Below are 113,788 nucleotides of genomic sequence, written 5' to 3' on the forward strand. Positions count from 1 at the left end.
TTGCTGGCCGAGCGGCGTAGCGATGTTCAGCTGCTGATAGGCGTGGCGGGTAATGTGGACCCGGCAGGCTGGATCAGACTGCACGGCCTGTCACCGTTGCAAGGCTCGCTGGACCCGCAACAAGGCTTGCAACATCTGCGCGCCCGCCATGTATGGCTGTTTAGCGGTGAGCAAGACGAAAACATTCCGCCAACACTGGCCGCAGGCGTGGCAGAACGCCTGACAGCGCAGCTGCCGGTAAGCCTGCGCACAGTGCCGGGGTTTACCCATCAATGCTGCTGGGCAGAGGCCTGGCCTGCGCTGTGGCGGGAGGCTGCGGGACAGAAGTAATAAAAAAAGGCCCTTGCGGGCCTTTTTCATTGCACCTGTGCTGCGCTCAGAAAGGCATGTTCAGGTTCAGCGATACGGTTTGGCCCAGGTAGCTCTGGCGGTATTCCAGATCGTAACGGCCGGTGATTTCCAGACCGTTCTTGGTTTTGTAGGCCAGGCCCAGTGCGCCACGACCCAGCCACGGGCTGGGGTTGATGCCGGTAGTGGTGAAGGCTGCCGTCGGTGCGCCTGCATAGGCGGAGGTGATGGCGTTCTGCTTGCTCATGGCGTCATAGCCCACACCAATACTGGTGCTGAGGGTGAGCTTGTCGTTGAGCTTGCTGACCAGCTTGCCGTCCACGCCAAATACCAGTGCTTCGGTATTTTGCGTGCCCACGTTCAGGTTGAGCGAACCGGCACCGCTTTCCTGATAACCATCAGCGCGAATGCGGGTGTAATCCACGCGCACGGACGGAATCAGGCTGTTATTTTCACTCAGCGCGTAACTGCGCGACAGGCTGAGGCCGGTGTGAACCGTCCAGCTGTCGTAGTTGGCCTTGGCCACGTTGCTGGCGAAAGAAAGCGTGCGGCTGCTTTCGTTCTTGTTCTGACCGATGTCAGCCTGGAAATCCAGCGCAGTACGTTCGTTCAGGTCGTAAGAGCCATAGCCGATCAGCTGGTAGCTATCCACATTCAGGCTTTGCGGGGCGCTGGCATTGCTGTCCACATCACTGCGGGCATAGCTGAAAGCGGCACCCAGGCGCAGCTTGCTGTTGAGCTTGCCATCCACACCGCCAGCCAGGCCAAAGATGTTGGCCTTGTAGCCGCTTACACCATCGGTATCGGCCTGGTCGGCACGTGAGCCGAAGGGCTTCAGCCAAACATTCTTGTCGGTGTAGAAGGTGTCACCGGAGGATTGACCACGCTGGGTATTCAAACGACCGACAATGACCTGATTGACCGCAGTGGATGCCGCCTGAACTGCCTGGCTCGCGGCACCGGTCAGTACCGGCAGGGTCTGGCTGACTGCACTGGATTGCTGCTGTGCCGTGCTCAGGCCGCTGAAGCGGGATTGCAGCGCGCTGTTGGCATCCAGTACACGGGCGGCGTTGATGCCGGGGTTGTTGTGCTGGTCCTGAGCGGAGCTGGTCAGTGTCAGGTCCGGCTGCATGCTGACCAGGTAGGCATAATAGTAAGGATTAGCGACTCCCGGACAGTTTGTTGGACAATGTACAACAGTAGAACCATTCCAATAATCAATACTTACAACGGTACTATTGAGTGCATAACCAAAAAGTGCGCCAAAACTGGAATAGCTACCCTGATAGCCGCCAGCATTGCCCCGAACCAGACCGGCCAGGGCATTACCAAGTGTGCTATTTCCCCACCACGGCTGTGCGATCAGCGTTGCCGAGTTGGCGTTGTATGTCAGATTCTGTGACGTAATGGTGTAGCGGTATCCGCCATAAGCTACTGTCACCGTTGGCGGTACGTAAGGTGTAGCCTGAACAGCCGCAGAGAAGCCAAACAGCATGATGCTGAGTGCGCAGATTTTTTGTTTCATCATAATCCCCACTATATTTTATTTTACCTTGAATGACTGTTAACAATATCTAACTTATTGTTACCAAATCACACATGGTCAAATCTTACTGGCAAATTGTGTAGTTGACATAAAAATCAGATGCCATATGGCTTATAGCAGGCTGACTGGGGAAATTTGTATCCCAAATGCATCGTCAGGCGGTGATGTCTTGGTACCTGCCCTATCTGGCATGGACATACAGCCCATGACTAGCCAGCAGCAGCCTCCAGCTTGAACTTTTGCCACGAATTGGGCATGCCCGCTCCCCCCACGCATGGATTTGCCATTGCCAGCAATGCCATACGGTTATTTTCATAATTTAACAGCCATTCCCCCGTTCAATAGCTTGTAGTGGCCGGATTTAACATTTATTGTCTGCTGGCAATTTATGTCAAGAGTTGTCAAACCATGTATTTTTCCAGGCAAGGTGCCATGTCCAAATTACTGCCACGTTCTATGGTTGGGGAAACCATGCTGAAAAAAGCTGGCCAGTACGTCTTGCATTGCCTTGATGCCATCATCGAAAAAATCTGCTGCATCAGCGGTTTGTGCCTGCTGATTGGCCTGGCTCTGGGTTTTATCTTCTTTGCCAAATAAGGGCTGACTTGCCCAGCCACCCACACGTGGCCTTTCTGGTTCACTTTGGGCCACACCTCAAACGCTCCGTCATGCATCCGCCCTGCAGGCCTTCCGCCAGCGCCAGGCCTGCCCGCCATAACGCCACACAGCAAGCCAGCTGCGGTTTGTGCATTGCCTTTTTCCCTGCGTCTTAATCTCCCATTCGCCTACTGATATTTTTTGGCTATCAAGGGCATTTAAAATATCAATTCGTTCAGCATGGTTTTCAATTGCGCTGTTTGATCTGCGACAAATCTGCCGGTTTCAATCTACCGCATTGTATCTGCCATTAAAAACCTTATTCATTACAAGGTTTTAATCCCACCTTTTGTTTATTGAAATTTTGATGGCCACGCAGCCAGGGGGAAATATTGCCTATTATTTTGTGCAGGCATTTTATTCAGGAAAAATCCCTTGCCAGAAAAGGCTTTGCGCAATGGCGCTGGCTTGCATTCAGGTTTAACGCTATTCAGGGCTGATTAAAACAAGCATTTTTAACGCAGATGGAGCAAACCATGAAATCTCTCCGTTATTTCAGCATGCTGTTGCCGCTATTCACCGCCACAGCAGTTCATGCCGCTGCAGCAATTCAAAGCGAGCCAATTCAACCTATTCCCAAAGCCGTGATTAAAAACCCGGCCATGGTGGAATTGGGCAAGAAACTGTTTTTTGAGCCGCGCCTGTCCAAGTCTGGTTTTATTTCTTGTAATTCCTGTCACAACCTGTCCACCGGCGGCAGTGACAATCTCAGCTCCTCGATTGGCGACCATTGGCAGCAAGGGCCTATCCGTTCCCCTTCGGTGCTGAATTCCAGCATGAATGTGGCGCAGTTCTGGGATGGCCGCGCCAAGTCCTTGCAGGAGCAGGCCAGCGGCCCGATTGCCAACCCCAAAGAAATGGCCTCCAACCATGTGCTGGCGCTGGATGTGTTGCGCTCCATGCCGGCTTATGTGAATGAGTTCAAGCAGGTGTTTGGCCGCAAGCAAATCACCATGCAGGAGGTGACGCAGGCGATTGCCGCATTTGAAGAAACCCTGGTGACGCCGGATTCGCGCTTTGACCAGTGGCTGAAGGGCAACAAGAAGGCGCTGAACACGCAGGAGCTGCGCGGCTATCAAACCTTCAAGACCGCTGGCTGCGTGGCCTGCCACAACGGCCCGGCGGTGGGTGGCAATTCCTTCCAGAAGATGGGCCTGGTGTCGCCGTACCAAACCAGCAACCCGGCGCAGGGCCGAGCCGGGGTAACCGGCAAGGATGCCGACCGCATGCTGTTCAAGGTGCCTTCGCTGCGTAACGTGGCCTTGCGCGCGCCTTACTTCCACGATGCCGGAGCGCCCACGCTGGAGGCGGCGGTGTCCACCATGGGCCAGCTGCAGCTGGGGCGGCAGTTCAGCCAGCAGGAAGTTGGCGATATCGTGGCCTTCCTGCATACGCTGACCGGCAAGCAGCCGCAGGTTGTGCTGCCCATCCTGCCCGCTTCCAGCAATAACACGCCACGCCCCACGCCCTTCAACTGAAGCCGCTTGTTGCTGTAGTAGTGAAAAAAGCCCGCTTGATGCGGGCTTTTGGTTTACTGCATGGCGTACATTGAGTGACTCAGGGCAGGGCAATCAGCTGACCGTTGCGGAAGGCATATACACTGATGGGGGAGTTTTTCAGGTCGTGCTTGTCGTCAAATTCGTAGCTGCCTGCCACTCCACTGTATTTGATGCCTGCCAGTGCCGGCTTGTACTTTTTCGGGTCGATGGAGTTGGCTTTCTGCATGGCTTTGGCCAGCAGGAACACGCCATCGTACATGGAGGCGGCATAGGTGAGCGGGTCGGTATTGAAGCGCTTCTTGTAGGCTGCCTTGAAGGTTTTGCCGCTGCTGCTCTGGTCCAGCACCGGGCCGCCTTGCGGGCAGTAAACCTTGTCGTCCACCGCCTTGCCACCCAGCTTGATCATTTCTTCATTACAGATACCGTCGCCACCCAGCAGGTAGTTGTCCATGCCCAACTGGGCCATCTGTTTGCGTAAGGGGCCGCCCTGGGCATGGTAGCCGGCATAGAATACGCCATCCACTCTCAGGCCTTTGATTTTGGTGAGAATGCCGGTGAATTCGGTGGCCTTGTCGGTGGTGAATTCACGGGCGGCGATCTGGATGCCATTAGCCTTGGCAGCCTTTTCAAATTCGTCGGCCAGGCCCTGGCCATATGCCGTGCGGTCGTCGATCACGGCAAATTTTTTCACCTTGAGGTTTTTCGCGGCAAAGGCGGCCATGCGGGTGCCGGACTGGCTGTCGGTGTTGCCGATGCGGAATACATAGGGATAGCCGTTGAGCGTGACCTTGGGGTTGGACGCCACGGTGGCCATGACGATCTGGGCGTCATTCAGCAGTTTGGAAATGGGAATAGCCACGCCGGAGTTGTACGGCCCCAGCACGGCATTGACATTGGCATCGACAAAGCGCTGGGCCACGGTCATGCCGGTGCGCGGGTCGGCACTGTCGTCTTCCGACATTAATTCAAAGCGGGTTTTCTTGCCCGCAATGATCAGGCCCTGTGCATTGACGATATCCAGTGCCATGCGGGCACCATTTTCATCATCCTTGCCGGTGGCGGCTTGCGGGCCGCTCAAGGGCCCGGTCAGGCCGATCTTGACCACCTGTTCGTCTGCCGCGTGGGCAGTGGCGGACAGCATGCCGGCGACGGCCAGCACCATACAGGCTGGGCGCAGTTGTTGAGTCATGGACACGGTGTTCTCCTGATTCTGGGCGATTGGATGGGGAATATGACAGGGTATGGCCGCCCTGCTGCTGCATGCAGTGTTATCCATGGTTGTCAGCATGGTTTTGCCATGTGCGACTGCAACAATTCTGCAAACGACCCGGCGGACAACGCCTGGCTCAAAACCATTTATCTCCCCGGTTTGGCCATGATGGAACGATGCTCGCGGGCAAAACATGCCAATGTAGTACAAAAAGGTATGCTGCTGGAAGCCGTGGCAAACCGGACTGGCTGTGCCAGGTAAATATTTAAAAAATCTGATATTAAACAATTGCAGTAGTAAACCGGCGATGCAGAATAAGCGTTCTGTTATAGTCATGGCGGGACAGTTCCACCGCTTTGGCATGCATGCCACAGTTGCCGGCCATGCTACTTGCATTAATTTCATCTGCAACGCACATGGCATAAAGTAAGTTTTTCTGGCTACTAGTAACGACGCTAAAAGCTTTTAGTATTGCGTGTCGAGTTGTGCATTATCTGAAGCGGCAGTGAAACATCATTCATTTCGGGGTTCACCATGACGATTACCAAAAAATTGTTGCTGACTTTAGCCATTGCCCTGGCCTGCATGTTGCTGGTGGGAGGCTATGCCATCAAGGAGCTGCATGCCGCCCAGCAGCGCTTTGCCTATGTACAGGGCGAAACGCTGCCCAATCTGCGCGTGATGCAAAGCACCTTGCGTGCCGTGGCCGACATCCGGGCCAATACCCTGCGCCATGTGCTGGCCAATAGCGCCGAGCAGAAAGCAACGGCGGAAAAGAATCTGGCAGATGCCGACCAGCGCTTTGACAAGCAGATGAACGATTACCACATCAATGAGAGGGCCAGCGCCGAAGACCGCCAGTTGCTGGAGGCGGAAAAAACCATGATGACGCAATACCGCGAGGGGCGTAGCCGCATCCTGGCACTGTCGCGCAGCAACCAGACCGAGCAGGCTTCCGCCCTCATCAACGGTGACTTTTCCAGCACCGCCGTGCAGTTGATGGAAGCGGTGCAAGCCCATTCCAAATTCAATTACCAGCAGGCGGACCAGCTGGCTGCGGACAACGACCACACCTTCAATCAGGTGCTGACCGTGGCCATCACCCTGATGGTGCTGGCCGTGGTACTCACCAGCGTGCTGGCCACCTTGCTGTACCGCAATATCCGCAACGGGCTGAGCAATATTGAAAACACCATCGAGCAGGTCAGCAGCAAGCAGGATTTCCGCCTGCGCGCCAAGGCAGACAGCCAGGATGAAATCGGCCGTACCGCCAGTGCCTTCAACCGCCTGCTGGAAAGCCTGCAAGGGGCCATGCGCCAGCTGGGTGATGGTTCGCGCCAGGTAAAGCATGCGGCGCAGGAGCTGTCACAAACTGCGGGTGAGGTGTCCATGGCTGCCGGTGCGCAAAGCGAAGCATCAGCCAATATTGCCGCCACCATCGAGCAGATGACGGTCAGCATCAACCACGTTGCCGCGCAGTCGGTGGAGCAAAGCGCTGGTGCCAAATCGTCCCAGGAGCTGGTGGTGGAAAGCAGCAGCATCATCGAACAGACCATCCGCGACATTCACCAGATTTCGCAGGTGGTGACGGTGTCTGCCGGCAGCATTCATGAAATGGAAACCCATAGCGGCGAGGTGGCCACGGTCATCAACGTGATTCGCGACATTGCCGACCAGACCAATCTGCTGGCGCTCAATGCCGCCATCGAGGCCGCACGCGCTGGCGAACAAGGCCGCGGCTTTGCAGTGGTGGCCGACGAAGTGCGCAAGCTGGCGGAGCGCACCACCAAATCCACCCAGGAAATTTCCTCCACCATTGAAGCCATGCTGGGCAATGCCAGCCATGCCACCATGCAAATGCAAAAGGCAGAGGAGCTGGTGAAGGTGGGCGTCACCCGTGCCGACCAGGCAGCAGATGCGATGCGCCGTATCGGCCAACTGGCTGGGTCCGCCGTGCAGGGTAGCGATGCAGTAGCCGCCGCCATTCAGCAGCAGGGCGAGGCCAGCAATAATATTGCCGCCATGGTGGAGCGCACGGCCCAGGCATCGGAAGAAGCCAGCGCCGCCGCGCAGAACACCGCGCAAAGTGCGGCACAGCTGGACCAGCTGGCCCGCATGCAGGCAGATATCCTGGCGCGTTATCAGGTATAGGGTGCCTGACACAGGCCTGGCACCGCAGGGAGTCAGGCCTTGGTATTGATCATCGAACCCAGGGTGCCACCCTGGTTTTTAGGCTGATCGTCCGCCGGGCTGGTGGCGGCCGGAGTGGCAGGCGGGGTCTGGCGATTGGTGCTATTGGTTTTGGGGGCATAGCTGTTGTAATTGCTGACCGGGGAAATCGGCATGGCCATGGTGTGCTCCTGATAAACGGTAAATGGTGGCGATGGCTGCTGCCTTTGCAATTTTGATGCCAGCGTTATTTCTGCAAATTTATTCTTTATAATCAGTTCTTTACATTTCTTTACGCCCATTTTTTCCGCCTGCTGGCAATCTTTGCCGCCCGGCGGCATGTCCTTGCCAAACCAGTGCCGGGTGCGCAGCAGGCCTGCGCCCACCGCAAGCTTCCGGCAGCATAACCAGACAAGTCCGCAATACATTCCAGCATCAGTGATGGAACTGTCCCTGCCACCCTGCTGTGATAGCAGGCTCTACCCTGAAGCGCGTCCTGCCTGTTGCCGTAGTTAGCCGCTGTCCATCGGCGGCACGCCCACGGCCGCAGCGCAAGACGCGCGCAGAACCTTGCCCGCTTTCGACAGGAGATCCGCCATGCTGCATGTCAACGGCCCGCGCTTATGGGACAGCCTGATGACCATGGCAACGATAGGTGCCACTGCCAATGGCGGTGTGCAGCGGCTGGCCTTGTCGGCCGAGGACTTTGCCGCGCGTGCCCAGCTTGCCGACTGGTGTCATCAGGCGGGAATGAGCGTGGATAGCGATGCCATCGGCAATCTGTTTGCCCGGCGCGAAGGGCGGAACCCGCAGGCGGCACCGGTGGTGATGGGCAGCCATCTGGACAGCCCGCCAGACGGTGGGCGGTTTGATGGCAGCGTGGGCGTACTGGCCGCGCTGGAGGTGGTCCGCAGCCTGAACGATGCCTGCATGACCACCGAAAGGCCGCTGGAGATTGTGGTGTGGACCAATCAGCAAGGCAGCCGCTTTGCACCGGCCATGCTGGGTTCCGCCGTGTTTGCCGGTCTGCTGCCACTGGCCAGCGCCCAGGTGGTGGAGGACATGTACGGCGTCAGCCTGGGTACCGCCCTGTCCGGCCATAGTGGCAGCCTGCCGCTGGGGCGGGCGCTGGATGCCTATTTCGAACTGCATATCGAGCAAGGGCCCATTCTGGAACAGGCCGGGCTGGACATTGGCGTGGTCACCGGCAGCCAGGCCATTTGCTGGCTGGATGCCACGCTGGAGGGGCAGGCCGCCCATGCCGGCACCACCCCCATGGCCTTGCGCAAGGATGCACTGTTTGCCGCGGCGTCCATGGTGTGCCAGCTGGAACGGCTGGCGACGGACTTTCAACCCGGCGGCATGGTGACAGTGGGGCAATTGCAGATTGCGCGGGCAGCACGCAACAGCGTACCCGGCCAGTTAAGCTTCAGCATCGACCTGCGTCACCCGGACGAAGACAGCATGCATGCGCTGCGCAGCTGCTGTAGCGAAAGCCTGCATGCCATTGCCCGGGCGCGCGGTATCGGGCTTACCCTGCGCCAGCGCTGGTACAGCCCGGCGGTGCATTTTGATGACAGCTGTGTGGCAGCCTTGCGTGAGGCTGGCAGGCAGTGGGGCTACCGCCAGCAGGACATGGTGAGCGGTGCCGGTCACGATGCCATTCATCTGGCTGCGCAATGCCCCAGCGCCATGCTGTTCATTCCCTGCCATCAGGGCATCAGCCACCACGAAGCGGAAAACGTCAGCCCGGAAGCGGTGAACCGGGGGGCCAATGTGCTGCTGCACGCCGTGTTGCAGCGTTCAAACCGGGATTGATTCGGCCTGCCAGGCCTCGGAGGTGTCGGCCAGTTGCGCCTGATTGCGCCCCAGCTGCTTGGCGCGGTACAGCATGCGGTCGCAGCAGGCCAGCAGGTCGCTCGCCTGTTGCAAGCCGGCAATGCTGGACACGGCGGCACCCAGGCTGATGGTGAGATGCTGCAAACCATCCGGCCGGTACTGGTGGGTCACTTCCAGTGCTGCCACCTGTTGCAACAGCCGCTGGGCAATGTGCTGTAGCTCATCCTGGCTACCGCTTTGCAGCAGGATGGCAAACTCCTCGCCACCATAGCGGAAGGCGCGGGCCTGACCGCTGCGCAGGCAGCTGACCATGGCGCTGGCCACATCGGCCAGGATATGGTCGCCCGCCTGGTGGCCGTAGTGGTCGTTATACGGTTTGAAATAATCAATATCCACCAGCAGCAGGGCAAAGGGGCGGCCATGCTGGCGCATTTGCAGCCAGAACTCCTCCAGCTGCACATCAAAGGCCCGGCGATTGCCCACCCGGGTGAGCGCATCGGTGGAGGCCAGCGTGTGCAGGCGCTGGTTGAGCAAGGACAGTTCGTGCTTGCGCCGCCGCTGTTCCTGCGCGGCATAAAACGCCAGCCGCACGCTGGTGGTCGTGTTCCAGCTCATGAACAGGCAAAACAGCAGCACCGGCAGATACACCAGCGAGAACACCAGCAGCGGCTTGCTGTTGTGTGGATTCATCAGCGCCACATTACTGATGATGGCCAGCGAAATGGCCAGCGAGCTGACCACCGCGCCCTTGAACGACACCCGTACGCCCAGGTTGGCAAACACGATGAAAATGAGCGAGGCATACAGAAAGGTGGGCACGTCCGGCGAGTGGCTGCGCTTGAGCAGCTCGAACCAGGCCAGGGTGGCAATCAGGTCGTGCACCGGCATCAGCTGGTCCATCAGCAGCACATTGCGGCTGCGGCCGAACACCAGCCAGATATTGAACAGCGCAATCAGCAGCAGCACGCTGCGCACCAGCAGGGAAGCGGACGCCATGTCCGGAATCAGCAGCGCATCGGCCAGCACATAGGAAAAGAAAGCGAAGGCCGCAACAATATTGGTCAGCAGCAAAAAGGGGCGGTGCTGACGCTGGATGTAATGCTCGAACTCCGGCCACAGGGCAGCGGGAATACGCACCCGCCAGCGGATACGCATGGCGGCAAGCAGGTTGGCAACGACACTCATGGCGGCAACTTGTGCTGCCAGGCGGCAGCCAGCAAAAGACAGCACCCAGTTTAGGACAAGCCTCCTGCCCCGTCTAGGCAGTCGTCATGACAGCTGAAAGGTGCGCAGCCCTAGCCGTCAGTCCGGTAACAGTACATAGGTTTTGCGCACCGTTTCGCTGACTTCCCACACCCCGCTGCTATTGGCCGGGAAGTACAGGGCATCGCCAGCGGCAATGTCAATTGGGCTGCCCTCATCTGGAATGAAGCGGCAGCGCCCCTGCACAAAATGGCAGAACTCGGCCTGCATGATCTGCCGCCGCCAGCGTCCCGGCGTGCACTCCCACACCCCGGCTTCCACCCCGTCCGGCCGTTCCACGGCATGTACCGCCACGGTGGACAGCGGCTCGCTCAGTGGCACGGCCACCGGGGTGGGGGTGGATAAAATGGTGTGCTGGCTGTCCGGCAAATGGGTAATCGACATGGTGTGCTCCGGTGGTAGATAGGGAAATCGATAAAACGGGCTTAGACCCGCTCACAAAACCCCCGATTCTGCGTTGCGCCGACTTGCCGTACTCACTGTACTGTCTTCGTCGGCGCGCCTTGACTCGGGTGCTCTACGAGGTATTGTTAGCGGCTCTTAGCGCGGCTGACAAAATAGCCTGGCGTCCCTGCGGCGCTTACTGCATCAGCCCTTCCATACAGCTGGCCACGCGCATGGCCAGGTGGCGTCGCCACGGTGCGCTGGACGGATTGTTCAGCGTGCGGTCTTCACGCACAAAGCTGTTGATGATGGCGTTGTAGCCCAGCCAGCGCAATGGCTCAGGTTCCCAGCGGCTAAGGCTGCCGGGCTGGCGCACCCAGGGCTGGCGGGTAAGCAGGCTGTCGCGCCCCAGCATCAGGTCGGCCAGGGTGCGGCCCGCCAGATTGCTGGCCCCCACGCCTTCGCCACCATAGCCACCGGCCCAGGCCAGGCCCTGGCTGGCATCACACACCATATGCGGCTGAAAGCGCCGCGCCACGCCCAGATTGCCACCCCAGCCATGGCTGATGCCCGCCTTGTCCAGCATGGGGAACAGCTCCACCATCAACTGGCGGCGCAGGGCGATTTCGTCTGTGGTCAGGGTAAAGTCCTGGCGCAGCTTGCCACCAAAGCGGTAACCACCACGGGCACCGAATACCAGCCGGTTGTCGCGGGTGCGCTGGCCATAGCTGACCTGGCGGCTGTTTTCGCTGAAGGCTTCGCCGTGACGCAGGCCAATTTCCTCCCACAGCGCGTCGGACAAGGGTTCGGTGGCGATGATCAGGCTTTGTACCGGCAACTGGTATTGGCCGAAGGGTGGCAGTGTGGCGGCATAGCCTTCCACCGCCGGTACCAGCCAGCGCGCCTGCACCCGGCCTTGCGCGGTGTGCAGTACGCCGGGCTGCCAGTGGGTGACGCGGGATTGCTCGTAAATCTGCACACCCAGCCGCTCTACACAGTCCGCCAGGCCACGTACCAGCCGGGCGGGCTGAATGGTGGCCACATGCGGCGAATACACAGCGCCATACGGGGTGGCCAGCCGCAGTTGCTGGTTCAGCTGGGCGACATCCAGCCAGCGGTAATCGTCCTCGCCATGGCCGTGGGCACGCCAGTCCGCCAGTTGCTGGCGCAGCCGGGCTTCCTGTTCCGGGTAGCGCGCGGCGCAATACAGCACGCCGCCCTTGCGGTAATGGCAATCAATGCCTTCGCGGGCGATCACCCGGCCCACTTCATCCGGAATGTCGTGCAGCAGGGCGCGGCTGTGGGCGCGAGCTTCCGGGTTCAGCCCGGCCAGCAAGCGGTCCTCGCCCAGCACTTCGCCAATCACCCAGCCACCATTGCGGCCGGAGGCGCCAAAGCCGGCAATCTCAGCTTCCAGCACCACCACGCGCAGCGCCGGCAGTTGCTGCTTCAGGTAATAGGCAGTCCACAGCCCGGTATAACCGGCCCCGACAATGGCCACATCGGCTTCGATATCGCCAGCAAGCGCCGGGCGCGGTGACAGGCTGTCACCCAGTTGTTCCATCCACAGGCTGATAGGGGGGCTGGCGGCCATCGTCGGTTCTCCCGTTATTGATGGCGCCTAGCTTATGCAGCGGGGTCGGCGCCTGTCGTCGCTGCGTGCCCGCGCGGAAATCGGCGCAGCCAGGCCGCGGGTGACAGGCCGGTATGCTGGCGGAAGCAGCGGTAGAACACCGACAGCGAGTTGAAACCGGCGGCAAAGGCCAGTTCGTCCATGCGTATCTTGCCGCTGGCGGGCAGGTGGTCCAGCACATGCTGTAGCCGCGCCTGGTTCACATAGCCGTAAAAGCTTTGCCCCAGCACCTGGTTGAGCAGATAGGACAGCTGGTTGCGGCTGTAACCGGTGGCCGCCGCCACGGCGGCCAGATTGCAGTCGGCCTGCAGATAGGGCCGGGCCTGCCGGAAATAGCCATGCAGTTCATCCGCCATGCGTCCCAGCTGGCGTGCCGACAGGCCCAGCTTTTGCAAGGGCTGCTGGCTGGCCGGGCGGCCTTGTCCCTGCGGCCCTTGTTGCAGAGTGGCGTATTCGCGCACCTGCCAGATCAGCCCGTCACGCACGGTGATGGCCTCGCTGCTGTGAAAGCACACCAGCCCCTTGCCGCCTTGCAGCACCAGCTGGTACTGGATGAAGGCGGTATCGCCATCCACCCGGATGCGGTCGATATGTTCCAGCCGCTCCGCCTCACCCTGCGGCAGGGAGGACAACACGTAATCGCGCAGCTGGCCGTGGTGGAATACCCGGTTTTGCAGGAAGTCGTGATAGGCAATGTCGGGATGGTACAGCGCCAGGATGTCCTCCAGCCGCCGCTGCTTCCACGCCAGGTGATAGCGCAGCACCACCTGATGGGTGGCGGGCAGAAAACCCTGACTGTCCGGTGTTGATGGCTGCTTCATGATGGCGGGTGGTGAAAACAGGAAAAATCAATGTAGTGCAAAGCGCGGTGGCGGGCCAGTTTTACCCTGCCCGTCTCCCCGTTCACACCCCCAGCAGCTGCTGGCGCTGACGCACAAACTGCTGGCAGGCCTGCTGCAGCCACTGGCTGAACAGCTGTACCCGGCGGTCTTCCGGGTGCAGGCAGCGCAACACATAACGTGCGGGTGCGGCCACCGTGGCAGGGAGTACCTGTTGCAAGCGCCCTTGCTGCAGCAGTTCCAGCACCTGGGCGGCACGCGCCATGGCCACGCCCTGCCCCTGACAGGCTGCCGCCAGCGACAGGCTGGCCAGATTGTATTCCCGCTCCTGCCATGGCGCGGGGGCAAAGCGGAATTCCTCTGCCGCGCCTTGCTGCCAGCAGTCCCATTCGGCAAATGGCGGCGCGCCATCCCAGGCGGCGCTGTCATGCAGGCGCGTCAGTGAGCTGCCGGTGTGGGCAGGGTCGGGATGGGCAGAGAGCCAGTCCGGGCTGGCCACCGGCAGCAGCACTTCATCCAGCAGGGGAATACCGGGCAGATCGGCCATCTCGTCCGGGTCGTAGCGGATGCTGATATCCACTCCGCCAGCCAGCATGTCCTGCCGGCTCATGCGCTGGAATTCGGCGCGCAAGCGAACCTGAATGGCCGGGTATTGCTGCTGGAAGGCGCTCAGGCGCGGCATCAGCCAGTCCAGCGCAAAGGACGGTGCACAGCTGATTTGCACTACGCTGTCCTGCTCCGCCAACTGCTGCAAAGTGGCGTCGATGTCTTGCAAGGCGCTGCTGACGGTGCGGTGGAGCGTCTGGCCCTGGGTGGTGAGTTGCAGGCGGCGGTGCTGACGCACGAACAGCGGGTAGCCCAGCCGTTGTTCCAGCTGGCGGATTTGCTGGCTGACCGCGCTCTGGGTCAGGTGCAGCTGACCGGCAGCGGCGGTGAAGCTGAGCAGGCGGGCCGCCACGTCAAAACAACGCAGGTGGGCCAGGATGGAAGCATCCAGCATTGGCATAAGCTCCACTAATGGATTCAGCAGCAAGTATCGCTGTTTTTTGGCAGCAGTGGCGCTCTAGAATGCAGTCTGCACATTCACCTGGAAGACACGCCATGCCCGCCACCCTGCCTGCCAGCCTATTAGCTGCCCTACAGTCAAAGCAAGCCCTGCTGTGGCTGAACCCCCGCTTGGGCAGCACCCTGCCTGCCAACGCCCCCACGGCGGAACAGGTGGGTGCGGCGGCGGCGCGGTTGCAGCGCAGTGCCGGTCTGCTGGCCATGCTGTTTCCCGAGCTGGCCGCCACACAGGGGCAGATCGAATCCGCCTTGCACGATGCCAGCGCGCTGTACGCCCTGCCGGAATACCACGGCGTGCAGGGGCGGTGCTGGCTGAAGGGTGACCATGCGCTGCCGGTGGCCGGTTCCATCAAGGCGCGTGGCGGTTTTCACGAGGTGCTGGCCCATGCCGAGGCGCTGGCCTTGCAGCACGGCGTAATACAGCCGGAGGACGACCGCCGCCTGCTGGCAGGGGCAGCGGCGCGCAGCTTGTTTGCCAGCCACCGGGTGGTGGTGGGCAGCACCGGCAATCTGGGCCTGAGCATCGGCATCATGGCAGCGGCGCTGGGCTTTCAGGCCGTGGTGCATATGTCGGTGGAGGCCAAGGAATGGAAAAAGGCGCGGCTGCGCCAGCGTGGGGTGACGGTGGTGGAACATGCCGGTGACTATGCCGCCGCCGTGGCGGCGGGCCGTGCCACTGCCGAGGCCGACCCGAACAGTTATTTTGTTGATGACGAACACTCGCTGCCGCTGCTGCTGGGCTATGCCGCCGCGGCGGCTCCACTGGCCGCACAGCTGGCGGCGCAGGGCGCAGTGGTGGATGCGGCCCACCCGCTGTTTGTCTACCTGCCTTGCGGGGTGGGTGGCGCGCCGGGCGGCATCGCCCATGGCCTGAAGCTGTTGTTCGGCCCGCATGTACATTGTTTTTTTGCCGAACCGGTGGCCTCGCCCTGCATGCTGGTGCAACTGGCCAGTGGTGGCGATGCGCCGCTCTCGGTGTACGACATCGGCCTGGATAACCGCACCGAGGCCGACGGGCTGGCGGTAGGCCTGGCTTCGCCCTTGGTGGCACCCCTGATGCGGGCCGAATTGAGCGGGGTGTTTACCGTTGGTGATGACGATCTGTTCCGCCTGCGTTTGCAGGTGGAGGACAACTGCCAGCTGGCGCTGGAGCCATCCGCTGCAGCGGCGGTGCGTGGCCCCGACTGGCTATGCAATAGCACGGCCGGGCAGGCTTATCTGGCAGCGCACGGCCTGCAACAGCAGCTGGCAGGGGCCAGCCATGTGGTGTGGACCACTGGCGGCGCGCTGGTTCCGGCAGAGGAACACCAGCGCTTCCGCCAGCGAGGCCTGTCACTCGCCGGCTGAAGCGGCAGCAAACTGCAGGGCCGCCAGCCGCGCATACAAGGGCGAGCTGTGCAGCAGTTCCTCATGCCGCCCCTGCGCCACGATGCGCCCGCCTTCCAGCACCACGATGCGGTCGGCCTCTTTCACCGTGGCCAACCGGTGGGCAATCACCAGCGTGGTGCGGTTGGCGGCGGCACGCTCCAGCGCGCCTTGCACCAGCTGTTCGGATTCGGCATCCAGCGCGCTGGTGGCTTCGTCCAGCAGCAGGATGGGCGGGTTTTTCAGGATGGCGCGGGCAATGGCAATACGCTGGCGCTGGCCACCGGACAGGCGCACGCCGCGCTCGCCCAGATAAGTGGCATAGCCTTGCGGCAGGGCCTGGATGAAGTCGTGCGCCGCCGCCGCGCGGGCCGCGGCGTAGACTTCTTCATCCGTGGCATCCGGCCTGCCGTAGCGGATGTTCTCCAGCGCGCTGCTGCCAAAAATCACCGAATCCTGCAGCACCACGCCAATGTGCTGGCGCAAATCGGCCAGCGCCAGTTGGCGGATGTCGATGCCGCCCAGGGAAATCTGCCCCTGTTGCGGGTCGTAAAAACGCAGCAACAGCTGGAACAGCGTGGACTTGCCCGCACCGGACGGCCCAACCAGCGCCACGTGCTCGCCGGGAGCCAGTTCCAGATCAATCTGGCTGAGCGAGGGCTGTTCCGGCCGGGAGGGGTAGGCAAAGCTGACCTGCTGCAAACGCAGCCGACCTGCCGTCGGCAAGGCGTGCGGGTGCTGTGGTTCGGTGACGGGAGAGGCCAGTTGCAGCAGCTCCATCAGCCGCTCGGTAGCCCCGGCGGCGCGTTGCACATCGCCCCATACCTCGGCCACCGCACCAATTGCTCCGGCAGTCACCACCGCGTACAGGATGAACTGCGCCAGCAGGCCGCCGCTCATCTGCCCGGCCAGCACTTGCTGCGCGCCCAGCCACAGCACGAACACGATGGCACCGAAGATCAGCATGATCACCGCCACCGTCAGCAGCGAACGGGCGCGGATGCGCGCCAGCGCGGTGGCAAAGCTCAGCTCCACCGAGCCGACAAAGCGGCTGGCTTCCGCCGCCTGCTGGTTGAAGGCCTGCACGGTGGGAATGGCGTTCAGTACCTCACCAGCCATGGCGCTGGAATCGGCAATGCGGTCCTGACTGGATTTGGACAGCGCCCGCACACGGCGGCCAAACAGCACGATGGGCAGCACTACCAGCAACAGCGTCACCAGAATGTAGCCGGTGAGGCTGGGGCTGGTCATGGCCAGCATCACCAGCCCGCCCAGCATCAGCAGCACATTGCGCAGGCCCATGGACAGGCTGGTGCCGATTACCGTCTGCACCAGCGTGGTGTCGGTGGTGAGGCGCGACAACACTTCGCCGGTCTGGGTGGTTTCGAAATACTGCGGGCTCATGCTGATGACGTGGCGGTACACCGCGCTGCGCACGTCCGCTGTCACCCTCTCGCCCAGCCAGGACACCAGGTAAAAACGCCCGGCGGTGGCCAGCGCCAGCACCACGGCCACGCCAAACAGCATCAGGAAATACTGGTTGATGTGACCGGCATTACGGCTGGAAAAACCCTGGTCGATCAGCACGCGGAAGGCCATGGGCAACACCAGCGTGGAGACGGCGGCCACGGTGAGCGCCAGCAGGGCCAGCCAGGCGCGATGACGGTAGGGACGCAGAAAGGGCAGCAGCCCCAGCAAGGGGCTGATGCGTTGCAATAGCGGACGGGCAGGTGGTGTGGCAGACATGGGCAGACCCGGTGAAAACAAGGCTGTCAGGCTACACCATGCCACCGGCTACGGCCATTCGGGCAGGTCTGCGCCTGCTGCTGACAACGGCGCAATGCAGCAGCACGGTTTTGCGAGCATACCCAGGCGCGGCTGACAAAATAGCGCAGCGCCCCTGGGGCAAGGCGCGCCGACGCAGACAGTACACCGGGTACGGCAAGGAGGCGCAACGCAGCAGCAGGGATTTTGCCAGCCGCGCCTATTTCAGCTTGCAGGTCTTGATGCCGAAGGGCAGATACGCCGGACACCAGCCAATCAGCCCGGTAGCCAGCGGCACCACGCCAATCCAGCCCCATACCGGCAGCAGGCCGGCCACGGTGGCGACGATCAGGGCAATACCAATCACGATGCGCAGGATGCGGTCGATGCCGCCTACATTCGGGGACATAGTGTTCTCCTCGGTTCAGGGCCATGCGGGATGGCGATGAGGAGATATTAGGACTTGCGGCAGCCCGCTTCAGTGACTAGGTCACACAGCGGCGCGGCCAGCCACAAGAGCCGCTAACAAAACCCCCGCTCCAGCGTTGCGCCGCCTTGGCACGGGTTCGCTACGAGGTTTTGTTCGCAGCGCTAAATACCACAGCCTATTTGCCGGCGAGCTGCTGCAAGGCGCCAGCATCCAGCAACTGCAACTGGCCACGGCCAAGGCGGATCCAGCCACGGCGCTCGAATTCCTTGAGCTGACGGCTGATCACCTCGCGCGCGCTGCCCAGCTCTGCCGCCAGTTCCTGATGGGTGGTGCTCAGTGCGGCCTGGCCACGGGCACGCTGCAACAGGCAGGCGGCCAGGCGCTGGTCGATACGGCCAAAGCTGACTTCCTCGATCAGCAACAGCAAATCGGCAATGCGGCTGCCATAGGCGCGGAATACGAAGTCGCGGAAGCTGGCGGAGTCGGCCAGCAATTGGCGAAATGCCGGAATCGGCAGCGCCTGGGCCTGGATGGCTGTTTCCGCCACCCCTTCGGCATCGTAGTCGTTACCGCTCATCAGGCAGGCGGTGGTGACAATGCAGGTCTGCCCGCTTTCCACCCGGTACAGGGTGATTTCGCGGCCGTTTTCGCCCACTTTCTGTACCCGGATCTGCCCTTCCTGCAAAAACAGATAGGCCTGACAGGGACTGCCTTCACGAAACAGCACCGTGCCGGCCGGCGCCTGCATGGCATGGCTGTGCGCCAGCAACTGGGTGCGGCTGGCTTCGTCCAGCGCATCCAGAATGGCAAAGTCGCGCGTCCAGTCGCTCATGCCGTGGTTTCCTGTAACAGGCCACGGGCTTGCAGTTCCTGATACACCCGCAGCGCCACCCAGGCGTCGTTACCGGCATAGGCCTGCTGGGCCGGGCTCAAGGGCAGGCGCGACCAGTTGGTGGTGGACAGCTTTTTCGACTTGCGGAAGTACTGGCCAAACAAGCGCGCTACCGCCTGCACCGCGCCCACGGTGATGCGGGCATCGTCCGAGGGCAGCAGATTACCCAGGTCGATCAGCCCGCCACATTCCACGCCCAAGCGGCTTTTCAGCAGGGCGCGGTCGGATACCAGGTCGAAACCCACCAGCGGACGGGCCGGGTCGGCCAGCAAGGTTTTGATTTCCTCCGGCAGCACGCCCTTCACCACCGGCACCAGCCAGGCGCACTGGCTGTCTGCCAGCTGGATCAGGTGCGGGCCGTCCGACTCCTCGCCCTTGCGGAAGGTGGGTTTGGATTCGGTATCAAAACCCAGCACCGGAGCCGCCAGCAGCGCAGGCATGGCAGCGGCCAGGGCTGCCGGGCTGTCCAGCATGCATACCTGCTCCGGGGTCAGCGCCGGAAACAGCGGCATGGTCTTGATTTCTTCGCGGGGGATTTGCCGGGTGAGGGACATGACAGGCCTTGATGACAGGGATGGTGCCGCCCGGCAACAGGCTGGCGGCAAAGCTGCATGATACGGAATCCCCGGCGGCATTTCACCCCGTTTTCCTGTGCACACCCGTGTTGTGCTGCCTGGCCGGGCAATCAAGTGGGGCCGGGAAGTTTCCCAAGATGGTATCGGAATGCGCAGATCAAGCCGGGTAGCACATTGAGGCCGCCGACAGGCCCGTGCTAGCGTCGCAAAACCGTGGCGACACGCCCTGCCAAGTTGCATGGCAAACCCTGCAATCACCCTCCCGGATGCCTGTCATGATTGCCTTGCTGGATGATTTCAATACCGTGCTGCACGCCGCCTTTGTCGGTTTCATCACCTTGTTTCCGGTGGTGGACCCGATAGGCACCGCCTTCATCGTCAACCCTTATTTCCGCCATCTGCCGCTGGATGAGCGCAAACAGGCCATCCGCAAGATTGCCTGGTACGCCATGCTGACGGTGATTGCCGCCTTGTTCATGGGACGCTGGATCCTGATGCTGTTCGGCCTGTCGATTCCGGTGGTGAAGCTGGCCGGCGGCATCATGATTTGCAAGATGGGCTGGACATCGCTCAGCAGCACGGCCAGCAGCCAGGACAAGTCGGCCAATAGCGCGGAATCGGCAGCAGTGGATGCCGGGCAAGCCAGCAGTGTGGAAAATGACCTGTTCTACCCGCTGTCCTTTCCCCTCACCGTGGGGCCGGGCACCATCTCGGTGGTGCTCACCCTCAGCGCGCACAGTTACAACGAAAGCTATGTCCGCTCGGCACTGAGCACCAGCGGGCTGATCATCGGCATGGCCGCCATGAGCGTGCTGATATACCTGTGCTATCTGAATGCCGGGCAGCTGGTGGCGCGGCTGGGGACGGCATCGGAAAACATGATCAACCGCTTCATGGCCTTCCTGATTTTTGCCGTCGGCCTGCAAATTGCCTGGGGCGGGCTGCATGCGCTGATAGCACCTGCGGCCTAAACCCCTATCATGCGCAACAAGGCAAGGCTCAACGGGCTGTCGGCAACAGCCAGTTCATCAAGCAGGGAAAAATGGTTGTTGTGACTGTCCTCCACCAGCGTCACCTCCAGCCCCTGTGCGCTTGCGGCCTGATGATAAGCCAGCGTCTGATGCCGGAAACCGTCGGTTTCCTTGCCGCCTACACTCAACACCAGCTTGCCCGCCTGTGCGGCCGTGGGCAGGCAAAGCAGCGGGCTGAGCCGTGCGGCCTGATCGGGGTACAAGCGCAGCCAGTCGTTGACGTAGATGTCACACAGCGGGCGGATGTCATACAGGCCGCTCAGTGCCAGCACGCCCTTGATCACATCGGCCGGCAGGCCGTAATCCTGCTGCCAGTCCGGGGCAAACAGCATGCCCACCAGATGCCCGCCGGCAGAACTGCCACCGACATGAATACGCTGCGGGTCAATGCCGTACTGGGCGGCATGCCGGTACAGCCAGGCAATGGCGCTGCGCACTTCGCGCACCGCCTCTGCCAGCGTGGCCTCGGGCAGCAGGGTGTATTCCACCGTGGCCAGCGCAATGCCATGCTGGTGCAGCACACCGGCCATGCCGCAGGCGTCCTCCTTGCTTTGCGAATGCCAATAGCCACCGTGGATGAAGACAAACAGCGGCGCGGGTTGCGCGCAGGCAGGGAACACGTCCAGCCGCTCGGCCTTGCCCATGCCATAAGGCAGGTCATAAATACCAGCTACCTCTGCCTTGGCCTGCCGGGCCAGGCGGGCGTAATTGGCCATGCAGGCGTCAAAATCCGCTACCGAGGCGCGGGCGTTGTATTGCACGGCACGGCTGGCCAGATCGGGAAACATCAGGTCGATTTTCATCACGGACATCCATTCTACGGGAGGAAAGGGAAGCCAAGTTTATGAAAGGCAGGGACCGGCTGTCGCCGGATGGCGGTATGGCCCGATCCCTGCCGTCCAGCTTTGCCAACTCAATCCAGATTGAAGAACCGGCGAGCGTTGCTACCCAGTAATTGCTGCTGTTGTCCCTCGCCCAGTCCGGCATGGCGGATCAGCGAACCCACCTCCTGCTCACCCAGCGGGAAGGGCGAATCGGAGCCCAGCATCACCCGCTCGCTACCCATGGTATCCACCAGCAAACGCAGCGCCGCTGCATCAAAAATGGCGGAGTCGACATAAAAACGGTCGACATAGCTGGACGGTTTGTTGGGGCAATCTTCGCGCACGATATCGCGCTGTTCCCAGGCGTTGTCCACCCGTCCCAGCAGGTAGGCAAAGCTGCCTCCGCCATGGGCAAAGCAGATTTTCAGGCTGCGCGGCAAACGCTCGAAGGCACCGGACAGGATGAGCGACAGGATGGCCAGCTGGGTTTCCGCCGGCATGGCCACCAGCCAGGGCAGCATCCATTTTTTCATGCGCTGCTCGCCGCCCATCATGTCCCAGGGATGCACCAGCACCGGGATGTTTTCTGCCGCACAATGGGCAAGAAAGGTGAGCAGACCGGCGTTATCCAGGTCCAGCGGGCCAACGTGGTTGCCAATCTGCACGCCGACATGGCCGCAGTCGCGCGCCCGGCTGGCTTCGCGGCAGGCCGCGTCAACATCCTGCAACGGCACCTGGGCCAGTACCTTCAGCCGCTCGGGCGCAATGGCGGCCATTTCCAGTGCCCGGTCATTCATCAGCTGTGCCCAGGGCAGCGCGCGTTCGATGGGCGCGTGGTAGCCGAACATCACCGGGGTGGCGCACATGATCTGGATGTCTATGCCCTGCCGGTCCAGGAATTCCAGCCGGCGCGCGCCATCCCATAGCGCGTCATACACCGGGCGAAACGGCCGGTCGCCCACCATGATCTGCCCCTCCGCCCCCTGCGTCTGTAGCCAGGGGGCGCGCTGCGGGTCCAGCCGGGCGGCTTCGGCCTGGCTGATGCGCGGAAAGAAATGCGAGTGAATGTCTATCATGATGCGTCTTTTCTAGTGTTGCGCACGCAGGTGCATGTCATGCCAGGCAGCGTAGTCCTTGCCCGGATGTACCGTGCCGCAATGCTTGCAACGCCGACCTTCCTCTCCGATTGCGTAAAACGCCTGATAGGCCTTGGGCAGGTCGTCCACCAGGCTCTCCAGCTGCTTGGAGATATGCCAGATTTCGCCGGCACATACCGGGCAATACCAGTGCAGGCTGTCATGTGCGCCTGGCGGGCGTGGCTGCTCCACCAGAAAGCACAGGCCGGGTTCCGGGCGCTGCGGTGAATGAATGACATGGGCAGGCAACAGGAATACATCGCCCTCGCGCAGGTCAATACGTTCGAAGCGGCCCCGGTCCCACACATTGATGTAGGCATTGCCCTTGATCTGGTAGAAGATTTCTTCGGTCGGGTTGTCGTGAAAATCGGTACGGGTATTGGGCCCGCCCACCATGTTGATGATGTAGTTGCCGTCCGGCCAGATGGCGGCATTGCACACGGGCGGCTTGAGTTCACCCTTGTTGCGTTCGGCCCAGTCCAGCAGGTTCAATGGCATTCCGTATTGCAATTGCATGTGGTTTCTCCTCAAAAAGTGCTGCCGGGCCGTCTAGCGCGGCTTGTAGGCAATGGCCTTGATTTCGATGCGCAGGTGCGGGTGCGGCAGTTGATGCACCGCCACCGTGGTGCGGGTGGGCCCGCTTTCATCGAAGTACTCGGCATAAACCGCGTTGTATGCGGCAAAGTCGTTCATATCCACCAGATAGGCGCAGATCTCCACCACATCGGCGAGGCTGGCATCCGCCGTGGCCAGGATGTCGCGGATGTTCTCGATCACGCAGCGGGTTTGCACCGCGATGTCCAGCCGGGTGGCGCCCATGGCATCGGCCTGGGCCCCGGCAATGCTGTTGTCGGGCAGGCGCGAGCTGGTGCCGGAAACAAACAGCAGGTCGCCCGCGCGTTTCAGGTGGGGAAAGCGGCCACGCGGCGTGGCCTTGCCGCTGACGACAGTAGCCTGGGTGTTGTTCATGGCCGCTCTCCGGTGGTGAAGGCGCAGCAGCCCAGACCGGCCACTTCCACACTGACATGCAGGCCGGGGCGCAGTGCCTCGGCCGCGGTGGCGGCACCGGCCAGAATCAGCGAACCGGCTGGCAGCACGCGCTCCTGCTGGTGCAGCAGGCGGGAGATTTCCGCCAGCGCACGCAGCGGCTGGCCCAGAATGGCGGCGCTGCTGCCTATCTGCACCGGGCGGCCATCAAAGCGCAGCACTACGCCCAGGTTATCCAGTGCAGCCTGCGGCCCGCAGAGCGGGCCAACCACATAACGGGCGGAAGAGCAGTTGTCGGCCACCACGTCCTGCAGGCTGAAACGGAAGTCGCGATAGCGCGAGTCGATGACTTCCAGCGCCGGGGCCACCCCGGCCAGGGCCAGCCCGGCTTCGGCCAGCGACAGGGGACGGTCGATGTCGATGGCGGTGATGAAGGCGATTTCCGGCTCCACCCGCGGGTGAATCAGTTTGGACAGATCCAGTGTGCCGCCATCGGCCAGTTGCATGGCATCGGTCAGTTCGCCCCAGATCAGCGCGTCCACGCCCATCTGTATCATCTTGGCGCGGCTGGTAAAGCCCAGTTTCAGACCCACCACGCGCTCGCCGCGTTGCTGGCGCAGGCGGATGCCTGCCTGCTGGATGCGATAGGCCGTCGCCAGGTCAAACGGCTGCTGTGCACTCAGCTGCGGTGTCGCTTCGTGACACTGGGTGGCGATATCCAGCTGGAGCGCCATTTCCTGAATCAGCATGCTCATGCGCGCACCTCCTGTTGTTTCAGCAGGTCCAGCGCCACATCGACAATCATGTCCTCCTGCCCGCCCACCATGCGGCGGCGGCCCACTTCCAGCAGGATGTCCAGTGTCTTCAGCCCGTATTGCCCTGCTGCCTTTTCCGCGTGACGCAGGAAGCTGGAGTACACCCCGGCATAACCCAGCGCCAGTGTTTCGCGGTCCACCCGTACCGGGCGGTCCTGGGTGGGACGCACGATATCGTCCGCCGCATCCATCAGGCGGATCAGGTCGCAGCCGTGGTTCCAGCCCAGGCGCTCGGCGGCGGCGATGAATACTTCCAGCGGCGCATTGCCCGCCCCGGCCCCTTGTCCGGCCAGCGAGGCATCAATGCGCTGGCAGCCTTCCTCCACCGCCACGATGGAGTTGGCCACCCCCAGCGACAGGTTGTGATGGGCATGAATGCCGGTGGCGGTGGCCGGGTCCAGCACATCGCGCAGTGCACGGAAGCGGTCGCGCACATCCTGCATCAGCAAGGCACCGCCGGAATCCACCACGTAAATGCAGGTGGCGCCGTAGCTTTCCATCAGCTTGGCCTGGGCAGCCAAGTGCTGCGGGCTGGTCATGTGCGACATCATCAGAAAGCCCACGGTGTCCATGCCCAGCTCGCGGGCGTACTGGATATGCTGTTTGGAGATGTCGGCCTCGGTGCAGTGGGTGGCAATGCGCACCACGCGGGCACCGGCATCGTAGGCATTGCGCAGTGCATGCACGGTGGCAATGCCGGGCAGCAGCAAAGTGGCAATCTTGCTGTGGCTGACCGACTCGGCAGCGGCGGCAATCCACGCCACATCGCTGTGTGCGCCAAAGCCGTAGTTGAAGCTGGAGCCTTCCAGCCCGTCGCCGTGCGCCACTTCGATGGAGTCGACACGGGCTTCGTCCAGCGCGCGGGCAATGGCGCGCACCTGCTCCAGCGAATAGCGGTGACGCACCGCATGCGAACCGTCGCGCAAGGTCACGTCGGAAATATAGAGTTTGTTCATGGCAGGTTTCCTCAGGCTTGCAGCAGTCGGGTGGCCAGGCGTTCACCGCAGGCCATGGCGGCGGAAGTCATGATGTCCAGGTTGCCGGCATAGGCAGGCAGATAGTGGGCGGCACCTTCCACCTCGATGAAGATGGACACCTTGAGTCCGCCTTCTGGCCCCAGGCCGGGATAAGCGGCGGCATCCGCAGCGGGGATGTCTTCGAATTGCACCGCCTGCTTCAGGCGGTAACCGGGCACATAAGCTTTCACCCTGGCGGCCATTTGCTCCACGGCGGCAGCAATGGCGGCACGGTCGGCCGGGCCGGTGAGGCAGAACACGGTGTCGCGCATCATCAGCGGCGGTTCGGCCGGGTTCAGGATGATGATGGCCTTGCCCTGGCGCGCACCACCCACGCTGACAATGGCCTGCGAGGTGGTTTCGGTGAATTCGTCGATATTGGCGCGGGTGCCGGGGCCGGCGGATTTGCTGGCAATCGAGGCGACAATTTCGCCATACAGCACCGGGGTGACGCTGTTGACCGCCGCCACCATGGGAATGGTGGCCTGGCCGCCGCAGGTGACCATATTGATGTTGACCGCGTCCAGGTGGGCTTCCAGATTGACCACCGGCACCACATAGGGGCCGATGGCCGCCGGGGTGAGGTCGATCACCCGCACGCCATGCTGTTGCAGCACGCGGTTGTGTTCCACATGCGCACCGGCCGAGGTGGCATCGAACACGATCCTGATATCGGCGAATTCTGGCAGCGCCAGCAGGCCGTCCAGGCCCTGATGGGTGGTGGCCAGCCCCAGCCGTTTGGCACGGGCCAGACCGTCCGAAGCGGCGTCGATGCCGACCATGGCCACCAGTTCGATGGCTTCGCCATGGCGCAGCAGCTTGATCATCAAATCACTGCCGATATTGCCGGAGCCAATGATGGCGGCCTTGATACGTGTGGGTTTCATGCTGCCTCTCCCTGTGTGGTGGCAAAACGGGCGGATACCTGCCCCAGGCCCTGGATGCGGGCGGTGAATACATCGCCGGCGCGCACCGGCACCATCGGCCCCAGCGCGCCAGTCAGCACGATGTCGCCGGCTTTCAGCGCATCGCCGCGCCGGGCCAGGGTGTCGGCCAGCCAGCAGGCCGCCAGCAGCGGATTGCCCAGACAGGCGGCACCGCCGCCGACACTTTCCGGCTCGCCCTTGCGCTCCAGCACCATGCCGCAGCCCACCACGTCCACCTCGCGCAGCAGTACCGGGCGGCTGCCCAGCACGAACAGGCCGGAGGAGGCATTGTCGGCAATGGTGTCGCTGATGCGGATGTCCCAGCCGGCAATACGGCTGTCCACCACTTCGATGGCCGGCAGCAGGTAGTCCACCGCGCCAATCAGGTCGGCCAGCGTGTGCTTTTCGTGCGGCAGGTCGCGCCCCAGCACCAGCGCAATTTCGGCTTCGACCTTGGGTTGCAGCAGGCGCTGGATGGCGATTTCTTCGCCATCGGCAATGGCCATGTCGGCAAACAGGCGGCCAAAGTCCGGTTGCGCCACGCCCAGCTGCTGCTGGACTGCGCGGGAGGTGAGGCCGATCTTGCTGCCCACCAGGCGTCGGCCTTGTGTGAGGGCGTGCTGGACGTTGAGGGTTTGCACCGCATAGGCGGCATCGACATCCAGCTCGCCCAGCAGGCTGCGCACCGGCGCACAGGGCTGGCCGTGCTCGGCCGCCATGCGCAACTGCAAGGCAGCCTCATGCTGGGCGGGATTGAGGGAATTGCTCACTGCGTTCTCCTGCAAAGATGGGGACAAGGCCGGAAGTGGCCGGGCCGCCTCAGTGGAAACGCAGTCCAGTGTATGAGCCGTTATCAGTGCCAAAAAATGAATAATCCGGCTTCTGCCATGCCGGAAAGTTATGCCATAGTCACTGCCATTGCAGAGCGGGAGAGAGTCATGGGTGAACAAGCGCTGTTTTCCATCAACGACATTGTGCTCAACCGGCTGAAGCTGCGCCCCTTGCTGGTTTTCGACCGGGTATTGCGCTGTCAGTCCATCGCCCGCGCCGCCCGCGAACTGAACCTGACCCAGCCTGCGGTCACCAAGGCCATTCGTGAACTGGAAGTGCAGCTGGATACCGAATTGCTCCACCGCAACAATCGCGGGGTCTCGCCCACCGAATACGGCGTGTTGCTGGGTGAGCGGGTGAAAGCGGTGATGGCAGAACTGCGCTATCTCACCGACGAATTGAATACCTTCAAGGGCGGCATCAGTGGCCATGTGGTGGTGGGCACGCAGATTTCCGCCAGCTCCAGCCTGCTGCCGCGCGCCATTTTGCGACTGAAAGCGACGGCGCCCAGATTACTGATTACCGTGCGTGAGGGGCCACAGGATTATCTGTTTCCCGCACTGGCTTCCGGCGAGCTGGATCTGGTGGTGGGACGCCTGCCGGACCTGGACGATCCGTTCACCCGCAAGCTGCCACTACGCCACCAGCCCCTGTACCGCAACAGCCTGTGCATCGTGGCGGGCAGCCGTCACCCGCTACTGGCCGCCAGCGCACTGACGCTGGACGCGCTGCAGCACTGGCCCTGGATTGTGCCGCCACCGGATTCCCCGGCCCGCCGGGTGGCCGAACAGTTTTTTGTCGACGCCGGGCTGGCCATGCCGGACAACCTGCTCGAATCGCTGTCCTTGCTCACCAATGTCAATTTGCTGGTGGAGTCCGACTGTCTGGGCCTGATGCCCTTGCAAGCGGCACGCCGCTTTGAAACAGCCGGGCTGCTGGCGATATTGCCGCTGGGCGAGGTGGGGCCACCGGCTGCGGTGGGTTATTCGGTGCGCCATGACAAGCCGCTGACCCCGGCCAGCCGCAAGTTGATCGACTACCTGAAACAGGTGGGCCAGGACATGCAGGAGTCGGCAGCTGTATAAAAATCAGGCATAGCAAAGCCCGATTTATTCATTTTCAATCATGGCAGGGCCCTTCCTACACTCGCCTTCACCCATCCTGCGCTGATGCAGCATGGGCTTTGAATGGAGGAATTGCCATGTCCAGTCCAGCAATACTGCCGCTATACGTCAACGGCCAGTTTCTCAGTACCGGGCTTGCCCGCTTTGACAATATCAGTCCGGTGGATGGCAGCCTGATCTGCCAGGTGGCCGAAGCCGGCGAGGCCGAAGTAGCCGCCGCTGCGCAAGCTGCGGCACAGGCGCTGCATGGCCCCTGGGGCAGCATGAGCGTGACCGCACGCACACAACTTTTGCATAAGGTGGCCGATGGCATCGAGGCGCGCTTCGAGGAATTTGTCGCCGCCGAAGTGGCCGACACCGGCCGCCCGGTGCACCTGGCGCGTACGCTGGATGTACCGCGGGCCATTGCCAACTTCCGTACCTTTGCCGACCTGGCCGCCACCGCGGTAAGCGAAAGCTGCGAAACCCCGCAGGCCGATGGCGGCGTACTGTTCAACTACACCGTGCGCAAGCCGCTGGGCGTGGTGGCGGTGATTTCGCCGTGGAACCTGCCGCTGTTGTTGCTGACCTGGAAGCTGGGCCCGGCGCTGGCCATGGGCAATACCGTGGTGTGCAAGCCCTCGGAAGAAACACCGTCGTCCGCCACCCTGCTGGCGCAGGTGATGCACGATGCCGGCCTGCCGCCCGGGGTGTTCAACCTGGTGCATGGTTTCGGGCCGGGCTCTGCCGGGGAATACCTCACCCGCCAGCCGCAGATCAGCGCCGTGTCCTTTACCGGCGAATCCCGCACCGGCAGCGCCATCATGAAGGCGGTGGCTGACGGGGTGAAGGAAGTGTCGTTCGAGCTGGGTGGCAAGAATGCCGCCGTGGTGTTTGCCGATGCCGACTTCGACGCCGCGGTGGAGGGCGTAACGCGTTCTTCCTTCTTCAATACCGGGCAGGTGTGCCTGTGTTCGGAGCGGGTTTATGTGGAACGGCCCATTTTCGACCGCTTTGTCGCCGCCCTGAAACAGCGCGCGGAGGCGCTGAAAATAGGCTATCCGGCAGAAGAAAACGTCGATCTTGGCCCGCTGGTTTCGCACAAGCACCGGGAAAAAGTGCTGTCTTACTTTGCGCTGGCGCGGGAAGAAGGCGCACGCGTGGTGACCGGCGGCGAGGTGCCACACTTTGGCGATGCGCGAGATCAGGGGGCTTACGTGCGCCCCACCATCTGGACGGGTTTGTCCGACCACGCCCGTTGCGTGCGCGAGGAAGTGTTTGGCCCGGTCTGCCATATCGCCCCGTTCGACCGTGACGATGAAGTACTGCAGCGCATTAACGACAGCCCCTATGGCCTGGCTTGCGCACTGTGGACCACCCGGCTGGACCGCGCGCACCGGCTGGCCCGCCGCATCCATACCGGCATCGTATGGGTGAACACCTGGTACGCCCGCGACCTGCGCACACCGTTTGGCGGCAGCAAGCTGTCCGGCATGGGCCGCGAGGGCGGGCGCTACTCGCTGGACTTCTACTCCGACATCAGCAACGTCTGCATCAAGCTGTAATCACCCCCTTTGCACCGGGCAGCCCGCTGTCCGGTCAGGAGTTCTAGCCATGTCCACCTCCCTGAATGTCGAGGACCTGATCGACGAAGCCGGTTTTGGTCCTTATCAGTTGTTGATTTTGCTGCTGTGTTTTCTGGTGATGTTTCTGGATGGCTACGATCTGGCCGCCGTGGCCTATATCGTGCCTTCGCTGATGGAGCAATGGGGCCTGAGCAAACCCCAGCTGGGCCAGGCCCTGAGCGCGGCCCTGTTCGGGCTGGCCATCGGTGCCTTGCTGGCCGGGCCGCTGGCCGACCGGCTGGGGCGCAAACCGGCATTGCTGTGGTCGGTATTGCTGTTCGGCCTTGGCAGCCTCATCACCGCCTGGGCCGATTCGCTCTCTGTTCTTACCGTTTACCGCCTGCTGACCGGCATCGGCCTGGGTGCCGCCCTGCCCAATACCATCACCCTGCTGTCCGAATACGCCCCTGCCCGGCACCGCGCCATGCTGGTGAGTGCCATGCTGTGCGGCTTTCCGCTGGGGGCCGGTGCCGGTGGCCTGTGTGCCGGCTGGTTGCTGCCGCTGTATGGCTGGCCATCACTGATGTTGCTGGGCGGTATTGTCCCTCTGCTGCTGTGCCTGCTGCTGGCCTGGAAAATGCCGGAATCGGTGCGCTATCTGGTGGCGCGCCAGGCCAGTACCGAGCGTATCCGGCGCATTTTGCAGCGCATTTCCCGTCACCCCGGCCTCGCAGGGGCGCAGCATTTCAGTCTGGGCGAACAACAGCACACACCTGCCAACAGCAGCTGGCGCGAAGTCCTGAGCCAACCCTGGACGATGGGCACGCTGCTGCTGTGGCTGTGCTGTTTCATGAGCATGCTGATTTACTACATGGGGGTGAACTGGATGCCGCTGCTGCTGAAAGAGGCCGGGCTGAGCCTGCAACAGTTTTCGCTGATCAGTGCGCTGTTTCCCATTGGCGGCGGCGTGGGCTCCATCGTGGTGGGCTGGCTGATGGGTCGCCACGAATCCAACAAGGTACTGGCCGGCACCTATCTGGCGGCAGGTGTGCTGGCCTGGGTGGTGGGCAATAGCGTGGGACAGGGTGAACAAGGCTGGTTGCTGGGCAGCCTGGTGTTTTTCATGGGCTTTGCTTCTGGCGGCGGACAGTCGGCGCTGTCATCGATGGCGGCCGGGTTTTATCCCACCCACTGCCGGGCCACCGGCGTGGGCAGCATGTTGGGAGTGGGCCGTTTCGGGGCCATCAGCGGGGTGCTGCTGGGTGCCGAGCTGCTACGCCAGCAGATGGCTCCGGGGGTGATTTTCAGCGCGCTGTTCTGGCCTGCCGCCCTCATCACCCTGTGCCTCATGTTGAAATACCGGCATTACCATCGCCAGCCACGCCTGCAAACCAGCCAGCGTCAGGCTTGAAGCGGCTTGAAGCCGGGCAGGCACTCAGCCAGATGGTCCACCAGCATGCGCACCTTGGGCGAGAGCTGACGCTTGTGCGGGTACAACGCCCAAATGCCTTCGTCCGGCTCCTGATAAGCGGTCAGCAATTCCACCAGCGCACCGCTGTGCAGATGACGCGCCACGTAGTAATCCGGCAGCTGGACGATGCCCACGCCTTGCAGCGCGGCATGGGTCAGCGCGTGGCCGCTGTTGCAGCGCAGGCTGCCCTTCACCCTTAGCAGGCGGCGCTTGCCGCCTTCCTGCAAATGCCAGAAGTCGTTGCTGCCCAGCAGGCAGTTGTGGCCCTCCAGTTCGGACAGGCTGTTGGGCAGGCCGTGACGCTGCAAATAAGCCGGGGCCGCGCACACATGCTGGCGGCGACTGGCCAGCCGTCGCGCCACCAGGCTGGATTCACTCAGATGCCCAAGCCGGATGGCCAGGTCATAGCCTTCGGCCACCAGGTCCAGCACCTGGTTGGTGAGGTTGAGCTGGATATCCAGCGCCGGATATTGTTGCAAAAAGGCCGTGATCAGCGGGGCAATATGGCTTTCGCCATAGGCCACCGGCGCGGTGAGCTTGAGCCTGCCCTGCGGCACGGCCTGATGCAGCGACAGCGCGCGTTCGGCCTCGTCCAGCCCGTCCAGCAACTGGCGGCAATGCTGCAAGTACAGCTGGCCGCTTTCGGTCAGCGTCAGCTGGCGGGTGGTGCGGTACAGCAGCTGCACATGCAGGCGCTGTTCCAGCCGGGTGATTTCGCGGCTGACCTGCGCGACTGACAAGTCCAGCGCACGGGCAGCACGGGTAAAGCTGCCCAGTTCGGCCACGCTGACGAATTCGCTTACCCCTTGCCATGCCGCCATTATTACTCCTGTGAAAAAATCATTTACCGATTAGGCAGATTATCGGCAAAAACAGTCGCAATACAATGGCGCTTTACTGCTGCCAGCCAGCATCCCTACTCAACCGCCCCGCACAACGCCGCATGCATGCCGTGGCGGAGGCGGATTACCCCGTCAGGAGATCGCCATGAGTCAAGACATCATCAAGTGCAAGGCCGCCGTTGCCTGGGCTGCCGGTCAGCCGCTGTCCATAGAGGAAGTGGAAGTGGCCCCGCCCAAGGCTGGTGAAGTACGGGTGAAGCTGGTGGCCACCGGCGTGTGCCATACCGATGCCTACACCCTGTCCGGTGCCGACCCGGAAGGCATCTTCCCCTGCATCCTGGGCCATGAAGGCGGCGGCATTGTGGAGTCGGTGGGCGAAGGCGTCAGCAGCGTGGCGGTGGGCGACCATGTGATTCCGCTGTACACGCCGGAATGTGGCGAATGCAAGTTCTGCAAGTCCGGCAAGACCAATCTGTGCCAGAAAATCCGTGCCACCCAGGGCAAGGGCCTGATGCCGGACGGCACCACGCGCTTCTCCAAGGACGGCCAGCCCATCTACCACTACATGGGCACTTCCACCTTTGCCGAATACACCGTGCTGCCGGAAATCTCGCTGGCCAAGGTGAACAAGGCCGCGCCGCTGGAAGAAGTGTGCCTGCTGGGTTGTGGCGTCACCACGGGCATGGGTGCGGTGGTGAACACTGCCAAGGTGAAGGCGGGCGATACCGTGGCCATCTTCGGCCTGGGCGGCATCGGCCTGTCGGCCATCATCGGCGCGCGCATGGCCGGGGCCAGCCGCATCATCGGCATCGACATCAATGAGAGCAAGTTCGAACTGGCGAAAAAACTGGGTGCCACCGACTGCATCAATCCCACGCTGTTCGACAAGCCGATTCAGGACGTGATCGTGGAAATGACCGATGGCGGCGTGGACTTCTCTTTCGAGTGCATCGGCAACGTCAATGTAATGCGCTCGGCGCTGGAGTGCTGCCACAAGGGCTGGGGCGAGTCGGTGATCATCGGCGTGGCCGGTGCCGGTCAGGAAATCTCCACCCGTCCCTTCCAGCTGGTGACCGGCCGGGTATGGCGCGGCTCGGCCTTTGGCGGTGTGCGTGGCCGTTCCGAACTGCCCACCTATGTGGAACGCTACCTGAAGGGTGAATTCCGCCTGGACGACTTCATCACCCACACCATGCCGCTGGAAGAAGTGAACACCGCATTCGAGCTGATGCATGAGGGCAAGAGCATTCGTTCCGTGATTCATTACGGCAAAGACTAAGCGCCATGTGGCCGGGCCGCCCCAGTTGCCGGCCCGGCATGTTACCGGGGGACGAAAATGAATCTGGAAAACATCAGCAGCAACCGCTGCTTTGGTGGCTGGCACAAGCAGTATCTGCACGATTCGGCGGTACTGGCCTGCCGCATGCGCTTTGCCGTCTACCTGCCGCCGCAAGCGGCACAGGGCGACAAGGTGCCGGTGCTGTACTGGCTGTCCGGCCTGACCTGCACTGACGAAAACTTCATGCAGAAAGCCGGTGCGCAGCGTATTGCCGCCGAACTGGGCATTGCCATCGTGGCACCGGACACCAGCCCGCGCGGCGAGGATGTGGCGGACGACCCCGCCTACGACCTGGGCCAGGGCGCGGGCTTTTACCTTAATGCCACCCAGGCACCGTGGAACCGCCATTACCGGATGTACGACTATGTCAGCCGCGAACTGCCGGCGCTGATCGAAGCGCACTTCCCGGTCAGCCCGCGCCGTGCCATTGCCGGTCATTCCATGGGCGGGCATGGTGCGCTGGTCTGCGCACTCAAGCGACCGCAGGATTATGTATCGGTTTCGGCCTTCAGCCCGATTGCCAACCCGGTGAATGTGCCGTGGGGGCAGAAGGCCTTTGCCGCCTATCTGGGTGAAGACCGTCAGCAATGGCTGGAGTGGGATGCCTGCCATTTGCTGGGCCAGGTACCGCAGATACCGCCGCTGCGGGTGGATATCGGCCTGGCCGATGCCTTTCTGGAAAACCAGCTGAAGCCGGATGCACTGGAAGCTGCTGCCCGCAGCGCCGGCCATGCCTTGCAGTTACACCGCCATCAGGGCTACGACCACAGCTATTACTTCATCGCCAGCCTGATCGAAGCACAGCTGCGCTTTCACGCAGAACATCTGCTGGGCTGAATCGCAGTCCAGCCCAGACGATGTCAGCAGCCATCCAGATAGCGCAGTCGGGCCTCCTGTCCGGCTGCGCCGGGCAGATAACGCAGACGTAAATCCTGTACCGCGTCCATGCCGATGCGGTCTATTTGCAAATCACGGCGCAAGCCGCGCCGGGGGTCCATCAGCCGCGCATAAGCCTGCGCGGCCGCCTGGCGGCCTAGCCCGGCAATATTCTGCTGCAACAGGGTGGTGGCGGCATCGGCCTGCTGCCCACACCAGTCCAGTGCGGCACGGTAGGCCGCCAGAAATCCCGCCAGCTGGGCCGGATGGCTGTCTGCCCAGCGCTGACGCACCGCGCCCACCGTACCTTGATAATGCGGCAGGATGTCTGCCGTCTGCGCCAATACCCGACAGCCTTGCGCTACCGCCATCAGCTCATACGGCGTGCGTAACAGCGAGGCCTGGCACCGCCCGGCCAGCAAGGCCTGGTAGCGTTCTTCGGTACTGCCAAGCGAAGCAATGGTCACCTCGCCACGGCTGAGCCCGGCCTGCTCCAGCAAGGCATACAGCACCAGGGCAAAACCGGTGTCGGGTGCATCCACCCCGATAATGCGCTGGCCAAGTCCGGCCATACTGGAGATTCCCGGAGCGGCGACCAGACTGAGCAGGCCGTCATCCCCGCCCATGAACATCACGGCATCGGGTTCGCCCGGTACCGGCAGCTCGGCCCGGTTCTGCTGGTAAGCAATAATATTGTCCGCACTCAACAGCACCACCGGGTAACGGCCATCCAGAAAGCCTGCGATGATCTGGCGAGAACTGGCGGTGTATTCCAGCGTGATGGCCAGTCCGTTGGCCGCAAAAAAACCCTGCTGCTGTGCTGCCCACAAGGGCAGATTCCAACCACCATCAAACACGCATACCGTCAGCGCCTGCATGCCGGCTGCAAGCTGCTCCTGCTGGTTTCGCATGATGAAAACCTTTCATGGAAATGGCCGCTACCCCTGCGGGTAGCGGCCTTATACTTGCCGAAAGAAGCAGCGCCGCTTACAGGCGGGCAGCCACCTGACTGCCGCGTGCGGTCATCAGGCTGACCAGGACAAAGCTGAGCAGGGCCACGACCAGGCTCTGGTAGATGGGCAGGTTGGAATCCAGTCCATAACTCAGCATCGCCAGGATGGCCGTACCACAGCCCAGTACCATGCTGACAATTGCCCCGGCGGTGGTGGCGCGCGGCCAGAATATCGCGCCCAGCAAGGGCACCAGCATGCCTGCCACCAGCAGGTTGTAAGCCAGGGTCAGGGCGGTGAGCACATCATGCACTACCATGGCCAGCAGCAGCACCACGCCCCCCACCAGCAAGGTCAGAATGCGGTTTAGCCACAAGCCACCCCGGTCGCTGACGATCAGGTCTTCGCTCAGCGTAGTGGAGGCGGCCAGCAGGGCGGCACTGGCCGTGGACATCATGGCCGCCAGCGCGGCGGCAATCACCAGGCCGCGGATGCCATCGGGCAGGCCGTCCTTCACCATGGCGGCGAAGGCATTGGCCGGGACGGCCAGGTCGGGCAGCAACACCTTGGTGGCCATGCCGATGGCCGCACACACCAGCCCGTACACAATGCAGTACAGCCCGGCAACGGTGCCGGCATAGCGCGCCACGCCGTCACTGCGCGCGGTGAACACCCGCTGCCAGATATCCTGGCCAATCAGGATGCCGAAGAAGTAAATGACAAAATAGGTGAGGATGGTGTCGCCACCAATGCTGGTAAAGCTGAAATAGGAAGCAGGCAGCTTGGCCTGCAGTTGTTCCCAGCCACCCACCCGGTGCAGGCAGATCGGCAGCAGGATGAACATCAGCCCGATGGTCTTGATCAGGAACTGCACGATGTCGGTCAGGGTCAGCGACCACATGCCACCGATGGTCGAGTACACCACCACCACGCCACCGCCGATCACGACCGCCAGCCAGAACGGCAGGGTGAACAGCACCTGCATCACCGTGGCAATGGCCAGCACCGAAGTGACACAGAGCATGACGGCATACAGCAGCATCACCAGCGCGCTGGTCCGCCGCGCTACGGTGTTGTAGCGGCGCTCCAGTATCTGGGTGACGGTAAACACCTTCAGTTTAAGCAGGGGTTTGGCCAGGAACAGGTTCAGCACCAGAATGCCGCAGCCCAGCGCTGCACACAGCCAGAAACCGGAAATGCCGTACACATAGCCCAGTTTTACCGTACCCACAGTGGAAGCCCCACCCAGCACCGTGGCGGCCATGGTGCCCATGTAAAAACCCGGCCCCAGATTACGCCCGGCTACCAGGAATTCTTCCCGGCTGGTGGCGCGGCGCATGCCCAGCCAGCCCAGCAATAACATGCTGGCGATATAAACGAACACGACAAAGATATCGAGTCCCATGGTTGCTCTCCTTCAATCTGCCCTGGTGGCAATGTATTGGCGGTTCAAACGGAATGTATTGGGCTGCTCTGCGGCAGCCTGATGACGGACTAGCGCCGGAAAGTGACGCCGGGCAGCACGCACAGCATCTCGAACAAGAGATTGGCCCCCAGCAAGGCGGTATTACCGGTGGTGTCGTAAGGAGGGGAGACTTCAACCAGATCACAGCCCACCAGATTCAGGCCGTGACAGCCACGCACGATCTCCAGCGCCTGGACCGAGGTCAGTCCGGCCACTTCCGGCGTACCGGTGCCGGGTGCAAAGGCCGGGTCGATGCCGTCGATGTCAAAACTCAGGTATACCGGCCCGCCGCCCAGCTGCTGGCGCACTTCCTGCATCAGCGGTTGCAAGGAACGGTTCCAGCACTCTTCCGCCGGTACCACGCGAAAACCCTGACGGCGTGCCCAGTCGAAATCCTCGGCCGCATAGCCGCTGCCGCGCAGGCCGATCTGTACCACGCGCCCCGGCGCCAGCAGTCCTTCTTCCTGGGCACGGCGGAAGGTGGTGCCGTGGGCAATCTTTTCGCCAAACATTTCGTCGTTGATGTCGGCATGGGCATCGACATGAATCAGCCCCACCGGGCCATGCTTGGCTGCGATGGCGCGCAGGATGGGCAGGGTGACGGTGTGATCACCGCCCAGGCCCAGCGGAATCACCTCATGCTGCAGCAACTCGCGGTAGCCGGCTTCGATACGGGCCACGCTGTCCAGCAGGTTGTAGGGATTGGTGGCGATATCGCCGATATCAGCTACTTGCAGGGTGTCGAAGGGCGCGGCGCCGGTGCCCATGTTGTAGGGACGCAGCAGGACCGATTCATTGCGGATTTCACGCGGGCCAAAACGCGTGCCGCTACGGTTGGAGGTGCCGATGTCCAGCGGCAGGCCGACAAACACGGCATCCAGCCCGGCGGCAGTGTCTGCCTTGGGCAGGCGCATCATGGTGGCAATGCCGCCAAACCGTGGCATGGCATTGCCACCCAAGGGCTGATTGTATTCAGTGATAGGCATGCTGACTCCTGAAACTGAGGTTGAGGGAAGCTCAGTCTATTCAGGCGGCAACTTGGGAAAAATCACCGTATTCCACTGTTTACATTGATAAATCTGAATGTGTGTAATGACAGGCCTGACTCACCGCCAGTACCTGGGAAAAACCATGCTCAATACCCTGTCCAGCCTTGATTTACGCCTTATCAGGGTTTTTCGTGCCGTCGTCGATGCTGGCGGCATTTCAGCGGCCCAATCCACCCTTAACGTCAGCCAGTCCACCATCAGCAACCAGCTGGCCGCGCTGGAAACCCGGCTGGGTTATCGCCTGTGCGAGCGTGGCCGCGCCGGCTTTGCCCTTACCGCCAAGGGCAGCCAGCTGCTCAATGCCAGCCGTCATCTGCTGGATGCCGCCGAGGCTTTCTGCGTGGAAGCACGCCAGCTGGAGCGCAAACTGGTAGGACAGTTGCGCATAGGCGTGGTGGGGCACACCACCATGCGCGCCCATGCGCGCCTGTCGGAAACCATTCGCCGCTTCCGCCAACGCGAAGAGTCGGTCGAGCTGATGCTATCCATGCTGCCGCCCGGCACACTGGAAGAAGCACTGATCAACGGCGACATCCATCTGGGCATCGGCTATTTCTGGCACCGCGCGCCCAGCCTGCAATACCTGCCCCTGTTTACCGAACACCAGCTGGCTTATTGCGGCCAGGAGCACCCGTTGTTCTTGCAGGCGGGGAATATATCGGTGGAAGAAGCCGCCCGGCATGACTGGGCCTGGCGCAGCTATCCGCTGCCAGACATCCCGCTACCGGTGGAAAACTGGCGCGTCACCGCGCGCGCCGACAATATGGAAGCCATGGCCGTCCTGATTCTGTCCGGCCATCACCTGGGCTTTCTGCCGGAGCACTTCGCCCGCCCCATGGTGGAACAGGGCATGCTGCGGGCACTCAATGCGGCGCAGCTGTGCTACCACCCCACTTTTCACCTGGTGACACGGCAAAACGCCAGGCAAAGCGAGGTGGTCCGCGCCTTCACCCAGGATTTGCTGGCGGCACACCAGTTACCTGCCAGCTAAACACTTTGGCCCGACTACTGGCGCGTATCAGGGCGCCAGTCGCACCCGTTGCCAGCTGGCATCGGCTTGCAGCAGGTAGACCACGCGGTCGTGCAGTCGGCTGGGGCGGCCCTGCCAGAACTCCACCCGGTCGGGAATCACCGCGTAACCACCCCAGTGCGGCGGGCGCGGTACATGCAGCGGATGCTTGACGCCAAACATGGCGGCACGGCTTACCAGCACGTTCTTGGAGCTGATCTCGGTGCTCTGTTCGCTGGCCCAGGCACCCAGCCGGCTGGTATAGGGACGGCTGGCAAAATAAGCGTCAGACACTTCCGGTGCCACTTGCTGCACCCGGCCTTCCACGCGCACCTGGCGTTCCAGTTCTGGCCAGAAAAAGGTAATGGAAACAAAGGGATTGTCCGCCAGCTGCTGCCCCTTGCGGCTGAGATAGTTGGTGTAGAACACCAGCTGGCCGTTTTCCACGCCCTTGAGCAGGACGATACGTGCAGTGGGGCGGCCATCGGCACCGACAGTGGCCACGTTCATCGCAGTGGGTTCGTGGACCTGCGCAGTCATGGCCTCGTTCAGCCATACTTCGAACTGTGCGATGGCATCGGGCAGGCAGTCGTCCGGGGACAGTTCTTTCTTCGAATAATCCTGGCGGATATCGGCAAGATTCAGCGACATATCGCTCTCCTGTTTCAGTATGCCGCCATGTTAAGACAGAAGACGACCCGGCGGGTAGCCATCCACACCGTGGAAGAATGTGCGCCGCTGCGTGGCATTTGCACCGCAAAGCCCCGGAATTGGGGACGTTGACGATTAACTTAGGCTAGAATATGGCCTTTCCCCTGCAGCCCTGTTCCGCCCATGCATCTGGTTGCCTTTGGCCTGAATCACCACACAGCTCCGCTATCGGTGCGCGAGAAGCTTGCCTTCCCGGCCGAGGTGCTGCCCAACGCACTGGAAAGCCTGGTCGGCTCGCAGGCGGCACGTGAGGCGGCCATTGTTTCCACCTGCAACCGCACGGAAATCTACTGCAACAGCAATAATCCGGAGCAGGCCTTGCAATGGCTGTCGCAATACCATGGCCTGCCGGTGGAAGAACTGCGCCCCTACCTGTACCAGCTGGATGCCAGCAGCGCGGCGCGCCATGCTTTCCGCGTGGCCTCGGGCCTGGATTCCATGGTGCTGGGTGAAACCCAGATCCTGGGCCAGCTGAAGGATGCGGTACGGACGGCAGAAAATGTCGGCACACTGGGTTCGCTGCTCAACGGCCTGTTCCAGCGTACCTTTGCCGTGGCCAAGGAAGTACGCAGCAGCACGGCGGTGGGTTCCAGCTCGGTATCCATGTCCGCTGCAGCGGTGAAGCTGGCCGAGCAGATCTTCCCCACCATTGGCGAACTGAACATCCTGTTCATCGGCGCCGGGGAGATGATCGAACTGGTGGCCACCCACTTTGCCGCCCGCGAACCCTCCTGTATCACCATTGCCAACCGCACACTGGAGCGGGGGCAGAAACTGGCCGAGCAGTTTGGTGGCAATGCCATCACCCTGTCCGAGCTGCCCGACGTGTTGCACCGCTACGATGTGGTGGTCACCTCCACCGCCAGCCAGCTGCCGCTGGTAGGCAAGGGCCTGGTGGAGCGCGCGCTCAAGGCACGCCGCCACCGCCCCATCTTCATGCTGGACCTGGCGGTGCCGCGCGATATCGAAATCGAAGTCGGCAAGCTGAATGATGTCTACCTGTACACGGTGGACGACATTGCCAGCATCGTGGAAGTCGGCAAGGAAGCCCGCCAGAGCGCGGCGGAAGAAGCCGAATCCATCATCCAGGCCCGCGTGGCCGAATTCAACGACTGGCTGAAAAAGCGCGAAACCGTACCGCTGATCCGCGCCCTGCGCGATGAAGCCGAGCGCACGCGCCGCCATGCGCTGGAGGCTGCACTCAAGCAGCTGGCCAAGGGCACGGAACCGGAAAAGGTGCTGGAAAGCCTGTCGTTGCAACTCACCAACAAACTGATGCACCCGCCCACCCAGGCCTTGTCCTCGGGCAGCGGCGCGGAGCATGCGGCCGTGGTGGAAACCATCGCCCGCCTGTACCGCTTACACCCGGAGTCGTAATGAAACCGTCGATTGCGACAAAACTGTCGCAGTTGGCCGATCGTCTGGAAGAAGTCACCCATCTTCTGGCCAGCGAATCGGCCACTGCCGATATGGATCAGTTCCGCAAACTGACCCGTGAACACGCCGAGCTGACCCCGGTCGTGGAAACCTTCCAGCAATACCAGCAGTGCGAAAACGATATCGCCACCGCGGGTGAAATGCTGTCCGACCCGGACATGAAGGAATTTGCCCAGCTGGAAATCGACGAAGGTCGGGACAAGCTGGCCGCGCTGGAGCTGGAGCTGCAAAAACTGCTGCTGCCCAAAGACCCGAACGACGAAAAGAACATCTTCCTGGAAATCCGCGCCGGCACCGGCGGCGACGAAGCCGCGCTGTTTGCTGCCGACCTGCTGCGCATGTACACCCGCTTTGCCGAACGCAATCGCTGGCAGGTGGAAATCGTCTCTGCCAGCGAGTCGGACCTGGGTGGCTACAAGGAAGCCATTGTCCGCATCATCGGCTTCGGTGCTTACTCCAAGCTGAAATTCGAATCCGGCGGTCACCGCGTGCAGCGCGTTCCCGCCACCGAAACCCAGGGCCGCATCCATACCTCGGCCTGCACCGTGGCAGTGATGGCCGAAGCGGACGAACTGGTGGATGTGGTGCTGAACCCGGCCGACCTGCGCATCGACACCTTCCGCGCCAGCGGTGCCGGCGGTCAGCACATCAACAAGACCGACTCCGCAGTCCGTATCACCCACCTGCCTACCGGCATTGTGGCGGAGTGTCAGGATGGCCGTTCGCAGCATGCCAACAAGGCCAGCGCCATGCAGGTACTGGCAGCGCGTATCAATGACATCCAGCGCCGCGAGCAGCAGCAGAAGGAAGCAGCCGAGCGCAAGAGCCTGATCGGCTCCGGCGACCGCTCCGAGCGCATCCGCACCTACAACTATCCGCAAGGCCGCATTACCGACCACCGTATCAATCTGACGCTGTACAAGCTGGATTACGTGATGGATGGCGACCTGGTCGAACTGACCGACGCGCTGATTGCCGAGCAACAAACCGAGCTGCTGGCTGCACTGGGCGACTGATACCCGGTATTGCCCATCATGCGGTTTGCCCCAGCCGGCACATCGTTGTACACTCGGAACCCGAAAAAGCAGCCCCCTGGCAACAGGGAACACAGGGCATTGCCCCCGATGCTTTTTCTCCGAATCTTGAGGCCACGCAAGTGGCCTTTTTTCTTGCCCGCTTGCCAGCCGTGCCAAATGGCAGACAAAAAAAATCGGCCGGGTCACAGAGGCAGGACCCGACCGTTCCCAACGTGGAGATGGTGGAAAGCGTGATTACCGGCAAGCTGGCTGCTTGCCGCAGAAAAACCGACCGCGCGCCTGATGACGGTGTCCGGGCATATCAGCCATGCAAACAACACATCAGTCGCACAAACAAGCCGGGATGACCGACTTGCTGAAATAAAATGCTTCAGGTGAAACAAGCTGCACTTTGCCCTGACAGATCAACGGGCTAGGCACAAGGATAACCAGCCCCTGCTCGCCTGACAAAGCAGTTATAATCATGCCAGCCATGAATAAACAGCATGAATCCGATGAAACTGCCTCCCTTGAATGCCTTGCGGGTCTTTGTTGCCGCCGCCGAACACCTGTCCTTTACCCGCGCAGCCAACGCCCTGCACCTGACGCAGGGTGCCGTAAGCCGGCACGTGCAAACCCTGGAGGAGTTTTATGGCACCAGTCTGTTCATCCGCCAGGCACGCGGCCTGGCGCTGACCGCCGAGGGTGAAGCCCTGGTCAAGCCGGCGCGTGACGCCTTCCAGCTGCTGCACGAGGCCAGCGAAATGCTACGCCTGCGCCAAAGCGGGCTGCGGGTGCGCATACCGCCCACCCCGGCCATGCGCTGGGTGCTGCCTAACCTGCCGGACTTCCAGACCCGCTATCCGGAATACACCCTGCACCTGATTACCCAGCTGATTCACGACAAGCCGTTCAACCGCGCCGAATACGACCTGGCCATCATCGGCATGCCGCGTCCCGAGGTGTATACCGACATGCGCATCGAGTGCATCTGCCGCGAAAAACTGGTGCCGGTCTGCTCGCCTTCCTTGCTGGTGGGGCCGCATCCGCTGCGCACCCCGGAGGATTTGCAATACCACACCCTGCTGCATCCCTGGCGGGATCAGGATGTATGGGATCGCTGGCTGAAACTGGCCGGGGTGAGCAATATCAACCCGGAGAGCGGCGTGACCTTTGATGCGCTGGAATATGCGTTGCATGCGGCGGCGGCAGGCATGGGCGTGACACTGGCGCAGGTTTCAATGGTGAACGATGACATCCAGCGCGGACGGCTGGTGATTCCGTTTGATACCGTGCTGGAAACCGAGTGGGCGTATTACCTGATGTACTCACACGAGATGGCCCAGCAACCCAAGATCCGCGCCTTCCGCGACTGGCTGATTGCCACCCTGGAACGCAGCGAGGCCATCAGCCGCAGCATGTAGCGCGGTTCAGACGCTGGCGGTGTCCTGCTGTTGCAACCAGCTGTCGAATGCAGCCAGCGCCTGCTCCAGCACAGGCACCAGTCCGATGGCCGACGCTGCCTGCCCCGTCTTGGCAGCCTTCTCCACTGCCTCGGCCGCATTCCCCATGTCATTGGCCCCCACCATGCGGCTGGCACCCTTGATACGGTGTGCCGCCCACGCCAGCTGGTCGGCATTGGCTGCGTTCACGGCCTGGCGCAAGGCGTCCATGTCTTCCTGATTGGCCTGGGCAAAGTCATGCAGTATTTCCAGCTCTACCGCCATGTCACCATCGCTGTAGACCTCCAGTACAGACCGGTCCACCGGGCAGCTGGTACTGGCAGAAGACATTGCATTGCTGGGTTCCATCACGCTCTCCGCTGCGTTGTGCAGCCATTTTTTCAGCATGGCTGACAGAATGTTGATGGCCAGTGGCTTGGTCAGGAAATCATCCATCCCGGCCGCGCTGGTCTTGTTGAGTTCTTCCTGCCCGGCATTGGCAGTGCAGGCAATGATGGGCAGCCGGCCGCGCTCCGGATGCTCGGCCTCGTAGGCACGGATCAGCCGCGCCAGTTCATAACCATCGGTCACCGGCATGTGGCAGTCGGTCAGCAGCAGGCTGTAACGCCCGGCCTGCCACATGGCGTAGGCCTGGGCACCGTCTTCCGCACATTCGGCGGTATAGCCCAGCTTTTCCAGCTGGCGCAAGGTGAGTTTGCGGTTGGTGGGATTGTCCTCGGCAAACAGGATGGGCAGGTACTGGCCATGCGCGCCGTCCTCGGTTTCCGGTGCGGCGGCGTGGGTGGTGCGGGTGGCATCGTCATCCAGCTCGCCGGCAGCCAGCTCCTGGCTATCGACGATATTGGCCACCAGCAGCAAGGACGCACGCGTCCCCTGGCCCGGCTGGCTGTCGAGTTCCACATGACCACCCATCAGCCCGGCCAGACGCCGGCAGATGGCCAGACCCAGCCCGGTTCCGCCAAAGCGGCGACTGGTATCGGATTCGGCCTGGGTAAAGGGCTCGAACAGCCGGGCCAGATTGTCCGGCGCAATGCCTATCCCGGTGTCGATGATGTCAAAGCGCAGGGTCTGGGCGGAAAACTCCTGCTCCAGCACTTCCACGTGCAGGGTGATGCCACCGTTGGCGGTGAACTTGACGGCATTGCTGACGAAGTTCTGCAGGATCTGGCGCAGGCGCAAGGGATCGAGCAATAGTGCTGGTGCCAGGCGTTCATCCACTTCCAGCTTCAATTGCAGGCCCTTGGCCGCCGCGGTTTCGGCATACAGCGTGCGCACCTGTTCCAGCAGCGGTTTGACCGCGGTGGGGGTAAGCACCACTTCCAGCTTGTCCGCTTCGATCTTGGAGAAATCCAGAATGTCATCAATCAGCCGCAGCAAGGTGCGGGCGGACTCCTGGATGGTGTCCACGCTGTCCTTCTGTTCCGGGTTGAGCGGGGTCATGGCCAGCAGTTCCAGCATGCCCAGCACGCCATTCATCGGGGTGCGGATTTCGTGGCTCATGGTGGCCAGGAAAGAGCTCTTGGCCCGGTTGGCCGCATTGGCCTGGTCACGCGCCATGCGCAGTTCAAACTCGGCCAGCTTGCTCTCGGTAATGTCCAGACAGGCCAGGATGGTGCCTTCATTCGGCCGATCCGGAAACAGCAGCATGCCTTCAAACAACACCCAGATAGGGCGGCCATCGGCATTGATGCACTCCAGCTCGCAGCGCAGCTTGCTCTGGTACTGCACCATATTGTTGAGCTGGCTGGTCAGGTCGAACCAGCTTTGGTCGGACGCCAGCAGCTCCATCAGGTGCATGCCGGGCAGGCTGCTGCCGCCACGGCCAAAAATGTCCTCTGCCATGCGGTTGGCACGCACGATCTGCATTTGCTCGTTCAGCCGCAACAAGCCAATGGGTGAGGCGGAATAGATGGCCTCTTCTTCCTGCAGCACCGAACGCAACTGCGATTCGGACAGCTTGCGCCGGTCTTCTTCATCAAAGAAGCCCAGAATGTTGGCATAGGCACCCACCAAGGGCTGAATGCCCTTGCCCAGCAGGACAAGATCCGGCTTCAGCAGGCAAATCAGGGCCGATACATCGTCATCCATGGACACCGGCAGGGTAATCCAGGGCGGCATTTCGGCCAGGCGCTGCAACAGCCAGGTCAGGGGTTCTGGCTCATGCGCTACGGTTTCCAGCGGTGGCAAGGTGTCTGGCCAGTTACCGGCCTGCAGATGAATCTCGAAACGGTCGTCCGGAAATTCGGCCAGCACCAGCATGAACCCCTGTTCGGCGCTGCTGAAACGGATGAACTCGTCCAGCAGACGGTCCAGCACCTGCTTGCGCGGCCAACGGCTGAGCATCAGGTTTTCCACATGGGAAATGGCGGACAGCATGCTCAGGTTGTGTTCCAGCGAACGTTCGGCGATACGGCGCTGATGTTCGTCGCGCACGATCAGCATGAATTCCTTGTCGGTATCCGTGCTGCGGAACAGGCTGACCGTGATGCCGGCAAAGAAGCGCTCCTGATTAAGCTTGATACCTTCACCTTGCAGCGTCTGGCTGCCCAGCTCGCTCACCCGGAGCAAGGTATCAGCCAACGCCTGTGGCAAGCTGAGCAACTGGCTGATCTGCCGCCCTTCCAGCACATCCCGTCCGTTGTCGAACAGGCGTTGCGCACCGGCATTGGCCGACAGTACCGTACCGTGCTGGTTAATGGTCATGATGGCATCGCCAGCGGCATCCAGCATGCGCTGCAAGCGGTTCAGCGGCTTGAGCACACGCTTGGTCATGCTGTAGAGCAGAACCAGCCCCAGGGCCAGAATGGCCAGGCCCAGCACGGCATCGTGAATCAGCTGCCGGCGATAGTCTTCCAGGGCAAGCTGGATCTGGGCGGCACTCAGCCGGTTGGTCTGTACAAACAGGTTCCAGCTTTCCTGCTGCACCTGTGCCAGCAGTTGCTGCATGTCGGATTGCATGCCGGCAATGCTCTGGTGCGCCTGCATGGCTGCCAGTTGCTGTTTGTTGAGCATGTGCAGCTGCAAGGCGGCATCCGAAACGCGCCGCAAGCTGGACTGCAAGGCCTGATCCTGTGTGTGCGCCACATCAGCACGCAGCTGTTGCAGCATCAGGTTGCTCAGGTCCAGCCGGGATTGCAGGTCACCCTCTTCGGTTTCGCTCAACGGGGCATCACGCTCGCTGCGCAACAACAGGGCGGAAGCGGTGGTACGCAGGACATGACCGATATTCCAGCTGGCCTGGGCGATATCCATCATGATGTACAGGCCGGGGGGTGCATGCCATTTCATCTGCCCGTTCATGCCAATCAGCACATCGTTGATGGCATCCTGCAAATGGCGTGAAGACAGTTCCACGCCATAACCCAGCGTTTCATCCGCCCCCCAGGCAGGGCCAATCCGCATGTCGACTTCTGGCCGCAAGCTGCGAAAACTCTCCAGCTGCAATGCGACATCGGCCAGTTTGGCACGCTGCTCAGCCACAATGTCACGCTCACCTGCCGCCAGTGCCTGCGTTATCCAGCTGTCTGCCTGCATACGCAACAAGGCAAGTGCGCTGCGTTCACTCGGATAGGGAGGGGTGTTACGGTACAGCAGGCCACGACCAAGAATGGCCTCACGCCGCAACAGATCGGCCGCAGTGTAAAACTTGCTGCTGATCTGATGAACCTCCGCCAGCTCCACTGCCTGCTGATAATGCTGCCAGGATGCCGCCAGCAAGCGGGTGACCCAGCCGATCTGGAAGACCCCAAGCAAGACGACAATGGCAATGACTGCTCTGCCGATGGACAGCGTCTGGCTGGTCTTGTTGTTGATTCTGGCCATCCATCCCCCCTGCTGGCGCAAAGGCCTAGCCCTGCTGACCGGATGGTTCGGTTGCCGCAGCATCCGCAACCGGCGTTTGGTCAGACGTCTCGATTTCCAGCTGATGTACGCCGTAACGGTCGCTGAAATTACGCAATACTGCCAGTTGGTTGGCCGAGATACTTGCTCCCTGTGGCAGCAGCAAATGCCCGCTCTTGCTGCGCAGGTCTGCCGCCAGTACCGAGCCGGGCTTGGCGCTGTGTATCGTCACGATTTCCCCCTGCACGGCGGGCAAATCTTCAGCGCGCGGCTCGAACAGACGACGGAACACCTTTTTGTCGTAGTCGGTTCCGGTATCAACACTGTAATAGCTGAACGGGTCCACCTCGGGCCGTGCGCGCTTCAGCGCCTGGGTGATCGCCTTTTCCACATCCGCCGGTTTTGGCGGCTTCACGACAAAGCCATCCGCGTGCAATTTGACAGCCACAGTGACATTACTGCGGTCGGCATGGCCAGACAGGATGATGAAGGGCAGGTTGGATGCATTGGCGGTATGGCCGCAACGCAGTTCCTTGAGCAGGTCCAGGCCGTTCATCGGCTTCATTTCCACATCGCACAGCACCAGGTCCACCATGCGCATGTCCAGCGTACGCATGGCCGTGCTGCCATCCGGTGCTTGCGAAATGTGCTCCGCACGGATTCCCATGGTTTGCAGTGACTGGCTGACCAGTGTGCGGACCAGCGACTGATCGTCCACCACCAGTATTTTCAGCTTTTCCAGCTCAATCGACATGATTCACCCCTTGCACGTCATGACATCTTCGCTGCTGGTCTATCCCTGAATGGTGCCAGCAGTCTGTTGTTGTTCCAGATAAGAGGATAGCTCGCCCATGCCCAACTGCAGGGCAATTTGCTCACCACTGACATGACAGCCGGACAGCGCGTTGATGACGGTGAGGTCGGCTTCATTGTCCAGATGCGTGATGGTCAGTTGCGCGGTGGTCAATCCGCAGCATTGCAGCAAGGCCAGCAGGCTTTGTTGCTGGTGCGGCCACTGCTGCATCGTGGAGGCGGCAACACGCACGCCATCCAGCGGCAAGTCGAGCAGATTGCAAACGGTCAGCCCACCCTCGCCCAACTGCTCGGCCAGCAAATGGAAACCGAAGTATTTCAGTTTGGCAATATTCTCATAGCATACCGGAGAGTGATGGGCCTGCAAGCCATCGGCCAGCAGAAATCCGATTTGTCCTGGCACCAGCCCGTGCTGGCGCAACAAGGCGGCATAGCGATCGAACACATTGTCATGCGCCAGACAGCTGGCATCCAGATGCAGCAAGAACGGTATGTGCTGACGCAGCGAATGGGGAATACCAACCAGAACCTGCACCAGGCGCTCCATCACCATTTCCAGAATCAGCACCGGAAGCTGCGTGTTACTGGCCAGCTGACGGTAAAGCCCGGCGTCCAGTGGCAACAGGCCGCTTGGCAATTGCAAGGCGGCAACCTGCATGGCCCGCAGCTGCCGTTGCTCATCATCCAGTACCGGGCGAAATTCCAGCGCCAGTGGTGCTGCAGCACAGTCATGCCACAGCTGCTGTGGATCAAGCGCGGTGCTGCCAGCCTGCTGCTCCATGTCGGCAAAAACTGCATTGAGCTGATGCAGGAACTGGTCAATGCTGTATGGCTTGCACAGGAAATGCACACTGGGCATGCCCTGACCGCGCGCCATGCGCACGATGGCATGCAGGATGCGACTGTCGTAGCCGGAAATAATCAGCAAGGATGCCCGGCAACCAATGGCCGTCAGGTTCTTGATGAAGTCGATCCCGCTCATGCCGGGAATGCCGATATCGGTGATGATCAGGTCGTAACTGTTTTCCGCTGCACTACGCAAGGCTTCGGCGGGGTCGCTGAATTCGTCGATAGTCGTGGCTTGCCGGCTGAAGAAGCCGGTCTGACGGGAAATCAGCTTGCGCAGGATGACCTGGTCTTCCAGGATCAATAATCTCAGGGGTGGCGGCATTGCGGACTCCTCAGGAATGCAATGTCCACCGGATTTCAAGGCCGGTAGCAATGCGGGCGTTTACGCTATTGGTATAGCAGCCCGCATTACTCCGGAGCAAGCATTACCCTGGAAATACTTGATAAAAACAGAATGAGATTAAAGTAATTACCAGGCAAATCGCACATCCTGCCTTTAGTCAGCGCGTTTCTTGTGGTGGTTCGGGCGGTGTCGCCGGGGCGGCATACCAATGTTGTGGCGGCACGATCACCGGCTGTGCCGGCTGGGCACGGAAGTGCGGGGACATGATCTGCACGCCAAACTCATTGAACACATCCTGTATATGCCCGTGCAGGGCGGTAAACAGATCGACGGGTAGTGCGTCCGGCAGGATATTTACCTGCAGCTCGTACTCGACATAAAAATCCTGCAGCTTCAGCTGACGGACCAGGATGGGCTGTCTTGCATCCACGGTCGGCGTGCGGTGCGCTGCCAGCTCCAGCATGGCCTGCACTTGCCGCCATGGCGTGTCATAGCCAATCGACACCACCGTAGTCAAGGCCAACCCGCGCCCCTGGCTTGGCCGGCTGTAATTCTCCACCTTGCCGCCCACCACCACGGCATTGGGCAGGGTGACCTCGTGCTCCTGTCGCGTCATCACCTTGGTGGACAAGGCACTCAGTTCGGTCACATACCCCTCCACATCGCCGATACGTACATAATCTCCGGCGCGCAAGGCACGGGAATACACCAGGACCAGACCACTCATTGCATGATTCATGATGCCCGCCGAGCCCAGTGTCACCAGCAAGCCGAAGAACACACTCATGCCTTTGAAGGCATCGGAATCCGCCCCCGGGAAATAAGGATAGGCAATGGTCAATGCAAACAACCACAGCACCACACCCAGCAAGCGACGTGTAGCACCCGCGGTTTCGGGATGCAGGCCGGGAAAGCGCAACTGACCACTTTCGACCATGCCGAACACCAGACCCAAGCCACGGGACAATAAACGGGTAAACAGGAATATCAGCGAGACTGTCAGCAAACCGGGAATGGCCGAGGCCGCGTTATCGAGCAATGCGCTCACCAGCGTCCACAGGAATGCGCCCAAACGGCGGCTCCACGGCAAGGTATACGGAAAGCGGGCCAGCAACCAGGTCAGCCACAGATAGCTCAGGAACAGGATGCAAAGCACGGTGGTCAGATTGATGATGCCGCCTTCGGCCCGCAACACCATACCGCGCAAGCTAACACGCGCGCGAATCCAGCCAGGGAGCTTATCCGGGTGCAAGGGCAAACGCCGCAAGGCATGACGACGCAGACGCAACGTCAGATAGAGCAAGCCAACAAAAACGACTGTGCCCGCAATACCATAGCCAAAGGCGATGGCCAGCGCCCCGGAGGAATGCTCCTGCAAATAGTTACGCCGTAATCGATTCAGCCGTTCCACCACATTGCTGGCGGATTGTTGCAGGCTCAGGCCATCAGCCGGGTCCAGATCATCGGCGATGATATTGAACAGTGGCTTGCCGTTCACCGATATCCGGTAAGCGGTATTTGCACCGCTGCCATACGGTGTGGCCAGTACGGGAAACTCAGCATCTGCCGCTTCCAGGCCACGCATCCGCGCTTCCACACGCACCACACGTTGCGGTGCGGTCAGCTCACCCTCCTTACCCAGAAACAGATAAACCGGTTGCCCGGCCAAAACCAGGGTGCGCTGCTGCTCCCAGGCATCGGGAGACAGACGCGGCTCCGCAGCCATCAGCGGATGGCTCAGCAACAAGGTGCACAACACAAACACACGCAACAACAGGCTAGACACAATGCATCCTCCAGTCGTGGACTGGCCTTAATCATAGCGGTTTGGCTATGCCGGGTAAGGGGGGCGTGTCATCACCGGCCATGCCGATGCAATCGTGGAGACTGACTGAGCAGAGTATGGGCTCGTTACCGGTGCCCAAATGCACAAAGCCCAGCTCGTTTGAGCTGGGCTTCGAAGGGGGAGTCTGGCAGTGTCCTACTTTCACATGGCGAATGCCACACTATCATCGGCGCTAAGGCGTTTCACGGTCCTGTTCGGGATGGGAAGGCGTGGGACCACCTCGCTATGGCCACCAGACATAAACTGTCAACAAACTCGAAGAAGCTTTGTCATCCAGACACTCTGTCTGAATCACTGAATTAATTAGATTGGGTCTTTGATCGCGTCGCACACTCACTATCCATCCGGTCTCGGTTTCCCAAGCCACTCAAATGATAGGATCAAGCCTCACGAGCAATTAGTATCGGTTAGCTTAACGCCTCACAGCGCTTCCACACCCGACCTATCAACGTCCTGGTCTCGAACGACTCTTCAGGAGGGTCAAGCCCTCAGGGAAGTCTCATCTTCAGGCGAGTTTCGCGCTTAGATGCTTTCAGCGCTTATCTCTTCCGAACTTAGCTACCCGGCAATGCCACTGGCGTGACAACCGGTACACCAGAGGTTCGTCCACTCCGGTCCTCTCGTACTAGGAGCAGCCCCCGTCAAACTTCCAACGCCCACTGCAGATAGGGACCAAACTGTCTCACGACGTTTTGAACCCAGCTCACGTACCACTTTAAATGGCGAACAGCCATACCCTTGGGACCGGCTACAGCCCCAGGATGTGATGAGCCGACATCGAGGTGCCAAACACCGCCGTCGATGTGAACTCTTGGGCGGTATCAGCCTGTTATCCCCGGAGTACCTTTTATCCGTTGAGCGATGGCCCTTCCATTCAGAACCACCGGATCACTATGTCCTGCTTTCGCACCTGCTCGACTTGTCGGTCTCGCAGTTAAGCTACCTTTTGCCATTGCACTATCAGCACGATTTCCGACCGTACCTAGGTAACCTTCGAACTCCTCCGTTACACTTTGGGAGGAGACCGCCCCAGTCAAACTGCCTACCATGCACTGTCCCCAATCCGGATAACGGACCAAGGTTAGAACCTCAAAGGGGTCAGGGTGGTATTTCAAGGTCGGCTCCACAGGAACTAGCGTCCCTGCTTCAAAGCCTCCCACCTATCCTACACAAACCACTTCAAAGTCCAATGCAAAGCTACAGTAAAGGTTCACGGGGTCTTTCCGTCTAGCAGCGGGGAGATTGCATCTTCACAAACACTTCAACTTCGCTGAGTCTCAGGAGGAGACAGTGTGGCCATCGTTACGCCATTCGTGCGGGTCGGAACTTACCCGACAAGGAATTTCGCTACCTTAGGACCGTTATAGTTACGGCCGCCGTTTACTGGGGCTTCGATCAAGAGCTTGCACCCCATCACTTAACCTTCCAGCACCGGGCAGGCGTCACACCGTATACGTCCACTTTCGTGTTGGCACAGTGCTGTGTTTTTGATAAACAGTCGCAGCCACCGATTCTCTGCGACCTGTCGTAGCTCCCACCGCAGGGTGTTCACCACAACAGGCATACCTTCTCCCGAAGTTACGGTATCAATTTGCCGAGTTCCTTCTCCTGAGTTCTCTCAAGCGCCTTAGAATTCTCATCCTGCCCACCTGTGTCGGTTTGCGGTACGGTTCTTGTGTAGCTGAAGCTTAGTGGCTTTTCCTGGAAGCGTGGTATCAGTCACTTCAGGTCCGTAGACCCTCGTTATCACTTCTCGGCGTTAAAGAAGGGCGGATTTGCCTACCCTTCACGCCTACCGGCTTGAACGACCTATTCCAACAGGCCGCTGACCTAACCTTCTCCGTCCCCACATCGCACTACACAAAAGTACGGGAATTTTAACCCGTTTCCCATCGACTACGCTTTTCAGCCTCGCCTTAGGGGCCGACTCACCCTACGCCGATGAACGTTGCGTAGGAAACCTTGGGCTTTCGGCGAGCGGGCTTTTCACCCGCTTTATCGCTACTCATGTCAGCATTCGCACTTCTGATATCTCCAGCATCCCTTACGAGACACCTTCACAGACCTACAGAACGCTCCCCTACCATCTGCACTTACGTGCAAATCCGCAGCTTCGGTTATCAGTTTGAGCCCCGTTACATCTTCCGCGCAGGACGACTCGACCAGTGAGCTATTACGCTTTCTTTAAATGATGGCTGCTTCTAAGCCAACATCCTGGCTGTCTGGGCCTTCCCACTTCGTTTACCACTTAACTGATCATTTGGGACCTTAGCTGGCGGTCTGGGTTGTTTCCCTCTTGACGATGGACGTTAGCACCCACCGTCTGTCTCCCATGCTCGCACTTTCCGGTATTCAGAGTTTGCCATGGTTTGGTAAATCGCAATGACCCCCTAGCCATAACAGTGCTTTACCCCCGGAAGTGATACATGAGGCACTACCTAAATAGTTTTCGGGGAGAACCAGCTATCTCCGAGTTTGTTTAGCCTTTCACCCCTATCCACAGCTCATCCCCTAGTTTTGCAACACTAGTGGGTTCGGACCTCCAGTGCGTGTTACCGCACCTTCATCCTGGCCATGGATAGATCACTCGGTTTCGGGTCTACGCCCAGCAACTAAGACGCCCTATTCGGACTCGGTTTCCCTACGCCTCCCCTATGCGGTTAAGCTTGCTACTGAACGTAAGTCGCTGACCCATTATACAAAAGGTACGCAGTCACCCCTTGCGAGGCTCCCACTGTTTGTATGCATCCGGTTTCAGGTTCTATTTCACTCCCCTCCCGGGGTTCTTTTCGCCTTTCCCTCACGGTACTGGTTCACTATCGGTCGATCACGAGTATTTAGCCTTGGAGGATGGTCCCCCCATCTTCAGACAGGATTTCGCGTGTCCCGCCCTACTTTTCGTATGCTCAGTACCAAGAATGAAATTTCGTGTACGGGGCTATCACCCACTATGGCGGACATTTCCAGGTCCTTCCACTATCTCAATCTCTATCACATACAGGCTATTCCGCGTTCGCTCGCCACTACTGACGGAATCTCGGTTGATTTCTTTTCCTCGAGTTACTTAGATGTTTCAGTTCACTCGGTTCGCTTCCACGTACCTATGTATTCAGTACGGGATACCCTTGCGGGTGGGTTTCCCCATTCGGATATCGCGGGATCAAAGCTCTATTGCCAGCTCCCCCGCGCTTTTCGCAGGCTTACACGTCCTTCATCGCCTGTGATCGCCAAGGCATCCACCAGATGCACTTAGTCGCTTGACCCTATCATTTCAGTAACCTGAGTTACCAATCCGACAGGATTGTGTTTGTGCGACATGTCACACCGCCCCTTTTGGTATGGCGACATGACATTAGATACAATCAAATTCCCAAGATGACGATTTGTCCCACATGCAGAGTTAACTGCAGGTGTTTCATTTCGCCGTCTAATTAATTCGGCTTCTTCAGTTTGTTAAAGATCGGGCATTGTCTACACAACGCAAGCAAAAATCCACGCAGCAATCAATCATGCTGTGTGCGCTTTTGTTTGCACTGTAAGGTGGTGGTGGAGGATGACGGGATCGAACCGACGACCCCCTGCTTGCAAAGCAGGTGCTCTCCCAACTGAGCTAATCCCCCTCTAAACCCGAAATACCGCGTTACATCGCTCCTCGTGTACATGATGTACACGTCGTCGCGCTGCGCCTTGTCTTTCGGCTTTATCTTTTTGTCCCAGATAGCATCTGAAACAAAAATGGATTATCCGTAGTGCTGTCTACAGCACCCAGATAAAAACTGGTGGGTCTGGAAGGACTCGAACCTTCGACCCCTGCGTTATCAACACAGTGCTCTAACCAGCTGAGCTACAAACCCAGTTGGTTTGGCGATGAAATCCTGCGCACTGCGGCGTTGCTCCATTCCTTGCGTACTTGATGTACGCGGCGGTCTGTCGCGCCTGGCTGTGCTTGGTTTTGATCACCAAACTTTACTCTTTGCGCTTTCGAGCAAAATCAAGCAGATCAAGGCAAAAGCCGACGTCGTGTACTGTATGTACACGAGGAGGCTTTTAACGCAGAGATGCGCCGATTTTCATCGAAAGCTTTGCCCTCTTTCAGAACAACCGATAGGTTGTGAGTACTCGACGATCGCCTTCTCTAGAAAGGAGGTGATCCAGCCGCAGGTTCCCCTACGGCTACCTTGTTACGACTTCACCCCAGTCATGAATCCCACCGTGGTAAGCGGCCTCCTTACGGTTAGCCTACCCACTTCTGGTGAAACTCACTCCCATGGTGTGACGGGCGGTGTGTACAAGACCCGGGAACGTATTCACCGCAGCATGCTGATCTGCGATTACTAGCGATTCCGACTTCACGCACTCGAGTTGCAGAGTGCGATCCGGACTACGATCGGTTTTATGAGATTGGCTCCACCTCGCGGCTTGGCTACCCTCTGTACCGACCATTGTATGACGTGTGAAGCCCTGGTCATAAGGGCCATGAGGACTTGACGTCATCCCCACCTTCCTCCGGTTTGTCACCGGCAGTCCCATTAGAGTGCTCAACTGAATGGTAGCAACTAATGGCAAGGGTTGCGCTCGTTGCGGGACTTAACCCAACATCTCACGACACGAGCTGACGACAGCCATGCAGCACCTGTGTTACAGCTCCCTTTCGGGCACCAATCCATCTCTGGAAAGTTCTGTACATGTCAAGACCAGGTAAGGTTTTTCGCGTTGCATCGAATTAATCCACATCATCCACCGCTTGTGCGGGTCCCCGTCAATTCCTTTGAGTTTTAACCTTGCGGCCGTACTCCCCAGGCGGTCAACTTCTCGCGTTAGCTACGCTACCAAGGATTCAAACCCCCAACAGCTAGTTGACATCGTTTAGGGCGTGGACTACCAGGGTATCTAATCCTGTTTGCTCCCCACGCTTTCGTGCATGAGCGTCAGTGTCATCCCAGGGGGCTGCCTTCGCCATCGGTATTCCTCCGCATCTCTACGCATTTCACTGCTACACGCGGAATTCTACCCCCCTCTGACGCACTCTAGCTGTGCAGTCTCCAATGCAGTTCCCAGGTTAAGCCCGGGGCTTTCACATCAGACTTACACAACCGCCTGCGCACGCTTTACGCCCAGTAATTCCGATTAACGCTTGCACCCTACGTATTACCGCGGCTGCTGGCACGTAGTTAGCCGGTGCTTATTCTTCAGGTACTGTCATCCCCCAGCGATATTAGCGCTAGGGATTTCCTCCCTGACAAAAGTCCTTTACAACCCGAAGGCCTTCTTCAGACACGCGGCATGGCTGGATCAGGCTTGCGCCCATTGTCCAAAATTCCCCACTGCTGCCTCCCGTAGGAGTCTGGGCCGTGTCTCAGTCCCAGTGTGGCGGATCATCCTCTCAGACCCGCTACTGATCGATGCCTTGGTGAGCCTTTACCTCACCAACTAGCTAATCAGACGTCGGCCGCTCGAATAGCGCAAGGTCTTGCGATCCCCTGCTTTCCTTCTCAAAGCGTATGCGGTATTAGCTATCCTTTCGGATAGTTATCCCCCACTACTCGGCACGTTCCGACGCATTACTCACCCGTTCGCCACTCGTCAGCGGAGCAAGCTCCCTGTTACCGTTCGACTTGCATGTGTAAAGCATGCCGCCAGCGTTCAATCTGAGCCAGGATCAAACTCTTCAGTTCAATCTCATAGCAAATTTCTGGCACGCAAGATCAAAGAAATAAACAAGTACTTCTTCATTCTCGCAGTGCAAGTGTGGCTTTCGCCAAGCACTCACACCTATCGGTTATTCTGTTTTTTAAAGAGCGGTGCAGGTCGCTGCGTTTCGTTTCCGTCGCTGCGTTGTCTGCTGAGGAGGCGAACTATACGCCCGCAGCCTAACCTCGTCAACACTTTGTGCGAAGAAATCTGCAGGATTTGCCAAAATTCCGTCGCACAGACCGCTAAGCCACTGAACGGTAATACTTTATGAAATTCGGGTTTCATGACTGTTTTGCTGCGGGTGCACAGCCAGCGGCGCACTGGCGTCCATCCTGACGCTGACGCATGCAGGAAACTGACGCAAAAAGCTGGTCTCGCCACCGACACAGGCAGCAAAAAGCCCGGCTGAGCCGGGCTTTTTGCAAACGGGATGCTGATGTTGGCGATGACTCTATATAGATGGCGGATGACGGGGCTCTTATTTGATGCCGAGCCGGTCCATCCGGTAGCGCATGGAGCGGAAGGTGAGGCCGAGCAGCTTTGCCGCCTGGGTGCGGTTGAAGCGGGTGGCATCCAGTGCCTTGAGGATGGCTTCCCGTTCCACCCGGTCCAGAAAGTCTTGCAACGGTTCGCTGCCTGCATAGCCGGGGATGGCTTCATCCTGTTCCTGCAGTGGCTGGCTGAGGGTGAGTTGCAGATCGGCGACATCGACCTTGTCGTCACCGGCCAGTGCTACTGCGCGTTCGAGGATGTTTTCCAGTTCACGGAAGTTGCCCGGGTAGTTGTAAGCCAGCATGGCCTTGACCGCATCCGGGGTGAGACGCGGTCGGCTGTCGGCGGTGGCGAAGCGGTCGAGCAGGGCGCCGATGAAGCGGGGAATGTCCTCGCGCAGTTCGCGCAGTGGCGGCATGCGCAGCGGCAGTACATTGAGCCGGTAGTACAGGTCCTGACGGAACTGGCCGGCTTCGACCAGGGCTGCCAGGTCCTTGTGGGTGGCGCAGATGATGCGCACATCAACCGGGTCTTCTTGCGGGCTGCCCAGTTTGCGCACCTTCTTTTCCTGAATGGCGCGCAGCAGTTTGACTTGCATGGCTAGCGGCAGGTCGGCAACTTCGTCCAGAAACAGGGTGCCGCCGGCGGCTTGCTGGAAGAATCCGTCGCGCTCGCTGTCGGCACCGGTGAAGGCACCTTTGCGATAGCCAAAGAATTCGCTTTCCATCAGGTTTTCCGGAATGGCACCGCAGTTGACCGGAACAAAGGGGCGTTCGGCGCGTCCGCTTTGTTCATGGATCAGGCGGGCGGCTTGCTCCTTGCCGGTGCCCGATTCGCCACTGATATAGACAGCGGCCTGACTGCGCGCCAGCTTGTCCACCATGCGGCGGACTTCCAGCATGGCAGGCGAGTCGCCAACCAGGCGTTCGATACTGCTGGATTTGCCATTGCCATCCACTTTGAGTACCGATTTCACCAGGGTGCGCAACTGGGCCAGGCTGATGGGTTTGGACAGATAGTCAAACGCGCCGGCCTTCATGGCCTTGACTGCGTTTTCGGTGCTGCCGTAGGCGGTGATGATGGCGCTGGGGATGTCCAGTCCTTGTTCGGCAATGAATTCGACCACTTCAATGCCTTCGCCATCCGGCATGCGCATGTCGGTAAGCACCAGATTGAAGGGTTCGCGCTGCAGGCGCGCCTTGGCATCGCTGACATTGCCGGCCGTGATGACGTCCAGGCCCATCTTGATCAGGGTGAGTTCCAGCAGTTCGCGGATGTCCGGTTCGTCGTCCACGACCAGTACGCGCAGGGGGGCATTATTCATAGGCTAGATGACAGCTCAGACAGAAAACACCACCGGGCGGGATGTAGTCGAGGCGTGCGTCATTGGCCTCGGCCAGTTCCCGGGCAATATAGAGTCCCAGCCCGGTGCCGGTGCTTTCGGTAGTGAAAAAGGGTTCGAACAGGTGTAACTGTGCGTCTTCGCTCATGCCCGGTCCATCGTCCATGACACGGATGAGCACCTGGGTTTCGATATGGTTGATTTCAATGCATACCGCACCATGCACCCGTGAGGAGTGACGCCAGGCATTGCCCACCAGGTTGGACAGGATCTGCCCCAGATGACCGCGGTCGAAATAGATGCTGTCGGTGCTGTGGAAGATAGTGAGGATGCGTCCGGCGGCATCGGGCTGGGCCATGCCGAACTGATCCAGAAAATCAGCCAGGAACTGGGACAGCTTGATGGTTTCGGTTTTGACCCGGTCGCGTCGTCCCAGCATCAGCACTTCTTCCACCAGACCGTTAATCCGTTTGGCGTTGTCACGCACGATACGGGTGAGCCGCTGGGTGGCCGGGTCTTCCGCGCCTTCGGCCAGCAAATCACCGGCATGGGAGATGGCGGCCAGCGGGTTGCGGATTTCATGGGCGATATTGGCGGTGAGCCGGCCCAACGCCGCCAGCTTGATGCGTTTGGCTTCTTCAGCCATATCGGCCATATCGCGCAGGAACATCACTACGCCGCGCAGGTCACCGGCCAGAATGGGCACCATGCGGCCACCCAGTTGCCGTCCACGCACATTGCGCTCGACAAATACCGGCATCGGGGAATGGTTGTTGATGCGCCAGCGCTCGACGATGGGTGACAGTTCCGGCAGCAGGATGCCACGTTGCATGCTGGGGAAGTAGCGCACGGCCTGGGCATTGAATTGCCGCACGGTGCCGGTTTCGTCCAGCACGATGACGGCATCGCGCTGGCTTTGCAGCACCAGTTCGTTCAGCCGGTTGAGGTTGGCAATTTCGCCGCCGCGGCGTGAAGCCAGCTCTTCGGATTCACGCGCCACGCGCGCCAGCTGGTAAGTCACCACCGAGGTGACAAAACCGGCCAGCGACAACAGGCCGGTCTGGAACAAATCGTTGGTGCTGCCAAACAGCATGTGGCTGCGGACATGCTCGTAACCGACATAACCGAACAGGCTGGCGGTGGCGATGGAGGCGTAAAACAGCGCAAAGCGGCCAGAGGACAGCAGGCCGGCTACCGCGAGGTAGGGCAGCAACAGCATGCCATAGCCGCTTTTGACGCCGCCGTTCATGCCCATCAGCCAGACAATCATCAGGATGTCGGCCACAATGGCCAGCGACAGCTGCAGGGTATGGGCAATCTTGCCATCGCGCAGGGCAAACCAGCTGGCAATCAGGCAGCCATACACCACGGCCCAGAGATTGAAATGCCCGCCACCGTCGACCAGCCGCTGCCCTTCGCTGCCTTGCAGCAGCGACATGAACAGCAACACCAGCAGCATGATGGCGCGAAAGCCGTTGACAAAGGCCAGGGCCTTGCGCGGACTCAGCGGCAGCGAGCGTTGCGACATCATGGCGTGTCAGCCGTGGGCACATCACCAATGGCCGATACCGTCCACTTCTTCGGCATCAGTTTGCCTTTCTTGCCGCGCTTGGCGTCGAACTCGGCCAAGGCCAGTTTTTCGTCTGCCACCTTGCCACGCACCGATACCGTGGCCAGCACGGCCTTGTCGCCCTTGACCAGCCCGATGGCGGTGAGCGATTCGCCCGTGTCCAGCCCCATCAGCATCAGGCCACGGCCCTTGGCCATTTCCTTCAGCTCGCCCGCAGGGAAGGCCAGCAGACGGCCATTGTCCGCCGCGGCCACCAGGCGCAGGGTGGTCAGGTCGGCATTGGCGGCCACCGCCACCGGAGTGATGACGCTTTCGCCATCGTCCAGCGTGATGAAGGCCTTGCCCGCCTTGACCCGGCCCGCCATGTCGGACAGCCTGGCCACAAAGCCATAACCGCCGGAACCGGCCACCACGAAGCGGGCTTCATCCTTGCCGGAAATCATCTGCGCTGGTTTGGCACCATCCTGCAAATCCACCAGCGAGGCCACCGGCACGCCGTCGCCACGACCGGTGGGTACATCCGCCGGGTCGATGGTGTAGGCGCGGCCCTTGTTGTCCAGCACGATGACCGACCACACGGTGCGGGTTTCCACCACGGTGTGCAGGCTGTCGCCATCCTTGAAGGCCAGCGCGGACAGGTCGACATTGTGGCCGACGCGGGCGCGGATCCAGCCTTTTTGCGACAGGATGATGGTGACCGGCTCGTCGGCGATGGTCTGGGTCAGCACGGCACGTTCGGCCGCCTTGATTTCACTACGGCGTTGGTCGCCGTATTTGGCAGTGTCGGCCATGATTTCGTCGCGGATCAGGCGGGTGAGGGCGTCCGGCGTATCCAGCACATGGCGCAGGCCTTCGCGTTCTTCGCGCAGCTCGGACAGTTCTTTCTCCAGCTTGAAGCCTTCCAGCCGCGCCAGCTGGCGCAGGCGGATTTCCAGAATGTCCTCGGCCTGCGCTTCGGACAGGCCGAAGGCTTTCATCAGGTCGGGCTTGGGTTCGTCCGATTCGCGGATGACGCGGATGACTTCATCGATATGGATGAAGGCAATCATGCGGCCTTCCAGAATATGGATGCGCTTTTCCACCTGACCCAGGCGATGCTTGAGGCGGCGGGTGACGGTGCTGCGGCGGAAGGCGATCCACTCGCTCAGAATGGCCTTGAGGCCCTTCTGCGCCGGGCGACCGTCCAGGCCGATCATCACCAGGTTCATCGAGGCATTGCCTTCCAGACTGGTTTGCGCCAGCAGGATGTTGATGAACTCGTCCGGGTCCTGCCGGCTGGACTTGGGTTCGAACACCAGCCGCACCGGGTTCTGGCTGTCCGATTCGTCGCGCACGCGGTCCAGCAGCGATAGCATCAGGCTCTTGAGGTTTTGCTGTTCCTGCGTCAGCGCCTTCTTGCCGGTCTTGAGCTTGGGATTGGTGGCTTCTTCAATCTCGGCCAGCACCTTCTGCGCGGAAGAACCGGGCGGCAGCTCGGACACGATGACGCGCCACTGGCCTCGCGCCAGTTTTTCCACTTCCCACTTGGCACGCACCCGCACGCTGCCACGGCCACCTTCATACGCCGCCAGGATGTCGTCAAACGGGGTGATGATCTGACCACCGCCGGGGAAGTCCGGGCCGGGGATGTAGTCCATCAGCTGGCGGGTCGTCAGCTCCGGGTTGGCCAGCAAGGCCAGGCAGCCGCGTGCCACCTCGGTGAGGTTGTGCGGCGGAATTTCCGTGGCCATGCCCACGGCAATGCCGGATGCACCGTTGAGCAGCACCATGGGTAGGCGCGCCGGCAGCAGGGCAGGCTCTTCAAATGCGCCGTCATAGTTGGGCACAAAATCCACCGTGCCCATGTCGATTTCGCCCAGCAGCAGCTCGGCAATCGGCGTCAGGCGTGCTTCGGTGTAACGCATGGCGGCGGCACCGTCGCCATCGCGGCTGCCGAAGTTGCCCTGGCCGTCGATCAGCGGGTAGCGCAGGGTGAAGTCCTGCGCCATGCGCACCAGCGCCTCGTAAGCCGAGCTGTCGCCGTGCGGGTGGTATTTACCCAGGATTTCACCCACCACACGGGCCGACTTGACCGGCTTGGCCCCATGTACCAGGCCCATGTCGCGCATGGCATACAGAATGCGGCGCTGCACCGGTTTCTGGCCGTCGGCCACTTCCGGCAGCGCGCGGCCCTTGACCACGCTCATGGCGTATTCCAGATAGGCACGCTCGGCATACTGGTCCAGCGGAATCCAGTCGCCCGACTGCGCATCTGCCGGCGGGGCGGGCGGTGTCACGGGCGGCTGCATGCCGGTGGCGGGCAGCGCATCGTCAAAGAGATCATTACTGTTCATGGGCAGAGCTTGCTTGTGTGATAGGTTTACACGTGTTCATTTGCAGCGACGCCATCCACGGTTTCCGACACCATATCGGCAGGACAGGCGCGCTGCGCCATTCATTTTCGAGGGCAATTCTACTATGGCCAGCCTGTTGCAGTGGCAATGCCACCCGTTTGACGGCTTTTCCCCGCTTGCACTGTATGAAATGCTGCAGTTGCGCGACCGGGTATTCGTACTGGAACAACAATCCATTTATGGCGATGTGGATGGCGTGGACCTGCACTGTCACCACCTGCTGGGCCGCGATGGTCACGGCAAATTGCTGGCTTACGCACGCCTGATTACACCGGGCGAGAAGTATCCGGATGCCAGCGCCATCGGTCGGGTGGTACTGGAACCAGCAGCACGCGGCAAGGGCCTGGGCCAGCAATTGCTGGCGGAAGCGGTGGCCCACTGCCTGCAATTGTGGCCTGCCACCCCCATCATGCTGTCGGCCCAGACCGCCGCCCAGGGGCTGTACGAGCGTTTCGGCTTTGTCGCGGTGTCACAGCCTTATGACGATGGCGGCATCCTGCATGTGGACATGCGGCGCAGCGCGCTCAGTCACTGAACCTGGCCCGGCCTGTTCAAGCCGTCTGCGGTGCGAACAGGTCTTTCCAGCCGGTGTAGGCGGTGACATACAGCACCGGAAACCACAGCAGCAAGCCCAGCCCCAGCGGCAACACGGCCAGAAACAGCAACACGGCCAGCATGAAGGCACTGAGCAGCACCGCCTGCCAGTTGGCAATACCACCGCGAAAGCTGTCCCGCAGCGCCTGCCACGGACCCAGGCCATTCAGTACCACCAGCGCGGGCGCAAACCAGTAGCACAGGCTGAGCAGGAACATCAGCGCGGCGCTGAGCAGCATGAACAACCCGACCGGGCCTTCCAGCCTGGGCAGCTCCTGCGCATTCTGCGCTGCTATCAGTTGCAGGCCCAATAAGGGCATGGCGGCACTGAGCAGCATCATGGCCAGCAACAACAGGGCCAGATACAGCATGCCGACATTGAGCAAGGCGCGCGGTGCGCGGTCGAACCCGGCAAACAGGGCGCGCAGCTTCAGTTCGCGGCCTTGTTCGGCCTGCTGTGCGGCCAGCACGAAGCCGCCGGCAAAGATCGGGGCCAGAAAGAAAGTGAGCGGTGCCCCCAGCAAGGGGATGGCCGCCACGGCAAAGTGGATGAGCAGATAGCCACCGGCCAGCAGCATCCAGGTGAGTGGCTGCTGCCGCACCAGATAAAACGCCTCCACAATCCAGCGCCAGCCCCGTGCATAGCCCACCTGGCGTGCATTGATGCGTGCGGGAAATTCAGTCTGCATGCGTGCTCCTGTCCGGCTGTTTGATGGCAAAAACCCGAAAACCTGCGCCGACTGTCCACCAGAGCAGCAGGCTGGTCAAGCCCATCTGCCCGCCAGCCCCGGGCCGGACGCGTGGCGCTGCGCGCAGCAATGCTGTCAACAATGCATTGAAATTGCACGAAAACAGCGCACAAGCTGCGCCGTGACGGTTGCCGCAATGCGGCAAAATCAGGGATAATCCCATGATTTAGCGGCGGTTAATCCATGCCGGTGCCATGCACGGGTTGCGGGCTGACTGTCGTACCGCATCTGTCCCGCCCCCTTTATTGTTTTTGAGGTTTTCCTGAAATGGTCACCCGAACCGAGCTAGCCAACGCCATTCGTTTCCTCTCCATGGACGCAGTGGAAAAGGCAAAATCTGGTCACCCCGGCGCCCCGATGGGCATGGCTGATATCGCTGAAGTGCTGTGGCGCGATCACCTGAAGCACAATCCTGCCAACCCTTCCTGGTCCAACCGTGACCGCTTCGTGCTCTCCAACGGGCACGGCTCCATGCTCATCTACAGCCTGCTGCACCTCACCGGCTACGATCTGTCCATCGACGACCTCAAAAACTTCCGTCAGCTGCATTCCAAAACCCCGGGCCACCCGGAATACGGTTATGCACCGGGCGTGGAAACCACTACTGGCCCGCTAGGCCAGGGCATCACCAATGCGGTGGGCATGGCGCTGGCCGAAAAAATGCTGGCCGCCCAGTTCAACCGTGACGGCCACACCGTCGTTGACCACAACACCTGGGTATTCCTGGGTGACGGTTGCCTGATGGAAGGCATCAGCCACGAAGCCTGCTCGCTGGCCGGCACCTGGGGCCTCTCCAAGCTGATCGCCTTCTGGGACGACAACGGCATTTCCATCGACGGCCACGTTGAAGGCTGGTTTACCGACAACACCCCGGCCCGCTTCGAAGCCTACGGCTGGCAGGTGATCAAGAACGTCAACGGTCACGATCCGGTGGAAATTGCCACTGCCATCGAAACTGCCAAGAAGGGCGACCGCCCGACGCTGATCTGCTGCAAGACCACCATCGGTTTTGGTTCGCCCAACAAGCAAGGCACCCACGACGTGCACGGCGCACCGCTGGGCGCGGCTGAAATTGCCGCCGCGCGCGAAGCCCTGAACTGGCCGCATGCGCCGTTTGAAATTCCGGCCGACATCTACGCTGCCTGGAGCGCCCGCGACAAGGGTGCACTGGCCGAGATCGAATGGAACAAGCAGTTTGACGCCTACCGCGCCGCTTACCCGGAACTGGCTGCCGAATTCGAGCGCCGCATGCAGGGCGAACTGCCGGCTGCCTGGGCCGAAGCCCGTGACGCCGCCATCGCCAAGATCGTCGACGCAGCCCAGACCGTGGCCACCCGCAAGGCCAGCCAGATTGCACTGGAAGCCTTCTCGCCCAGCCTGCCTGAGTTTGTAGGCGGCTCGGCCGACCTGACCGGCTCCAACCTGACCAACTGGTCTGGCTCCAAGTGGATCGACGCTGCCGGTAACGGCAACTACATCAGCTATGGCGTACGCGAGTTCGGCATGGCCGCCATCATGAACGGCATGACGCTGCACGGTGGCCTGCGCCCCTACGGCGGCACCTTCCTGATGTTCAGCGAATACGCCCGCAATGCACTGCGCATGGCCTCGCTGATGAAGATCAACCCGGTGTTCGTGTTCACTCACGATTCCATCGGCCTGGGCGAAGACGGCCCCACCCACCAGCCGGTGGAACAAGTGGCCACACTGCGCATGATCCCGAATCACCACACCTGGCGCCCGTGTGACACCACCGAAGCTGCGGTGGCCTGGGCACATGCCATCGAACAGAAAACCACGCCGAGCAGCCTGATCCTCAGCCGCCAGAACCTGCCTTTCGTGCAGCGTGATGCACAGCAGGTGAAGGACATTGCCCGTGGCGGCTACGTGCTGCGTGATGCGGCCGATGCCCGCGCCGTGCTGATTGCCACCGGTTCGGAAATCGAACTGGCGCTAAAGGCACAGGAAGCACTGGCAGCTGAAGGCATTGCGGTGCGCGTGGTGTCCATGCCCTGCACCAATGTGTTCGACCAGCAGGACAAGGCCTGGCAGCAAAGCGTGCTGCCGGCCGGCCTGCCGCGCCTGGCCATTGAAGCCGGCGTGCCGGACTTCTGGCGCAAGTATGTCGGTCTGGAAGGCGACGTGGTCGGTATCGACCATTTCGGCGAATCCGCACCGGCAGGCGTACTGTTCAAGGAATTCGGCTTCACCGTCGACAATGTCGTCGCCAAGACCAAGAACATCATCCAGTAAATAAAGCACAGGCCACCCCATCCAAAAACAAAGCAGGGGTGGCCTTATTTTTGTGGTGTCTCCATTCTGACCCGCTCACGCGGGGAGGCACCAGACTTTCCGGGAGAGTAATAGTATGACCATTCGCATCGCGATCAACGGCTACGGCCGTATTGGCCGTCAGGTTCTGCGCGCCATTTACGAATACAACCTGCACAACGATTTCAAGGTTGTTGCCGTCAACGCTACTGGCGATCTGGCCACCAACGCCCACCTGACCAAGTTCGACACCGTGCACGGTCGTTTTCCGGCAGACATCGCCCACGATGAAGAAAACCTGCTGATCAACGGCGAGAAGATTCCGTTCTTCTCCACCCGCAATCCGGCCGAACTGCCGTGGAAAGCCCTGAATGTAGACCTGGTACTGGAATGTACCGGTGCCTTCACCAGCAAGGAAAAGTGCCAGGTTCACCTGGATGCCGGTGCCAAGAAGGTGCTGATCTCCGCCCCGGGTGGTGACGACGTTGACGCCACCATCGTGTACGGCGTGAACCACAACGTGCTGACCAGCGCCATGACCGTGGTGTCCAACGCATCCTGCACCACCAACTGCCTGGCACCGGTGGCCAAGGCACTGAACGACACCATTGGCGTGACCAAGGGCCTGATGACCACCATCCACGCCTTTACCAACGACCAGGTGCTGACCGACGTGCGTCACAAGGACCTGCGCCGCGCCCGTTCCGCCACCGAAAACATGATCCCCACCAAGACCGGTGCCGCCAAGGCCGTGGGTCTGGTGCTGCCGGAACTGAAGGGCAAGCTCGATGGCTTCGCCGTGCGCGTTCCCACCATCAATGTTTCGCTGGTTGACCTGACCTTCAAGTCCGGCCGTGACACCACCAAGGACGAAGTCAACGAAATCCTGCAGGCTGCTGCCGAAGGCCCGATGAAGGGCGTACTGGGCTTCAACACCCTGCCGCTGGTTTCCTCCGACTTCAACCACAGCACCGAAGCCTCCACCTTTGACGCCACCCTGACCAAGGTGACTGGCGGCAACATGGTGAAGGTACTGGCCTGGTACGACAACGAGTGGGGCTTCAGCAACCAGATGCTGAAAACCGCTCGCGCCATGTTCGAAGCCAAGTAAGACATGGCCCTGCGGGGCCTTGCAGCATACGAAAGCAGGCCGGATGCATCCGCGTCAGCTTGCTGACAAACCCCTCTCGCTTTCTGGAAAGAAAGCGAGGCTTCCGTGCTGGGCAAGGGCGGGGGGATCGGGAATAGATGGAAGGCTGCGGAATCAAGCTGCTAGCCGGAAGGCCCGGCTTTGCCGGGTCCTGCCACATCGCACCAATTACGTTGTCAGCAGCCGCAGGCAGGATACATGTCCGCCTGCTTTCCTGCAGTTAAAAGGGTTGACGGGTGAGCCGGTTGAGCCATGCTCCCGCCACTGTGCCCCAGGGCAAACACCCCCGCCCAGGCTGCGGCCTGGCGCGGCGCTTAACAGCCAGCAGGGCAGGGTGCAAGAGCCAACTGCTGTAATAAATACACTACTTGATCTGCTGTCTGTTGCGCATGCAGACAGCCCGGTACAGTAGCTACAGCGATAGCCAGCGCAGTGACAAGGCTGCCAGTCATATGTCATTGCGCTTACACTATCGCCAAGCCCGAATACGGCTGTACGGCCTTCTCCCACGAAGGCGGTCGCCAATCGCATTCAACAGATAAAAGCGAGCCACCGATGAAATTCAACAAACTGACCGAGCTGGGCCTGGCCGGCAAACGCGTACTGATCCGTGTTGACATGAACGTGCCGGTGAAAAATGGCGTGATCGGCGACGACACCCGCATCCGCGCCAGCCTGCCGTCCATCGAACACAGCCTGAACGCCGGTGCCGGCGTCATCCTGATGACCCACCTGGGCCGTCCGACCGAAGGCGAACCCAAGCCGGAAGACAGCCTGGCACCGGTCGTCGAGCGCCTGTCCGCCCTGCTGGGCAAGCCGGTACGCCTGGTTGCCGACTGGCAAGCCGGCCTGAATGTGGCTGCCGGTGAAGTGGTGATGCTGGAAAACGTACGCCTGAACAAGGGCGAGAAGAAGAACAATGCCGAGCTTGGCCAGGCCTACGCCAGCCTGTGCGACGTATTCGTCAACGATGCCTTTGGCACCGCCCACCGCGCCGAAGCCTCCACCCACGCGGTAGCCCAGTTTGCCCCCACCGCCTGCGCCGGCATCCTGCTGGCTGCCGAGCTGGACGCACTGGGCAAGGCCCTGCTGGCCCCGGCACGTCCGCTGGTGGCCATTGTGGCCGGCTCCAAGGTTTCCACCAAGCTGACCATTCTGGAATCGCTGGCCGACAAGGTGGACCAGCTGATCGTGGGCGGCGGCATTGCCAACACCTTCTTGCTGGCCGAAGGCAAGAACATCGGCAAATCGCTGGCTGAAGCTGATCTGGTAGAGGAAGCCAAGAAGGTGATTGCCAAGATCCGCGCCCGTGGCGGCGATGTACCGCTGCCCAGCGACGTGGTGTGCGCCACCGAATTTGCCGAAACCGCCGCCGCCACCACCAAGCCGGTGGCCGAGGTGGGCGCTGACGACATGATTCTGGACATCGGCCCCGATTCCGCCGCCGAACTGGCTGGCATCATTGCCAAGGCCGGTACCGTGGTATGGAACGGCCCGGTCGGCGTCTTCGAGTTCGACCAGTTCGGCAATGGCACCAAGACCCTGGCACAGGCCATCGCCCAGTCGCCGGCCTTCTCCATTGCCGGTGGCGGTGACACCCTGGCGGCGATTGCCAAGTACGGCATTACCGATGACATCAGCTATATCTCCACCGGTGGTGGCGCTTTCCTGGAATTCCTGGAAGGCAAGACCCTGCCGGCAGTGGCCATTCTGAGCGAACGCGCCGCCTGATCGCAGTCATCACCACATGCAAGTGAATGGCACGCCCGGCGTGCCATTCTCCCCACCCTTGCCGGAGTACTGCCATGCCGTTGAATACCTGGTTGCTGTTTGTCACCACCGTGTTTTTTGTTTCCGCCACCCCCGGCCCCAACATGCTGCTGGCCATGACCCACGGCATTCACCATGGCGTGCGCCGCACCGCCGTGACCTGCCTGGGCCTGATGACCGGCCTTGGCATCATCATGCTGGGTTCGGCTGCCGGCCTGGGTGCCTTGCTGGCCGCATCGGAACAACTGTTTTCTATCGTAAAATACGCCGGTGCCGCCTATCTGATTTACCTGGGCATCAAGACCTGGCGCGCTATCCCGCAACCGGTGACGGAAGTGGCAGAAGACAGCAGCGCCCGGCATACGCCGTGGATGATGTTCCGCACCGGTTTTCTGGTGTCGATGAGCAATCCCAAGGCCTTCATCTTTTTTACCGCGTTGTTCCCGCAGTTCATGGACGCGCGACTGCCGCAGGGGCCGCAGCTGGCCGTGCTGGCAGCCACGTTTTATGTGATTGAAGCATCCTGGCAGTTTGCCTACGCCAGTGGCGGAGCCCGCCTGGCAGGCTGGCTCAATAGCGCCCGTCGCCTGAAGCTGGTGAACCAGGTATCCGGCGGGGCTTTTGTCGGTGCCGGCCTGCTGTTGTCCGGTGTGTCCCGCCACTAGGCGGCTTGCATTACCCGTATTCCTGATTGGATTGCCGCTGTATCACGGCGGGCAGTCCCCGATTTGAAACCCATGCCGCCCAACCGCGGCATGACCTGAGGAGATTTTCATGGCACTCGTTTCCATGCGTCAGCTGCTGGACCATGCAGCCGAATTCAGCTACGGCCTGCCGGCTTTCAACGTCAACAACCTGGAACAGATGCGCGCCATCATGGAAGCCGCTGACAAGTGCGACGCACCGGTCATCGTGCAGGCTTCCGCCGGTGCCCGCAAATACGCCGGCGCGCCCTTCCTGCGTCACATGATCCTGGCCGCGGTGGAAGAATTTCCGCATATCCCGGTGGTGATGCACCAGGACCACGGCACCAGCCCGGACGTATGCCAGCGCTCCATCCAGCTGGGCTTCTCTTCCGTGATGATGGACGGCTCGCTGAAAAGCGACGGCAAGACCCCGGCCAACTACGACTACAACGTGGAAGTGACCCGCACCGTGGTGAACTTCTCCCATGCATGTGGCGTGTCGGTGGAAGGTGAAATCGGTTGCCTGGGCAGCCTGGAAACCGGCATGGCCGGCGAAGAAGACGGCGTGGGTGCCGAAGGCGTGCTGGACCACAGCCAACTGCTGACCGACCCGGAAGAAGCCGCCCGCTTCGTCAAGGACACCGGCGTGGACGCCCTGGCCATCGCCATCGGCACCAGCCACGGCGCGTACAAGTTCAGCAAGAAGCCCACTGGCGACGTGCTGCGCATCGACCGCATCAAGGAAATCCACGCCCGCATCCCCAACACCCATCTGGTGATGCACGGTTCCTCTTCGGTACCGCAGGAGTGGCTGCAGATCATCAACGAATTCGGCGGTGACCTGGGCGAAACCTATGGCGTGCCGGTGGAAGAAATCGTGGAAGGCATCAAGCACGGCGTGCGCAAGGTGAATATCGACACCGACCTGCGTCTGGCCTCCACCGGTGCCATCCGCCGCTTCATGGCGCAGAACCCGAAGGAATTCGACCCGCGCAAATACCTGAAGGCCTCCACCGATGCCATGCGCGATATCTGCATTGCCCGCTACGAAGCCTTTGGTGCTTGCGGTCAGGCCAGCAAGATCAAGGCCGTGAGCCTGGATACCATGGCCAATCTGTATCTGAAGGGCCAACTGGCGCAAATCGTAAAATAAGCGCCATTCGCTCCATTATCCAGCCCGCTCCTGTAGCGGGCTTTTTCACGTCCATCCGCCCGCAGGTGCATGCCGGCATCCCCCATCAGCAGCATTGGCGCAGGCCACGCCATTGCTTACACTGCAAGGATGAGCGAACTGCTATCCCCTCTCGAATGGTTTTTTGTCATCCTGCTGGCCGTGGTTCCACTGCTGGGGCTGGGTTTCCACCTGTGGATCATGCTGCTGGGCCATGGCAACAACGACAAGCACACCAAGGACCGACCATGAAACTCGACATCCTGTATTTTGCCCGCCTGAAAGACAGCTTCGGCATGGGTAATGAACAGCTGGACACCGAGGCTGCCAGCGTGGATGAGCTGCTCATCGAATTGCGCCAGCGCGGCGGCAACTGGAGCAGCGAGCTGGCGGCCGGCAAGGCCTTCCGCGTGGCACGCAACCAGGAGCTGGTGCGGCTGGATGCCACCCTGAGCGACGGGGACGAAATAGCCATCTTCCCACCGGTTACCGGGGGCTGACATGCAGCCATTTACGGTTCGGATCCAGCATGAAGTGTTTGATTGCGGCGCGGAAATCGCCCGCCTGTCGGCCAACCCGGCCTGCGGTGCCGTGGTGAGTTTCAGCGGCCTGGTACGTGACTATGGCGACCGGCAGGACATTGCCGCGCTGGAGCTGGAGCATTACCCGGGCATGACCGAACGCTCCTTGCACGCCATCATCCAGCAAGCGCGGGAACGCTGGCAGCTACAGGCCGCCACCATCATCCACCGCGTGGGCCGGCTTGCGCTGGGCGAGGCCATCGTACTGGTGGTTACCGCCAGCAGCCACCGCAAGGATGCCTTTGCCGCGGCGGAATTCCTGATGGACTTTCTCAAGACCGAAGCGCCATTCTGGAAAAAGGAAATCCAGCAGGATGGCAGCAGTTACTGGGTGGAAGCCAAGGCCAGCGACCAGCACGCCGCCGGGCGCTGGCAATGACGGCCTACACCGCGCTGATTCTGGCCGGCGGCCAGGCCAGCCGCATGGGCGGGGTGGACAAGGGCCTGGTGGAACTGGCCGGCCAGCCGCTGATTGCCCGTACCCTGCACAGCCTCGCCGCGCAAAGCCAGCCGCCTGCACGAATCCTGATCTCTGCCAACCGTCATCTGGATGCCTACGCCGCTTACGGCCATCCGGTGTTGCCGGACACGCTGCCCGATTATCCTGGCCCATTGGCAGGCTTGCTGGCGGGCATGCAGGCCGAGCCTGACAGCAAGCTGCTGATGCTGCCTTGTGATGCCGTGCAACTGCCCGCGGACTTTGCCACCCGCCTGCTGGCAGCACTGCCCGGACGGCAAGCGGTCAGTGCCAGTGACCCGGCACAGTGGCATCCCAGCCTGCTGGCGCTGCAAGCCGGGCTGCAACCCTCGCTGCTGGACTACCTGCAACAAGGTGGCCGCTCCATCCGCGGCTGGCTGGCCGGGCTGCAACACGATACCGTGCCGTTCGCGCAGCCCTTTGCCAATCTCAATACCCTGCAGGCGGTGGCAGCACTGGCGCAACAGTGGCCGGTTGACTGACACTGTCCAGCAGCCAGCGCTTGAACAGCAGCGCATTGTCACTCAGTGATGCATGGCGCGGATGGACCAGGTAATCCACCTTGCCGCTGACAAAGGCAAACGGCCCCAGCCGCTTGAGCACGCCTTGCTGCAACAGATCATGCGCCATGAATTCCCAGCCCAGTCCGATGCCCATTCTTTGCAACACGGCGTTAAAGGCCAGCGTCACCTGATTGAACATCGGCACCCGCTCCGGCGCGGTATAAGTCAGGCCGAAGTGACCGAACCAGTCATGCCAGTTGATGCAGTTCCAGGCGGATGAGTCCAGCTGGATCAAGGGCAGTTGCGCCAGATCCGCTGGCTGGCTGATGTCGGGAAAGTCCAGCTGCGCGCTATACACCGGGTACACCACTTCGGGAAACAAGGGCTCGGCACACAGCGAACTCCACTGGCCATCGCCATAGAAAATGGCAAAGTCGTATTCGGCCACGCTGGCTTCATCCATGCTGTTGCTGGCATGAATATTCACCGTGATATCCGGATACTGCTGACTGAAAGCCACCAGCCGGGGAAACAGCCAGAACTGCGCCACCGCGTGGGTGCAATTCACGGTGAGGGTGTGGCGGTTATGCTCGGCCTGCAGCCGCACCACGCTGCGCAGCAAGGATTGCAGCATGGGGCCGACCTCGCGCTGCAAGGCCAGCCCGGCCGGGGTGGGCTGAATGCCACGCACCAACCGCTCGAACAGCGGCAGCTTGAGCCAGTCTTCCAGCGCGCGAATCTGCTTGCTCACCGCGCTTTGCGTCACGCACAGCTCGGTGGCTGCCTTGGTAAAGCTGCCATTGCGCAGTACCGCCTCGAAATGAATCAGGCTTTCCAGCGGTGGCAAGTTCTTCAAATACCGGCTCATCTGCTTGCGTCCCCATCATGATGACTGCCAGGCTGACATTCCTGTTCAGCATCCTGGCTTGATACAGGATATTACCCCGGACAAGCACCAGGCTGAACATGACATTCCTCTGAGGAATGCGTGAATGCCGAGATATCCTTTGTCGGCCCGCCCTGCCAGCACGTAGCCTTGGGCCATCATCAGTTGCGCAGGGAAGATGCAAAATGAAACGCGGAATCAGCTATGCCGGCCTGGCCGGTGCAATATGGGGCATGGTGCTGATGGTGCCGCAGGTGATGCCCTCCTTCAGCCCCTGGCTGCTCAGTGCGGTGCGCTTTAGCTTGTACGGGGTGATTTCCTTGTTGCTGGCGCTGCCGCTGGCCGGACGAATCCGGGCCAAGCTGCAGGCTGAAGATGTGATCATGCTGGCCGTACTGTCGCTGGTGGGCAATCTGCTGTATTTCATCTTGCTGGCTGCCGCCATCCAGCTGGTGGGCATTGCTCCCGCCTCGCTGATTGTCGGTGTGTTGCCGGTCACCATCACCCTGCTGGGCCTGAAAGACGAGGGTGCGCTGTCGCTGCGCCAACTGGCCTGGCCCTTGCTGATGGTGCTGGCCGGCATTGTCTGCATCAATATCGATACCTTTGCCGGCAGCCATCCGGCCACTGCCAGCGTGGCAGACCGTATCCTGGGCGTACTGGCTGCGCTGGGTGCACTGGCCAGCTGGAGCTGGTTTGCCTCCCGCAATGCGCGCTATCTGCGCCAGCGCCCCTGTTTTGACAGCCATGAATGGTCTTGCCTGCTGGGCATGGTGACCGGCGTGATGGGGGGTGGCTTGTGGCTGGCGGGTAACTGGCTGGGCCTGCCCATGGTCAGTCAGGCCGTCAGCCATGCCCAGTGGCAGCTGTTCTGGGTAGCGGCCACCGGCTGCGCCCTTGGCGGCTCGTGGCTGGCCAATGCGCTGTGGTATGCCGCCGCACGCCGTTTGCCACCCACCTTGTCCGGTCAGTTGATCGTATTTGAAACACTGTTTGCCCTGCTATATGGCTTTGTCTGGTTGCAGCGCTGGCCGCGACCGCTGGAACTGGCCTCCATACTGTTGCTGCTGGGCGGGGTGGCCTGGGCGGTAAGGCGGCATGCCACGCCAGCAGAAGAGCAAGCCATGCCGGCCTGGCAGGGCGGTTGATTCCGGCGAGTGCCGCACAGTGACACCCCCCCCCCCTCTCTCTTTCCGGAAGGAAAGCGAGGTTCCTTTCTTCAAATTGGCAGGGCAAGGGCGGGGGGAAAGGGGAATAGATGGGAAGGCTGCGAAAGCAATATCTTAGTCGAAAGGCCCGGCTTTGCCGGGTCCAGTGCAATCGCACCAAATCACTTTATTAGCTGCATGAAAAACGCTGCCATTGGCAGCGTTATTCATGTCGGATGCAAGACAGCTTATTTGCCGCCGGCAACACCCAGCTTGGCACGGCGCGCCTTGACCGCATCGGCCAGCGTGGTGAGCAGCTTCTCGGTGTCATCCCAGCCGATACAGGCATCGGTGATGCTCTGACCGTATTTCAGCTCGCAGCCCGGCTTCAGGTCCTGACGGCCTTCTGCCAGATGACTTTCCACCATCACGCCAAAGATGTGCTGATCACCGGCTGCCAGCTGGCCTGCCACATCGTCGGCCACTTCCATCTGGCGACGGTAATCCTTGCGGCTGTTGGCATGGCTGAAATCCACCATCAGCTTTTGCGGCAGGCCCACGGCTGCCAGTTCGGCAGCGGCAGCGCGTACATGCTCGGCCGAATAGTTGGGTTCCTTGCCACCACGCAGGATGACGTGGCAATCCGGGTTGCCGCCGGTGGAAACAATGGCGGAGTGGCCGGTCTTGGTAACCGACAGGAAGTGGTGCGACACGCTGGCGGAGCGGATGGCATCCACGGCAATTTTCAGGTTGCCGTCAGTACCGTTCTTGAAACCCACCGGGCAGGACAGGCCGGAAGCCAGTTCGCGGTGAACCTGGCTTTCGGTGGTACGTGCGCCAATGGCACCCCAGCTGATCAGGTCGGCAAAGTATTGCGGGGTAATCATGTCGAGGAATTCGGTTGCCGCCGGAATGCCCATGTCGTTGAGCGTCAGCAGCAAACGGCGCGCCAGACGCAGGCCGGTATTGATGTCGTAGGATTCGTTCAGGTGCGGGTCGTTGATCAGACCCTTCCAGCCCACGGTGGTACGCGGCTTTTCAAAGTAGACACGCATCACCACCACCAGCTCGCCCGCCAGGCTGTTACGCAGCGTGGAAAGCTTGCGCGCATACTCGATGGCGGCATCGGTATCGTGAATCGAACAGGGGCCGATCACCACCAGCAGGCGATCATCCTCGCCACGCAGCAGGGCAGCAATGTCCTTGCGGGTGGTGTAGATGACTTCGGAAGCGGTTTCGGTGATGGGCAGTTCGTACAGATGGGCAATCGGAGGCAGTAATTCCTTGATTTCGCTGATTCTGACGTCGTCGGTCTGGCGTTGCATGTTTGTCCCTAGCTGATATCGTTTTTACCTTGCATAGCAGCAAGATACCCGTACCAGCCAAGGCCGACAAGCCCTTGTGTGAGTGGCAGGGCTGCGCAAAAAACAAAAGCGCCATCGCAAGGCGATGACGCTTTGTGGCAGCAGATTACCGCGGGGGATCAGTCTGCGTATTGACGCTTCATGCGTTCACGGCGCTCCTGGGCCTCTACCGACAGGGTGGCTGTCGGACGTGCCATCAGGCGGCGCAGGCCGATGGGTTCGCCAGTGTCTTCGCAGAAACCATAGGAGCCATCGTCAATCTGACGGATCGAGGCCTGGATTTTCTGCAGCAGCTTGCGTTCGCGGTCGCGGGTGCGCAGTTCCAGCGCATATTCCTCTTCCAGCGTGGCCCGGTCGGCGGGATCCGGGGTAGCTTCCTGCTCTTGCAGATGGTTGGCAGTGGCATTGGCGTTGATCAACAACTCCTGCTGCATCTGCAACAACCGGTCTTTGAAGAACTCAAGATGGTCGGCGTTCATGTAATCATCGCCTTCCCAGTTGAGAATATCTTGTTCGGTCAGCTTGGCCATAATTTTGGTGCTTCCAGCATGAGAGTTGGCAGACAGGCGAAGAAGATTACCCACGGTATCGGATTTGTGCAACTGGCAGCAACAATTCCCCTTCTTCGGCTTGACCTGCTGCTGACACTCGGTATAGCGCCAATCACGGCAGGTAACAAGCTTGTCACATGAAAAAGGCGGCCGTGGCCGCCTGGTTACACCATTCAGAACTTACTTCTGCGACAAGATCCACTTCACCAGGGTCTTGACGTCAGCATCGCTGACCTGGGCGTTTGGCGGCATCGGGACCGGGCCCCATACACCAGCACCACCTGCTTTCACCTTGGCGATCAGCTTGGCTTCAGCCCCCTTGTCGCCAGCGTATTTCTTGGCCACGTCCTTGTAAGCCGGGCCCACTACCTTGTGGTCCACTGCGTGACAGGACAAGCAGTTGTTCTTTTGTGCCAGCGCCAGATTGGCCATGGCAGGCGCAGCAGCAGTACCCAGCAACAGGGCAGCAAGCAGCATTTTCTTCATCACGATTCTCCAGATCATTTAGGAAATGTCTCTACATCTTTTCAGATGTGACTGAGCATGACAAATAAACATATTTACTGCATGACCACCTTGAGTTGCATCAAGAAGCTGTTTTCCAGGTACTGCACTGGCAGCATCAGCACCACCTGGATGATCAGGAAGAGAATCAGCGGCGACAGATCGACCCCACCCACCGTGGCGCGACGGAAGGGTTTGAGAAACGGCCGGGTGAGCGCATCCAGGATGGGACTGAGCGGGTTATACGGATTCACCCAGCTGAGCACCGCCTGCACGATGACCGCGCCCATCAGCAAGGTCAGCGATTGCTTGAACACATCCAGGATGGCCAGCAAGGACAGCGCCAGCCAGGTTTCCGGTGCCGCCAGGGTGTACATGGGGTTGAATGCCAGGATGATGACGCTGGAAACCATGCTCACCAGCCAGGCCAACAGCATGGTGGCACTGTCGTAACCGCGCAGCGATGGCACCAGCTTGCGCAGCGGCAGCACGGCAAAGTTGGTGGCCGCCATGACAAACTGGCACAAGGGGTGCTTGAACGGTGCCCGGGCCACTTGCAGGTAAAAACGCAGCAGCAGGACCAGCACAAACAGGTCGGCGATGGTCTTGATCAGAAATTGCACGGTTTCCAGAAACATGAAGCTTTAATCCTGACTGAGTTGTTGGCCCATTTCGATGGAGCGGTCACGGCAATCCATGGCACCGGCGATGATGGCCGCCTTGACGCCTTCGGCCTCGAAACGGGCGATGGCGCGTTCGGTCGTGCCGCCCTTGGACATCACATTGGTACGCAGGGTTGCCACCGGCAGCGGGCTTTGCCGGGCCAGTTCCACCGCACCGTCAAAGGTGGCCAGTACCAGGCGGCGGGCTTCGTCGGCGGCAAAACCGGCTTTTTCCGCGGCTTCGATCATGCTTTCGATAAAGTAGAACACATAGGCCGGGCCGCTGCCGGAAACGCAAGTAATGTCGTCGATGCCTTCTTCCTTGTCCAGCCACACCGTAATACCGGCAGCCTGCATGATGGTTTCGGCATTGCTACGGTCGGCAGCACTGACGCCGCTGCCGGCGTACAGGCCGGACACACCCTTGCCCACCATGGCCGGGGTGTTGGGCATCACCCGGACAATACGCTCGCTAGCCAGCCAGCGCGCCATGGCGTCACAGCGGATGCCTGCGGCAATCGACAATACCATGCCGCCATTCAGGCGCGAAGAGAGTGCCTGGCAAACTTCCTTGAGCTGCTGTGGCTTGACCGCCAGTAGCACGATGTCATCGGCTGAAAGCTGCTCGGGCAGGGTGGTGGAGGTTGTCACACCAAAGTCCTGGCTCAGTTCGGCCAGCTTGGTGGTGTTGGGGTCCACCACATGAATGCGGTGGCCACCTTGCTGGTGCAGTCCGCCGATGATGGCCGTGGCCATGTTGCCGCCGCCAATGAAGGTAATTTGCATAGCCTGTTTTCCTCTTGTCTCTCTATTGTTTTGCCCGGGCAGGCCGGCTGCCCGTGTGCCGATGTCATTGCGGATAGTGGCGGGCACCAAAAATGGCGGTGCCGACACGAACCATGGTGCTGCCTGCCGCAATGGCTTGCGCCATGTCGGAAGACATCCCCATGGATACTGTATCCAATTTTAAGCCATCTTGCTGCAACTCATCCCGCACACCGGATAGCAAGGCAAACTGTGCCGCCAGCGTCTCGGCATTGTCGGTGGCTTCCGGAATGCACATCAAGCCGCGCAGTTGCAAACCGGGTAGGGCAGCGACGGCATGTGCCAGTTCCCTTGCCTCGTGCGGCTGGCAGCCGCTCTTGCTCTGCTCGCCGGACACATTCAGCTGAATGCATACCTGCAGCGGCGGCAGGCTGGAAGGGCGCTGCTCGGACAGGCGCTGGGCAATTTTCAACCGTTCAATGGAGTGGACCCAATGCGCGGTTTCCGCCACGATGCGGGTTTTGTTGGATTGCAGCGGCCCGATGAAGTGCCATTCGATATCCAGGGCTGCCAGTTCGGCGGCCTTGCCTTGCAGTTCCTGCACATAGTTTTCGCCAAAGGCACGCTGGCCCGCCGCATAGGCTTCGGCCACAGCGCTGGCCGGAAACGTCTTGCTGACGGCCAGCAGGCGCACACTGCCGGCAGCCCGGCCGGCGGCGGCTTCGGCGGCGCGGATACGTGCGGTGACCGAGGCGATGGCTTGTGCGATGGAATCGCTCATATTACTCCTTGTGGCGTGGATGAACCCTCAGCTACAACGAATCGGGTAGCCATGCGGGCTGTATTGCGGTCTGCATATGCTTTTGCAACGGCTTGCGCTTACAATCGGAAAAATACCTTAGCGTCATGCCCGCTGCCGGGTAATCGTGGAGAAATTATAAATGGAAATTTCCGAGCTCTTGGCCTTTACCGTCAAGAACAAGGCATCCGACTTGCACCTGTCGGCCGGTTTGCCTCCGATGATCCGGGTCAACGGCGATGTACGCCGTATCAACCTGCCCCCGATGGATCATCATGATGTACACGATATGGTGTACGACATCATGAACGACTATCAGCGCAAGATTTTCGAGGATGAGTTCGAATGCGACTTTTCCTTCGAACTGCCCGGCATCGCCCGCTTCCGGGTAAATGCCTTTGTGCAGAACCGTGGCATGGGCGCGGTATTCCGTGTGATTCCGTCCAAGGTGCTGACGCTGGAGCAACTGGGCGCACCCAAGATTTTCCAGGACATTTCCAGCTACCCGCGTGGCCTGGTACTGGTGACCGGCCCTACCGGTTCGGGTAAGTCCACCACGCTGGCGGCCATGGTGGACTATGTGAACGAAAACAATTTTTCGCACATCCTCACCGTGGAAGACCCGATCGAATTCGTGCATGAAAGCAAGAAATCGCTGATCAACCAGCGTGAACTGGGTTTGCAGACCCACAGTTTTTCCAATGCCCTGCGTTCGGCCTTGCGTGAAGACCCGGACGTGATTCTGGTGGGTGAATTGCGCGATCTGGAAACCATCCGGCTGGCGCTGACTGCGGCGGAAACCGGTCACCTGGTATTCGGCACCCTGCATACCAGCTCGGCCGCCAAGACCATCGACCGTATCGTCGACGTGTTCCCGGCCGGTGAAAAGGAAATGGTGCGCTCCATGCTGTCCGAATCGGTGCGGGCGGTGATTTCGCAAACCCTGCTCAAGACCAAGGATGGCAGTGGCCGGGTGGCTGCGCATGAAATCATGATCGGCACGCCGGCCATTCGTAACCTGATTCGCGAAAACAAGATTGCGCAGATCAACTCGATGATCCAGACCGGGCAGCAATACGGCATGCAAACGCTGGACCAGTGTCTGCAGGAGCTGGTACGGCGCAATATTGTTGCCCCCAGCGAGGCACGCCAGAAAGCAGCGTCCAAGGATGCGTTCTAAACTGAAACAGGCACGCTAGCCTCACCGGATGGCCATCATGGAAAAAGACCAGGCATCAAAATTCATTCACGATCTGCTCAAGCATGCGGTGGGCAAGAACGCTTCGGACATCTTCATTTCGGCGGAATTTCCGCCCGCCATGAAGATTGACGGCAAGATCACCCCGGTGGCACCGCAACCTTTGTCGGCCCAGCACACCAAGGAGCTGGTGCGCTCGGTGATGAACGACCGGCAGACCGAAGAATTCGAGTCGAAAAAAGAGGCCAACTTTGCCATCAACCCGCCGGGCATCGGCCGTTTCCGGGTGAGTGCCTTCATCCAGCAAGGCTGTGCCGGCATGGTGCTGCGCAAGATCAACACCGAAATCCCGACCTTCGACAAGCTGAACATGCCGGAGGTATTGCAGGATATTTCGCTGATCAAGCGTGGTCTGGTGATTTTTGTCGGCGGTACCGGTTCGGGCAAATCCACGTCGCTGGCAGCACTGGTGGACTGGCGCAACAGCCACAACCAGGACCACATCATCACCATCGAGGACCCGATCGAGTACGTGCATCAGCACAAGAAGTGCATCGTGACCCAGCGTGAAGTGGGGGTGGATACCGAAGACTGGGAAATCGCCCTGAAAAACACCCTGCGTCAGGCACCGGATGTGATCCTGATGGGGGAAATCCGCGATCGGGAAACCATGGGCTACGCCTTGCAGTTTGCCGAAACCGGCCACCTGTGCCTGGCTACCCTGCATGCCAACAATGCCAACCAGGCGCTGGACCGGATTCTGAACTTCTTCCCGGAAGAACGTCACCAGCAAGTGCTGATGGATATGTCGCTGAACATGCGCGCCATCATTTCGCAGCGCCTGCTGCCGCTCAAGTCGGGCCGCGGCCGGGTGGCGGCAGTGGAAATCCTGCTCAATACCCCGCTGGTTTCCGACATGATCTTCAAGGGCGAGGTGGCCGGGCTCAAGGAGGTGATGAGCCGCTCGCGTGAGTCGGGCATGCAAACCTTCGACCAGTCGCTGTTCGACCTGTTTGAAGCCGGCTATGTCAGCTACGAGGATGCGCTGCGCAATGCGGACTCCATCAACGACCTGCGCCTGAAAATCAAACTGTATAGCGAAAGCTCCAAGGGACGTGACCCGCTGGATGGCATCGACCATCTGGATATCGTCTGAACCGGGACTGAGCCGGCCGGCCACGCGGTGCGCCTCCGGCCCGGCCTTGCGGAAATGCCTGCATGTATTTTGATGAAAACACCACCGTCCTCATCATCGAGGACTCCCTGACCGTCCGCCAGGGCCTGCGCACCATGTTGTCCATGGCCGGCATCACCCGCTCGGATGCGGTCAGCAGTGCGGCCGAAGGCCGGGCCAGATTGAAGGGACGGCGCTTTGATGTGGTGCTGTGTGACTACAATCTGGGCGATGGCATGGATGGCCAGGAATTGCTGGAGGCCCTGCGCAAGACCGGCACGCTGCCCTTGTCCACCATCTGGATCATGATTACCGGCGAGCGCAAATACGAACGGGTGGTGGCCGCGGCGGAAATGGCGCCGGATGACTACATCCTCAAGCCTTTCAATTCCAACCTGCTGCTGACACGCATGAACAATGCGCACAAGCGCAAACAGTTTCTGGCACCGGCGCATGAGCAGCTGGAAAAGGGCAACCGTAGTGCCGCCATCAACACCTTGCAGCAACTGGCGGCCTCTGCACCGGGGACAGCCAACCGCATTGATGCCAACCGTCTGTGTGCCGAACTGCTGGTGACCGAAGGCCGTCAGGGCGAGGCATTGCACATTTATCAGGAGCTGCTGGAAAGCAAGGTCATCCCCTGGGCCAAGATGGGGGTGGCCCGCATTCAGGCCGACCAGGGCATGCAGGGCGAATCCAGCGCACTGCTGAAGGAAATCATTCAAGATGCGCCGCTGTACACCGATGCCTACGATTTGCTGGCGCAAAACCTGATCGACGAAGGCCAGTATGCCCAGGCGGTGGACGTGTTGGAGAAGGCCGTGAGTATTTCCCCGCGCAATTTCCACCGGCTGAAAAGCTGCGGTACGGCAGCCTTGCGTTCGGGTGACCCGGAAAAGGGTGCCCAGTATTTGCAAAGGGCGGTGGAAATCGGCCGCAACAATAATTTTTTCGGCCCGGAAGTACTGGTCGACCTGTTGCAGGCTTACTCGGAAACCGGCAATACGCAATTCATCGACCGCTTGCAGGCTGAAATCAGTGCCAGCCTGGCTGACCGGCCCGAGGCCCAGTTCACCCTGCACACCTGTCGTGCGCTGACTGCGCTGGTGCAGCAGCGTGCCGAAGAGGCGCTGGCCTTGCTCAAGCAGGCGTCTGGCGACCTGCTCAAGCCCTTTGTCCACTTTGAAGCGGCACAGCGCTTTCTGGGAGCGGTGGTACGGCTGCCGGAAACCCTGCCAGACCCGGCCTTGCTGGAAGAATGGACCCGCACCATCACCATGCGCTTTGCCTATAGCCGGCACGAGCTGTCCACCTTGCTGGAAATTGCCCGCAAGCATCCCCATTGCTGCGAGTTGATCGAACAGGCATACGCCCAGCTGCAGGAGGAAAGCAACCGCGCGGTAGAGCTGACCACCGAAGGCCGGGCCGCCGAAGCCGGGCGCATGCTGCACGAAATGGCCATGCGCCTGTACAACGAGCGTACCGGCATGAATGCCTGTGCCATCTTGCTGCGGGTACGCGAGCAGCTACGCAAGAAAAATCAGGATACGGCGGAGTTCGACCAGATGCTGCATGAAATCCTGGCCTGGTTGCCAAGGGACAATGAGCGCGTGCAGGGTTTTCTCAGCCGCTTGCAGGACGAGGAGGGGACGGGGAACTGAGGCTGGCCTTTGGCCGGCCTGGTTACTTCCACATGCTGTTGACCCAGTCCAGCGCCTGGGTTTCCACCCGCAGCAGCATTTCCGGGTCGTATCCTTTCGGATGCGGCGTCGCTTCGTTTTCCAGCGATTCGGCCACCTGCAACAGTTCACCCAGCAGATGGCGGCCTTCCAGCACGGCTTCTTTCAGGCTTTCCTCGATGGGCAGGCTGGCAATCGCCTCGGCCTTGGGCTGCTGCACCAGGACATCCACCAGCGACAGCATGCCAATCATGAACGCACTTTCCTGCACGTCACGACGCTCGGGGTAGCAGGCCTCGGCCAGTAGCTCCATGATGCGCCCGCGCGTGGCGGCCAGCTCCAGCAGCGGATTGCGCTGTGGCTCAACATTGGTGGCATTGCTGGCAAACAGCAGCAGCATCGACCAGCGTTTGATCTTGGCGCGGCCCAGCACCATGATGGCCTCCTGCACCGAGGACACCGGCCGGCGGGTGGCAAGGGATGCCGTGCTGCTGAGCTTCATCAGCATCAACACCACATCGGGGGCCAGTTTCAACGCCTGGGCCAGTTCCTCGTTGTCGGCATCGCTCATCAACAGGCCCAGCAGGCTGAGCATGGCATGCTGGCTGGCATTGGCCTGGCGGGTGGACAGCACGGTGGGGCGGGCAAAGAAATAACCCTGAAACCACTGGATGCCCAGTTCACGGCACAGTTCGAACTGCTCTACCGTATCCACCTTCTCTGCCAGCAGAATGCCGGGGAAGCCGGCCAGATCAGCCACCAGTTGGCGCAACTGCAACAGGCTGAGCGCCACCAGGTCAATCTTGACGATGTCCACCAGCGGCAACAGCGCGCGGCGATCGGCATCCAGTTCGATGACATCATCCATGGCCAGCCGGAAACCCTTTTGCCGCAATTGCGCCAGTCGTTCCAGCAAGGGGGGTGACACCTTCACCGTTTCCAGGATTTCCAGCACCACCTTGTCACAGGGCAGCACATCCAGCAGGTCATCCATCAACAGGGTTTCACTGACATTGATGAAACCCAGACGGTCGCCCAGCACTTCACCCACTCCCAGATCGACAAAGGCGTGACGGATCACCGCCGTGGTGGCCATCACATCATCATTCACCTTGGCCACATTGACGTGGCTGGAGCGGAACAACAATTCGTATGCCACCAGTTGCTGGTTGGCATCGACGATGGGCTGTCGCCCTAGGTAGCGGGTTGAATACATGGGTGGGTCGGCGGCAATCAAGTGGTAGCTGATTTCAGTGTAGGCGTGCTGTGAGCAGGTTATCAGGTAATTTTCCTGCTGAATAATATAACATTATTTAAATCACTTGTAACAGTTATATTCTAATTGCGCGTCGTGGCCAGTCCCAGCTGGCCTGCACCGGCCATTCCGCGTCCACCTGCGGCACATCAAGAGAGCCCGGGCATGAAAAAACCCGGCCGGGGCCGGGTTTCAGGCTGCTGACTGATGCTCTCAGTGTTGCAGGATCTTGGACAGGAACTGGCGGGCACGTTCAGAGCGGGCATTGATATCGCCGAAGAAGGCGTCCTTCTCGCAGTCCTCCACGATGGCACCCTTGTCCATGAAGATGACACGATGCGCCACACGACGGGCAAAACCCATTTCGTGGGTTACGCACATCATGGTCATGCCTTCCTGGGCCAGCTCGGTCATCACGTCCAGCACTTCGTTGATCATTTCCGGGTCCAGCGCACTGGTGGGCTCGTCAAACAGCATGGCAATCGGGTCCATCGCCAGCGCACGGGCAATGGCCACGCGCTGTTGCTGACCACCGGACAACTGGCCGGGGAACTTGTGCGCATGGGCTTTCAGGCCAACCCGGTCCAGCAGCTTCAGGCCCTTGTCGCGTGCTTCTTCCTGACTGCGGCCCAGTACCTTGACCTGGGCAATGGCCAGGTTTTCGGTAATGGACAAGTGCGGAAACAGCTCGAAGTGCTGGAATACCATGCCGACACGGCTACGCAGCTTGGGCAGATCGGTTTTCGGGTCGCCCACCGAGATGCCGTCGACAATGATTTCACCCTTCTGGAAGGGTTCCAGTGCATTGACGCACTTGATGAGGGTGGACTTGCCGGAACCGGACGGGCCGCACACCACCACCACTTCGCCTTTTTTCACGCCAGTGGTGCAATCGGTCAGCACCTGGAAATCGCCATACCACTTGCTTACATTGTTGATGCTAATCATCGCGCTCATACCGCCAACCTTTTTTGCAGACGCTTCACGCATTGCGACGCGCCAAAACTGATCACGAAGTATACCGCTCCGGCAAACAGCAGGAATTCATGCGGCAAACCCACGATATCGCCCTTGGAACGGGCGGTGTTGAGAAAGTCCATCAAGCCTACCGCATACACCAGCGAGGTGTCCTGGAACAGGATGATACTTTGCTGCAACAGCAGCGGCATCATTTTGCGAAAGGCCTGCGGCAGGATCACCAGCCGCATGGCCTGGCTGTAGGTCATGCCCAGTGCGTAGGCGGCATTGATCTGCCCGCGCGAAATGGACTGGATGCCGGCGCGGACGATTTCGGAGAAATATGCCGCCTCGAACATCACGAAGGCCACCAGGCAGGAGGTGAATGCGCCGACCGGGGTCAAATCGCCGGTAATCCAGCTGAGCACCATGGGCACCACCAGGTAGAACCAGGAAATGACCAGCAGCAGGGGGATGGAACGGAAGTAATTGACGTACCACTTGGCCAACCGCGACAGCAGCAGGTTGTCCGACAGACGTGCCAGTGCCAGCAGGGTACCCAGCACCACGCCGCCGCCCACCGCCATCACCAGCAGTTTGAGCGTCAGCGCCATGCCGTCGGCCAGGCCAGGCAGGGCGGGGATGATCTGACTGAAATCGAGAGCCATTATTTGCTACCTCCCATCATGCCGGGAATGCGTACCCGCTTTTCCACCCAGGCCATGAAGCCCATCAGGCTCATGTTGAGGACAAAGTAGATCAGCGTTGCCAGGGTGAAGGCTTCGAAGATGTTGGCGGAAAACTCGGCAGTCTGCTTGGTTTGCGCCAAGAGTTCCATCAGGCCGATCAGCGACGCCACCGAGGAGTTCTTGAAAATGTTCAGGAACTCGCTGGTGAGCGGCGGAATGATCACGCGGAAAGCCTGCGGCAGCAGCACGAAGCGGTAAGTCTGCGCAGTGGTGAAGCCCATGGCCAGTGCAGCATTGTTCTGGCCACGCGGCAGGGCCTGAATGCCGGTACGCACCTGTTCGCACACCCGTGCTGCGGTAAACAGCCCCAGGCACACCACCACCGACAGATAGGCGGAAGTTGCCGGGCTGATGCCCTGCTTGAACCACATTTCCAGCGGCGTGGGCAGCAAGTCCGGTACCAGGAAGTACCAGATGAACAGCTGCACCAGCAGCGGTACGTTGCGGAACAGTTCGACATAGGCGGTGGCAATGGCGGGCAACAGCTTGCCCGGCAAGGTGCGCATCACGCCCAGGACCGAACCGAGTGCGAGGGCGATGATCCAGCCAGCCAGCGCCACGGCGATGGTCCAGCCCAGACCGGACACAAACCAGTTCAGGTAGATTTCGCTGCCGACACCGGTGGACTTGAAGAAAATGCCCCAGTCCCAGTGGTAATTCATGTTTTTCTCCTGATGCAAGCAGACGCAAGCGTCCGCTGCCGACAGCCGCATGCCTCCCGGTTACGGGAAACACTGGCAGTCGGATGAAGTCCCTGCCTGACCTTGGGCAGACAGCAAAGGCAGATGCACTGCCGCCACCCGTTTTGCCGTTATAGCCGTTGGCAAGGCAGGAGAACAGGCAGCAGCAATTGAGCCGGCATCTGCCGGCTCATCATCTGCACTACAGGAAGGAGTCGCTTATTCGGCGGCCTTGTCGGTCGGCTTGGCGATCAGTTCCTTCACCACTTCGGACATCGGGAAGTTCAGGTTCAGGCCCTTGGGCGGAACCGGGCTGGTGAACCACTTGGCGTAGATCTTGTTTACTTCGCCGGACTTGTAGGTGGCCTTGATGGCATCGTCCACCACCTTCTTGAAGGCAGCGTCGTCCTTGCGCAGCATGCAGCCGTAGATTTCGAAGGACTGCGGCTTGCCGGTCACCACCCAGTTGGCCGGGTTCTTGGCCTTGGCCATTTCACCGTACAACAGGGCGTCGTCCATCATGAAGGCAACGGCGCGGCCGGATTCCAGCATCAGGAAGGATTCGCCATGGTCCTTGGCGGAGATGATGTTCATGCCCAGTTGCTTCTCGGCATTCATGGCCTTGAGCAGGCGTTCGGAGGTGGTACCGGCAGTGGTCACCACGTTCTTGCCCTTGAGGTCGGCAAAGTCTTTCACGCCGGAAGTCTTGGCGGTCAGCAGACGGGTGCCGATTTCAAAGATGCCCACCGAGAAGGCCACTTGCTTCTGGCGTTCCACGTTATTGGTGGTGGAACCACATTCCAGGTCGACGGTACCGTTTTGTACCAGCGGAATACGGGTTTGCGAGGTCACCAGATTGTACTTGACCTGCAGGTTCGGCATTTTCAGCTCTTTCTTCACTTCTTCGACAACCTTGTTGGCAAGGTCTACCGAGTAGCCAACCGGCTTCTGGTTATTGTCGTAGTAGGAGAAAGGGATGGAGGCGTCACGGTTGCCCAGCACGATGACACCGGTTTCCTTGATTTTCTTCAGGGTGCCGGTCAGTTCGGCGGCCATGGCCGGGGTGCTGGCCAGAGCGGCCAGGGTTGCTGCGCAAATGAGACGGGTGCAAAGCTTCATAATCAGTTTCTCCTGGGGTCCTTGATCGATTCACTGCCCTCAGCCATCAGGCCGCAGGCACTGCTGTTATAGGCTGGATTAACCAGCGACAGGAACACGCTTGTGACTGGCGGGTACCTGCGGCAAACCCCCGTTTGCCATCCCGTCAGCCCGTCACGGGCCTCCTGCTTACAGTCACCGCCTCTTGAAACGGGCGGCTCTCCCTGTATTTATCCCCCCGTATCGGTCGGGGGTGAAAAGTTTGCGATTCTGCTGCCAGTGGGCGGCAGAATGCAAGTGGCACTGCAACAAGGGCCGCTGGCAGCAGCCCCTTTGTCAACTTGTTGCGACAGTTCAGTCTGACAGACGGTTCGCCATGCGGACAAAATCTTCCACGCTCAGGTTTTCCGGCCGCAGGCCCGGGTCTATGCCCAGCGCTTCGAAATCGGCCAGTTCCAGCACGCCCTTGAGGTTGTTGCGCAAGGTCTTGCGGCGCTGGGAGAAGGCCTTGGTGACCAGTTCTTCCAGTTGCTGCTCATCCTTGGCCACACCACAGCGGCCCGGAGCCGGAATCATGCGTACCACGGCGGAATCCACCTTCGGCGGCGGCCAGAAGGCGTCCGGGGGCACGTTCAGCACCAGTTCCATTTCAAAGCGGTACTGCAGCATCACTGTCAGGCGACCGAAATCGGCCGTTGAAGGTTCGGCCAGCATGCGGTCCACCACTTCTTTTTGCAACATGAAATGCATGTCGGTGACACGCTGGCCAAAGCTGGCCAGGTGAAACAGCAGTGGGGTGGAAATGTTGTAGGGCAGGTTGCCGACAATCTTGAATGCACCATCGGTGATGGAGCCGAAGTCGAACTTGAGCGCATCGCCTTCGTGGATGGTCAGGCGTTCCGGCGGGAATTCCTTCTTCAGCCGGGCAATGATGTCGCGGTCGATTTCTGCCACGTGCAGATGGGGCAGGCGGTCCAGCAGCGGCTTGGTGATGGCCCCCAGGCCGGGGCCGATTTCGATGACCACATCGTCCGGTTGCGGGTTGACCGCATGCACGATGTTTTCAATCACGCTGGCGTCTTGCAGGAAGTTCTGGCCAAAGCGTTTGCGGGGAATATGTTGGCTCATGGAAGCTCTTGATAAGTAATGACCGAATTGTAAACCCTCAGGCGCAGCCAGCGCCAACCCCTTGTTTCCACTCAGGCCAATGCCACCACGCCCCAGGCCAGCACCAGATAACGCGCGGCCTTGCCCACGGTCAGCCAGCACAGGCTGGCAGTCCACGGCAAACGCAGCCAGCCGGCGGCCAGCGGCAGGGCATCACCAATCACCGGCACCCAGGACAGCACCAGCACCGCCGGGCCAAAGCTGGCAAACCAGCGCTCCAGCCTTGGTGACAGTTCCTTGCGCGGCGCGCGGTAGCCCAGCCACAGGCTGGTGGCGCTGCCTGCGGTGTTGGCCACGGTGGCCAGCAGCAGGGCCGGCCACAGCCAGTCCGGCCATTTGTACAGAAAAGCCGCCAGGACCAGTTCGGAATTGCCGGGCAGGATGGTGGCCGAGGTAAACGCGGAAAGCATCAGCCCGCCCAGCGCCAGCCAGACGGCTTGCATCAGATGTCCAGCTCCAGATCAGGCTGGCCGCACGCCTCAGCAATGGCGCGGCGCAAGGTGGCAAAGAATTCGGCACCGTCACGGGCGGCCAGCCACTGGCCGTCCTTGCAGGCAAAGTGATAGCCACCGCTCTTGGCGGCAATCCACAGTTCCTGATTGGCGGCATGACGGTTCACCACGATCTTGCCGCCATCGTCGAATTCGATTTCCAGCACATTGCCATTGGTGACGAAGTCGGCATCCAGTCCGGCATCATCAATGGCATCTTCGATTCGGCTGAAAATGCGGTCGGTCACATCCAGAAATTCGCTTTCGTTCATGTCGTCTCTTCCTTGAATTGCGGTGTGCTAGACTGCCGATTTTGCCACATCGGACTACATTTCATGCTGCGAACCCTGCTTACCTGTGTTGCGCTGAGTCTTGTCGTGACTGCCTGCGGCTACAAGGGCAACCTGTTTCTTCCCAAACAGCAGCCGGGTCATGCCCAGGCATCCGCTCCGGCGGCACAGGCCCGTCCGGCGCCGTAAGGTCCGGCTTTGCGATTTTTTACCTGTCTGTCTGCCAAAGCGGAAAAAGCAGGCACTACACTGCGCGGCCATTGATACCGGCTTTGCCGTTTGCTTGCTATCGTTAGCAGACAAGCTGATTTGTCCACCTGATGAACACATCTAGAATGGGCTGCCCGAAGGACGAAAATCTGCCATGACCCGTTTTGCCCGCCATCTGGAACACCACACCATCGTCAACCCGTTTCCCGGCATCGTGAAGCTGGAAACGGCGCTGGGCCACCGCATCAAGACCCGTATCGGCTCGAATGAAAGCCTGCCCGACCCGGTATCGCCGCTGGCCGGTGAACTGGGCAAGGCCCTGGCGGAAATGGCCAGACTGTATCCGGACCCGTACGCGCATGCCTTGCGCGAGCGCGCGGCAAGACTCAATGGCGTGAGCCCGGATGAAGTGCTGTTCGACACCGGTGCTGACAGCCTGATCCTGCTGGCACTGCGCCTGACCTGCAATCCGGGCGATGCCGTCGTCACCACCGCAGGCACCTATCCCACCTTCCGCTACTTTGCCGAAGGGGTAGGGGCCCGCGTGCTGGAAGTGCCGTATTGCCAGCGCGGTCAGCACTTGCAGCCCGACCTGGCACGGCTGGCGGAAGTAGCCCGTGCCGAGCATGCCTCGGTGCTGTATCTGGCCAACCCGGATAATCCCACCGGCCACTACTGGCAGGCAGAAGACATCCGCACCCTGCGTGCGGCGCTACCACCACACACCCTGCTGCTGCTGGACGAAGCCTATGTCGACTTCTGTACCGATGCCGCCGATGCCCCGCCTGCCGGCATCCTGCCGCATACGCTGCGCCTGCGCACCCTGTCCAAGGCCTATGCGCTGGCCGGCCTGCGGGTTGGCTTTGCCATTGCCAGTGCCGACATCATTGCCAAGGCCGACCAGATCCGCCCGCAATACGCGCTGTCCAGCATTGCCCAGGCGGCGGCCCAGATCGTGCTGGACGACCCGGACTACTCGCGCAAGCTGGTGGCGCAAACCATCACCCTGCGCCATCACCTCAGCCATGCACTCTACGACCAGGGCCTGACGCCGCTGCCATCGCACACCAATTTTGTCTGCGTGGCCTACCCGGATGCCTTGCAGGCCGAGGCCATCCAGCGTCATCTGCTGCAAAGCGGGGTGGCCATCCACCGTCCGCAACACCCGGCGGTCCGCCACATGCTGCGCATCACCGCGCATCCGCAGGCCACCAGTGCGCGGGTGCTGGCGGCGCTGGCCGGTCAGCTGGACTAGAACCTGCACTGCCACCTGCCTTGACCGCCCACAGCCACCGCCAGCCGGTGGCTTTTTTGTGCGCACCTCCCTGCTTGCCTCAGTATGTGGAACCTTGATACCGGCCAGCCATCTATTCATACATCATGAAACTGGCGTGCTGTCAGTCCCACGTCACCACCCGAAAGGAAGCAGAATGAAATTTGCCTACACCATTGTTTATGTGGCGGATGTCGCCGGTTCGCTGGCCTTTTTTGAAACAGCCTTCGGCTTCTCGCGCCGCTTTCTCACCCCGGAAGGCGACTATGGCGAGCTGGATACCGGCGACACCACCCTGTCTTTCGCCAGCAAGGCGCTGGCCCTGAGCAATCATCCGGCAGGCTTTCGCTTTGCCGATGAAGGTGCACTGCCGGTGGGGGTGGAAATCGCCCTGGCTACCGATGATGTGGCTGCGGCACACCAGGCAGCACTGGCGGCCGGCGCCGAGGAACTGGCGGCACCACAAGTCAAACCCTGGGGCCAGACGGTGTCTTTCCTGCGTTGTCCGGACGGCATGCTGCTGGAGTTGTGCAGCCCGCTACCCCATTGAACAAGAGCCAAACCCGGGCGTCTGCCATCGCTCCGTCAACTGCAGCCAGGCCACCGTCACGCAGTATCTGTCCGTCAAAATGCTTCAATTAAAGTGATGACGCTTGAAACCGGGCTGGCTTTGACGGATTCTCCCTGTCTATATTGACAGCTCGGGGACGAGATGGCGGAGAAATGGCATGAATCTAGAAGATGCCCTACTGCTGCATTTTGAAATGAAACTGCAATTGCGCATGGCCATGCTGGAAGGCAGAAAGCTGGACTGCGCACAGATAGCAGATGATTGCGGCTGCGAACTGGGCCGCTGGTTGCAGGAAGAAGGCCGGATCAACTGCTGTCACTATGCGGCCTACCAGCAGCTGGTGGATAACCACCGCGAATTCCATCGGGAAGCGGCACGGGTGGCCGAACTCATCAACCGGGGAGAGTTTGATGCCGCCAGCGAAGCACTGGCGGTCGGGCCATCACACTACAGCCGCCTGTCGTCTGCAGTGGGCAGCGGCATTGCCGAACTGCGCAAGCGGCTGTTCCAGCAGTTCAGCCACTAGCGGCCATGGTGCTTGGGGCGGCTGACAGAATGGCGTCGCCCCCTGGGGTCAGAACGACTGCAACAATGCCAGCAGTGCCTCGCCATCCAGTCTGGCCGCCAGATCACCACCTTCCAGCAGGCTGTCGGCCAGTGCGCGTTTTTCCGCATGCAGGGCGACGATTTTCTCTTCGATGGTGTTTTCCGCCACCAGCCGGTACACGGTGACTGGCCGCTGCTGGCCCATGCGGTAGGCGCGGTCGCTGGCCTGGTCTTCCACTGCCGGGTTCCACCATGGGTCCAGATGAATCACATAGTCGGCTGCGGTCAGGTTCAGCCCGGTGCCACCGGCTTTCAGGCTGATCAGAAACACCTCGCCCTCGCCAGCCTGGAAGGCATCCATGCGCGCCTTGCGCTGCTTGCCCGGTGTGGCACCGTCCAGATACTGGTAGGCAATGCCTTGTTCATCCAGCCATTGCCGGGCCAGCGCCAGATGATCGACAAACTGGCTGAACACCAGCGCCTTGTGGCCGTTGTCCAGTAGCTCGGTCATCAGCTGGCAGAAAAAGGCAAACTTGCTGGCGGGCAGGGCGGTGTCCGCTTGCAGCAAGGCCGGGTGACAGCAGAAGCGGCGCAAGCGGGTCAGTTCGGCCAGCACCTGCATGGTCTTCTTGTCCTGACTGTCCACCTCGGCCAGCTTTTGCAAGGCCTGCTGGCGCATGGCTTCGTAGACATGCAGCTCCTGCTCGGACAGCGCAATGCGGCGGGTGATGTCGGTGCGCGGCGGCAGCTCGGTCAGCACCTCGGCCTTGGTGCGGCGTAACAGATAGGGCTGGATCAGCGCCTTGAGCGTGGCGCGGGCTTCTTCATCACCTTCGGCGATAGGCTGGGCAAAACGCTGCTGGAAGCGCTCCTCATTGCCCAGCAAGCCGGGGGTGATGAAGCGGAACAGGCTCCACAATTCGCCCAGATGGTTTTCCACCGGCGTACCGCTGGCTGCCAGGCGGAAATCGGCCCGCAGGCCTTGTGCTGCCTGCGCACGTTTGGTACCCGCATTCTTGATGGCCTGTGCCTCATCCAGCACCACGCTGGCCCAGTGCACGTCGGCAAAATTCTCCGCCTGCAATTGCAGCAGGCCGTAACTGGCAATGACCAGATCCTGCGGCCCGACTGTGGATAAGTCGCGCTGCTGTTGATAAGGGCGCAAGCGCAGGCTGGGGGCGAAGCGGGCGGCCTCGGCCAGCCAGTTGAGTGCCACCGAGGTGGGTGCCACCACCAGCTGCGGGCCCAGATGCGCACGGCTGAGCAGCAAGGCCAGCGTCTGCACGGTCTTGCCCAGCCCCATGTCGTCGGCCAGGCAGGCCCCGGCACCGATATGCGCCAGCCGGGACAGCCAGGCAAAGCCTTGCAGCTGATAAGGCCGCAAGCTGGCTTGCAGCGTGGCGGGGACTACGGGCTGATAATCCCGCAGACTGTCCCACCGCGCCTGCAACTGCTGCCAGCCGGCATCGCCGTCAAACTGGCCGATGTCCTCACTCAGCCCGGCCAGCAAGGGGGCGGCCAGCAGGCTGAGGCGCAAACCGTCAGTGACTGCGTGATCGGCCAGTCGGGCCAATTGCTGCAACCTGGCTTGCAGACTGTCGGAGAGTACCAGCCAGTCCTGCTCGGACAGGCGCAGGTACTGGCCGGGCTGATTGGCCAGCGCTTCCAGCAGCTGGCGTAATTGCAGTACCCGGTCCTCATCCACCTGCACTTCACCCGTCACTTCCAGCCAGCCGTTCTTGCGTCTGGTTTTCAGCCGCAGCTGCGGCAAGCCGGCCTGGGCCTGGATGCGCATGCGCTGACCTTGTGGCCAGACACATTCCAGCCGCTGCGGAGCCATGGCCTGCAATTGCTGCAACTGCTGTACGACTTGCAAGGCCTGTTGCTGATTGGCCAGCAGCCATTGCAGCACGCCATCCGGGTCGGGCCTTGCTGCTGCCAGCGCCGGGCAATCCTCCAGCAAGGCCGCCAATGCCTGTTTTTCCTCGCCCAACTGACGCTGAAAACGGATAGCCAGGCCCTGTTCCAGCGCCACCTGCTGCCATGGCCCGCGCCCCGGCGGATACCAGGCGGCCTGTTCCGCCACCCGGCAGCGCAGTTGCAGGCGCAGTCCCTCGGGCAGCGGGGTGAGCACGGCAAACAAGCGGGGGTCGGACGGCATGGCGGGCAGGTCGGCACCATCATCCGCCTCCACCAGTTCCACCGGCAGCCACGGCACCATGTCGCCAATGGCTTCCAGCAGCTTTTTGCGCGCCGCCAGCGGTACAGTCAGGCGGTGACCGAGCAAGGCTGCCAGCTGGCGGATTTCCGGCCCCGGCCAGTACACCAGCAGGCTGTTAGGCCCGCTGCGCTGCCACAGGCAATGCTGGCAGGCGGCAATGCCGGGCGGGCTCAGTTGCAACACCATCTGCTGTTGCTGACGCTGCAGCAACAGGCTGATCTGGCCTGCTTCCAGCATGACCGGCTGATCCGGCTGTTCTTCCCAGAACAGGGCCGGATGGCCCAGCAGCAAGGGCAGGGCGGCTTCGCCTTCCAGCTCGGCCAGGCTGCTGCCATCGGCCAGCTGATGGGTGCGTTCAAGCTGGTTTATCACCAGGCGGTCCTGCGCGCTCAGCCAGTCCCACTGCGCAGCCTGATCCAGCAAGCGCCCCAGCGGCAGCACGCGGCCACGGCTCCAGCCAGCGCCTTCTGGCTGCTGGATGCAGGGAGTGAGGCGGATACCGGCCTCATTGGCCAGAATGCGCCAGGCCAGGCGCTGGGGGGAGGTGATATTCATCAGCAGGGAAACGGAAAACAGCGGTTTGTTTGGGCTGGGCTATTGTGCCTGAGACCTGCTGTTGATGGCAGTTTGCCAAGCGGTGCGGACAAACAAAAACCGCCCACCAAGGGTGGACGGTTGGGCTGTCGGGCGCTTGCAAAGCAGCGGCCCTTTCACATGAGACCTGCGCTCAGATGCGCGCCAGTGCGCGACGGGCGGCGGCGATGGTCTGTTCGATGATTTCGTCGGTATGGGCGATGGAGACAAAACCGGCTTCGTAGGCCGACGGGGCCAGGTACACGCCTTCGTCCAGCATGGCGTGGAAGAAGCGGTTGAAGCGTTCGCGGTCCGAGGCGGTCACCTGGGCATAGCTGGTGGGTACAGCATCGCAGAAGTAGATGCCGAACATGCCGCCCACGCTGTCAGTCACCATGCTGACACCTGCCTCTTTGGCGGCCTCGGCCAGGCCTTGTGCCAGACGGGCGGTACGGCGGCTGAGGGTGGCATGGAAGCCCGGTTCCTGGATCAGCTTCAGCGTGGTGAGGCCTGCAGCCACGGCCACCGGGTTACCGGACAGGGTGCCGGCCTGATACACATTACCCAGCGGCGAGATGCAGCCCATGATGTCAGCACGGCCACCAAAGGCCGCCAGCGGCATGCCACCGCCAATCACCTTGCCCAGCGTGGTGAGGTCCGGCTTGACGCCATGCAGGGCCTGGGCGCAGCCCAGATCCACGCGGAAACCGGTCATCACTTCGTCGTAGATCAGCACCGTGCCGTGTTTTTCGGTGAGGGCGCGCAGGGCGTGCACGAATTCTGCCGACGGCTTGATCAGGTTCATGTTGCCGGCAATCGGCTCCAGAATGACGCAGGCGATCTGGTCGCCGATTTCCTTGAACGTCCGTTCCAGCTGCTCGACGTTGTTGTACTCCAGCACCAGGGTGTGCTTGGTGAAGTCGGCCGGAACACCACCGGAAGAAGGATTACCAAAAGTCAGCAGGCCGGAACCGGCCTTCACCAGCAGGCTGTCGGAGTGGCCGTGGTAGCAGCCTTCAAACTTGACGATGGCGTCACGGCCGGTAAAGCCACGTGCCAGACGGATAGCGCTCATGGTGGCTTCGGTACCGGAAGACACCAGACGTACTTGCTCCACCGAGGGCAGCAGCTTGCAGATTTCCTCGGCAATCTCGATTTCCGCTTCGGTGGGCGCGCCAAAGGACAGGCCATCCACCGCCACATCCTGCACCGCCTTGATCACGGTGGGGTGGGCATGGCCGACGATGGCCGGGCCCCAGGAGCCGATGTAGTCGATGTACTGTTTGTCGTCGGCATCCCAGAAGTGTGCGCCCAGCGCCTTTTTCACAAAGCGCGGCGTGCCGCCCACCGAGCCGAAGGCCCGTACCGGCGAATTGACGCCGCCGGGGATGGTTTTCTTGCCACGTTCAAACAGTTCGAGATTGCGGGACATGCTGTTTCCTTATGACGGGTAGGGCGCAAACCAGCCTGGTTTGCTGCCGGAATCGGGTTTGCCAGTGGTGCAGGGCATGTACCGTGCGGTATCCATGCTGGCGAAAGCGTTATTTTTCCACAGCCGGGCTGGCCAGTGTTGGCATTTCAGCGCTGCGGCCAGCTGTTGTAGGGGTTCTTGGACAGATAGGCATTGGTATAACGCCCGTCTTCGGTGACTTCCGCGCCCACCCAGTCCGGCTTGGCAAACGGGGTGTCTTCCGCTGGCAGTTCGATTTCCGCCAGCACCAGCCCGGCGTTGTCGCCAAAGAACTCGTCCACTTCCCAGACAAAACCGCCAAACTCGATACGGTGACGCAGCTTGTCCACCACCATCGGGCACATGGCGTCCATGATGGTCCGGGCATCGGCCAGCGGGATGGTGTACTCGAATTCGTGGCGGCTGATGTCGCTGATATTGCCCTTGAGGGTGAGCCAGGCCTGATCGCCCACGATACGCACCCGCACGGTGCGTTCCTTTTCTACCGACAGATAGCCCTGGCGGTATTGCACGCCTGCGGTCAGGCCGCGCCAGCCATCATTGGCAATGACAAAACGGCGTTCGATTTCCAGTCCCATGCTTGATTTCCAGTTGCGGGCGCATCGCCCGGCTCAGTGTGAGCCAAATAAATTCAGAAGGGTTTGACCACCACCAGGATGACCACCGCACACAGCGCCAGCACCGGAATTTCATTGAAATAGCGGTACCACACATGACTGTGGCGATTGGCCCCGGCAACAAAGTCGCGGTACAGCTTGCCGCAGTACAGGTGATAGGCAATCAGCAGCGCCACCAGGGTGAGCTTGGCATGCAGCCAGCCCCCGGCAATGCCAAAGCCCAGCCACAGCACCAGGCCCAGTGCCAGTGCCAGCACCGCCAGCGGGGTGGTGAAGCGGTAGAGCTTGCGCGCCATCAGCAGCAGGCGGTCGTATTCGGCACCCGGTGCGGCCATGGCCAGGTTGACGAAGATGCGTGGCAGGTAAAACAGCCCGGCAAACCACGAGGTGACAAAAATGATGTGAAAAGCTTTCAGATACAGGTAAGCCAATTCAGACTCCATTCAGGCGATTGCCGGAGGCTGTTTCACGTGAAACAGCGTGCTCAACCGCGTTTTGCTTGCAGATACAAAGGCATGACTTGCGGAATATGTGCCTGCAAGTCGCTGATGCGCGTGGGCCCGGACGGGTGGGTGGAGAGGAATTCCGGCCCGCTGCCGCCACCGGCGCTCATCATCTTGTTCCATACATTCACTGCGGCATTGGGGTTGTAACCGGCACGCGCCATCAGCTCCAGGCCAATGATGTCGGCTTCGGATTCCATGGTGCGGCTATGCGGCTTGCTCAGCGTGACATCCGTCACCATGCCGGCCAGGTTGAGCTGGCTCTGGCTGAGCCCGGCCAGCGAACCCACTACCGACAGGCCCATCTGCTGGGCATAGGCCTGACTCAGGGTTTCCCGGCTGTGTTCGCGCAGCGCATGGGCGATTTCATGGCCGATCACCGCTGCCATTTCGTCATCCGTCAGCTGCAAGCGTGTCACCAGGCCGGAATACACCATGATCTTGCCGCCGGCCATGGCGTAGGCGTTCAGCTCCGGCGTCTGCGCCACATTGACTTCCCACTTCCAGTTGGCGGCATCCGGACGGAATACCGGCGTCTGGGCAATCAGCCGCTGCGCCACCCGTTTTACCCGGGCAGTCAGTACTTTGTCGGTATTGAGTTTGCCCGCGCTGCGTGCCTGGCTGAGCTGCCCAGCGTAGGATTTGGCCGAGGACTGCTCCACCTCCTGCGCGCTCAGCCACATGCTCTGGCTGCGGTTGATGCCCACCACACCGCTATTGGTGGTGTTGACCTGAGCACAGCCCACCAGTGCCAGCAGTAGCGCCGCGTGGGAAAAGACTTTTCTGCAAACTTGATTCATGCCACATTCCTTGCCACGGCCTTGGGCCGTGAGTGCATGCGTGCCGCCAGCTCAGATTTCCACCATTTCGAAATCGTCCTTGCGGGCATCGCAATCGGGACAGGTCCAGTTGGGCGGGACATCTTCCCACGGCGTTCCCGGCGCGATGCCGTCTTCCGGCCGCCCGGCTTCTTCGTCGTAGATGAAACCGCAAATCAGACACATCCAGGTGCGCATACGTTTATTCCAAGCTCGGTTAAAATAGGCATTCTAATTGCTGCCGCACGATCTGACCAAAGAGGTTACCGCCTTGTCCACATTGCCCCCTCCACCAGCAGTACTCACCCTGGCTGGTTCCGACCCTTCTGGCGGCGCCGGTATCCAGGCCGACATTCTCACCCTGGCCAGCCTGGGTTGCCACCCCTTGTCCGTGATTACCGCCATTACCGTGCAGGACACGGTGGGCGTGGACGACTTCATGGTGCTGGATGCCGACATGGTGAACGACCAGGCGCGCTTCCTGCTGGAAGACATCCCGGTGCTGGTGTTCAAGATCGGCATGCTGGGCAGCGTGGAAAACGTGGCCGTGGTGGCACAGCTGATTGCCGACTATCCGGACGTGCCGGTGGTGCTGGACCCGGTGCTGCGCAGCGGTGGCGGCCACGAACTGGCCGATGACGACCTGATTGCCGCCATGCGCGACTTGCTGATTCCACAGGTATCCATCATCACGCCCAACAGCATGGAAGCCCGCCGGCTGGCGATGAACGACCCGGACGAGGACGAGGAACTGAGCCTGGACGAGTGTGCCAAACGGCTGCTGGCACTGGGCTGCCCGCATGTATTGATTACCGGCACGCACGAAAATACCAAAGAAGTCATAAACAGTCTGTACAGTCCCAATGGCGTGGTGCGTGCCGACCGCTGGGAGCGCTTGCCGGGCAGCTATCATGGCTCGGGCTGCACGCTGGCGTCGGCCATTGCCGGCATGCTGGCCACCGGGCTGATGCTGCCCGAAGCGGTGCGCGAAGCACAGGAATATACCTATCAAAGCCTGGTGGCGGGTTTCCGCCCCGGCATGGGCCAATACATCCCGGACCGGATGTTCTGGGCCCGCGAAGAAGAAGGAGCAGAGGGTGACAGTGATTAAGGGCTTGTATGCGGTATCGCCGGAGGCAGAAGACAGCGAGCAATTGCTGGCCAAGGTCAGCCGCGTGCTGGATAACGGCGTGGCCATCCTGCAATACCGCAACAAGAGCGACAACACCGTGCGCCGCCTGCGTCAGGCCAGCTTGCTGGCCAGCCTGTGCAAGAGCCGCCAGGTGCTGTTCCTGATCAACGACGATGTCACCCTGGCACGCGCTGTACAGGCCGATGGCGTGCACCTGGGCAAGACCGATGGCTCGGTGGCCGACGCCCGCGCCGTACTGGGCGCGGATGCCATCATCGGCGTGTCCTGCTACAACGACATCCGCCTGGCCGAGCAGGCCGCGCGCGACGGTGCCAGCTATGTGGCTTTTGGCGCGGTGTTTCCTTCCCGTACCAAACCGCATGCCGTGGCAGCACCGCTGTCGCTGTTTGCCGAAGCAAAAAAGCTGGGCCTGCCGTCGGTCGCCATTGGCGGCATCACCCCGGAAAATGCGGCTGAAGTGGTGGCAGCCGGTGCCAGTGCCATTGCAGTGATTGGCGGCCTGTTCGACGCCCCCGACCCCGCCGCCGCCGCCCGTCAGATGGCGGCCTTGTTCGACTGAAGCCGTTCCCTGCTGTCAGCCCCCTCAAACCGCAGTCCAAGCAGCCGTCAGGAGTGATGATGATTGATTTTGCTTTCGCACCGGCCTCCGCGGCCGATTTCGATGCCTTGCTGGCACTGCGTCTGCGGGCCTTGCGGGTAAGTCTGGAAGCACTGGGACGTTACGATCCGGTGCGGGCCCGCCAGCGCTTTGCCGATCATTTCCAGCCGGAATACTGCCGTCACATCGTGGTGAATGGCCAGCGTGTCGGCTGTGTTTCGCTCAAGCCAGTCGAAGATGGCCTGCTGATCGACCAGTTCTATCTGCAACCGGCCTGGCATGGGCGTGGGCTGGGCAGCCAGGTATTGCTGGCCTTGCTGGCCGAAGCCGACGAGCAGGGCCTGCCGGTGCAGGTGGAAGTGCTGAAAGGCAGCCGCGCCAATGGTTTTTACCAGCGGCAGGGCTTTGTGCTGCAAGCGGACGGACAGTACGACAATTATTACCAGCGTCCGGCCTGTGTGGCGGCCTGAATCATTTTTCCAGCATTAGCACCCACCTCCCGGCCACCAGCCGGGAGGCTTATCTGACATCCCCACCCAGGGTCTTGAACAGCGCCACCAGGTTTTCTGCCTGTGCCTGACGCGATGCCAGCCAGGCTTCGCGCTGCTGTGCCTCGGCCTGTTGTTGCGCCAATACCTCGGTTTGCGCCGCTTCCCCTACGTGATAGCGCTGGCGGGCAATCTCCAGCTGCCGCCCGGCAAGCTGCAGAGCACTTTGCAGCGCCTGCTGCCGCTGAGCCTCCTGCTGGTAGCGCAGCAAGGCGGTTTCGGTATCGGCCAGCGCCGTCAGCACTTTTTGCCGATACACCGCCAGCGCAGCATCCCGCGCCGCTTCACGCGCTGTCACCTGGTTTTTCAGCCGTCCGCCGGTAAACAGGGGCAGGCTCAGTTGCGGGCCGACATTCCAGAAGCGACTGGCGGCGGCCGTGAGACTGCCTTCGTGGATGGAATCCCAGCCGCCACTGCCTACCAGCACCAGCCGCGGGTATTGCTCGGCCACCGCCACGCCGATATCGGCCGTGGCAGCAGCCAGTTCTCGCTCGGCCTGACGGATATCCGCCCGCCGCCGCAACAAGTCAGCCGGCATGCCCACCGGTGCCTGCGTGAGCGTGGCAGGGATGGGCCGTTCCGCTGCCAGCGTGGCCAGCAACTGGGACTGGGACTGGTCCAGTAATACGCTGAGGGCGGCCACGGCGGCACCTTGTGCGGTTTGCAGGGCTGGCAGCGCCGCTTGCAGGCTGGCTACAGCCGTACTGGCCTGGTTCAGCTCGCTGTCGGAAATCTCGCCAGCCTGACGTTGCAGCGCAATCAAGCGCAGGCTTTCCCGCGCCGCTGCCAGCTGGTTTTCCAGATTGCGCTGGCGTGCCACCCAGCCACGGTAATCAATCACATTGCGTGCCACTTCCGCCGCCACCCGCAGCGCCACATCGGCCTGCTGTTCCTGCATGCTGTCCAGCCGTGCGCTGGCAGCTTCGCGGCTGCGCGTGGTATGGCCGAACAGGTCGATTTCCCAACTGGCATCCAGTTGCAGGCGCTGGTCGTTAAAGCCGGTGCGCGGATTGGCAAACGGGATGTTGGCAAAATTTTCGCTATTGCGGCTGAACTGGTCGCGCCCACTGCGCGCACCGGCATTCAGTTGCGGCCACAGCGCACTGTCCACCACACCCAGGCTGGCCCGTGCCTGGCGCACGCGGGCATCGGCCTGGGCCAGATCCGGGCTGGACTGCAAGGCCTGCTCCACCAGCTGGCTGAGCGCGGCGTCATCAAATACCGTCCACCAGCGCTGCAACTGCGGCTGGCTGCTGCCTGCCTGATGATGGTACTGCGCCGGCAAGGTGGTTTGCGGCGCGTGGTAATCCGGGCCGACAGCACAGGCAGTAAGTGCCAGCAGGGGGCAGAGCAAAGGGAAGAGGATACGGTGTGACATCAGTGACTCCTCTGCAGGAACATCCGGTAGGCCAGCAGCAGGGTGCCGGCCGCAATGGCCAGCAAGGGCCACAGGTGTGGCCAGGCCTCCGTCAGGCCATAGCCCTTCAGGAAGATGCCCTTGACGATGACGATGAAGTGGGTGAGCGGGTCCACCGCGCTGACCATGCGTAGCGGCAGCGGCATGTTTTCCACCGGGGCCATGTAGCCGGACAAGATCACCGCGGGCGACATGAAGGCAAACGAGCCAAGAAAAGCCTGCTGCTGATTGCTGCTGAGGGCGGAAATCAGCAGGCCGAAACCCACCAGCGACAGCCCGTAGCACAGCATGGAGACAATCAGCAGCCCCACCGTGCCGCTGAACGGCACCTGGTACACCCATACTGCGGCAGCGGCAATGATGCAGCCCTGCACCAGTGCCACCAGCATGCCGGGCAGCGCCTTGCCGGCCATGATGTAGGCAGGGGTCAGCGGCGACACCAGCAGCTGTTCGAAAGTACCTTCTTCACGCTCGCGTGCCAGCGACAGCGCAGTCACCATCAGGCAGCCGATGGTGGTGATGATGGCCACCAGACTGGGCAGCACGAACCAGCGGTATTCCAGATTGGGGTTGTACAGGTTCTGCACCAGCAGCCGCGCCGGTGCGGCTTGCCGGCTGCGCTCGGCGGCGTATTGCTGCACCACTTGCAGCGCGTAGCCATAGGCAATCTGTGCGCTGTTGCTGCGTCGGCCATCAATGATGGCCTGCGCCGTCACGCCCTGCCCGCTGGCAAGGCGGCGCGAGAAATCCTGCGGCAGGCTGATGGCCAGCAAGGCCTGCTGGCGGTCTATCACCTGCTGCATGTCTTGCTGGCTGTGCAGCATCAGCACTTGCGGAAAGGCCTGGGTAGCAGCCAGCCGCTGCACCAGCTCGATGGATGCGGCACCGCCATCCTGATTGAACACCGCCAGTGTGCTGTTTTTCACTTCCAGCGTGGCGGCAAACGGAAACAGCAGCAGTTGCAGCAGCACCGGGGCGATCAGCAGACGGCGGCTTTGCGGCGTGCGCAACAGCGCCTGCATTTCCTTGCGGATGAGGGTGAGCAGACGTTGCCACATCTCAGTTGCCATCCAGTCGGCGCGGTGTCTGCCAGGCGGTCAGTCCCAGCCAGAAGGCGGCGGACAGCAGCAGAAACAGCAGGTTGATCAGCAATACCGGCCAGATTTCGCCAGCCTGGAACAGTGTCTGCAAGGCGCTGACAAAATAACGTGCCGGAATCAGGTAAGTCACCGCCTGTACCGCCAGCGGCATGCTGCGGATTTCAAAAACAAAGCCGGACAGCATGATGGCCGGCAGGAAGGCCGCGGTCAGCGCAAACTGCGCGGCAATGAACTGGTTGCGCGTGGTGGTGGACAGCAACAGGCCCAAGCCCAGTGCACTGCCCAGAAACAGGCTGGTAACCACAAACAGCACCCACAGCGAACCGCGCAGCGGCACGCCCATCACCAGCGTGGCCACCAGCACGCACATGCTCATGGCGGCCATGCCCAGCAGGTAGTAGGGGATGATCTTGGACAGCAGCAGCTCGGCCCGTGTGACAGGCGTGGACAGCAGCGCCTCCATGGTGCCGCGTTCCCACTCGCGCGCCACCACCAGCGAGGTGAGCAGCGCACCGATGATGGTCATGATGACCGAGATGGAACCGGGCACCAGATAGTTACGGCTGACGGTAGTAGGGTTGAACCAGTAACGCGGCTGTACGGTCAGCGTGGCCGCTGGCGGCTGGCCGCTCTGGCGCTGGTTCAGCCACAGCTGGAATACCCCTTGCACATAGCTGGCAACAAAATTGGCGGTATTGGGCTCGGCCCCGTCGGTCAGCAACTGGATGGCGGCAGCGCCCTGACCCTGTCTGACCCTGGCGGAGAAATCGCTGCGCACAATCACCACCCCGCGCACCTCGCCCAGCTGCAATTGCTGACGCATGGCGGACTCGGAGGTGGACAGGCTGGCGGCGATATAGGGCGAGGCTTGCAGTGTTTGCACCAGACGGCTGGCTTCTGCGCCGCCATCCTGCTGCACGATGCCCAGACGCACCCGGTTGGCATCCAGATTGATGCCGTAGCCGTAGATGAACAGCAGCAGCACCGGCAGCACAAAGGCAATCAGGATGCTGCTGGGGTCGCGCACGATCTGGTAACTTTCCTTGCGGCACAGCGCAGCAAGGCGGCGCAGGCTGATACTCATGTGGCCTCCCGCAAGCGGTCGTCACGCTCCACCAGCGCGATGAAGGCGTCTTCCATGCCGGGGTCGGGCAAATCAGCGCTGATCACCATGGCCTTGAGTTCATCCGGCGTGCCACTGGCGATCATGCGGCCGCGATACACCAGGCCGATGCGGTCGCAATATTCGGCTTCGTCCATGAAGTGGGTGGTCACCATCACCGTGACGCCCTTGTCCACCAGGCTGTTGATATGGCTCCAGAATTCGCGGCGGCTGACCGGGTCTACCCCCGACGTCGGTTCGTCCAGAAACAGCAAGGGCGGCTGATGCATCAGCGCGCAGGCCAGCGCCAGCCGCTGCTTGAAACCCAGCGGCAGTTCCCCGGCATTCATGGCCAGAAACGGCTGCAAGGCAAATACCCGCACCATGTCGGCCACTGCCGCACGCTGGCGCGCACCGGACAGGCCGTAGATGCCGGAGAAAAACTCCAGGTTCTGCGCCACGCTGAGATTGCTGTACAGGGCAAATTTCTGCGCCATGTAACCGATTTGCTGCCGCGCCTGGCTGGCGGATTTTTTCAGGTCCAGCCCCATCACCCGCGCAGCACCGCTGCTCACCGGCAACAGGCCGCACATCATCTTGAAGGTGGTGGATTTGCCTGCGCCATTGGGGCCGAGCAGGCCGAAGATTTCGCCACGGCGGATGCGGAAATCCACATGGTCGGTGGCGACAAAATCACCAAAGCGGCGGGTGAGCTGTTCCGCCACGATGACAGCGTCGGCATCCACCCCGTCCGGCAATCGCGCTGGCGGCATGTGTTCGGCCAGCGGTGAATCGCCACCCGGCCCGCCACCCAGCAAATCGATGAAGGCATCTTCCAGCCGTGGTTTGACTGGCTGCAGGCTGGCATCCGGCCCGGCATCCAGACTGGCAAGATCCGGCAGCTCGCCTGCCTTGCGTAACACCAGCCGCACCGCGTGGCCTTGCAGCGCACCGTCTATCACCTGCGGGCAACGCAGTGCGCGGCGCAATACCTGACGACGGTTGCCGGCAATGCCCTGCAACAGCAGGCTGCGGCCCTGCATGCTGTCCATCAGCGCCTGCGGACTGCCGCTGTATTGCAGGCGGCCTTCGTGCATCAGCAGTACTTCGCCGCACAGCTCGGCCTCGTCCAGATACGAGGTACTCCACAGCACCGCCATGCCGCCATCGGCCAGACTGCTGACCATGCGCCACAGCTCGCGGCGCGAGATGGGGTCCACCCCGACACAGGGTTCGTCCAGCAACAGGATGCGCGGCGAACCCAGCAGGGTGCAGGCCAGGCCCAGTTTCTGTTTCATGCCGCCGGACAATTTGCCGGCCAGCCTGTCGGTAAAACGCGCCAGATCGGTAAACGCCAGCAGGCGCTGAAAACTTTCCTCCCGCACCGCGCCGGTCACCCCGCGCAAATCGGCATACAGGGTGAGGTTTTCCAGCACGGTAAGGTCTTCGTACAGGCCGAACTTTTGCGGCATATAGCCCAGTTGTGTACGCAGTGCGTCACCCGCCGTCACCGGGTCCAGCCCTTCTACCTGCAAGCTGCCGCTGTCAGGCTTGAGCAGGCCGGCCATCAGCCGCAGCAGGGTAGTCTTGCCGGCACCATCCGGCCCCACCAGCCCGGTGATGATGCCGCGGCGGATGTCGGCATCCAGCGCATGCAGGGCCGGGCGGCCGGCAAAGGCATGGCCCAGCGCACGCAGGCGGATGGCGATATCGCTGTCTGCCGTATTCATGGCCGGGCCAACTTCACCGTCACCGGCATGCCCTGACGCAAGGCGGCATCCGGCTGGGAGATGATGACGCGCAGGCGGTAAACCTGGGCGGTACGCAGGTCGGCGGTTTCCACATTCTTGGGGGTGAATTCCGCCGTGGGCGAGACAAAACCCACCACGGCGGCATAGGGCTGGCTGCGGCCATCGCGATAAACCCACACCTTGCGTCCCGGCTGGGTCTGGCCCAGCTGGGTTTCGCCTACATAGGCCCGCACCCACACCGGCCGGGTAAGCGACAGGGTCAAGGTGCTGGCACCGGCTGCCAGCATGCTGCCCGGTTCCAGCACGCGGGTGAGGATGATGCCGTCCGACGGTGCCTTCAGCACGGTATCGGCCAGTTGCAGCCGGGCACTGGCCAGCTGGGCCTCGGCCCGTTTCACATTGGCGTCCACTTCGGCCACTTCCTGCGGCCGGTAGCCCTTGCTCAGTGCCTGGTATTGCTGTTGCGCGACCTGATACTGCGCTTGTGCCTGCTCGCGGGCGGAGCGGGCGGCATCCAGCGCCTTCACAGCAGCAGCGCCGCTGCCGGCCAGTTCCTGTTGCCGCAGCCAAGCGGCGTTGGCATCAGTCAGCACGGCTTGCCGGGCATCCAGCGTGGCACGGGCCTGCGCCACATCTTCTGCCCGATAACCCTGGTGCATCAGCGATTGCCGGGCCTTGAGTGCAGAGAGTGCCGCTTCGGCATCGGCCACGGCATTATGTTGCGGGGCATCGTCCAGCCGGGCCAGTATCTGCCCAGCCTTCACCCTTGCACCTTCGTCCACCAGCACTTGCTGCAGGCGGCCCCCCACGCGGAAGGACAAATTCACCTCGCGGATATCCACATTGCCGGACAGCACCAGCTCAGCACCATCCTTGCCCTGCTGCCAGTGCCAGATGCCTGCGGCCAGCAGCCCCAACACCAGCAGTCCCGCCACCATGCGTTTCTTGCTCATTACGCCAGCTCCCTGGCACTGAGGCCTTTCAGAGCCCAGTGCAATCTTTGCTGCAAATGTTCCGGTTCCAGCGCATAGCTGGCCAAACCCTGCTCCAGCAGCGTGGGCAGGATGTGCTTGCCGCTGCTCAGCTGTTGCAACAACACCGGAAAACCCAGTGCCGACATCAGATACATCAGCTGGTGCAAGGGCGGTGCCTGACACAGCTGACCGGCCTTTTGCGCCTCGCTCAGGCATTGCAATAACAACTGTGGATGACGCGGCGCCAGATTGCGGATGAATTCCACCGCGGCCACCTCGCCCGCGCCGGCATCCAGCAGCAACTGGCTGATCACCCCGCCCTCGGCTTTGGCAAAAGCCACCAGCTGCAGCAGCATGGCCGACAGGCGGCTCAAGGGTTCGCCCTGCTGCTGCAGGCTGTCCTGCAATTGCCGGTACAAGGGCGCGTACCACAGCTCCAGCAGGGTGCTGACATAGTGCTGGCGGTTGCCAAAGTGATAGACAAAACCACCGGGATTGACCCCGGCCTGCTGGCAGATGCCCCGTACGGTCAATTGGCGCAGGCCATGCTGACGCAAGTGCTGCAAGCCATGTTGCAGCAGCAGGCTACGGGTGGGATGAGAAGCTGTTTCGCTGTTCATGCTGCCAATTTATACATGTGTATAAAAATGGCAAAGCAATATTCGGTAATGATTGATGCAGGACAGGAAATGGCTGGCCCGCCGTGGCGGGCAGGCAACAGCGGCCCATGGCCGGGCCGCGGTATCAGGCAGGCAGATGTGCCTGCAGTAACTGGACTATGCGCTGGCTGGCACCACGGTGCGCCGCGGTAAACGCCAGCGCAGCGCTGTGCATCTGCTGACGACGGGCATCGTCCTGCAACAAGCCCAGCACCTGCTGCACCAGGGCCGCAGCGTCTGCCACTTGCCAGGCAGCGCCAGCCTCCAGCGCCAATTCACTGGCCTGGGCAAAGTTGAACATGGACGGGCCAAACAAGACCGGCAGGCCGAGGCTGGCGGGCTCGATCAGGTTCTGCCCACCCAATGGCAGCAGACTGCCACCGACAAAAGCCACATCGGCACAGCCATAGTAGGCAAACAGCTCGCCCATGCTGTCGCCCAGCCACACGCGGGTAGCGGCAGCAATCTTGCTGTTGTCACTGCGCCGTTGCACGGCAAAGCCCATGTCCTGTGCCAGCGCGGCCACGCTGTCGAAGCGTTCCGGGTGACGCGGCACCAGCAGCAGCAGGGTATTGCCCACCTCGGCCTGTTGCCAGGCCTGCAGGATCAGTTGTTCCTCGCCATCGCGCGTACTGGCGCAAATGAATACCGGACGGTTGCCTGTACGCTGGCGAAACTGCGCTGCCAGTTCGGCCATGGCGGCTGGCGGAGTGAAATCATACTTGGTATTGCCACAGACTTGCGGGGAAACAGCGCCCAATTGCTGCAAACGTTCGGCATCCTGCAGGCTTTGCGCAGCAATGGCCGTCAAATCACGCAAGGCCGGGCCAATCAGCCCCTGAATGCGGCGATAGCCGCGCAGCGATTTTTCCGACAACCGCGCATTGGCCAGGAAAACCGGCACACCTTGCTGGCGCGCCGCATGTAGCAGATTGGGCCACAGCTCGGTTTCCATCAGCACGCCAAAGCGTGGCTGCCACACGGCCAGAAAATCCCGCACCGCACCGGGATAGTCGTAGGGCAGATAACGCACTTCGGCATCAGGGTAGAGCTGGCAGGCGGTATCGCGCCCGGTGGGAGTCATCTGGGTAAGCAGCAGCGGCGCATCCGGCCAGTGCTGGCGAATGGCCTGGATCAGCGGCAGGGCGGCACGGGTTTCGCCCACCGATACCGCGTGAATCCAGATGGCCCCGGTCGTCCGCGGCTGAGTCGCCTCGCCGAAACGTTCGTCCCAGTGCTGCAGATAGGCCGGTGCCTTGCGTGCGCGTTTTTTCAGATAACGGCGAATCAGCGGCGTGGCAGCCCACCACAGCATGGAATACAAGCCGCGCCGCCAGTTCATTGCATGTCCTTGCGCGCCAGCAATGCCTGATACACCGCTTCCACCGTCGGACACTGGCCGATATTGCCCAGATTGGTCGCCCAGGCGGTTTCCACCACGCCGGTCTTGCTTGGGTCGGTATCGGTATAAATGGCCACCAGCGGCACATTCAGCGCATTGGCCAGATGACACAGGCCGGTATCCACGCCGATGACAGCGCGGGCATGGCCGAGCAAGCCACAGGCTTCAATCAGGTTCATGCGTGGTGCCACCACGGCCTGCGGCATGGCCGCGGCCAGGCGCTGTGCCCTTTGCTGTTCGGCAGCATTGCCCCAGGGAATGATCAGTTGCAGGCCATGTTGTGCTGCAAGTTTTTCACCCAGCGCAATCCAGTGTTGTTCCGGCCATTCCTTGGATGCACGGCTGGTGGCATGCAGCAGCACCGCGTATTCGCCTTGCGGCAACCAGTCTGGACGGGCTGCCGCCGGTACGCCAAAACGCGGGCTGCCTTCCGGCTGGTAGCCAAACACCTTGGCCAGCAGCAAACGGCAGCGTTCCACCGCAGACAAGGACCAGTCCACCCGGTGGGTCTTGTCGTACAACAGGCAGGCCAAGGGTTCGCGAATGCTGTGACGGTCGTAACCGGCCAGCGGGCCACGGCTGAGCTTGGCTGGAATGGCACTTTTCAACAGGCCCTGGCAATCCACCACCAGATCCCACGGTGTGGCTTGCAGCTGTTGATAAACCGCCTTCATTTCCGCCCGGGTTTCCGCCGCAAACAGGCGCTTGCGCCAGCGACGCCATGCCATGGGAATAACCTGCTCCACCGCCGGGTGCAAACGCGGGATGTCGGCAAAGTTTTCTTCGGCCAGCCAGCTGATACGAAGGTTGGGGTAGTGCGTTTTCAGCTCGGTAATGGCAGGCCAGGTGTGGATAAGGTCGCCCATCGACGAGGTACGCACGATCAGTACGTTCATCATGGCGCGCATTGTAACCGAAGCTTGCGCCAAACCGTTGTGATTAAGCTGGCTGAATCCACAGGCAAGTATTGTGGATAAACGCCTGTGAATAAAAATGTGCTGATTTATCCACAATCTGCCACCGTGTGGCCAGCCTGATTAATCCCAGTGCCATCAACAAGGCAAACTACTGACAGAACATGGGTTTTTCCGGGTTATCAACAGAAACGCTCTCCTCTCATTAGTCTCTTCATAATAAAATTCGGTTTAAGATAAATAAGGGAAGCAGCACAAAAATGCCTGCTCACAGGGTGGCATGGGCATGCGGCTGACAGCATGTGGATAAACCGGGTTTTCAGACTGGACGACAAGTTATCCACAAACCGTCATGGACAGCACAATGCGCTGTTCAACACCTTTTGCAGTAGCCTAAATCATTGAACAGACTGGTAAAAACAAGGTTATCCACAACAAATGACCTTCTTCTACCAGTTTCTTCCATATACATATGGGAATAACAAGAAAAGATGCGAGAGCCGCTCAGCGTTGTACTCATCACCAAAAATGCAGCTGCACAACTGGAAAAAACACTGGCCAGCGTGCAATGGGCAGACGAAATCGTGGTGGTGGATTCAGGCAGTACAGATGAAACCGTGGCGATAGCTTCTGCCTATAAGGCAAAAGTTATCCACCAGGACTGGCTGGGATTTGGTCCGCAGAAGCAATTTGCCGTACAGGCTGCGAGCCATGACTGGGTATTGTGTCTGGATGCAGACGAATGGCCATCAGCAGAATTGACCAATCAAATCAAACAGATACTGAACAATCCACAGGCAGTTGCCTACCGATTTGCCCGCAGCAACCGTTTCATGGGTCGTTTTCTGAAGCATGGAGAAGGTTATCCGGACTGGAGCTTGCGGCTGTTTGACCGACGTCAGGCACGCTGGTCGGATGATGTGGTGCATGAGTACGTGCAGTGCGATGGCGCTGTGGAAAAACTGTCCGGCGACCTGATGCACGAATCCGGCGAGGACATTGCGCTTTACCTTACCAAGCAGAATCGCTACACCAGTTTGCAAGCCGAAATGCTGTATAAGCGCGGGAAAAAGGCGGGATGGAGCAAGCTGGTGTTCAGCCCGCTGTTGCGCTTTACCAAGTTTTACCTGGTACGCCGTGGTTTTCTGGATGGTTTGCCCGGACTTGTCCACATCAGCATTGGTTGCTTCAACAGCTATATCAAATACGCCAAGCTCAATGAGCTGCACCGGCTGGGCAAAAAATACTGAATCACCGCCTGTCAGGTGCAGTTACATGACCATGCCGGGGCATGAACACGGTTTTAAGCCGTTCTGAGCGTTCAGACCAGTAACGAGCTGCTGACAGCGCAGGAAGGCGGCAAACGGCCTTTCTGCGCTGTTGAAGCAGGAAACTGCATGGCACAGGGCATCGATGAGGGGAAAAACATGCAAATTCGTGCGGCCCAGCCTGCCGATCAGGCTGCATTACTGCAATTGATCATGAGCCATGGCCCGAATGACTGGAACTACCTGCCGCAACAGGGGGTGGAGCAGACACTGTCCGGCCTGGCCAGCGGAACCGTACAAGGCTTGCTGGCAGAACAGCAGGGCCAGTTGCTGGCGGTGATGCTGTTTGACCGTTCTGATACCTACCCGGCACATCGTCCGGCTGACATCGCAGCCAGTGAGGCCGCTTTTCTGATTGAAGCGGTGGTAAGCCGTGATGCGGCCGGTCAGGGCCTGGGCAGCCGTTTGTTGCTGATGGTATGCGAGGTATTGAAACTGCAAGGCTGTCGCTGGCTGTGTGTGGACAGGCATCAGCAAAATGCCGGCTCGGCCGGCATGATGCAGAAGGCGGGTTTACAGGAATTGCAGAGTTTTGCCGACCCGGAACGACGCTGGAGTGGCTCGCGCATGAGTACGGTGTGTGGCAGGCGCTTGTAGCCCCGCCTGCGCCATATTACGAGCCGTGCTCAGTACAACTTGCAGTTGATGCCGAGTACCGCTTGCCAGCCTGCGCTGTGGCTGGCCTGTTGATCTGCCATCCAGCGCGAACCTGCTCCCACATCCAGCGACCAGCGCGGGTTGAACGGGTGGTTCAGCATCAGCAGCAGATTGCTTTGTTCCAGATGCCAGCCACCACCAATGGCCTGGTGCCCCAGGCTTTGTGCCCGTTGTGTGTTGGCCAGGCTGGCCCAGCCCAGCAGGCTGATGCGCTGGTTGCGCCAGTTGCCCAGGGTGAGATCCAGATTCATCAGCAGCATCTTGCCCGGACTGCTATTACCCAGCCTGTCGGCATAGCCGATGGACAGCGAGCCATCCTGCGGCAGATCCACACCATAACGCAGCACACCCATCCAGTGGCTGGAATTGGCGCCCAGCTCCCACTGGCTTTCATTGGCGACTGCCAGCGTCATCCAGCCGCCCGGCGCGGGCAGGCCCAGCCCGGCTTCACCTTGTTGCACGAACAGGCTGCCATAGGCGGTATCGTGGCGTAGCGACAGCGAGGGTTGCAGCTTGCTGCCAGTGCCGGCATCCGTCTGGTACAGGTTGCCGTCCAGGCTCAGCGTCATGCTGTGTACGGGTTCGTCGGCAAATACCGACGGGCAGCAAAGCAGGGCGGGCAACAACATCAACACGGCAGGGCAACGCATGCAGGCTCCGGGGCTGGAAAGATGGGGATTGAAGGGGATTGCAAGTGCTCAGAGCATACGCTCCCGCCCGGATGCTGCAAACCGCAGCGCATGCAATGACAGGGGCAGAATGGGGCTGGACAAGGCAGGATGACATGTCCGCATGACTGCATGCTGCTTGTTTTGTTACCAGAGCCTTTCCATGCTGGAAAATCCGCTACAAGTGGATGAATTCACAAGAATAAGCGCGGACTGGCAGGCAAACTGCCAACATGAAATTTTATGCAAAATAAGTTAATTTTAATATTTTGCTGAAATTTTGATATTAAGTGGAACTACATCGATATTCCGGCAATCTGTCATGCATTGAAACTGGAATGGAGGGCTGAGCCATGCTTCATCATTCACCCCTGATTGCCACCATTGTCGGCAGTCTGGTATTTGCCTTCATGCTGGGCACGCTGGCCTTCCGCCTGCGTTTGCCGCCGCTGATCGGCTATCTGTGTGCCGGCATCGTGGCCGGTCCGTTCACCCCTGGTTTTACTGCAGACAGCCAGATCGCACCACAATTGGCGGAGATGGGCGTTATTTTGCTGATGTTCGGTGTGGGTTTGCATTTTTCGGTCCGAGACTTGCTGGCGGTAAAAACCATTGCGCTGCCCGGTGCCATTGGGCAGATCCTGCTGGCCACCGTACTGGGGCTGGGCATGTCCCAGCTGCTGGGCTGGCCTGTGGGGGAAGGCGTGGTGTTTGGCCTGGCGCTGTCCACCGCCAGCACGGTGGTATTGCTCAAGGCCTTGCAGGAAAAGAATCTGGAACAGACTGACGATGGCAAGATCGCCATTGGCTGGCTGGTGGTGG

103 protein-coding genes, 2 tRNA genes and 3 rRNA genes (2 of these 108 cut by a window edge) are annotated in these 113,788 nt (G+C 60.8%); 40 read left to right on the forward strand and 68 right to left on the reverse strand.

Annotated features, from left to right (window positions below; all coding sequences use genetic code 11):
* On the forward strand, positions 1-330 hold the final stretch of the coding sequence (locus DKK66_RS07090) for an alpha/beta hydrolase (RefSeq protein ID WP_131356632.1). 519 nt of this gene lie to the left of the window's left edge; the window shows 330 of its 849 coding nt (coding positions 520-849); its start codon lies beyond the left edge, outside the window; its stop codon occupies positions 328-330.
* A gap of 46 nt (positions 331-376) precedes the next feature.
* Here DKK66_RS07090 and DKK66_RS07095 read toward each other — a convergent pair whose 3' ends face one another.
* The gene (locus DKK66_RS07095; RefSeq protein WP_165494116.1) at positions 377-1,480 is read right to left on the reverse strand and encodes an autotransporter outer membrane beta-barrel domain-containing protein; all 1,104 of its coding nucleotides are present in this window, start codon (positions 1,478-1,480) and stop codon (positions 377-379) included.
* An 885-nt stretch (positions 1,481-2,365) separates the two neighbouring features.
* Here DKK66_RS07095 and DKK66_RS20585 point away from each other — a divergent pair.
* Both DKK66_RS20585 and DKK66_RS07100 read left to right on the forward strand, forming a co-directional pair.
* Positions 2,366-2,491, forward strand: coding sequence for a hypothetical protein (locus DKK66_RS20585; RefSeq protein WP_255434235.1), 126 nt, complete (start codon positions 2,366-2,368; stop codon positions 2,489-2,491).
* A gap of 536 nt (positions 2,492-3,027) precedes the next feature.
* Complete coding sequence (locus DKK66_RS07100; RefSeq protein WP_165494117.1) at positions 3,028-4,029, forward strand: cytochrome-c peroxidase; 1,002 nt, start codon at positions 3,028-3,030, stop codon at positions 4,027-4,029.
* Positions 4,030-4,108: 79 nt separating this feature from the next.
* Here the strand turns inward: DKK66_RS07100 and DKK66_RS07105 are convergent, their stop codons facing one another.
* Positions 4,109-5,239 carry a branched-chain amino acid ABC transporter substrate-binding protein gene (locus DKK66_RS07105; protein ID WP_131356637.1) on the reverse strand — a complete coding sequence of 377 codons (1,131 nt, stop codon included), beginning with the start codon at positions 5,237-5,239 and terminating at the stop codon, positions 4,109-4,111.
* 555 nt (positions 5,240-5,794) lie between these two features.
* Here DKK66_RS07105 and DKK66_RS07110 point away from each other — a divergent pair.
* On the forward strand, positions 5,795-7,411 hold the full coding sequence (locus DKK66_RS07110; RefSeq protein WP_131356640.1) for a methyl-accepting chemotaxis protein: 1,617 nt from the start codon (positions 5,795-5,797) through the stop codon (positions 7,409-7,411).
* 32 nt (positions 7,412-7,443) lie between these two features.
* Here DKK66_RS07110 and DKK66_RS20130 read toward each other — a convergent pair whose 3' ends face one another.
* Entirely contained in the window at positions 7,444-7,611 is a 168-nt protein-coding gene (locus DKK66_RS20130) for a hypothetical protein (protein WP_165494118.1), read from the reverse strand.
* Between the two features lie 415 nt (positions 7,612-8,026).
* On the opposite strand from DKK66_RS20130, the gene DKK66_RS07115 reads away from it, so the two are divergent.
* Positions 8,027-9,247 (forward strand): Zn-dependent hydrolase, encoded by a 1,221-nt coding sequence (locus tag DKK66_RS07115; RefSeq protein ID WP_131356642.1) that lies wholly within the window; start codon positions 8,027-8,029, stop codon positions 9,245-9,247.
* Here the strand turns inward: DKK66_RS07115 and DKK66_RS07120 are convergent.
* The 5 genes from DKK66_RS07120 to DKK66_RS07140 form a co-directional block, all read right to left on the reverse strand.
* Entirely contained in the window at positions 9,233-10,453 is a 1,221-nt protein-coding gene (locus DKK66_RS07120) for a diguanylate cyclase (RefSeq protein ID WP_207389859.1), read from the reverse strand. The two genes, DKK66_RS07115 and DKK66_RS07120, sit on opposite strands and share 15 nt — an antisense overlap.
* A 117-nt stretch (positions 10,454-10,570) precedes the next feature.
* Positions 10,571-10,915: a cupin domain-containing protein gene (locus tag DKK66_RS07125; protein ID WP_131356645.1), complete on the reverse strand. Its 345-nt coding sequence runs from the start codon at positions 10,913-10,915 to the stop codon at positions 10,571-10,573.
* A 196-nt stretch (positions 10,916-11,111) separates the two neighbouring features.
* Positions 11,112-12,509 carry an FAD-binding oxidoreductase gene (locus DKK66_RS07130; RefSeq protein ID WP_131356647.1) on the reverse strand — a complete coding sequence of 466 codons (1,398 nt, stop codon included), beginning with the start codon at positions 12,507-12,509 and terminating at the stop codon, positions 11,112-11,114.
* Positions 12,510-12,541: 32 nt separating this feature from the next.
* Positions 12,542-13,369, reverse strand: a complete 828-nt coding sequence (locus tag DKK66_RS07135; protein WP_131356649.1) for a nuclear transport factor 2 family protein — start codon at positions 13,367-13,369, stop codon at positions 12,542-12,544.
* 82 nt (positions 13,370-13,451) lie between these two features.
* The gene (locus DKK66_RS07140) at positions 13,452-14,387 is read right to left on the reverse strand and encodes a LysR family transcriptional regulator (RefSeq protein WP_131356652.1); all 936 of its coding nucleotides are present in this window, start codon (positions 14,385-14,387) and stop codon (positions 13,452-13,454) included.
* Positions 14,388-14,488: 101 nt separating this feature from the next.
* Between DKK66_RS07140 and DKK66_RS07145 the strand changes: the two genes are divergently transcribed.
* Complete coding sequence (locus tag DKK66_RS07145) at positions 14,489-15,799, forward strand: D-serine ammonia-lyase (RefSeq protein WP_207389860.1); 1,311 nt, start codon at positions 14,489-14,491, stop codon at positions 15,797-15,799.
* Here the strand turns inward: DKK66_RS07145 and DKK66_RS07150 are convergent.
* The 4 genes from DKK66_RS07150 to DKK66_RS07165 form a co-directional block, all read right to left on the reverse strand.
* Positions 15,785-17,563: an ABC transporter transmembrane domain-containing protein gene (locus DKK66_RS07150; protein WP_045848415.1), complete on the reverse strand. Its 1,779-nt coding sequence runs from the start codon at positions 17,561-17,563 to the stop codon at positions 15,785-15,787. The two genes, DKK66_RS07145 and DKK66_RS07150, sit on opposite strands and share 15 nt — an antisense overlap.
* A 238-nt stretch (positions 17,564-17,801) precedes the next feature.
* Positions 17,802-17,990 carry a DUF2892 domain-containing protein gene (locus tag DKK66_RS07155; RefSeq protein WP_045848416.1) on the reverse strand — a complete coding sequence of 63 codons (189 nt, stop codon included), beginning with the start codon at positions 17,988-17,990 and terminating at the stop codon, positions 17,802-17,804.
* A gap of 196 nt (positions 17,991-18,186) precedes the next feature.
* Positions 18,187-18,843: a Crp/Fnr family transcriptional regulator gene (locus DKK66_RS07160; RefSeq protein WP_131356658.1), complete on the reverse strand. Its 657-nt coding sequence runs from the start codon at positions 18,841-18,843 to the stop codon at positions 18,187-18,189.
* Entirely contained in the window at positions 18,840-19,457 is a 618-nt protein-coding gene (locus tag DKK66_RS07165; protein ID WP_165494119.1) for a 3'-5' exonuclease, read from the reverse strand. Before DKK66_RS07165 ends, DKK66_RS07160 begins: the two co-directional genes overlap by 4 nt.
* A 296-nt stretch (positions 19,458-19,753) precedes the next feature.
* On the opposite strand from DKK66_RS07165, the gene DKK66_RS07170 reads away from it, so the two are divergent.
* Positions 19,754-20,449: a MarC family protein gene (locus tag DKK66_RS07170; protein WP_165494120.1), complete on the forward strand. Its 696-nt coding sequence runs from the start codon at positions 19,754-19,756 to the stop codon at positions 20,447-20,449.
* Here DKK66_RS07170 and DKK66_RS07175 read toward each other — a convergent pair.
* The 8 genes from DKK66_RS07175 to DKK66_RS07210 form a co-directional block, all read right to left on the reverse strand.
* Positions 20,446-21,312, reverse strand: a complete 867-nt coding sequence (locus DKK66_RS07175) for an alpha/beta hydrolase (RefSeq protein WP_131356672.1) — start codon at positions 21,310-21,312, stop codon at positions 20,446-20,448. The genes DKK66_RS07170 and DKK66_RS07175 overlap by 4 nt on opposite strands.
* A 110-nt stretch (positions 21,313-21,422) precedes the next feature.
* Positions 21,423-22,409, reverse strand: coding sequence for an amidohydrolase family protein (locus tag DKK66_RS07180; protein WP_207389861.1), 987 nt, complete (start codon positions 22,407-22,409; stop codon positions 21,423-21,425).
* Between the two features lie 12 nt (positions 22,410-22,421).
* On the reverse strand, positions 22,422-22,985 hold the full coding sequence (gene nbaC, locus DKK66_RS07185; protein WP_062790515.1) for a 3-hydroxyanthranilate 3,4-dioxygenase: 564 nt from the start codon (positions 22,983-22,985) through the stop codon (positions 22,422-22,424).
* Between the two features lie 33 nt (positions 22,986-23,018).
* Complete coding sequence (locus tag DKK66_RS07190) at positions 23,019-23,438, reverse strand: RidA family protein (protein WP_131356678.1); 420 nt, start codon at positions 23,436-23,438, stop codon at positions 23,019-23,021.
* Positions 23,435-24,211, reverse strand: a complete 777-nt coding sequence (locus DKK66_RS07195) for a 2-keto-4-pentenoate hydratase (RefSeq protein WP_131356681.1) — start codon at positions 24,209-24,211, stop codon at positions 23,435-23,437. The genes DKK66_RS07190 and DKK66_RS07195 overlap by 4 nt, the downstream gene beginning before the upstream one ends.
* Positions 24,208-25,227, reverse strand: coding sequence for a 4-hydroxy-2-oxovalerate aldolase (gene dmpG, locus DKK66_RS07200; protein WP_045848424.1), 1,020 nt, complete (start codon positions 25,225-25,227; stop codon positions 24,208-24,210). Before dmpG ends, DKK66_RS07195 begins: the two co-directional genes overlap by 4 nt.
* 11 nt (positions 25,228-25,238) lie before the next feature.
* On the reverse strand, positions 25,239-26,174 hold the full coding sequence (locus DKK66_RS07205; RefSeq protein WP_131356683.1) for an acetaldehyde dehydrogenase (acetylating): 936 nt from the start codon (positions 26,172-26,174) through the stop codon (positions 25,239-25,241).
* Positions 26,171-26,983, reverse strand: a complete 813-nt coding sequence (locus DKK66_RS07210) for a 2-keto-4-pentenoate hydratase (RefSeq protein ID WP_269429372.1) — start codon at positions 26,981-26,983, stop codon at positions 26,171-26,173. The genes DKK66_RS07205 and DKK66_RS07210 overlap by 4 nt, the downstream gene beginning before the upstream one ends.
* 168 nt (positions 26,984-27,151) lie before the next feature.
* On the opposite strand from DKK66_RS07210, the gene DKK66_RS07215 reads away from it, so the two are divergent.
* The 3 genes from DKK66_RS07215 (at position 27,152) to DKK66_RS07225 (ending at position 31,123) form a co-directional block, all read left to right on the forward strand.
* Positions 27,152-28,129, forward strand: coding sequence for a LysR substrate-binding domain-containing protein (locus DKK66_RS07215; RefSeq protein WP_045848444.1), 978 nt, complete (start codon positions 27,152-27,154; stop codon positions 28,127-28,129).
* 116 nt (positions 28,130-28,245) lie between these two features.
* The gene (locus DKK66_RS07220; RefSeq protein ID WP_131356685.1) at positions 28,246-29,712 is read left to right on the forward strand and encodes a 2-hydroxymuconic semialdehyde dehydrogenase; all 1,467 of its coding nucleotides are present in this window, start codon (positions 28,246-28,248) and stop codon (positions 29,710-29,712) included.
* A 49-nt stretch (positions 29,713-29,761) separates the two neighbouring features.
* Positions 29,762-31,123, forward strand: coding sequence for an MFS transporter (locus tag DKK66_RS07225; RefSeq protein ID WP_131356687.1), 1,362 nt, complete (start codon positions 29,762-29,764; stop codon positions 31,121-31,123).
* Here the strand turns inward: DKK66_RS07225 and DKK66_RS07230 are convergent.
* Positions 31,114-32,004 (reverse strand): LysR substrate-binding domain-containing protein, encoded by an 891-nt coding sequence (locus DKK66_RS07230; protein WP_131356689.1) that lies wholly within the window; start codon positions 32,002-32,004, stop codon positions 31,114-31,116. The two genes, DKK66_RS07225 and DKK66_RS07230, sit on opposite strands and share 10 nt — an antisense overlap.
* A 178-nt stretch (positions 32,005-32,182) precedes the next feature.
* On the opposite strand from DKK66_RS07230, the gene DKK66_RS07235 reads away from it, so the two are divergent.
* Both DKK66_RS07235 and fghA read left to right on the forward strand, forming a co-directional pair.
* Positions 32,183-33,304 carry an S-(hydroxymethyl)glutathione dehydrogenase/class III alcohol dehydrogenase gene (locus DKK66_RS07235; protein WP_370302992.1) on the forward strand — a complete coding sequence of 374 codons (1,122 nt, stop codon included), beginning with the start codon at positions 32,183-32,185 and terminating at the stop codon, positions 33,302-33,304.
* Positions 33,305-33,367: 63 nt separating this feature from the next.
* A complete protein-coding gene (gene fghA, locus DKK66_RS07240) occupies positions 33,368-34,201 on the forward strand; it encodes an S-formylglutathione hydrolase (protein WP_207389883.1) in 834 nt (277 codons plus the stop codon).
* A gap of 23 nt (positions 34,202-34,224) precedes the next feature.
* On the opposite strand, the gene DKK66_RS07245 is transcribed toward fghA, so the two are convergent.
* The 3 genes from DKK66_RS07245 to speB all read right to left on the reverse strand — a co-directional run bounded on the left by DKK66_RS07245 (position 34,225) and on the right by speB (position 37,641).
* Positions 34,225-35,151, reverse strand: coding sequence for an ABC transporter substrate-binding protein (locus DKK66_RS07245; RefSeq protein ID WP_131356695.1), 927 nt, complete (start codon positions 35,149-35,151; stop codon positions 34,225-34,227).
* Positions 35,152-35,227: 76 nt separating this feature from the next.
* On the reverse strand, positions 35,228-36,595 hold the full coding sequence (locus DKK66_RS07250; protein ID WP_062790530.1) for a sodium:solute symporter: 1,368 nt from the start codon (positions 36,593-36,595) through the stop codon (positions 35,228-35,230).
* A gap of 89 nt (positions 36,596-36,684) precedes the next feature.
* On the reverse strand, positions 36,685-37,641 hold the full coding sequence (gene speB / locus DKK66_RS07255; RefSeq protein WP_131356697.1) for an agmatinase: 957 nt from the start codon (positions 37,639-37,641) through the stop codon (positions 36,685-36,687).
* 106 nt (positions 37,642-37,747) lie between these two features.
* Here speB and DKK66_RS07260 point away from each other — a divergent pair, with 106 nt between their 5' ends.
* Positions 37,748-38,695: a LysR family transcriptional regulator gene (locus DKK66_RS07260; RefSeq protein ID WP_242673583.1), complete on the forward strand. Its 948-nt coding sequence runs from the start codon at positions 37,748-37,750 to the stop codon at positions 38,693-38,695.
* Positions 38,696-38,722: 27 nt separating this feature from the next.
* Here DKK66_RS07260 and pdxH read toward each other — a convergent pair whose 3' ends face one another.
* Positions 38,723-39,364: a pyridoxamine 5'-phosphate oxidase gene (gene pdxH / locus DKK66_RS07265; RefSeq protein ID WP_062790534.1), complete on the reverse strand. Its 642-nt coding sequence runs from the start codon at positions 39,362-39,364 to the stop codon at positions 38,723-38,725.
* Between the two features lie 183 nt (positions 39,365-39,547).
* On the opposite strand from pdxH, the gene hemA reads away from it, so the two are divergent.
* From hemA to gcvA, 3 genes are all read left to right on the forward strand, one after another.
* The gene (hemA, locus tag DKK66_RS07270; RefSeq protein ID WP_045848435.1) at positions 39,548-40,801 is read left to right on the forward strand and encodes a glutamyl-tRNA reductase; all 1,254 of its coding nucleotides are present in this window, start codon (positions 39,548-39,550) and stop codon (positions 40,799-40,801) included.
* Complete coding sequence (prfA, locus tag DKK66_RS07275; protein WP_045848436.1) at positions 40,801-41,877, forward strand: peptide chain release factor 1; 1,077 nt, start codon at positions 40,801-40,803, stop codon at positions 41,875-41,877. Before hemA ends, prfA begins: the two co-directional genes overlap by 1 nt.
* A gap of 506 nt (positions 41,878-42,383) precedes the next feature.
* Entirely contained in the window at positions 42,384-43,301 is a 918-nt protein-coding gene (gene gcvA, locus DKK66_RS07280; RefSeq protein WP_052694317.1) for a transcriptional regulator GcvA, read from the forward strand.
* A 6-nt stretch (positions 43,302-43,307) separates the two neighbouring features.
* Here the strand turns inward: gcvA and DKK66_RS07285 are convergent, their stop codons facing one another.
* The 12 genes from DKK66_RS07285 to parC all read right to left on the reverse strand — a co-directional run bounded on the left by DKK66_RS07285 (position 43,308) and on the right by parC (position 62,417).
* On the reverse strand, positions 43,308-47,162 hold the full coding sequence (locus DKK66_RS07285) for an ATP-binding protein (RefSeq protein ID WP_165494121.1): 3,855 nt from the start codon (positions 47,160-47,162) through the stop codon (positions 43,308-43,310).
* A 25-nt stretch (positions 47,163-47,187) separates the two neighbouring features.
* Positions 47,188-47,934 (reverse strand): response regulator, encoded by a 747-nt coding sequence (locus tag DKK66_RS07290; protein WP_062790542.1) that lies wholly within the window; start codon positions 47,932-47,934, stop codon positions 47,188-47,190.
* Positions 47,935-47,973: 39 nt separating this feature from the next.
* Positions 47,974-49,164, reverse strand: a complete 1,191-nt coding sequence (locus DKK66_RS07295) for an EAL domain-containing protein (protein ID WP_131356701.1) — start codon at positions 49,162-49,164, stop codon at positions 47,974-47,976.
* 178 nt (positions 49,165-49,342) lie between these two features.
* Positions 49,343-50,971, reverse strand: a complete 1,629-nt coding sequence (locus tag DKK66_RS07300) for a mechanosensitive ion channel family protein (RefSeq protein WP_207389862.1) — start codon at positions 50,969-50,971, stop codon at positions 49,343-49,345.
* A gap of 182 nt (positions 50,972-51,153) precedes the next feature.
* Positions 51,154-51,268: ribosomal RNA gene (rrf, locus tag DKK66_RS07305) — 5S ribosomal RNA — on the reverse strand.
* Positions 51,269-51,407: 139 nt separating this feature from the next.
* Positions 51,408-54,294, reverse strand: a 23S ribosomal RNA gene (locus tag DKK66_RS07310).
* A 281-nt stretch (positions 54,295-54,575) separates the two neighbouring features.
* A tRNA-Ala gene (locus tag DKK66_RS07315) sits at positions 54,576-54,651 on the reverse strand.
* Positions 54,652-54,808: 157 nt separating this feature from the next.
* Positions 54,809-54,885 (reverse strand) — tRNA-Ile (locus DKK66_RS07320).
* A 285-nt stretch (positions 54,886-55,170) separates the two neighbouring features.
* Positions 55,171-56,706, reverse strand: a 16S ribosomal RNA gene (locus DKK66_RS07325).
* The 16S, 23S and 5S rRNA genes sit together here with 2 tRNA genes alongside, the layout of an rRNA operon.
* A 497-nt stretch (positions 56,707-57,203) precedes the next feature.
* Positions 57,204-58,541, reverse strand: a complete 1,338-nt coding sequence (locus DKK66_RS07330) for a sigma-54 dependent transcriptional regulator (protein ID WP_131356708.1) — start codon at positions 58,539-58,541, stop codon at positions 57,204-57,206.
* Positions 58,534-60,090: a nitrogen regulation protein NR(II) gene (locus DKK66_RS07335; protein ID WP_242673584.1), complete on the reverse strand. Its 1,557-nt coding sequence runs from the start codon at positions 60,088-60,090 to the stop codon at positions 58,534-58,536. The genes DKK66_RS07330 and DKK66_RS07335 overlap by 8 nt, the downstream gene beginning before the upstream one ends.
* Positions 60,087-62,417 carry a DNA topoisomerase IV subunit A gene (gene parC, locus DKK66_RS07340; RefSeq protein ID WP_207389884.1) on the reverse strand — a complete coding sequence of 777 codons (2,331 nt, stop codon included), beginning with the start codon at positions 62,415-62,417 and terminating at the stop codon, positions 60,087-60,089. Before parC ends, DKK66_RS07335 begins: the two co-directional genes overlap by 4 nt.
* Before the next feature lie 169 nt (positions 62,418-62,586).
* On the opposite strand from parC, the gene DKK66_RS07345 reads away from it, so the two are divergent.
* The gene (locus DKK66_RS07345) at positions 62,587-63,057 is read left to right on the forward strand and encodes a GNAT family N-acetyltransferase (RefSeq protein WP_131356714.1); all 471 of its coding nucleotides are present in this window, start codon (positions 62,587-62,589) and stop codon (positions 63,055-63,057) included.
* Between the two features lie 16 nt (positions 63,058-63,073).
* On the opposite strand, the gene DKK66_RS07350 is transcribed toward DKK66_RS07345, so the two are convergent.
* Positions 63,074-63,805 carry a BPSS1780 family membrane protein gene (locus tag DKK66_RS07350; protein ID WP_131356716.1) on the reverse strand — a complete coding sequence of 244 codons (732 nt, stop codon included), beginning with the start codon at positions 63,803-63,805 and terminating at the stop codon, positions 63,074-63,076.
* A gap of 327 nt (positions 63,806-64,132) precedes the next feature.
* On the opposite strand from DKK66_RS07350, the gene tkt reads away from it, so the two are divergent.
* The 9 genes from tkt (at position 64,133) to mobA (ending at position 72,454) form a co-directional block, all read left to right on the forward strand.
* Positions 64,133-66,118, forward strand: coding sequence for a transketolase (gene tkt / locus DKK66_RS07355; RefSeq protein WP_131356719.1), 1,986 nt, complete (start codon positions 64,133-64,135; stop codon positions 66,116-66,118).
* A gap of 115 nt (positions 66,119-66,233) precedes the next feature.
* Complete coding sequence (gene gap, locus DKK66_RS07360) at positions 66,234-67,247, forward strand: type I glyceraldehyde-3-phosphate dehydrogenase (RefSeq protein ID WP_062791334.1); 1,014 nt, start codon at positions 66,234-66,236, stop codon at positions 67,245-67,247.
* A 594-nt stretch (positions 67,248-67,841) separates the two neighbouring features.
* A complete protein-coding gene (locus tag DKK66_RS07365) occupies positions 67,842-69,017 on the forward strand; it encodes a phosphoglycerate kinase (RefSeq protein ID WP_131356722.1) in 1,176 nt (391 codons plus the stop codon).
* Positions 69,018-69,091: 74 nt separating this feature from the next.
* The gene (locus DKK66_RS07370; RefSeq protein ID WP_045845884.1) at positions 69,092-69,721 is read left to right on the forward strand and encodes a LysE family translocator; all 630 of its coding nucleotides are present in this window, start codon (positions 69,092-69,094) and stop codon (positions 69,719-69,721) included.
* Positions 69,722-69,830: 109 nt separating this feature from the next.
* On the forward strand, positions 69,831-70,895 hold the full coding sequence (gene fba, locus DKK66_RS07375) for a class II fructose-bisphosphate aldolase (protein ID WP_045845885.1): 1,065 nt from the start codon (positions 69,831-69,833) through the stop codon (positions 70,893-70,895).
* A gap of 69 nt (positions 70,896-70,964) precedes the next feature.
* Positions 70,965-71,165 carry a hypothetical protein gene (locus DKK66_RS07380; protein WP_045845886.1) on the forward strand — a complete coding sequence of 67 codons (201 nt, stop codon included), beginning with the start codon at positions 70,965-70,967 and terminating at the stop codon, positions 71,163-71,165.
* A complete protein-coding gene (locus DKK66_RS07385) occupies positions 71,162-71,413 on the forward strand; it encodes a MoaD/ThiS family protein (RefSeq protein WP_131356725.1) in 252 nt (83 codons plus the stop codon). The genes DKK66_RS07380 and DKK66_RS07385 overlap by 4 nt, the downstream gene beginning before the upstream one ends.
* A gap of 1 nt (position 71,414) precedes the next feature.
* On the forward strand, positions 71,415-71,873 hold the full coding sequence (gene moaE, locus DKK66_RS07390; RefSeq protein ID WP_131356728.1) for a molybdopterin synthase catalytic subunit MoaE: 459 nt from the start codon (positions 71,415-71,417) through the stop codon (positions 71,871-71,873).
* Positions 71,870-72,454, forward strand: a complete 585-nt coding sequence (mobA, locus tag DKK66_RS07395) for a molybdenum cofactor guanylyltransferase MobA (protein WP_131356731.1) — start codon at positions 71,870-71,872, stop codon at positions 72,452-72,454. The genes moaE and mobA overlap by 4 nt, the downstream gene beginning before the upstream one ends.
* Here mobA and DKK66_RS07400 read toward each other — a convergent pair.
* The gene (locus DKK66_RS07400) at positions 72,402-73,343 is read right to left on the reverse strand and encodes a LysR substrate-binding domain-containing protein (protein WP_062788991.1); all 942 of its coding nucleotides are present in this window, start codon (positions 73,341-73,343) and stop codon (positions 72,402-72,404) included. The genes mobA and DKK66_RS07400 overlap by 53 nt on opposite strands.
* Positions 73,344-73,546: 203 nt before the next feature.
* Here DKK66_RS07400 and DKK66_RS07405 point away from each other — a divergent pair, with 203 nt between their 5' ends.
* Entirely contained in the window at positions 73,547-74,509 is a 963-nt protein-coding gene (locus DKK66_RS07405) for a DMT family transporter (protein WP_131356734.1), read from the forward strand.
* Positions 74,510-74,757: 248 nt separating this feature from the next.
* Here DKK66_RS07405 and aroG read toward each other — a convergent pair whose 3' ends face one another.
* The 6 genes from aroG to DKK66_RS07435 all read right to left on the reverse strand — a co-directional run bounded on the left by aroG (position 74,758) and on the right by DKK66_RS07435 (position 79,136).
* Positions 74,758-75,834 carry a 3-deoxy-7-phosphoheptulonate synthase AroG gene (gene aroG, locus DKK66_RS07410; RefSeq protein WP_062788989.1) on the reverse strand — a complete coding sequence of 359 codons (1,077 nt, stop codon included), beginning with the start codon at positions 75,832-75,834 and terminating at the stop codon, positions 74,758-74,760.
* 158 nt (positions 75,835-75,992) lie between these two features.
* Positions 75,993-76,403: an RNA polymerase-binding protein DksA gene (gene dksA, locus DKK66_RS07415; protein ID WP_045845893.1), complete on the reverse strand. Its 411-nt coding sequence runs from the start codon at positions 76,401-76,403 to the stop codon at positions 75,993-75,995.
* A gap of 201 nt (positions 76,404-76,604) precedes the next feature.
* Positions 76,605-76,910: a c-type cytochrome gene (locus tag DKK66_RS07420; RefSeq protein ID WP_062788988.1), complete on the reverse strand. Its 306-nt coding sequence runs from the start codon at positions 76,908-76,910 to the stop codon at positions 76,605-76,607.
* Between the two features lie 74 nt (positions 76,911-76,984).
* Entirely contained in the window at positions 76,985-77,566 is a 582-nt protein-coding gene (locus DKK66_RS07425; RefSeq protein WP_062788987.1) for a YggT family protein, read from the reverse strand.
* Positions 77,567-77,572: 6 nt separating this feature from the next.
* Entirely contained in the window at positions 77,573-78,376 is an 804-nt protein-coding gene (gene proC, locus DKK66_RS07430; RefSeq protein WP_062788986.1) for a pyrroline-5-carboxylate reductase, read from the reverse strand.
* A 64-nt stretch (positions 78,377-78,440) separates the two neighbouring features.
* A complete protein-coding gene (locus DKK66_RS07435; RefSeq protein WP_062788985.1) occupies positions 78,441-79,136 on the reverse strand; it encodes a YggS family pyridoxal phosphate-dependent enzyme in 696 nt (231 codons plus the stop codon).
* A gap of 160 nt (positions 79,137-79,296) precedes the next feature.
* Here DKK66_RS07435 and DKK66_RS07440 point away from each other — a divergent pair, with 160 nt between their 5' ends.
* From DKK66_RS07440 to DKK66_RS07450, 3 genes are all read left to right on the forward strand, one after another.
* Positions 79,297-80,334, forward strand: coding sequence for a type IV pilus twitching motility protein PilT (locus DKK66_RS07440; RefSeq protein WP_045845898.1), 1,038 nt, complete (start codon positions 79,297-79,299; stop codon positions 80,332-80,334).
* Between the two features lie 37 nt (positions 80,335-80,371).
* Positions 80,372-81,508, forward strand: coding sequence for a PilT/PilU family type 4a pilus ATPase (locus tag DKK66_RS07445; protein WP_131356737.1), 1,137 nt, complete (start codon positions 80,372-80,374; stop codon positions 81,506-81,508).
* 62 nt (positions 81,509-81,570) lie between these two features.
* The gene (locus tag DKK66_RS07450) at positions 81,571-83,187 is read left to right on the forward strand and encodes a response regulator (RefSeq protein WP_131356740.1); all 1,617 of its coding nucleotides are present in this window, start codon (positions 81,571-81,573) and stop codon (positions 83,185-83,187) included.
* Between the two features lie 22 nt (positions 83,188-83,209).
* Here DKK66_RS07450 and DKK66_RS07455 read toward each other — a convergent pair whose 3' ends face one another.
* From DKK66_RS07455 to cyaY, 8 genes are all read right to left on the reverse strand, one after another.
* Entirely contained in the window at positions 83,210-84,421 is a 1,212-nt protein-coding gene (locus tag DKK66_RS07455) for an EAL and HDOD domain-containing protein (RefSeq protein ID WP_131356743.1), read from the reverse strand.
* Between the two features lie 252 nt (positions 84,422-84,673).
* Complete coding sequence (locus DKK66_RS07460) at positions 84,674-85,408, reverse strand: amino acid ABC transporter ATP-binding protein (RefSeq protein ID WP_045845900.1); 735 nt, start codon at positions 85,406-85,408, stop codon at positions 84,674-84,676.
* A 5-nt stretch (positions 85,409-85,413) separates the two neighbouring features.
* Positions 85,414-86,085, reverse strand: coding sequence for an ABC transporter permease subunit (locus DKK66_RS07465; RefSeq protein WP_045845901.1), 672 nt, complete (start codon positions 86,083-86,085; stop codon positions 85,414-85,416).
* Positions 86,085-86,828 (reverse strand): amino acid ABC transporter permease, encoded by a 744-nt coding sequence (locus DKK66_RS07470; protein ID WP_045845902.1) that lies wholly within the window; start codon positions 86,826-86,828, stop codon positions 86,085-86,087. Before DKK66_RS07470 ends, DKK66_RS07465 begins: the two co-directional genes overlap by 1 nt.
* A gap of 237 nt (positions 86,829-87,065) precedes the next feature.
* Positions 87,066-87,965: a glutamate/aspartate ABC transporter substrate-binding protein gene (locus DKK66_RS07475; protein ID WP_045845903.1), complete on the reverse strand. Its 900-nt coding sequence runs from the start codon at positions 87,963-87,965 to the stop codon at positions 87,066-87,068.
* Positions 87,966-88,298: 333 nt separating this feature from the next.
* Positions 88,299-89,072, reverse strand: coding sequence for a 16S rRNA (adenine(1518)-N(6)/adenine(1519)-N(6))-dimethyltransferase RsmA (gene rsmA / locus DKK66_RS07480; RefSeq protein WP_045845904.1), 774 nt, complete (start codon positions 89,070-89,072; stop codon positions 88,299-88,301).
* 71 nt (positions 89,073-89,143) lie between these two features.
* Positions 89,144-89,554 (reverse strand): YqaA family protein, encoded by a 411-nt coding sequence (locus tag DKK66_RS07485; protein WP_131356746.1) that lies wholly within the window; start codon positions 89,552-89,554, stop codon positions 89,144-89,146.
* Entirely contained in the window at positions 89,554-89,874 is a 321-nt protein-coding gene (gene cyaY / locus DKK66_RS07490) for an iron donor protein CyaY (protein ID WP_131356749.1), read from the reverse strand. The genes DKK66_RS07485 and cyaY overlap by 1 nt, the downstream gene beginning before the upstream one ends.
* A 63-nt stretch (positions 89,875-89,937) precedes the next feature.
* Here cyaY and DKK66_RS20135 point away from each other — a divergent pair, with 63 nt between their 5' ends.
* The 4 genes from DKK66_RS20135 to DKK66_RS07505 all read left to right on the forward strand — a co-directional run bounded on the left by DKK66_RS20135 (position 89,938) and on the right by DKK66_RS07505 (position 92,472).
* Entirely contained in the window at positions 89,938-90,081 is a 144-nt protein-coding gene (locus DKK66_RS20135; RefSeq protein WP_162531908.1) for a lipoprotein, read from the forward strand.
* A gap of 175 nt (positions 90,082-90,256) precedes the next feature.
* The gene (locus tag DKK66_RS07495; RefSeq protein ID WP_045845907.1) at positions 90,257-91,357 is read left to right on the forward strand and encodes a histidinol-phosphate transaminase; all 1,101 of its coding nucleotides are present in this window, start codon (positions 90,257-90,259) and stop codon (positions 91,355-91,357) included.
* Between the two features lie 175 nt (positions 91,358-91,532).
* Positions 91,533-91,925, forward strand: coding sequence for a VOC family protein (locus DKK66_RS07500; RefSeq protein WP_131356751.1), 393 nt, complete (start codon positions 91,533-91,535; stop codon positions 91,923-91,925).
* A 178-nt stretch (positions 91,926-92,103) separates the two neighbouring features.
* On the forward strand, positions 92,104-92,472 hold the full coding sequence (locus DKK66_RS07505) for a CZB domain-containing protein (RefSeq protein ID WP_062788980.1): 369 nt from the start codon (positions 92,104-92,106) through the stop codon (positions 92,470-92,472).
* Between the two features lie 48 nt (positions 92,473-92,520).
* On the opposite strand, the gene DKK66_RS07510 is transcribed toward DKK66_RS07505, so the two are convergent.
* The 6 genes from DKK66_RS07510 to DKK66_RS07535 all read right to left on the reverse strand — a co-directional run bounded on the left by DKK66_RS07510 (position 92,521) and on the right by DKK66_RS07535 (position 98,893).
* Complete coding sequence (locus DKK66_RS07510; protein WP_131356753.1) at positions 92,521-95,268, reverse strand: DEAD/DEAH box helicase; 2,748 nt, start codon at positions 95,266-95,268, stop codon at positions 92,521-92,523.
* A gap of 172 nt (positions 95,269-95,440) precedes the next feature.
* Complete coding sequence (gene hemL, locus DKK66_RS07515) at positions 95,441-96,718, reverse strand: glutamate-1-semialdehyde 2,1-aminomutase (RefSeq protein ID WP_131356755.1); 1,278 nt, start codon at positions 96,716-96,718, stop codon at positions 95,441-95,443.
* Between the two features lie 146 nt (positions 96,719-96,864).
* Positions 96,865-97,335 (reverse strand): CYTH domain-containing protein, encoded by a 471-nt coding sequence (locus DKK66_RS07520; protein ID WP_131356758.1) that lies wholly within the window; start codon positions 97,333-97,335, stop codon positions 96,865-96,867.
* A gap of 53 nt (positions 97,336-97,388) precedes the next feature.
* Complete coding sequence (locus tag DKK66_RS07525; RefSeq protein ID WP_045845913.1) at positions 97,389-97,817, reverse strand: CopD family protein; 429 nt, start codon at positions 97,815-97,817, stop codon at positions 97,389-97,391.
* A gap of 41 nt (positions 97,818-97,858) precedes the next feature.
* Positions 97,859-98,677 carry a M48 family metallopeptidase gene (locus DKK66_RS07530; protein ID WP_045845914.1) on the reverse strand — a complete coding sequence of 273 codons (819 nt, stop codon included), beginning with the start codon at positions 98,675-98,677 and terminating at the stop codon, positions 97,859-97,861.
* 51 nt (positions 98,678-98,728) lie between these two features.
* A complete protein-coding gene (locus tag DKK66_RS07535) occupies positions 98,729-98,893 on the reverse strand; it encodes a rubredoxin (RefSeq protein WP_045845915.1) in 165 nt (54 codons plus the stop codon).
* A 73-nt stretch (positions 98,894-98,966) separates the two neighbouring features.
* Between DKK66_RS07535 and DKK66_RS07540 the strand changes: the two genes are divergently transcribed.
* From DKK66_RS07540 to DKK66_RS07550, 3 genes are read left to right on the forward strand one after another with little or no spacing between them, the layout of a single operon-like run.
* A complete protein-coding gene (locus DKK66_RS07540) occupies positions 98,967-99,806 on the forward strand; it encodes a hydroxymethylpyrimidine/phosphomethylpyrimidine kinase (protein ID WP_045845999.1) in 840 nt (279 codons plus the stop codon).
* Positions 99,793-100,407: a thiamine phosphate synthase gene (gene thiE, locus DKK66_RS07545; protein WP_045845916.1), complete on the forward strand. Its 615-nt coding sequence runs from the start codon at positions 99,793-99,795 to the stop codon at positions 100,405-100,407. Before DKK66_RS07540 ends, thiE begins: the two co-directional genes overlap by 14 nt.
* 56 nt (positions 100,408-100,463) lie before the next feature.
* Complete coding sequence (locus tag DKK66_RS07550) at positions 100,464-100,916, forward strand: GNAT family N-acetyltransferase (protein ID WP_045845917.1); 453 nt, start codon at positions 100,464-100,466, stop codon at positions 100,914-100,916.
* A gap of 49 nt (positions 100,917-100,965) precedes the next feature.
* On the opposite strand, the gene DKK66_RS07555 is transcribed toward DKK66_RS07550, so the two are convergent.
* The 8 genes from DKK66_RS07555 to waaC all read right to left on the reverse strand — a co-directional run bounded on the left by DKK66_RS07555 (position 100,966) and on the right by waaC (position 110,295).
* Entirely contained in the window at positions 100,966-102,372 is a 1,407-nt protein-coding gene (locus tag DKK66_RS07555) for an efflux transporter outer membrane subunit (protein ID WP_131356761.1), read from the reverse strand.
* A complete protein-coding gene (locus DKK66_RS07560; protein WP_131356764.1) occupies positions 102,372-103,469 on the reverse strand; it encodes an ABC transporter permease in 1,098 nt (365 codons plus the stop codon). The genes DKK66_RS07555 and DKK66_RS07560 overlap by 1 nt, the downstream gene beginning before the upstream one ends.
* Position 103,470: 1 nt before the next feature.
* Positions 103,471-104,595 (reverse strand): ABC transporter permease, encoded by a 1,125-nt coding sequence (locus DKK66_RS07565; RefSeq protein ID WP_131356767.1) that lies wholly within the window; start codon positions 104,593-104,595, stop codon positions 103,471-103,473.
* On the reverse strand, positions 104,592-106,343 hold the full coding sequence (locus DKK66_RS07570) for an ATP-binding cassette domain-containing protein (protein ID WP_131356770.1): 1,752 nt from the start codon (positions 106,341-106,343) through the stop codon (positions 104,592-104,594). The genes DKK66_RS07565 and DKK66_RS07570 overlap by 4 nt, the downstream gene beginning before the upstream one ends.
* A complete protein-coding gene (gene hlyD, locus DKK66_RS07575) occupies positions 106,340-107,317 on the reverse strand; it encodes a secretion protein HlyD (protein WP_131356773.1) in 978 nt (325 codons plus the stop codon). The genes DKK66_RS07570 and hlyD overlap by 4 nt, the downstream gene beginning before the upstream one ends.
* Positions 107,317-107,958 (reverse strand): TetR/AcrR family transcriptional regulator, encoded by a 642-nt coding sequence (locus DKK66_RS07580; protein ID WP_131356776.1) that lies wholly within the window; start codon positions 107,956-107,958, stop codon positions 107,317-107,319. Before DKK66_RS07580 ends, hlyD begins: the two co-directional genes overlap by 1 nt.
* A 124-nt stretch (positions 107,959-108,082) precedes the next feature.
* The gene (waaA, locus tag DKK66_RS07585; RefSeq protein WP_131356779.1) at positions 108,083-109,339 is read right to left on the reverse strand and encodes a lipid IV(A) 3-deoxy-D-manno-octulosonic acid transferase; all 1,257 of its coding nucleotides are present in this window, start codon (positions 109,337-109,339) and stop codon (positions 108,083-108,085) included.
* Complete coding sequence (waaC, locus tag DKK66_RS07590; protein ID WP_207389885.1) at positions 109,336-110,295, reverse strand: lipopolysaccharide heptosyltransferase I; 960 nt, start codon at positions 110,293-110,295, stop codon at positions 109,336-109,338. The genes waaA and waaC overlap by 4 nt, the downstream gene beginning before the upstream one ends.
* 509 nt (positions 110,296-110,804) lie before the next feature.
* Here waaC and DKK66_RS07595 point away from each other — a divergent pair.
* Positions 110,805-111,563 carry a glycosyltransferase family 2 protein gene (locus DKK66_RS07595; protein WP_131356785.1) on the forward strand — a complete coding sequence of 253 codons (759 nt, stop codon included), beginning with the start codon at positions 110,805-110,807 and terminating at the stop codon, positions 111,561-111,563.
* 177 nt (positions 111,564-111,740) lie between these two features.
* Positions 111,741-112,238, forward strand: a complete 498-nt coding sequence (locus tag DKK66_RS07600; RefSeq protein WP_165494122.1) for a GNAT family N-acetyltransferase — start codon at positions 111,741-111,743, stop codon at positions 112,236-112,238.
* 29 nt (positions 112,239-112,267) lie between these two features.
* On the opposite strand, the gene DKK66_RS07605 is transcribed toward DKK66_RS07600, so the two are convergent.
* Positions 112,268-112,948 (reverse strand): hypothetical protein, encoded by a 681-nt coding sequence (locus tag DKK66_RS07605; protein ID WP_131356792.1) that lies wholly within the window; start codon positions 112,946-112,948, stop codon positions 112,268-112,270.
* A 371-nt stretch (positions 112,949-113,319) separates the two neighbouring features.
* On the opposite strand from DKK66_RS07605, the gene DKK66_RS07610 reads away from it, so the two are divergent.
* Positions 113,320-113,788: the beginning of a cation:proton antiporter gene (locus DKK66_RS07610; protein ID WP_052693845.1), read on the forward strand. Its footprint extends 746 nt past the window's final position; the window shows 469 of its 1,215 coding nt (coding positions 1-469); the start codon lies at positions 113,320-113,322; its stop codon lies beyond the right edge, outside the window.

This window comes from Aquitalea sp. USM4 (assembly GCF_004328945.1).
GTDB lineage: Bacteria > Pseudomonadota > Gammaproteobacteria > Burkholderiales > Chromobacteriaceae > Aquitalea > Aquitalea pelogenes.

What these genes read in the sequence shown, in the direction of transcription:
- DKK66_RS07105 (WP_131356637.1), bottom strand. Translation starts at nt 5,239, where the DNA reads ATGACTCAACAACTGCGCCCAGCCTGTATGGTGCTGGCCGTCGCCGGC.
- DKK66_RS07565 (WP_131356767.1), bottom strand. Translation starts at nt 104,595, where the DNA reads ATGAGTATCAGCCTGCGCCGCCTTGCTGCGCTGTGCCGCAAGGAAAGT.
- DKK66_RS07100 (WP_165494117.1), top strand. Translation starts at nt 3,028, where the DNA reads ATGAAATCTCTCCGTTATTTCAGCATGCTGTTGCCGCTATTCACCGCC.
- waaA (WP_131356779.1), bottom strand. Translation starts at nt 109,339, where the DNA reads ATGAACTGGCGGCGCGGCTTGTATTCCATGCTGTGGTGGGCTGCCACG.
- DKK66_RS07605 (WP_131356792.1), bottom strand. Translation starts at nt 112,948, where the DNA reads ATGCGTTGCCCTGCCGTGTTGATGTTGTTGCCCGCCCTGCTTTGCTGC.
- DKK66_RS07535 (WP_045845915.1), bottom strand. Translation starts at nt 98,893, where the DNA reads ATGCGCACCTGGATGTGTCTGATTTGCGGTTTCATCTACGACGAAGAA.
- DKK66_RS07345 (WP_131356714.1), top strand. Translation starts at nt 62,587, where the DNA reads ATGGCCAGCCTGTTGCAGTGGCAATGCCACCCGTTTGACGGCTTTTCC.
- DKK66_RS07530 (WP_045845914.1), bottom strand. Translation starts at nt 98,677, where the DNA reads ATGAATCAAGTTTGCAGAAAAGTCTTTTCCCACGCGGCGCTACTGCTG.
- DKK66_RS07405 (WP_131356734.1), top strand. Translation starts at nt 73,547, where the DNA reads ATGAAACGCGGAATCAGCTATGCCGGCCTGGCCGGTGCAATATGGGGC.
- gcvA (WP_052694317.1), top strand. Translation starts at nt 42,384, where the DNA reads ATGAATCCGATGAAACTGCCTCCCTTGAATGCCTTGCGGGTCTTTGTT.
- DKK66_RS07595 (WP_131356785.1), top strand. Translation starts at nt 110,805, where the DNA reads ATGCGAGAGCCGCTCAGCGTTGTACTCATCACCAAAAATGCAGCTGCA.
- DKK66_RS07130 (WP_131356647.1), bottom strand. Translation starts at nt 12,509, where the DNA reads ATGGCCGCCAGCCCCCCTATCAGCCTGTGGATGGAACAACTGGGTGAC.
- DKK66_RS20130 (WP_165494118.1), bottom strand. Translation starts at nt 7,611, where the DNA reads ATGGCCATGCCGATTTCCCCGGTCAGCAATTACAACAGCTATGCCCCC.
- aroG (WP_062788989.1), bottom strand. Translation starts at nt 75,834, where the DNA reads ATGCAACGCCAGACCGACGACGTCAGAATCAGCGAAATCAAGGAATTA.
- speB (WP_131356697.1), bottom strand. Translation starts at nt 37,641, where the DNA reads ATGCCTATCACTGAATACAATCAGCCCTTGGGTGGCAATGCCATGCCA.
- DKK66_RS07385 (WP_131356725.1), top strand. Translation starts at nt 71,162, where the DNA reads ATGAAACTCGACATCCTGTATTTTGCCCGCCTGAAAGACAGCTTCGGC.
- DKK66_RS07190 (WP_131356678.1), bottom strand. Translation starts at nt 23,438, where the DNA reads ATGAACAACACCCAGGCTACTGTCGTCAGCGGCAAGGCCACGCCGCGT.
- DKK66_RS07460 (WP_045845900.1), bottom strand. Translation starts at nt 85,408, where the DNA reads ATGATTAGCATCAACAATGTAAGCAAGTGGTATGGCGATTTCCAGGTG.
- DKK66_RS07560 (WP_131356764.1), bottom strand. Translation starts at nt 103,469, where the DNA reads ATGTGGCAACGTCTGCTCACCCTCATCCGCAAGGAAATGCAGGCGCTG.
- DKK66_RS07175 (WP_131356672.1), bottom strand. Translation starts at nt 21,312, where the DNA reads ATGAAAATCGACCTGATGTTTCCCGATCTGGCCAGCCGTGCCGTGCAA.
- parC (WP_207389884.1), bottom strand. Translation starts at nt 62,417, where the DNA reads ATGCAGCCGCCCGTGACACCGCCCGCCCCGCCGGCAGATGCGCAGTCG.
- DKK66_RS07440 (WP_045845898.1), top strand. Translation starts at nt 79,297, where the DNA reads ATGGAAATTTCCGAGCTCTTGGCCTTTACCGTCAAGAACAAGGCATCC.
- DKK66_RS07470 (WP_045845902.1), bottom strand. Translation starts at nt 86,828, where the DNA reads ATGAATTACCACTGGGACTGGGGCATTTTCTTCAAGTCCACCGGTGTC.
- DKK66_RS07550 (WP_045845917.1), top strand. Translation starts at nt 100,464, where the DNA reads ATGATGATTGATTTTGCTTTCGCACCGGCCTCCGCGGCCGATTTCGAT.
- nbaC (WP_062790515.1), bottom strand. Translation starts at nt 22,985, where the DNA reads ATGCAATTGCAATACGGAATGCCATTGAACCTGCTGGACTGGGCCGAA.
- rsmA (WP_045845904.1), bottom strand. Translation starts at nt 89,072, where the DNA reads ATGAGCCAACATATTCCCCGCAAACGCTTTGGCCAGAACTTCCTGCAA.
- hemA (WP_045848435.1), top strand. Translation starts at nt 39,548, where the DNA reads ATGCATCTGGTTGCCTTTGGCCTGAATCACCACACAGCTCCGCTATCG.
- DKK66_RS07450 (WP_131356740.1), top strand. Translation starts at nt 81,571, where the DNA reads ATGTATTTTGATGAAAACACCACCGTCCTCATCATCGAGGACTCCCTG.
- DKK66_RS07160 (WP_131356658.1), bottom strand. Translation starts at nt 18,843, where the DNA reads ATGAGCGACTGGACGCGCGACTTTGCCATTCTGGATGCGCTGGACGAA.
- DKK66_RS07520 (WP_131356758.1), bottom strand. Translation starts at nt 97,335, where the DNA reads ATGGGACTGGAAATCGAACGCCGTTTTGTCATTGCCAATGATGGCTGG.
- fba (WP_045845885.1), top strand. Translation starts at nt 69,831, where the DNA reads ATGGCACTCGTTTCCATGCGTCAGCTGCTGGACCATGCAGCCGAATTC.
- mobA (WP_131356731.1), top strand. Translation starts at nt 71,870, where the DNA reads ATGACGGCCTACACCGCGCTGATTCTGGCCGGCGGCCAGGCCAGCCGC.
- gap (WP_062791334.1), top strand. Translation starts at nt 66,234, where the DNA reads ATGACCATTCGCATCGCGATCAACGGCTACGGCCGTATTGGCCGTCAG.
- cyaY (WP_131356749.1), bottom strand. Translation starts at nt 89,874, where the DNA reads ATGAACGAAAGCGAATTTCTGGATGTGACCGACCGCATTTTCAGCCGA.
- DKK66_RS07600 (WP_165494122.1), top strand. Translation starts at nt 111,741, where the DNA reads ATGCAAATTCGTGCGGCCCAGCCTGCCGATCAGGCTGCATTACTGCAA.
- DKK66_RS07120 (WP_207389859.1), bottom strand. Translation starts at nt 10,453, where the DNA reads ATGAGTGTCGTTGCCAACCTGCTTGCCGCCATGCGTATCCGCTGGCGG.
- DKK66_RS07435 (WP_062788985.1), bottom strand. Translation starts at nt 79,136, where the DNA reads ATGAGCGATTCCATCGCACAAGCCATCGCCTCGGTCACCGCACGTATC.
- DKK66_RS07485 (WP_131356746.1), bottom strand. Translation starts at nt 89,554, where the DNA reads ATGCAAGCCGTCTGGCTGGCGCTGGGCGGGCTGATGCTTTCCGCGTTT.
- DKK66_RS07095 (WP_165494116.1), bottom strand. Translation starts at nt 1,480, where the DNA reads ATGCAGCCGGACCTGACACTGACCAGCTCCGCTCAGGACCAGCACAAC.
- DKK66_RS07220 (WP_131356685.1), top strand. Translation starts at nt 28,246, where the DNA reads ATGTCCAGTCCAGCAATACTGCCGCTATACGTCAACGGCCAGTTTCTC.
- DKK66_RS07475 (WP_045845903.1), bottom strand. Translation starts at nt 87,965, where the DNA reads ATGAAGCTTTGCACCCGTCTCATTTGCGCAGCAACCCTGGCCGCTCTG.
- DKK66_RS07115 (WP_131356642.1), top strand. Translation starts at nt 8,027, where the DNA reads ATGCTGCATGTCAACGGCCCGCGCTTATGGGACAGCCTGATGACCATG.
- DKK66_RS07260 (WP_242673583.1), top strand. Translation starts at nt 37,748, where the DNA reads ATGACAGGCCTGACTCACCGCCAGTACCTGGGAAAAACCATGCTCAAT.
- DKK66_RS07230 (WP_131356689.1), bottom strand. Translation starts at nt 32,004, where the DNA reads ATGGCGGCATGGCAAGGGGTAAGCGAATTCGTCAGCGTGGCCGAACTG.
- dmpG (WP_045848424.1), bottom strand. Translation starts at nt 25,227, where the DNA reads ATGAACAAACTCTATATTTCCGACGTGACCTTGCGCGACGGTTCGCAT.
- DKK66_RS07225 (WP_131356687.1), top strand. Translation starts at nt 29,762, where the DNA reads ATGTCCACCTCCCTGAATGTCGAGGACCTGATCGACGAAGCCGGTTTT.
- DKK66_RS07425 (WP_062788987.1), bottom strand. Translation starts at nt 77,566, where the DNA reads ATGTTTCTGGAAACCGTGCAATTTCTGATCAAGACCATCGCCGACCTG.
- DKK66_RS07445 (WP_131356737.1), top strand. Translation starts at nt 80,372, where the DNA reads ATGGAAAAAGACCAGGCATCAAAATTCATTCACGATCTGCTCAAGCAT.
- DKK66_RS07125 (WP_131356645.1), bottom strand. Translation starts at nt 10,915, where the DNA reads ATGTCGATTACCCATTTGCCGGACAGCCAGCACACCATTTTATCCACC.
- DKK66_RS07580 (WP_131356776.1), bottom strand. Translation starts at nt 107,958, where the DNA reads ATGAACAGCGAAACAGCTTCTCATCCCACCCGTAGCCTGCTGCTGCAA.
- DKK66_RS07570 (WP_131356770.1), bottom strand. Translation starts at nt 106,343, where the DNA reads ATGAATACGGCAGACAGCGATATCGCCATCCGCCTGCGTGCGCTGGGC.
- DKK66_RS07400 (WP_062788991.1), bottom strand. Translation starts at nt 73,343, where the DNA reads ATGAGCCGGTATTTGAAGAACTTGCCACCGCTGGAAAGCCTGATTCAT.
- DKK66_RS07510 (WP_131356753.1), bottom strand. Translation starts at nt 95,268, where the DNA reads ATGAATATCACCTCCCCCCAGCGCCTGGCCTGGCGCATTCTGGCCAAT.
- DKK66_RS07455 (WP_131356743.1), bottom strand. Translation starts at nt 84,421, where the DNA reads ATGTATTCAACCCGCTACCTAGGGCGACAGCCCATCGTCGATGCCAAC.
- DKK66_RS07365 (WP_131356722.1), top strand. Translation starts at nt 67,842, where the DNA reads ATGAAATTCAACAAACTGACCGAGCTGGGCCTGGCCGGCAAACGCGTA.
- DKK66_RS07145 (WP_207389860.1), top strand. Translation starts at nt 14,489, where the DNA reads ATGCCCGCCACCCTGCCTGCCAGCCTATTAGCTGCCCTACAGTCAAAG.
- proC (WP_062788986.1), bottom strand. Translation starts at nt 78,376, where the DNA reads ATGCAAATTACCTTCATTGGCGGCGGCAACATGGCCACGGCCATCATC.
- DKK66_RS07205 (WP_131356683.1), bottom strand. Translation starts at nt 26,174, where the DNA reads ATGAAACCCACACGTATCAAGGCCGCCATCATTGGCTCCGGCAATATC.
- DKK66_RS07555 (WP_131356761.1), bottom strand. Translation starts at nt 102,372, where the DNA reads ATGTCACACCGTATCCTCTTCCCTTTGCTCTGCCCCCTGCTGGCACTT.
- tkt (WP_131356719.1), top strand. Translation starts at nt 64,133, where the DNA reads ATGGTCACCCGAACCGAGCTAGCCAACGCCATTCGTTTCCTCTCCATG.
- dksA (WP_045845893.1), bottom strand. Translation starts at nt 76,403, where the DNA reads ATGGCCAAGCTGACCGAACAAGATATTCTCAACTGGGAAGGCGATGAT.
- DKK66_RS07335 (WP_242673584.1), bottom strand. Translation starts at nt 60,090, where the DNA reads ATGATGTCGCAACGCTCGCTGCCGCTGAGTCCGCGCAAGGCCCTGGCC.
- DKK66_RS07155 (WP_045848416.1), bottom strand. Translation starts at nt 17,990, where the DNA reads ATGTCCCCGAATGTAGGCGGCATCGACCGCATCCTGCGCATCGTGATT.
- DKK66_RS07500 (WP_131356751.1), top strand. Translation starts at nt 91,533, where the DNA reads ATGAAATTTGCCTACACCATTGTTTATGTGGCGGATGTCGCCGGTTCG.
- DKK66_RS07290 (WP_062790542.1), bottom strand. Translation starts at nt 47,934, where the DNA reads ATGTCGATTGAGCTGGAAAAGCTGAAAATACTGGTGGTGGACGATCAG.
- DKK66_RS20585 (WP_255434235.1), top strand. Translation starts at nt 2,366, where the DNA reads ATGCTGAAAAAAGCTGGCCAGTACGTCTTGCATTGCCTTGATGCCATC.
- moaE (WP_131356728.1), top strand. Translation starts at nt 71,415, where the DNA reads ATGCAGCCATTTACGGTTCGGATCCAGCATGAAGTGTTTGATTGCGGC.
- DKK66_RS07250 (WP_062790530.1), bottom strand. Translation starts at nt 36,595, where the DNA reads ATGGGACTCGATATCTTTGTCGTGTTCGTTTATATCGCCAGCATGTTA.
- DKK66_RS07525 (WP_045845913.1), bottom strand. Translation starts at nt 97,817, where the DNA reads ATGGAGTCTGAATTGGCTTACCTGTATCTGAAAGCTTTTCACATCATT.
- hemL (WP_131356755.1), bottom strand. Translation starts at nt 96,718, where the DNA reads ATGTCCCGCAATCTCGAACTGTTTGAACGTGGCAAGAAAACCATCCCC.
- DKK66_RS07370 (WP_045845884.1), top strand. Translation starts at nt 69,092, where the DNA reads ATGCCGTTGAATACCTGGTTGCTGTTTGTCACCACCGTGTTTTTTGTT.
- waaC (WP_207389885.1), bottom strand. Translation starts at nt 110,295, where the DNA reads ATGAACGTACTGATCGTGCGTACCTCGTCGATGGGCGACCTTATCCAC.
- DKK66_RS07350 (WP_131356716.1), bottom strand. Translation starts at nt 63,805, where the DNA reads ATGCAGACTGAATTTCCCGCACGCATCAATGCACGCCAGGTGGGCTAT.
- DKK66_RS07465 (WP_045845901.1), bottom strand. Translation starts at nt 86,085, where the DNA reads ATGGCTCTCGATTTCAGTCAGATCATCCCCGCCCTGCCTGGCCTGGCC.
- DKK66_RS07195 (WP_131356681.1), bottom strand. Translation starts at nt 24,211, where the DNA reads ATGAGCATGCTGATTCAGGAAATGGCGCTCCAGCTGGATATCGCCACC.
- DKK66_RS07380 (WP_045845886.1), top strand. Translation starts at nt 70,965, where the DNA reads ATGCCGGCATCCCCCATCAGCAGCATTGGCGCAGGCCACGCCATTGCT.
- DKK66_RS07505 (WP_062788980.1), top strand. Translation starts at nt 92,104, where the DNA reads ATGAATCTAGAAGATGCCCTACTGCTGCATTTTGAAATGAAACTGCAA.
- pdxH (WP_062790534.1), bottom strand. Translation starts at nt 39,364, where the DNA reads ATGTCGCTGAATCTTGCCGATATCCGCCAGGATTATTCGAAGAAAGAA.
- DKK66_RS07295 (WP_131356701.1), bottom strand. Translation starts at nt 49,164, where the DNA reads ATGCCGCCACCCCTGAGATTATTGATCCTGGAAGACCAGGTCATCCTG.
- DKK66_RS07110 (WP_131356640.1), top strand. Translation starts at nt 5,795, where the DNA reads ATGACGATTACCAAAAAATTGTTGCTGACTTTAGCCATTGCCCTGGCC.
- DKK66_RS20135 (WP_162531908.1), top strand. Translation starts at nt 89,938, where the DNA reads ATGCTGCGAACCCTGCTTACCTGTGTTGCGCTGAGTCTTGTCGTGACT.
- DKK66_RS07330 (WP_131356708.1), bottom strand. Translation starts at nt 58,541, where the DNA reads ATGAATAATGCCCCCCTGCGCGTACTGGTCGTGGACGACGAACCGGAC.
- DKK66_RS07170 (WP_165494120.1), top strand. Translation starts at nt 19,754, where the DNA reads ATGATTGCCTTGCTGGATGATTTCAATACCGTGCTGCACGCCGCCTTT.
- prfA (WP_045848436.1), top strand. Translation starts at nt 40,801, where the DNA reads ATGAAACCGTCGATTGCGACAAAACTGTCGCAGTTGGCCGATCGTCTG.
- DKK66_RS07165 (WP_165494119.1), bottom strand. Translation starts at nt 19,457, where the DNA reads ATGTCCCTCACCCGGCAAATCCCCCGCGAAGAAATCAAGACCATGCCG.
- DKK66_RS07180 (WP_207389861.1), bottom strand. Translation starts at nt 22,409, where the DNA reads ATGATAGACATTCACTCGCATTTCTTTCCGCGCATCAGCCAGGCCGAA.
- DKK66_RS07285 (WP_165494121.1), bottom strand. Translation starts at nt 47,162, where the DNA reads ATGGCCAGAATCAACAACAAGACCAGCCAGACGCTGTCCATCGGCAGA.
- DKK66_RS07150 (WP_045848415.1), bottom strand. Translation starts at nt 17,563, where the DNA reads ATGTCTGCCACACCACCTGCCCGTCCGCTATTGCAACGCATCAGCCCC.
- DKK66_RS07245 (WP_131356695.1), bottom strand. Translation starts at nt 35,151, where the DNA reads ATGCGAAACCAGCAGGAGCAGCTTGCAGCCGGCATGCAGGCGCTGACG.
- DKK66_RS07215 (WP_045848444.1), top strand. Translation starts at nt 27,152, where the DNA reads ATGGGTGAACAAGCGCTGTTTTCCATCAACGACATTGTGCTCAACCGG.
- hlyD (WP_131356773.1), bottom strand. Translation starts at nt 107,317, where the DNA reads ATGAGCAAGAAACGCATGGTGGCGGGACTGCTGGTGTTGGGGCTGCTG.
- DKK66_RS07420 (WP_062788988.1), bottom strand. Translation starts at nt 76,910, where the DNA reads ATGAAGAAAATGCTGCTTGCTGCCCTGTTGCTGGGTACTGCTGCTGCG.
- DKK66_RS07135 (WP_131356649.1), bottom strand. Translation starts at nt 13,369, where the DNA reads ATGAAGCAGCCATCAACACCGGACAGTCAGGGTTTTCTGCCCGCCACC.
- DKK66_RS07495 (WP_045845907.1), top strand. Translation starts at nt 90,257, where the DNA reads ATGACCCGTTTTGCCCGCCATCTGGAACACCACACCATCGTCAACCCG.
- DKK66_RS07140 (WP_131356652.1), bottom strand. Translation starts at nt 14,387, where the DNA reads ATGCTGGATGCTTCCATCCTGGCCCACCTGCGTTGTTTTGACGTGGCG.